This is a genomic window from Janthinobacterium rivuli, from assembly GCF_029690045.1.
Classification (GTDB): Bacteria; Pseudomonadota; Gammaproteobacteria; order Burkholderiales; family Burkholderiaceae_D; genus Janthinobacterium; species Janthinobacterium rivuli.
In genome coordinates, this window is record NZ_CP121464.1 from 1,143,953 (window position 1) to 1,256,974 (window position 113,022).

Here is a 113,022-nt window from a genome sequence, read left to right on the forward strand (position 1 = left end):
AGGGCGTCATCGTCGTCGACAGCGATATCCACTCGCAGCAGGTGGAAAAGCTCAAGCGCTCGATCAAGGGGCCGTTCCTGTGGTTCCGCGACCAGGGCCAGGCCTATGTGCTGCAGGATGCGGCCTTGCTGGGCAAGGTGCGCACGGCATGGCAGCCCTCGAGACAGCTCGGCAAGGAGATGAGTGCGCTCGGCGATCAAATGGGCGCGCACGGCAAGGCCATGGGCGAAATGGGCCGCAAGATGGGTGCCCGCAGCCTGGAAAAAGGCAGCGCGCGCGAGTCGGAGCAGTTGCGCGCGCTGGGCCGCCAGCAGCAGGAACTGGGCCGCAAGCTTGGCGACGCCTCGCGCCGCCAGGCGCTGGCGACGAGCGACACGGCGCGCCGCGCGGCCGAGCGCGACGTGGAGCGCCTGCAGCAGCAGATGGAAGATGCGCAGGAAGAGATGGAAGAGATCAACGACCGCATCGCCGATGTGCATGAGCGCGAGGCCGAGAAAGTGGAGCAGATGTCGCGCCAGATGGAACAGCGCAGCAAGCCGATGGAAGCGCTGGGCAAGCAAATGGGCGACCTGGGCCGCCAGCAGGAAAAAGTCGTCAAGATCGCCGACAAGACCACGCGCCAGGTAATCGCCCAGGCGCTCAGCGAAGGCAAGGCAAAACTGGTGCGCTGAGTGCTGTGCCGAATCAGCGGGCCAGCGGCTTGCGCATCAGGCAGCGCAGCGCCGGATCGTGCCCGTCCTGCGCTTCGCGCGCCAGCTTGAGCGCATGCCCAGCGCCCAGCGCCACGGCCTCGATTTCGCTGAAGCCATGGCGCGCATAGTAGGGCGCGTTCCATGGCAGGTGGCGATACGTGCTCAGTGTCAGCCAGGCGCAGCCCAGCGCCCGGGCATGGGCCGCCGCCGCGTCGAGCAGGCGCGCGCCCAGTCCCTGCCGTTGCTGCGGCAGTGCAACGGACAATTCCACGATGAACAACTGGCCGTCGAGCGGCTGGGCGGCCAGGAAACCCGCTGGCGCATCCTGCCCATCGGCGGCCACCCACACGCCGCCATCCTGCTGCAGCGCCTGCAAGGTCTCCAGTGGCAAGGGTTCGCCATGCGCCAGCCAGGCCAGTTCGGGGCCGGCCTGGGCAAACAGGATTGCGGCGCTGCGTTCGACCTGGGCCAGCAACGGCAGGTCGGCACGGGTGGCCGCGCGGATGGTGTTGCTCATGGCGTGTTCCACGCGGCCGCCACGGCGCAATATTGTGCCGGCAACCGCTCCCTGGCGTCGTCCTCGCTGGCATACACGTCATCCTGCACGGTTTCCCACTGCGCGTCGCAGCTGAAACGGTAGACTGGCGCTTCGTCCCCGTAGCGGCACACGGCCAGGCCGTGGATGGCGGTGGGGGCGGCGCCATCTTCACTGGCGACATGGCCGAAGGGCAGGTCGGACCAGGCCCAGGCCAGTACGCGGGCGCCGTCGAGGTGGGTCGGTGGTGTCATGGGATACAGGCTGCTGTGTCGGGACGCCGATTGTAGCGCGCACATGGAAAACTGGCGCGACCGCTGGACAAATGCACAGTATTTTTAGCCATGCCGGTATAATCACGGGATGCAAAATCTTCTTCACAACCTCAATCCCGAACAATTGGCTGCCGTCACCTTGCCGGCGCAACATGCGCTGATCCTGGCAGGCGCCGGTTCGGGCAAGACCCGCGTGCTGACCACCCGCATCGCGTGGCTGATCCAGACCCAGCAGGTATCGCCGCCCGGCATCCTGGCCGTGACGTTTACCAATAAAGCCGCCAAGGAAATGCTCACGCGATTGTCGGCCATGCTGCCGATCAATACGCGCGGCATGTGGATCGGCACCTTCCACGGCCTGTGCAACCGCTTGCTGCGTACGCATTACCGCGACGCGGCCTTGCCGCAAACGTTCCAGATCCTCGACTCGCAGGATCAATTGTCGGTGATCAAGCGCTTGTTGAAGGCAAACAACATCGATGATGAAAAATTCCCGCCGAAGACGGTGATGTATTTCATCAACAATGCCAAGGACCAGGGCTTGCGCGCCACGGACGTGGAAGCGTACGACGCGCACGAGCGCAAGATGGTCGAGCTGTACCAGCTGTACGATGACCAGTGCCAGCGCGAAGGCGTCGTCGATTTTGCGGAATTGCTGCTGCGCACGTATGAATTGCTGAGCCGCAACCAGCCCTTGCGTGAACACTATCAGGCGCGCTTCCGCCACATTCTGGTGGACGAGTTCCAGGATACGAACAACCTGCAATACAACTGGCTCAAATTGCTGGCTGGCCACGGCAGCCGCGATGGCGGCGCCCTGTTTGCCGTCGGCGACGATGACCAGAGCATCTACGCCTTCCGCGGCGCCAACGTGGGCAATATGAGCGCCTTTGAGCACGAGTTCCAGGTCAAGAACTTGATCAAGCTGGAGCAGAACTACCGCTCGCATGGTCACATCCTCGACAGCGCCAACGTGTTGATCGCAAACAACAGCAAGCGCCTGGGCAAGAATCTGCGCACGGATGCGGGCCATGGCGAGCAGGTGCGCGTGTATGAAGCCAGTTCCGACCTGCAGGAAGCGCAGTGGATCATCGAAGAGGCGAAAAGCCTGATCGCCGATGGCGCTTCGCGCAGCGAAATCGCGATTCTGTACCGTTCGAATGCGCAGTCGCGCGTGATCGAACATGCGCTGTTTTCGGCCGCGATTCCATATCACGTGTATGGCGGCCAGCGCTACTTCCAGCGCGCCGAGGTCAAGCACGCGATTGCCTATTTGCAGTTGATGGACAATCCGCACAACGATTCGGCCTTCTTGCGCGTGGTCAACTTCCCCACGCGCGGCATCGGCATGCGCTCAATCGAGCAATTGCAGGCCGCCTCGGAACAGTACGGCATTTCGCTGTACGCCTCCGTGCCGTATGTGGCGGGCAAGGCGGGCAGCGTGCTGGCCGGCTTCGTCAAGCTGATCGAAGGCGTGCGCTTTGAAACGCAGCAATTGTCCTTGCCGGAAATGGTCAGAGTGGTGCTGGAAGCGAGTACCTTGCTGCAGCATTACCAGAATGAAAAGGAAGGCGCCGACCGCATCGAGAACTTGGAGCAGATGGTCAGCGCGGCCAGCCAGTTCATTTCCGAGGAAGGTTTCGGCCAGGGCGCACCGGCCCATCTGGGCCCTGCCGCCCAGGCGCAGTCGGGCGCGCCCGTCGTCAACCAGGATGGCATCGAAATTTTAGATGCGGATGCGCCGCTGCCGGCCGTGATGTCGCCGCTCTCCGCCTTCCTGTCGCATGCGTCGCTGGAAGCGGGTGACAACCAGGCGCAGGCGGGCCAGGATGCGCTGCAGATGATGACGGTGCACTCGGCCAAGGGCCTGGAATTCGACAACGTGTTCATCACGGGCCTGGAAGAAGGCCTGTTCCCGCACGAAAGCAGCTCGAAGGAAGACAATGGCGTGGAAGAAGAACGCCGGCTGATGTACGTGGCCATCACGCGCGCGCGCAAGCGGCTGTACATGAGTTTTTCGCAGACGCGCATGCTGCACGGCCAGACGCGCTACAACATGAAGTCGCGTTTCTTTGATGAATTGCCGGAAGAATCGCTGAAATGGCTGTCGCCGAAAGTGCAGGCAAACTGGTTCGGCAACCGCAAGTCGGCCTGGGACGAGGCACCGCGTGTGGCCAGCCTGGGGTCGGACAATGCGATTGCACAAAAGATCGCACAAAAAGCCACGGGCGGCGGCTGGCGCATCGGTGAATCGGTGGCGCACGCCAAGTTCGGCGAAGGCGTGATCGTCAACATCGAAGGCGGCGGCGGCAATGCGCGCGCGCAGATCAATTTCGGACAGCACGGCATGAAGGTGCTGGATCTGGGGATTGCGAAGCTGGAACGGCTGTGAAGGTAACCCGGCACCACTGCGGGTGCTAACAATGTTGTCGGATTACGCGTGGCCTCGGCCCCGCTAATCCGACCTACGCTGTGGCATTGCATGGCATTCGACAAAAAAAGGGGCAGCCTGCGCAGGCTGCCCCTTTTTACATCTGGCCGGCGATCACTCGCCGCTCTTGTCCAGCGACACCGTCTTGCTCTCATCGACGGGCAGGCCGAAGATCTGGCGGTAGGCGGCGTAGAACGAGCAATGCATGATGATGGTCAAGATCATCGACAGCGGCATCATCAGTTGCATCATCAGCTGCGTGCGGCCAAAGATGATGGCCAGCAACTGGCTGGTGACGATGCTGATGGCGAACCAGGTGGCGGCGAAGACGATGAAGGCCGACAGCGAACGCCAGACGGCGAAAAAGCTGAAGAACAGGGCCTTGCCCAGGCTGACTTGTTTCCAGTAGATCAGCGGCGCGGCAAAGCAGAAGGCCATGGCGGCCGGCACGTACAGCACGATGGCCAGCAGGATGCCCAGGCCCAGGCGCGATTCGGGGATGGCGGCGCGTGCCGCTTCTTCCGTCAGTTGCCCGGTGACCAGTTTCCACAGCAAGCCATCATCGACCAGGGTCGAGGCGCCGATGGCGACGATGGCCATGAGGATGTACAGCACGCCCAGGCCGAACAGGGAAGGAAAAGCCGGCTTGCGGAAGCCCGAGATCAAGAGGCTGGGCAGGACGCGCTTGCCCTGCTCGATATTCAGGCAGCCTTGCACGAAGGCGACGGAAAAGACGGGGACGAGGATGACGGGCAGCAGTTGGCCGAGCAGGGGCACGATGCTGACGGCCAGCATGCAGAACATATAGCCGAGAAACAGCATCGACATGCCGCCAGGTTGCTTGCGAAACAGGGTAAAGCCTTGTTTCACCCATTGCCAACCTGTACTTGCAGGTAATTTTTCCATGTTTAAAACAGTTCCGGAGCAGGTGTGGCGATACGTTCGCGCAGAATGCGTTCGAAATGCGCCGGATCGTGCGGGGTCAGCATTTCCGCTTCGCGCGGCTGGTAATAATCGTACAGGCGCGACAGCCAGAAGCGCAGCGCGGCGGCGCGCAGCATCGCTTGCCATGCCGTCTGTTCTTCCTGCGTAAACGGGCGCACGGCCTGGTAGGCGTCGAGCAGGGCGCGCACTCTTGCCGTGTCGAGCACGCCCGTGTCCAGGTCCACGCACCAGTCGTTGACGGTGACGGCCACGTCGAACAGCCAGGTGTCGCAGCCGGCAAAGTAAAAGTCGAAAAAACCCGTCAGTTGCTCGCCGTCAAACATGACGTTGTTGCGGAATAAGTCGGCATGCACGGGACCGCGCGGGATGGCTTTATAGGTATCGCAGGCAGCAAAGGCGTCCTGGAAATGGATTTCCGCGCGCAGCAGATGCGCCCTGGCATCGTCGAGGTGGTGCAAGACCAGCGGCGTGGTGGTGTTCCACCAGTCCAGGCCACGCAGATTCGGCTGTTGCAGGGGGAAGTCCTGCGCCGCCAGGTGCATTTTTGCCAGCATGGCGCCGACAGCCGCGCAATGCACGGCTTGCGGCGCCATCTGCGAGCTGCCGTCGAGTTTGCTGACGATGGCGGCCGGCTTGCCTTGCAGGGCCGTCACCAGTTCGCCATCGGCATTGGCGATCGGCGCCGGCACGAGCACGCCCCGGTCCGCCAAATGGCGCATCAGTTGCAGATAGAACGGCAATTGCTCGAAACTGAGGTTTTCAAAGATCGTCAGCACATACTCGCCGCGCTCCGTGCTCAGGAAGAAATTGCTGTTTTCGATGCCGGACGCGATGCCCTTGAGCGCCAGAGGTTTGCCGAGTGGAAATTGCGTGATCCACTGGCCGATATCGTCCAGGTGTAGCGCGGTAAAAACTGCCATGGGAAAGAGGGGAATGGTCTAAAAGGTCAAAAAAAGCCGGCTGCCCCGCAGGTGGCCGGGGCAGGGCAGAAAAGAGTGGCTGCTTACTTCGCTGGTGCGGGCGGCGCTGGCGCGTCCGCTGCCTCTTCGTCGCGTTGTTTCTGTTTCTTCTTGCCCAGGTCAAACTCCAGCACTTTCCATTGCGGGCCGCGCAGGGCGCCGCCGTGGGCCTGGTCGGCGCCGGCGGCCGGCTTCATGTAATACGTGCTGCCGCCGCTCGTCACTTTCACTTCGGACGTCACGCCCGCTTCGCGTTTTTCGGTGATCTGCTGCTTGGCCGCCGCTGGCGCCACGGTGATCGGTGCTTCGCCCATTTCCTCGATACGTTCGAGCTGGGGTGGCGCGTCGCTCGGTTTGGCCGGCGTCTGGGCGCTGGCAAGGGCCGAACATGCCAGCAGGGGCAGGGCGAGGAATGTCCAGAGTGTCGATGTACGCATCATGATGGGTTCGCTTCCATGTGTGGGACTGCAGCGCGTGCAGTGGTGTAATGCCGTCAATTTATCTATAAGGCATTGTAACAAACTGGTAGGCAATGCTGTTTAAATGGGTTGAAATCGGCCCAGGTGGCAGCCCGCGCGCCCGCACGGGGCCGCCAGGGTGGCAAAAACAGCAAGAACGGCACGTGTGGCGGCCGGTGGCGCGGCCCTAAACTCTGCGATAATTGTGCGATATTCCGCCCGTTCGCCGCTGTGTCTTCCCGGCTGGCGCGGCTCACCTTATTTTATTGGCATTATGCAAAACACCCTGCTGTTAGTCGACGGTTCCAGTTATCTTTATCGTGCCTTCCATGCGCTGCCCGACCTGCGCAGCCCGGATGGCTATCCCACGGGCGCCATGCACGGCATGGTCAACATGCTGCGCCGTTTGCGCGCCGATTTCCCGGCCGCCTACATCGCCTGCGTGTTCGATGCCAAAGGTAAAACTTTCCGCGACGACATGTATCCCGAATACAAGGCCACGCGCGCCTCGATGCCGGACGACCTGCGATTGCAGATCGAACCGATCCACGAAGCCGTGCGCGCCATGGGCTGGCCGATCCTGATGGTCGACGGCGTGGAAGCGGACGACGTGATCGGCACCTTGGCCGTGCAGGCCGCTAGCGCCGGCATGAACGTGGTGGTGTCGACTGGCGACAAGGATCTGGCGCAGCTGGTCAACAGCCAGGTGACCCTGATCAATACCATGAGCAATGAAAAGCTCGACGAAGCGGCCGTGCTGGTCAAATTCGGCGTGCCGCCGAACCGCATCATCGATTACCTGTCGCTGATCGGCGATACCGTGGATAACGTGCCCGGCGTGTCGAAATGCGGCCCGAAGACGGCCGTCAAATGGCTGACCTTGTACGACAGCCTGGAAGGCGTGATGGAAAACGCGGCCAAGGTGGGCGGCGCCGTCGGTGAAAACCTGCGCACGGCCCTGCCATGGCTGCCGCAGGCGCGTGCCTTGATCACCGTCAAGACCGATTGCGATTTGTCCGGGCACATGACGACGATCGCCGACTCGCTGGTGGCAAAACACGAAGACAAGGAAGCGCTGCTGGCCTTCTTCAACCGCTACGGCTTCAAGGCCCTGCTGCGCGAATTGGGTGCGGCACCGCCGCCGATGTCGCCGGTCGGTGCGCCGGTTGCCGGCGGCGCTGCTGCCAACACGACGGGCGACATGTTTGCCGATGCCGCGCCAGCAGTCGAGGCCGTGTATGAAACCGTGCTGACGGATGAGCAGCTGGACAAATGGATCGCGCTGATCGATGCGGCTGCCCTGACGGCTGTCGACACGGAAACCACGTCGCTGGAACCGATGACGGCGCAAATGGTCGGCATTTCCCTCTCGGTGGCAGAGCACGCCGCCTGCTACATTCCGCTGGCCCACGATTACGCGGGCGCGCCGGAACAGTTGACGCGCGAACACGTGCTGGCGAAACTGCGCCCGTGGCTGGAAGATGCCAACAAGCCCAAGCTGGGCCAGAACCTGAAATACGACAGCCACATCTTCGCCAACCATGGCGTGATTCTGCGCGGCATCGCCCACGATACCTTGCTCGAATCGTATGTGTTCGAATCGCACAAGAAGCACGACATGGACAGCCTGGCGCTGCGCCACCTGAACTACACGACGATCCCGTTCGAGGACGTGTGCGGCAAGGGCGCCAAGCAGATCACGTTCAACCAGGTGGAAGTGGAGCAGGCGGCGAAATACGCTGCCGAAGATGCGGACGTCACCTTGCGCTTGCACAATGCCATGTGGGGCAATGTGGCGAACGATGAAAAACTGACCTTCATCTATGAAAAGATCGAGATGCCGACGGCCGTGGTCTTGCAAAAGATCGAGCGCAACGGTGTGCTGATCGATGATGAATTGCTCAACATCCAGTCGGCCGAGCTGGCCGTGAAAATTCTCGAGCTGGAAAAGAAGGCGTATGAGCTGGCCGAGCAGCCGTTCAACCTCGGTTCGCCCAAGCAGATCGGCGAGATTTTCTTCGAGAAGCTGAAACTGCCGGTGGTCAAGAAAACCCCGACGGGCGCGCCTTCGACGGACGAGGAGGTGCTGCAAAAGCTGGCCGAGGATTATCCGCTGCCGAAAGTGCTGCTGGAATACCGGGGCATGGCCAAGCTGAAATCGACCTATACCGATAAATTGCCGAAGATGATCAACGTCACCACGGGCAGGGTGCATACGAACTATGCGCAAGCCGTGGCCGTGACGGGGCGACTGGCGTCGAACGACCCGAACTTGCAGAATATTCCCATCCGCAGCGCGGAAGGGCGTCGCATCCGCGAAGCGTTTATTGCGCCGCCGGGCAGCCACATCGTTTCGGCCGACTATTCGCAGATCGAATTGCGCATCATGGCGCATATCTCTGGCGACGAAGCCATGCTGCGCGCATTTGCCGACGGCATCGACATTCACCGCGCCACGGCCGCCGAGATCTTTGGCGTGCCGGCCGCGGAAGTGCAGAGCGAACAGCGCCGCTACGCCAAGGTCATCAACTTCGGCTTGATCTACGGCATGAGCGCATTCGGCCTGGCCGGCAACCTGGGTGTGGACCGCACGGCCGCGCAAAGCTATATCGACCGATATTTCGCCCGTTTTTCCGGCGTGAAACAGTATATGGAAGACACGCGCCAGCAAGCCAAGGCGCGCGGCTACGTGGAAACCGTGTTCGGCCGCCGTTTGTGGCTGCCGGAAATCAATTCGCCAAACGGCCCGCGCCGCCAGGGTGCGGAACGGGCGGCGATCAATGCGCCGATGCAGGGCACGGCCGCCGACCTGATCAAGCTGGCCATGATCGCCGTGCAAGGCTGGCTGGAAACGGACAACTTGCAAACAAAAATGATCATGCAGGTGCACGATGAACTGGTGCTGGAAGTGCCGGACGCGGAACTGGAACTGGTCAAGCGCAAGCTGCCGGAACTGATGGCCAGGGTGGCCGCGCTGAAGGTGCCGCTGACGGCGGAAGTGGGAGTCGGCAAGAACTGGGACGAAGCGCATTAACCATCTGACATAGCAGCAATGACCGTAGGTCGGCTTAGCGCGCAGCGCGTAAGCCGACATTTTTTGTTAACACCCCCTTCAGGAGAAACGCATGAGCGACATGATCACCGATTGTGAAAGTTTGCTGGGCCAGAGCAGCTTGTCCGGGCCGGATGGCCGGCGTGGTTTCCTGAAGGTGGCGCTGGGCACGGGTTTTGCCGTGGCCGTGCTGCCTGTGGCGGCGCAAAACGTCATCAAGACGGATTCCGCCGGGCTCGTTACTGGCAGCATGTCGGTGATGGTCGATGGCCAGGCCGTGCCCGTGTACGCGGCGCAGCCGGAGGGTAAAACGGGTTTGCCCGTGGTACTGGTCATTTCGGAAATCTTTGGCGTGCATGAACATATCGCCGACATGGCGCGCCGCTTCGCCAAGCAAGGTTATCTGGCGCTGGCGCCTGACCTGTTCGTGCGCCAGGGCGATCCGACCAAAGTCAGCAGCATCCCGGAGCTGATGAAAGGCATCATCGCCAAGACGCCGGATGCGCAAGTGATGGCGGACCTCGATGCGGTGGTGGCGTGGGCGAAGCAGAATGGCGGCGACACGAGCCGCCTGGGCATCACGGGTTTCTGCTGGGGCGGGCGCATCACGTGGCTGTACGCGGCGCACAATCCGGCCGTCAAGGCGGGCGTGGCCTGGTATGGCCGCCTCGTGGGCGAACCGACTCCCTTGCAGCCGAGCAATCCCATCGATATCGCCGCCACCCTGAAGGTCCCCGTGCTGGGTTTGTATGGCGGCAAGGATACGGGCATCAGCCAGGAATCGATCGGCAAAATGAAGGATGTGCTGGCCAAGGGCGGCAACAAATCGGAATTCGTTGTCTACCCTGATGCGGGCCACGCCTTCAATGCCGATTACCGCCCCAGCTATGTGGCGGCCGATGCGAAAGACGGCTATGTGCGCTGCCTGGCCTGGTTTAAGCGCCACGGCGTGGCGTGATCCGCAACAGAAAAACACCGCATTTCCCATAAGTTGGCGCGAAAGGCGCACCGGGCTGTAAAATGCCCGCTGCGCGCCAATGCAGTACAATTGCATCTTCATCGCGCGACGCTGCCGCCAGACGCGCAAATGTAAACAATAGATAACAACGCATTCATCAGGCCAGACGCCAGCATCGCGGGCGCCAGTGACCCGGCGCCATTTTGAGGTAAGAAAATCATCGATCCCGTCCTTATATCCATTTTGCTCGCGACCACGATCGCGGGCGTGTTGAGCATTACCGCGGCGGCGATCTTTTCGTTTGCATTCCTGTCCAAAGTGGTCGAGCGCATGGTCAGCTTGTCCGTCGGCATCATGTTGTCGACGTCCCTGCTGCACGCCTTGCCCGAAGCGTTTGAGTCGCAGGCGGACCCGCGCAGTCTGTTCGCCACCCTGCTGGCGGGCTTGCTGGCCTTTTTCATGCTGGAAAAATTCGCCATCCTGCGCCATTCGCACCACCACGAAGGCGATGGACACCACCATGCGCACGGCCACGACAAGCACGAAGCGGGCAAGGCCGGCTGGATGATCCTCGTCGGCGACGGCATGCACAACTTTACGGACGGCATCTTGATCGCCGCCGCCTTCCTGGCCGACCCGAAGCTGGGCCTGGTGACGGGCCTGGCCATCATCGCGCATGAAATCCCGCAGGAAATCGGCGATTTTATCGTGCTGCTCAACGCCGGCTTCTCGCGCCTGCGTGCCTACATCTTCAATCTGCTGTGCAGCCTGATGGCGGTGGCGGGCGGCTTGCTCGGCTATTTCACCCTGGACCGCGCCAGCAATCTGATTCCTTACGTGCTCGTGTTCGCCTCGTCCGGTTTCATCTACATCGCCTTGAGCGACCTGATGCCGCAGATGCAGCGCCGCGCCACCCTGCGCGAAACCATTCCGCAAGTGCTCTTGATCGCGCTGGGCGTGTGCATCGTGCTGTTCCTGACGCACAAGCGCCACGGCGGTTGATGTACTGACTGTGTGGGTGTAGTATTGCCTTTCTGACTAACTTGCACAGAAAGGAGGAAAATATGGAAATTTTTATGCTCGCCCTATGGGATGCGCGTTCTTTAAGCACATTTGCCAGCTCTTGCCCACGTTCTATCGCGCTGCGATAACCTGGCCAGAGCAAAGTTACCCTCCTCCACGAGTCCTTTCCTGGTACTCCGTTGTCGTTAGCGCTCCTGTTAACGCGGATGCTTGCATCCCGAACAAAGACAAGAGCCATGACTACCCTTATCTCGACACAAGCTTTACAACTGGATACCCACGACGGTTTTCTGTTCAATGAACTCGCCTTTACCTTGCGCCAGGGCGACCGCATCGGCCTGATCGGCCACAATGGCTGCGGCAAATCCACCTTGCTGGGTCTGCTCAGCGGCACGCGCGAAGCCACGTCCGGCACCATCCACTACGCCCGTGCCTGCCGCTTGCAGCATGTGGAGCAGCATTTGCCGGCCGAACTTGCCAACCTGCGCCTGTACGACGCCTTGCTGGCGCCCGTGCTGGAGCAGCCGGAACTGCATTGGCGGGTCGACAGCCTGCTGGCTGAACTGGGTTTCGACCAGGAAACCGCGCAAGTGCCCGTGTATTCTTTATCCGGCGGCCAGCACACGCGGCTGCTGCTGGGACGCGCCCTGCTGCAGGAGCCGAACGTGCTGCTGCTCGACGAACCGAGCAATCACCTGGACTTGCCGTCGCTGCTGTGGCTGGAGCAATTCCTGCTGGCCTGGCGCGGTGCCTTCATCCTCGTCTCGCACGACCAGCGCCTGCTCGACAATGTTGCCACGCGCAGCTGGATCTTGCGCGATAGCCGCCTGTACGACTTCGACTTGCCGTGCGGCCCCGCGCTGGCGGCGCTTGCCGAAGCCGATCTTGCCGCGGCCGCCCGCCATGCTGCCGAACAAAAGGAAATCGACCGCCTGTCGGCCAGCAGCGCCCGCCTGGCCCTGTGGGGCCGCACCTATGACAATGAAGACCTGGCGCGCAAGGCCAAGACCATGCAGCGGCGCATTGATAAATTGAAGGATGTGCAATCGTTCGTCAGCGATGGCGCGCCGTGGCGCTTGAGCCTGCGCGGCAAGGCGCTGGCGGCCGACCAGTTGCTGGCGCTGGACGAACTCGATGTGCGCGCCGTGCCCACGTCTTCCGTACTATTCCGGGTCGGCCAGCTGTGGCTGAAACCGGGTGACCGCGTCGCCTTGCTGGGCGCCAACGGCAGCGGCAAATCGTCCTTGCTGCGCCTGTGCTGGCAAGCGATACAGGCGCAGGACGAGCGGCCTGACTTGCGCTACCACAAGGCGGCCAACATCGGCTATTACGACCAGTCGCTCAAGCAACTGGCGGACGATGCGGATTTGTCTGACGCCCTGTACCCGTTTGCCGTGCAAAACGAAGCTGCGCGCAGCCAGGTGGCGCGCAAGCAGGCCTTGATTGCGGCTGGCTTTCCGTATGCGCGCCATGGCCAGACGGTAGCGACCCTGAGCGGCGGCGAGCGGGCGCGGCTGCTATTCCTGGGGCTGTCGCTGGCCAGCTACCACTTGCTGCTGCTGGACGAACCAAGCAACCACCTGGACATGCAGGGCAAGGCGGAACTGGGGCAAGCGCTGCTCAGCTTTGCTGGCGGCTGTTTATTGGTCTCGCACGACCGCGACCTGATCGAGACGGCTTGCAACCGTTTTTGGGTGGTAGCCGATGGCGGGCTGGAAGAGTGGCCCGATGCGGCCAGCGCGTATGCACGGTTGAGCGCGGAAGATGGGCAAGCGTTGACGCCCGCGCCAAGAGTGGAGCGTGCATCCGCGGTACTGACGGACATCGACGTGCAGCTGGAGCGCTTGTGTGAACTGGAGCAATTGCTGGCGGAAGACCTGGCGAGAAAGCCGCGCCACCAGAAGCCGGCCAGCCAGCAGGCGTGGCTGGCGGAACTGGAACGTTTGAATCAAGCGCTGGGGATAACGTCGTAGTTATCCACTGGTAAGAAAATGGCGGACCAGTTGGTCCGCCATTTTTTAATTCCCCGTCGCCACAGGCCGCGCCGGATCGGCGCACCATTCGCTCCACGAGCCCGGATACAGGGCCGCGCCAGGCAAACCTGCCACTTCCAGGGCCAGCAAGTTGTGGCAAGCCGTCACGCCGGAACCGCACTGCATGACGGCGGCTTGCGGTGCATCAAGCAATGCGCTGAAATCGCGCTGCAGTTCGTCCGCGCTCTTGAAGCGGCCATCCGCTTGCAAGTTGTCCTTGAAAAAACGGTTTTTCGCGCCGGGGATATGGCCGCCGACGGGGTCGATGGTTTCGTTTTCGCCACGATAACGGTCGGGCGCGCGCGCGTCGACGACGGTCAAGGCCTGGGTTTCCAGGTTGGCGATGACGTCCTGCACGCTGACCGTGCGCGTCAGGCTGGCTTTTTCCGTGAGGTTACCAACAGGGCGGGGCGCCACGGGCGTGACCAGTGGCAAGCCTTGCGCCTGCCAGGCGACCAGGCCGCCGTCGAGCACGGCGACGGCTGGGTGGCCGAGCCAGCGCAGCAGCCACCACACACGGGCGGCGAACATGCCGCCCTGGCCGTCATAGGCGACCACTTGCGTGTCGTCATCGATGCCCCAGCCGCGCAGAGTCGCCAGCAGGGCGTTGCGCTCGGGCAAGGGGTGGCGCCCCGTAAAATCTGCACCGCGCGCCGTCTTCGGGCCGGACAGGGCCGTGTCGATATCGGCGAACTGCGCGTTCTGGATATGGCCGGCGGCAAACGCGTCGCTGCCGGCCGTCGGGTTGAGCAAGTCGTGGCGGCAATCGAGGATGACCCAGTTGCTGTCATTCAGGTGGTTGGCCAGTTCGCTGGCCTGTAACAAGGTGGTGTACATCGGAAACGCTCCTTTACACTTCGCTGGCAATCGGATCCGTGCGCGCGATCGCCGCGCCACGGGCCGTGTTGCGGGTATTGTAATAGGTTGCCGCGATGCCGGACGCGAGAATGATGCCGATGCCGGCCCAGCCGTGCCAGTCGAACAGGTCGCCAAAGATCACCACGCCCCAGAAGCTGGAAAAGACGATGCCCGTGTATTGCAAGTTCGCCACCACGAGGGTCTTGCCCAGGCGATAGGCGCGCGTCATGGCCATCTGCGCCATGGTGGCGCACAGGCCGATGGCGGCCAGCAAGCCGATGCCATAGCCGCTCGTGTGCGCGTGCCAGATGACAGGGCCGCCGCCGGCGCTGGCCACGTGGCCGATCACGCCGGCCAGGAAGTTGACGACCGAGAAATAAAACACGACCCGGTATTCGGGTTCGCCCAGCAAGCCCAGCTTGCGCACCTGCAAATAGGCGAGGGCCGACAGCATGCCGGAAATCAAGGCCGTGATGGCGCCGGCCGCCTGGTCCGTTTCGAACACGGGTTGCAGCAGCAGGGTCACGCCGACAAAGCTCATGGCAATGGCCGCCACCAGTGGCCACTCGACTTGTTTTGTTGCTTTCCACCAGCCGCCGGCCAGCAGGATCACGGCGATCCAGATGGGCGCCATATAGTTCAGCGTCATGGCCGTGGCCAGCGGCAGGATGGCGATCGCATAAAACCACAGCCACAGGGCGATCACGCCCACCACGCCGCGCCACAGATGCTGGCCCGGCATCGTGGTTTTAAAACTGCCGCCCTGGTACAAAATCGTGCAGCTCATGACGGTCATGCCGATGATGCCGCGGTACATGACGATTTCGGACGTCGAATACATATCCGACGCCAGCTTGACGCACACGCCCATGATGGCGAACATGAAACTGGCAAATAGCATCCAAAGCGATTGCATGAGAAATCCTGACGATGAAAAAGAAAAGGCCGCGCAATGCGGCCCTGGAGGGAATTACAGTTCGATATTATTGCGGTACCACTCGTGGAAATGCTGCATGCCATCTTCCATGGGCGACTGGTAAGGGCCCACTTCGCTGACACCGCGCGCCATCAGGGCCTTGCGGCCCGCATCCATGCGCAGGGCGATTTCATCGTCCTCGACGCAAGTTTCCATGTAGGCGGCCCGTTCCGCTTCGACGAAGTCGCGCTCGAACAGCACGATTTCTTCCGGATAATAGAACTCGACAACGTTGCGCGTCTTTTGCGGACCGTCGGGCCACAGGGTCGAGACGATCAGCACGTGCGGATACCATTCGACCATGATGTTCGGATACAGGGTCAGCCAGATGGCGCCATACGGTGGCGCTTCGCCGCCACGGAATTGCAGCACCTGCTCCTGCCATTTCTTGTAGGCGGGCGAGCCGGCCTGCTGCAAGCCGCGGTGCACGCCCACGGTTTGCACGCTGTAATCCTTGCCGAACTCCCAGCGCAGGTCGTCGCAGCTAACGAAGCTGCCCAGGCCCGGGTGGAACGGTTCCACGTGATAGTCTTCCAGATAGACTTCGATGAAGGTCTTCCAGTTGTAGTCGCACTCGTGGATTTCCACGTGGTCGAACATATAGCCGGAAAAATCGAGTTCTTTCGAGACGGACAAATCTTTCAATTTTTCCATCACGTTGTAGCCATTTTGCTCAAACAGCAAGCCATTCCAGCTTTGCAGCGGCGTTTTTGACAGGTTCAGGCACGGCGTCTCGGGGAAATGCGGCGCGCCGATCAGTTCGCCCTTGAGGTCGTAGGTCCAGCGGTGCAGCGGGCAGACGATGTTGTTTGCATTGCCGCGGCCATTGAACATCAGCGCCTGCCGGTGGCGGCACACGTTGGACAGCACTTCGATGCCATTGGCGTTGCGCACGAGCATGCGCCCTTCGTTCTCAGACGCCAGGGTCGCAAAATCGCCGGTTTCCGGCACCATCAGCTCATGCCCGACATAGCGCGGGCCGGCTTGGAACAATTGCTGCATTTCACGCTGCAACAGCGTTTCGTCAAAATAGACGTGGACCGGAAGTTGCGCGTTTGAGCGCGCCAGCTTGGCGTGAGTAGCCAGATCGGACATCCCAACCCCCCATAAATGTACAACGGTCAGCAGTGCCCCAGGCCATTCCCTGGGCAGCCGCTACAGAGAGAAAGAATCCGCAAAGACCTGAATTCAAATTTGTTGAAACGGTATTTCGGACAGAACCGGCGATTATAGCGCGTATCGGCCTCGGCATTGCCAAAACCCCCCGGCAAATAATGACTTTAATGAGAAACATTGTCATTTGGCGCGCAATTTCCGGTAGATGGGGGCGATTGCGCTAAAATTCACTGCCAAGCTGGCAACGCTATTGACTTTGAGCGCGCCGATTGCGCTTTAGTTTTCACTTAATAGTGTGGTTTGTTCTAAAATAACGCTTCTATGCTGGCCGGGAATCCCCGGCGTCTCCCTACAAGCCCCTCGTGCCACGAAGAGATCTGAGTCTATGTCGAAGAAATTAACTGCCGCTGCCGTAGCGCCGGCCTCGTTTGAAGAGGCGATGGCGGAACTGGCGCAGCTGGTAACGCAAATGGAAGCGGGCCAGTTGCCGCTGGAAGCATCGGTCGCGGCCTACCAGCGCGGCTCGGAACTGGTCAAGTATTGCGCTACCCAGCTCGACAGTGTCGAAGCGCAGGTGAAAGTATTGGAAGGCGACATGTTGAAACCGTTCGTGGATGCCGGCGAGGCTGCCCAATGATGGCCAGCGTGCAACAAGACGGCGTGACCTTCGGCGACTGGATGCAAGCGACCCAGTCCGGCGTGGAAGCTCGGCTCGACCAGTTCCTGCCGGCGGCGGACGTCGTGCCGCACAAGCTACACGCGGCCATGCGCTATGCGCTGCTCGGTGGCGGCAAGCGCGTGCGCCCGCTGCTGGTGATGGCGGCTGGCGAATTGTTTGATGCCGATCAAGATACCCTCGCGCGCGCCGCTTGCGCGCTGGAAATGATTCACGTGTATTCGCTCGTGCATGACGACATGCCGTGCATGGATGATGATGCCTTGCGCCGTGGCAAACCCACCGTGCACATCGCCTACGATGAAGCGACGGCCCTGCTGGTCGGCGACGCCCTGCAATCGCAGGCCTTCATGCTGCTGGCCGAAGGCGCGGCCATTGCGCCGGCGCGGCAAATGGCCATGGTGCGCCTGCTGGCACAGGCTTCCGGGTCTAGCGGCATGTGCGGCGGCCAGGCGATCGACCTCGACAGCGTCGGCCTGGCCTTGACCTTGCCGCAGCTGGAACAGATGCATCAACTCAAAACGGGCGCCTTGCTGCGCGCGGCCGTGATTCTCGGCGCGCTGGCCGGCAAGGACTTGACGCCAGACGACATGACGGCGCTGAACGCGTATGCGCGCGCCGTCGGGCTGGCGTTCCAGGTGGTCGACGACGTGCTCGACGCCACGGCCGATTCGGCCACCCTGGGCAAGACGGCAGGCAAGGATGCGGCCGCCAACAAGCCCACTTACGTATCGATACTGGGGCTGGAACCATCGAGAGCCCTGGCAGAACAATTGCGGTGCGACGCCCATGCGGCGCTGGCGCCATTCGGGGACAAGGCACGCCGTCTGCGCGAGCTGGCAGACCTGGTCGTGCAGCGGAAGGCATAAATGAAACTGTTAGAAACCATCAATGAACCAGCGCAAGTGCGCAAGCTGGCCCGCTCGCAACTGGTGCCGCTGGCGCAGGAATTGCGCGGCTTCCTGCTCGATTCCGTTTCCAAGACGGGCGGCCACCTGTCGTCCAACCTGGGCACGGTCGAGCTGACCGTCGCGCTGCATTACGTGTTCAACACGCCGCACGACCGCATCGTGTGGGACGTGGGCCACCAGACCTATTCGCACAAGATCCTCACGGGCCGCCGCGAGCGCATGCATACCCTGCGCCAGAAAGACGGCATTTCCGGCTTCCCTAAACGCGACGAGAGCGAATACGACACCTTCGGCACGGCGCACTCGTCGACGTCGATCTCGGCCGCGCTGGGCATGGCGCAGGCCGCCAAGATCAAGGGCGACCCGCTGCACGCGATCGCCGTGATCGGCGACGGCTCGATGACGGCCGGCATGGCCTTCGAAGCGATGAACAATGCTGGCGTGCAGGAAGACGTCAATCTGCTGGTGATTTTGAACGACAACGACATGTCGATCTCGCCGCCCGTCGGCGCGCTGAACCGCCACCTGGCGCGCTTGATGTCGGGCCAGTTCTATGCGGCCGCGAAAAATGTCGGCAAGTCCGTCTTGCCCGGCCCCGTGCTGGAGCTGGCGAAGCGCTTTGAAGAGCACGCCAAAGGCATGGTCGTGCCCGCCACCATGTTCGAGGAATTCGGTTTTAACTATATCGGCCCCATCGATGGCCACGACCTCGATTCGCTGATCCCGACCTTGCAAAACATCAAGCAATTGAAGGGCCCGCAATTCCTGCACGTGGTCACCAAGAAGGGGCAAGGCTACAAGCTGGCCGAGGCGGAACCGATCCTGTACCACGGCACGGGCAAGTTCAATCCGGCGGAAGGCATCAAGCCAGCCACGGCGCCGGCCAAGATGACGTACACGGAAGTGTTCGGCAACTGGCTGTGCGACATGGCCGCGCACGACAAGCGCCTGGTGGGCATCACGCCGGCCATGCGCGAAGGCTCGGGCATGGTCAAGTTCGAACAGCAATTCCCGAACCGCTATTTCGACGTCGGCATCGCCGAGCAGCATTCCGTGACCTTCGGCGCGGGCCTGGCTTGCGAAGGCTTGAAACCCGTCGTGGCCATCTATTCCACCTTCCTGCAGCGCGCCTACGACCAGCTGATCCACGACGTGGCCCTGCAAAACCTGGACGTGACCTTCGCCCTGGACCGTGCCGGCCTGGTGGGCGCCGATGGCGCCACGCACGCGGGCAATTACGACATGGCGTTCCTGCGCTGCATCCCGAACATGGTCGTCATGGCCGCGTCGGACGAAAACGAATGCCGCCAGATGCTCACCACGGGTTACCACTATCCGGGCCCGGCCGCCATCCGCTATCCGCGCGGCGCCGGCGCCGGCGCGGCCATCGTGCCGGAACTGACCAGCATTGAAATCGGCAAGGGCGAGATCAAGCGCCACGGCAAGCGCATCGCCATCCTGGCCTTCGGCTCGATGGTGGCGCCGAGCGTGGCGGCGGGCGATAAGCTCGACGCGACGGTCGCCAACATGCGCTTCGTCAAGCCGCTCGACGTGGCGCTGGTGAAACAGCTGGCTGCGGAACACGATTACCTGGTGACGGTGGAAGAGGGCTGCATCATGGGCGGCGCCGGTTCGGCCGTGGCCGAAGCCCTGGCGGCCGAGGGCATCGTCAAGCCGATCCTGATGCTGGGTTTGCCAGACGTCTTTATCGACCATGGCGATCCCGTGCAGTTGCTGAAAAGCGTGGGTCTCGATGCGAACGGCATCGCCGCGTCGATCGAGCAGCGTTTTGGCGGCACGCAGCCGCGCCTGGCCGTCGTCAGCTAAGTTTGCCTGCATACTGAGAAGCGGCACTGCGGTGCCGCTTTTTTTGGCTCTGTCATCGGCAAGTAGGGGAAATGCCGGAATCTTCCTGTGACCGTGCTGTCTGACTCTGCATACCCACCCTGCAGGAGCAGATCATGCGGCCAGCCGAATGGATCACCTTGATTGCGCAGTTTGCTCAGCTGAGCCAACGCCAGCGGCAGGCAGGCATTGCCCTGTTGCGTGGCAACTCTCCACAAGACGCGACCGTCGCGCTGCTAGAAAGTGTGGCCCAACCGCGATTGGCCTGTCCCGCTTGCCATTCAGACCAATTGCACCGGCATGGCCATGCGCACGGTTTGCAGCGCTACCGCTGCATGTCCTGCGGCCGCACCTTCAATGCCTTGACGGGCACGCCGCTGGCCCGCTTGCGCCACAAGGCGCTGTGGCTCGATTATGCCGATTACCTGCTGGCATCGGATTCCGTGCGCAAGGCGGCGTTACAGCTGGGCGTACACCGCAACACGACGTTCCGCTGGCGCCACCGGTTTTTGTCGTTGGCAAAGACGGACAGACCGCATGGTTTGCACGGCATTGCCGAAGCCGACGAGTTATATCTGCTGGAATCGGAAAAGGGATCCAGAAACATGACGCGTCCGGCGCGCCGCCGGGGCGGCCATGCCCACAAGCGCGGCATTTCCAATGAACAGGTCTGCATCCTGGTGGCACGCGACCGCACGGGGCAGACGCTCGATTTTGTCACGGGGAAAGGGGCGTTGACGAAAGCGCAGCTGCATCATTGCTTGTTGCCTGTCATCGACAAGGACGTGCTGCTGGTGACTGATGGCCATGCCGCCTACCGGGCCTTTGCGAGGGAAGCGGGCATCAGCCACCAGGCCGTCAACTTGCGCGCCGGCATCCGCGTGCAGGGCGCCGCCCATGTGCAGAACGTCAATGCCTATCACAGCCGTTTGCGGCAATGGCTGGGTCCGTTTCATGGCGTGGCGACGCGCTACCTGCCGAACTACCTGGGATGGCGCTGGATACTCGACGCCAGGCGTATCCGCTCACCGGAAACGTTATTGAAAGCAACGCTGGGCGCATTCCCACATTTGACGGTGACATAGCCTTTTTTTTCGTTCGCAGGAATTTTACGCTGCACTGCAGCATTTTCTGCCGGGGAATGCTACGATGACGCTTTGATACCTTCTCAAAGTCCAACTTGCACTTCAGGAAACTTCACCGCCGTACGCGCGCACTGGCCGGCCGCTGGCTGACGGGCATGCACGCCTATACCGACAAGCTGGCGCAGCGCCGTCCCCTGTGGATGGTCAGCCTGGCCATCGATGAAACGAATCTGTCCGAGGGACTGCGGGCCGCTTGCGCCTCGAGCGCCATGCTGCTGCTGGGCCTGCTGTTCGACCACCCCGATTTTTCCTGGGCCGCCATCGGCGCCTTCTGGACCTGCCTGGCCGACGCGGCTGGCACGCGGCGCATGCGCTTCGTCTCGATGGTGGGCTTCGGCTTGCTGTCAACGGTCGCTGGCGGCCTGACGGCGCTGGCGGCCGGGCATGGCGTGGCGGCGGCGGCCATTGCCGTGCTGCTGTTTTCCTGGGCCGGCGCGTTGGCGCGCATCTGGGGCGCGGCCACGGCGCAGGTGGCCATCCTGGCGGCCACGGCCTGCGTGGTGATGGTCACGCATCCGTTGGAATCGATGACGCAGACGGCGCCTTTCCTGGGCCTGTACATGTTCGGTTGCCTGTTCGCCACCGTGCTCAGTTTTACCGTCTGGCGCATCCACCCGTTCAGCCCGGCCAGACGCGCCATCCGTGCCGCGTATTCGCGCCTGGCCGGCATCGCGCGCGACAATGCGCGTTTCCTCGAACATGACGCCGCGAAAGCCGATGTTGCCGCGCATGGCGCCAGCTACCGTTCGCAGGCGCGCGCCGCGCTGGAAGCGGCGCGTGTGGCGCTGGCCGCCGTTCCGCCCGCGCGCGCGGGACGCAGCGCCCTGTACGACAACCTGCTGCTGGCGCTCAGCGACGCCGAGCGCATCTTCGCCTATTTAATTGCCGTCACGCATACATGCGAGCGCGAGCAGCAGCGCCTGCGCCAGGACCCGCGCGCGCGGCGCAGCCTGGAAGTGATGGCCGTGCTGCTGCGCCGCCTGGGGCAAGCCGTGCAGCGCCAGCCGGAAACGCCGCCGCTGGCCTTGCAGCGCCGCCTGGCGGGCTGCGGACGGCGCCTGGAAGCGGCGCTGGGCGCCTTGCTGCCCTTGCGCCTGAACGTGGATTTCATGGAACTGGGCTTGCCGCGCGCGGCGCAGCTGCCGTGGCGCGAGGCCGCTTTCTTGGCGCTGGGGCAGGCGTGGCAAACGGCGAAAGTCAACGCCACGCCGCAGTCGCTGAGCTGGCGCCATGCGGCGCGCGTATCGCTGGCGACGACGGCCGGCTTCCTGCTGGTCGAGGCCTTGCATATTCCGTTCGGCTACTGGGCCACGATGGCGACCCTGCTGATACTGCAGCCGTCCGTGTCGACCACCTGGCCGCGCGGCATCGAGCGCGTCGCGGGCAGCGTGCTGGGCGCCGTGCTGGCCGTGCTGATCGGCCTGGTCATTTACACGCCGCTCGGTATCTCGCTGGTGGTGTTTCCCTTGATCGTTGCCACCATGGCCTTGCGCCGTGTCAGCTACAGCCTGCACGTGCTGTTCATGACGCCCGCCTTCGTGCTGGTGGCCGACTATGCGGCGCCGGCCAGCGAGATGGTGTACGCCATGAGCCGCCTGGGCAACAATGTGCTCGGTTGCGTGCTGGCCTTGCTGGCCACGTTTTTCCTGTGGCCCGACCGCGAGGCGGACGACCTGGACCAGCGCCTGGCGCAAGCCGTGTCGGCCAACCTGAAATACCTGCTGGCCGTGCTGGCCGCCGGTGGTAAATGGGACAGCGCCATCGCGCGCCTGCGCCGCGAGGCGGGGCTGGCCAGCAATAACGCGGAACAGGTGCTGCAGCGCTTGCGCATCGAGCGCCGCCTGGACCGCAGCAGTGGCGTGGGGCTGGCGGCGCTGCGCACCTTGCCGCTGCTGCGCCGCGTGGCGGGCAGCACGGCGCGCATCAGCCTGAGTCCCCAGGCCGAGCCGGCGCCGCCCGCATTGCAACGGTGGATTGCCGAGGTCAGCGGGGAAATCGATGCGCTGCTGCGCGGTGAAGCCACTGCCGGCGCGCCTGGCCCGTGTCTTGCCGACAGCCTGACGCCGCTGCAAGCCGATGCCGTGGCCCAGGTGCAGCTGCTGCGCGGCTTGCTGCGCGAGCATGTGCTGGCGCAAGCGCAGCCAGGTGGCGTGGCGTCAGGCGCCTGAATGACAAAGCAGGCGTGGTGAGGATGCAACAAGACGGCTGAAATTTTTACCCATGTTAAAAAAACGGCCGAGTCTTGATTTTCCTGCATTGTCAATGCAAATGGTAATCGTTATCATTTGTGACTGGCAGCATGAGAAGGCGACACTGGCGACGCGAGTGAAGGACGGCATCATGAGACTGCCGCCTTCTCATCCGCAGTTGCAAGGTTTCCATGTCTTCCATTCTTACCGTGCGCCAGTCCGTGTTGGCCATCAGCCTGGCCTTTGGCGCCAGCGCCGTCACGCCATGTGTTTTTGCCGCCGACACCGACAGCGAAGAATCCACGCCGCAAGTGCTGCCCGAAGTGCGTTTGCAGGCCGAGCGCGAATCCGTGGGCGAACAGCGCCTGGACAAGCGCCAGATCGAAGCCATGAATGGAATCGACGGCAATATCACCAGTTTGTTGCGTATCAATCCCAGCGTGCAATTCGATAACAAGCAGCAAGCCTCCGCCACCCAGGGCGAGCTGGCGCCAGCCGACATCAGCATCAATGGCGCCAAGTTCTACGACAATCTGTACCAGATGGATGGCATGTCGCTCAACAACGATATCGGCCCGGGCAGCAACAATCCTGCCAGTCTCACCACGCCGCCGTCGGCCAGCCAGGGCTTTGCAGTCGATACCAGTCTGCTGTGCGATGTGACGGTGCTCGACTCGAACATCGGCGCCGAATATGGCCGTTTCAAGGGCGGCGTCGTCAATGCCAATACCTGCGCGCCCGCGCGCAAGCTGGCCGGCCAGGTGTCGGTCGAAAGCACGCGCTCGGCGTGGATGAAGTACAAACTCAGCGACGCGCAGCGGGAAAGCGCTGCCAACTCGGCCACGGCCGACTTGCAGCCGGAATTCGAGAAATGGACGTACCGCGCCGCGCTGCAGGGCAAGGTGACGGAGAATTTCAGCCTGATCGGCAGCTTCATCCGCAAGACCTCGGAAATTCCGCTGAATGGTTACGGCAACGGCCTGCAGAGCGCAAGCGACGCCAATCGCAAGGTGCAGCGGCGCGGCAGCGACAACGCCTTTGTGCGCGGTTTCTGGAGCATCAGCCCCGGCGTGCTGGCCGATTTTTCTCTCATGCATGCACCGTCAGACGGCGACTATTTCATCGCCAATGCGAAGAACAGCACGTATCATTTGAAAAGCGGCGGCAATGGCCTCAACCTGGGCCTGACCCACCCGATAGCGCTGTTGGGCAACGCCACGGCGGAACACCGTTTGAGCTGGAACAGGATGGACAGCTCGCGCGATGCCGATGCCACCGTCTGGAAAGGCTGGCGCTATTCGAGCAACAAGAACTGGGGCGTCAAGACGGGCACGGGCGCGACGGGCTGGTCCAGCAACGAGGGCGGCTATGGCGACGTTGACCAGGAGCAGGAAAGCGCCCAGTATCAAGGCAAGCTGAAGTGGGAGTCGTTCGCCCTGCTGGGCGCCACGCACACCTTCCAGGCGGGTCTGGAACTGGGCACCCAGCATTCGAGTTACCAGCGCAACACCACGTACGAACAGTACACGGCGTCGGTCAATACCAGCACCTGCAATATGGTGGGCGGCGTCGATACGCAATACTGTTCCCTGGCGACGCCCTGGAACGCGGCCTCAAATGTGCGCGGCCAATACCTGTCGTCGCGCGTCATTTATTACGCGGGCGGCTATGAGCTGAGCAACAAGACGCGCGGTGCCTTTTTGCAGGACGATATCCGGGCCGGCAATGTGCGCCTGCGCCTGGGCGCGCGTTACGACAGCGACGACCTGTCGCCCAAGTCGAGCATCGCGCCGCGCCTGTCGGCGTTCTGGGACGTGGCGGGCAAGGGCACGACGCAGGTCGAAGTGGGCGCCAACCGCTACTATGGCCGCAATTTCTTCGATTTTTATGCCAACTCGAAGCGCCTGGCACTGCAGACGAAGGCGCAGACGCGCACCCTGTCGGGCGGCCTGCTGAAAGACTGGGCCGCGCCCGAGATGGCCACCAACTGGACCTGGTACCAGCTGGGCGACATGAAAACGCCGTACACGGATGAAAAAATGCTGGGCGTCAGCCATCTTTGGGGCGGCGTGAAGTGGAGCGCCAAGCGCGTGCTGCGCGAGGGGCGCGACGAAATCGTGCAGCACCTGGAATCGGCCGCCCATTATTATTGGGATAATATTGGCAGCACCGACAGCAAGGTGTGGACGCTGGCGGCCGAAACGGCGCGTCCGCTGCGCTGGGGCGGCAGCAGCACGCAGGTGCAGTTCGCCTATGACCACACGCGCACCCGTTCGTCGCACGCCAGCTACGATGACACTCTGAGCAATCTCGCCGGCGAACTCGATGACTACATCTATTACCAGGGCAAGTTTGTGCGCTGGATCGACCGCCCGGCGAATAATTACAACCGGCCCTGGACGGCGCGCCTGCTGCTGTCGACGGACGTGCCTGCCTACCGCCTGAAAGTGGATAATTTCTTCCGCGTGCGGGGTCCGGAAACGGGCATGGTGACAACGGGCGAATCGCTGATGTTCGACGGTGGCGTGGCGACGGTTTTCAAGGACATCACGGTGGGCAAGTCCATCAGCTGGGACATGCGCGTGCAATATGCATTGCCGAAAACGGGCCCGGGCGAAGGATTCGTCAACCTGGGCATTGAAAACCTCACCAACCGCACCAACCCGCTGTATCAGTCCGCTACCGCGCTGGTGTATGAAAAAGGCCGCCAGTTCACGCTGGAACTCGGTTACCGCTTCTGATGACAACGACCATGACGGCAGGCGCATGAGCATCGCATCCCACCTGAAAAAAACCACCTTCGCCGTGGCCGCCTTGCTGGTGGGCGGCGCGGGCCTGATGATAAGCATGGATGGCCGCGCCAGCGATGCCGTGCCCGCCAGCGCGGCCTGCGCGGCGGACAAGGGCTGGGACATGGCGTGCCTGCGGCAGACGTACGCGCAGCCCATCGCCAGCTGGCCCCGGCCGCAGGTGGCTGATGGCGTCACGCCGCAGGAAATGGCACCCGTCTCGGCCATGCCCGCACCGCAGGTGGCGCCGGCCGTGGCGTCGCTGGGGCAGCGCCTGTTCAACGATCCACGCTTGTCGCGCTCGAACGCGGTGGCTTGCATCAGCTGCCACAGTCCGGCCCACAGCTTTGCCGACAGCAAGCGTACCTCCGTCGGCCACGAAGGACGACTGGGACAGCGCAATGCGCCTGGCTTGCTGGGCGTGGGCCAGCTCAAGCCGCTGTTCTGGGACGGCCGCGCGGCCACCCTCGAAGAGCAGGCGCTGGGCCCCTTGCAGCATCCGGACGAGATGGCCATGGACGTGCCAGCCCTGGCGGCCAAGCTGGCCAAACTGGACGATTACCCGGCGCAGTTCGACGCCGCCTTTGGCGAGGGGGCCGGCGTGACCCTGCCGCGCATCCTGACGGCGCTGGCCGACTACCAGCGCACGGTGCTGCCGCCCGTCACGCGCTTCGATACTTTCCTGGAGGGCCGGCGCACGGACTTGAACGACCGCGAACTGCTGGGTCTGCATCTGTTCCGCACCAAGGCGCGCTGCATGACGTGCCACAGCGGCGCCATGCTGACGGACCAGCAATTTCACAACCTGGGACTGACGTATTACGGGCGCAAGAAATATGAAGACCTGGGACGCTACCTGGTGACGGGCAAGGATGAGGACGTGGGCAAGTTCCTAACGCCCGGCTTGCGCGGCGTGGCACAATCGGGGCCGTGGATGCACAATGGCCTGTTCCCGCAGATGGTGGGCTTGCTGAACATGTACAATGCGGGCATGTCGCGCCCCGTGCCGCGCAACGCCGAACAGGCGGCCGATCCGAAGTTTCCCGTTACCTCGCCCTTGCTGCAGCAATTGCAGCTGACATCCGAGGAAATCATCGCGCTGAAGAGTTTTCTCGAAGTGCTGTAGCCGCTCGGCCGGTTGCGCCCGCAACCGGCCTTTTCCTGCATGCGGCGCCGATATTGTATAGACGTTTGACGCCTGCCAATCTCTCCAAATTCCACATTTCACGGGCTTTCCCGATATATTTTCCTAACTGGAAATTTATCGAAAGGAAACGTTGACTCTAAAATAAGTGCGGTCTATATTCGTTTTCGTAGCAAGCAAAGACGAAATCCGTATGGATTTTTTACGACTGATCTGACGCGATTGCCGGCTTTGCCTGGTGCCATCGCTAACATGGAGAGTAGTAAATGAAAAAGATTGCCGCGTTTATTTTTACCCTGGGTTTGAGCGCTTCCTATGCCATCGCTTCGGATAACAGCTGTTATAGCTGCGAGGAGGAATTGCGGGAATGCCAGATGATGTATGGTGACAGATCCCCATTCTGCAGCAGCAGTTATAAAGGCTGCCTGAGAGGCTGCCAAGCCGGCGCCTGATCGCCGTTTTGCATTGCCAGGCGGCCGCCCAGCGCATGCTGCATCCGCCGCCTTCGATCATTGAAGCCTCTGACAATACTTATGATGCAGAAAAAAATGAAAACCATCGCCATGTATGGCTTGATCCTGGCCGCAGGCCTGGGCAGCGGTTATGGCCTGTCCTTGTTGCCCGGCTTGCTCAAGTCGAATTACACAGAGGGCAATTACGCCGCGTATTTCCCGAACGCCCAGACGAAAGTGGTGCTGTACGGCACGGACTGGTGCGGCTATTGCGCCAAGACGCGCGCGTACTTCAAGGAGAACAAGATCGATTTCGTCGATCTTGATATCGAAAAATCCCCGGAAGCACGAAAAGCCCATGAAGCACTCGGTGGCGGCGGCGTGCCCGTGGTGTTGATCGGCAACCGCAAGATCCAGGGTTTCAATACGGGCGCGCTGGAAGCGGCGCTGAAGAAAATCTGACGTTTCAACTTGTTAACTTGAAAGGCTGACCATGTTCAAAAAGATTGCCGCGTTCCTGTTTGCCGCCGGCGCCGCGTTGTCCTTCAGTGCCCAGGCCTTTGGCCCTGACTGCACCTTTGTCTGCGAACGCAACCTGCTCGATTGCGTGGAATTCGGCCAGCCGGCCTGCATGGAAAATTATCAGGCTTGCCAGAAGGAATGCCTGCGCCCACCGCGTCATTGACGCGGAGGCAATGCCAGCTGATCGATGGCGCGTAAGAGACGGCGCGCCATGGCTGTTACTCATCGTCTGTCAATTCAACAGGAGTGCTTATGTTCAAAAAACTGGGTTTCTTTTTGTTTGCCATGGGCGTCAGCGCCTCGTATGCGATCGCCGGCGGCGGCGAGCCGGAATGCTATGCGCAGTGTGACGACGATCTGGTGCAGTGCATGACGGACCATCCGAGGTCGCCAGGCGCTTGCTCCAAGATTCACCAGATGTGCAATCAAAGCTGCGATCCATACTTGCCGTAAATAATGATTGCCGGTCTGCCGGTCTCCTGGCCAGGCCGGCCGAATCACCTCATCCGTCCTGCAGTGCCTCATTTCCACAAAGGATTACTTATGTTCAAAAAACTGGGTTTCTTTTTGTTTGCCATGGGCGTCAGCGCCTCGTATGCGATGGCCAGTAGTACCGCCGACATTTCCGAATGCCAGTCCGAGTGCTATATGGCGCTCGATGCCTGTGTCATGGAGTTCAGTGTTCCTTCATGCGTCCGCGCCAATAAAGTGTGTCTTCAGGCCTGCGGCTAAGAAAATCCAATAACTATTCTGGCCGGTGCTGAAGAAAGGCGCTAGCCGATTCTATCCCTTGTCTTTGGGCGCAACATGAAACGGCGGCATGTTGCGTGTTTACTTCACGTCGCTCACTAAGGAACAGCATGTTTAAAAAAATCGCTTTTTTTCTTTTTGTTGCAGGTGCCAGCCTGTCGTTCAACAAGGCGGCAAACAGCACTCCAAGCTGTGGTTTCCAGTGCGCCCAATTAAGGGGAATTTGTCTCGACGAAGGCCGGGGTGACGCTTCCTGCCGCGACAACTACAATTTCTGCGTTGAAAACTGCCGTAATGGCATCTATCCCGAGATGCCGGAATAAGCAACACGTGCATGGCCGCGTCATCTGGCGCGGTCATGCCGCCACAACACGTCGTCGCCGCCGGCAAAGCGGTTGAGCACGCGCGACAGCACGAACAGCAGGTCCGACAGGCGGTTCACATACTGGCGCGGATGCTCGTGCAGTGGTTCCGCATTGGCCAGCGCGACGATGCTGCGCTCGGCGCGGCGGCACACGGTGCGGCATACATGCGCGAGCGAGGCGGCGCGCGAGCCGGCCGGCAGGATGAATTCGGAGAGCGCCGGCAAGTCCGCATTGTATTTCGCCAGCAGGTCGTCGAGGCGCAGCACGTGTTCTTCCTTGATCAGCTGGTAGCCGGGGATACAGATTTCTCCGCCCAGGTCGAAAAGGTCGTGCTGGATGGCCACCAGCTCCTCGCGCAAGGCGTCGGGCATGGCTTCGCACAGCAGCAAGCCGATATTGGAGTTCAGTTCGTCCACGTCGCCCATGGCGTGGATGCGGGCGCTGTCCTTGCTGGTGCGGCTGCCGTCGCCCAGGCCGGTGCTGCCATTGTCGCCCGTGCGCGTGGCGATTTTCGAAAGTCGGTTGCCCATGATGCTGATCCTGTAAAGAAGAATGGGGGCAGCATACGACACCGCGCGCCGCCTGGCCCTGCATTTGCCCGCCATTGTGACAAAAAATGCGCTGCACGCCACGTTTGTGCTTACAATCGTTGCACGCCCATGCTCATTTGCCCTCCATCTTATGCCCAATGCTGCCTCTGAATCCGGATTGACCGCCGCGCGCCAGCAAGCCGTCGTCGCTGCCCTGCTGGCCGTGCTGCCGGCACGCTGCGTGCTGTCCGACGCCGAAGATACGCGCCCGTATGAATGCGATGGCCTGGCCGCCTACCGCCAGCTGCCGATGGTGGTGACCCTGCCGGACACGGAAGAACAGGTCATCGCCATCCTCGGCGTCTGCCGCGAGTTGAAGGTGCCGATCGTGCCGCGCGGGGCCGGCACGGGCCTGTCGGGCGGCGCCTTGCCGATCGCCGATGGCGTGGTGCTGTCGACGGCGCGTTTGAACCGCATCGTGCGCGTCGATGCGTATGCGCGCATCGCCGTGGTGCAGCCGGGCGTGCGCAACCTGGCCATTTCCGAAGCGGTGGCGCAATATGCCTTGTACTACGCGCCCGACCCGTCGTCGCAGATCGCCTGCAGCATCGGCGGCAACGTGGCGGAAAACTCGGGCGGCGTGCATTGCCTGAAATACGGCCTGACCGTGCACAATGTGCTGCGCGTGCGCGTCGTCACCATCGCTGGCGACGTGCTGGAACTGGGCGGCGAATGCCTCGACGCTCCGGGCCTCGACCTGCTGGCCGTCTTCATCGGCTCCGAAGGCATGCTGGGCATCGTCACGGAAGTGACCGTGAAACTGATACCGAAACCGGCGACGGCCAGAGTCATCATGGCGTCGTTTGACGACGTCGTCACGGGCGGCAATGCGGTGGCCAACGTGATCGCCGCCGGCATTATCCCGGCTGGCCTGGAAATGATGGACCAGACGTCGTCGCGCATGGTCGAACCGTTCGTCAAGGCCGGCTACGACATCGACGCGGCCGCCATTTTGCTGTGCGAAGCGGACGGCACGCACGAGGAAGTGGAAGAGGAAATCGCGCGCATGACGGCCGTGCTGGAAGGGGCGGGCGCCAGCGCGATTGCCGTGTCGCAGTCGGAAGCGGAACGCATGAAATTCTGGTCCGGGCGCAAGAACGCCTTTCCCGCCGCCGGGCGCATCTCGCCCGATTACTACTGCATGGACGGCACCATCCCGCGCAAAAAACTGGCGGAAGTGCTGACGGGGATCGCCGCCATGGAAACGACGCATGGCTTGCGCTGCGCGAACGTGTTCCATGCGGGCGACGGCAATCTGCACCCATTGATCCTGTTCGACGCCAACATGCCCGGCGAATTCGAGCGCGCAGAAGCGTTTGGCGCCGACATCCTGGCCCTGTGCGTGGCTGTGGGCGGCACCATCACGGGCGAGCATGGCGTGGGCATGGAAAAGATCAATTCCATGTGCGTGCAATTTACGCGCGCCGAACTCGATGCCTTCTTCGCCGTCAAGCGCGCCTTCGATCCCCATGCCTTGCTGAACCCGGACAAGGCGATCCCCACCTTGAACCGTTGCGCCGAATTCGGCAAGATGCATGTGACGGCGGGGCGTTTGCCGTTCGCCAACCTGCCCCGTTTTTAATCCGCCGGAGACTCTTTTGCAAGCAATCGTTGAACAATTCAGGCAGCAGATCCTGGCGGCCAGCGCGGCGGGCAGCCCCTTGCGCCTGCGCGGCGGCGGTTCGAAAGACTGGTATGGCCAGCAGCTGACAGGCGAGGTGCTCGATACGCGCGCGTATGCGGGCATCATCGACTATGAACCGACGGAGCTGGTGATCACGGCCCGCTGCGGCACGCCGCTGGTGGAAATCGAGGCGGCGCTGGCCGCGCGCAACCAGATGCTGGCGTTCGAGCCGCCGCACTTCGGCCCCGGCGCCACGGTGGGCGGCGTCGTCGCCAGCGCCTTGTCCGGCCCGCGCCGGGCCAGCGCGGGGGCCTTGCGTGATTTCGTGCTGGGCGCCGTGCTGATGGATGGCCATGGCGAACGCCTGGCCTTTGGCGGGCAAGTCATGAAGAACGTGGCCGGCTACGATGTCTCGCGCCTGCTGGCGGGGTCCCTGGGCACCTTGGGCCTGATCCTGGAAGTGTCGCTGAAGGTGCTGCCCTTGCCGCTGCGCGAAGCGACGTTCCGCGTGGCCTGCGCGGAAATCGCCGCCTTGCGCATGCTCAATGAGTGGGCGGGCAAGCCGCTGCCGATATCGGCCAGCTGCTGGCACGATGGCGTGTTGACGGTGCGCCTGTCCGGCGCCGAGGCGGCTGTCTCGGCGGCCCTGCAATCGCTGGGAGGCGAAGTGCTGACGCACGATGACGCGGCCGCTTTCTGGCTGGACGTGCGCGAGCAAACGCACGCATTCTTCGCGGGCGCGGGCAGCCTGTGGCGCTTGTCTCTGCCGCCGCACGCCAGCGCCATGATTTTAAAGGGGCGCCAGCTGATCGAGTGGGGCGGGGCGCAGCGCTGGCTCAAGCTCGATGGCGACGCCGATGCGGCCGGCAGCGCGCAGATTCGCCAGGCCGTGGCGGCCGCCGGCGGCCACGCCACGCTGTTTCGCGGCGGCGACAAGGCCGTTGGCGTGTTCCACCCGCTGGCGCCCGCCATCGCCACCATCCACCAGCGCCTGCGGCAGGCTTTCGACCCGGCCGGTATCTTCAACCCGCACAGAATGGATTGAGCGCATGCAAACCAATCTCGCCGATTTCATCAAGAATACGCCGGCAGGCGACGAAGCCGAAGCCATCCTGCGCGCCTGCGTGCATTGCGGCTTTTGCACGGCCACCTGTCCCACCTACCAGCTGCTGGGCGACGAACTCGATGGCCCGCGCGGACGCATTTACCTGATCAAGCAAGTGCTCGAAGGCGCGCCCGTCACGGCCAAGACGCAGACGCACCTGGACCGCTGCCTGACCTGCCGCAACTGCGAGTCGACCTGTCCGTCCGGGGTGCAGTACGGGCGCCTGGTCGACATCGGCCGCAACGTCGTCGAGCAGCGCGTGCAGCGCCCCTTGCGCGAACGCGCGCTGCGCTTCGCCCTGAAGGAAGCCTTGCCGCGCCGCTGGCTGTTTACGCCCGTGTACAAGGCGGGGCAGGCGCTGCGCCCGCTGCTCTCGAAAAGCTTGCAGGATAAATTGCGTCCGGGCGCGCAAGCGGGGGCATGGCCGACGCGCCAGCACGCGCGCAGCATGCTGCTGCTGGACGGCTGCGTGCAGCCGGCCATGTCGCCGAACATCAACGCGGCCACGGCGCGCGTGCTCGATGCGCTCGGCGTGCAATTGATCGTCGCGCCCAAGGCCGGCTGCTGCGGCGCGCTGCGCCATCACCTGAACGACCAGGACGCGGCGCTGGACGACATGCGCCGCAATATCGACGCCTGGTGGCCATACGTGGAAAGTGCCGAAGCCATCGTCATGACGGCGTCCGGCTGCGGCGCCACGGTGAAGGAATATGGCCATCTGCTGGCGCACGATCCGCAGTATGCGGACAAGGCGCGGCGCATCGCGGCACTGACGCGCGATCTGTCCGAGATCATGCCGGCGTTTGAAAACGAGCTGGCGGCGCTGCTGCAAGGGCGCATCGGGAAAAGGGTGGCATATCACCCGCCATGCACCCTGCAGCACGGCCAGCAAATTCGCGGCAAGGTGGAGCAGGTCTTGCGCGCCGTCGGCGTCGACGTGCGCCTGTGCGCCGACAGCCATCTGTGCTGCGGTTCGGCGGGCACGTATTCGATTTTGCAGCCGGCACTGTCGCAGCAGCTGCGCGACAACAAGGTGGCGAACCTGGAAGCGTGCGAGCCGGAGATGATCGTGTCGGCCAATATCGGCTGCCTGAGCCACCTGCAGTCAGGCACGGAGACGCCCGTGCGGCACTGGATCGAGCTGATCGACTCCGCCTTGACGCCTAAATAGGCGTCTCGCTGTACTGCGCGATGCGCCATTGGGGCGCCGGCACGAAGTTCGCAGCCCACTCCAGCACGGCGTCGGCCGGCATGGGGCGGGCGATGCCGTAGCCTTGCGCCAGGTCGCAGCCCAGCTGAATCAGGCGCGCGCCATGCTCGACGCTTTCCACGCCTTCGGCGATCACCGTCAGGCTGAAGGAACGGGCCAGGCCGATGACGGCGCGCACCAGGTGCAGGTCGTCGCGGTCGTTGAGCATGTTGCGCACGAAGCTCTGGTCGATCTTGACGATATTCGCCGGCAGGCGTTTTAAATATGACATCGACGAGTAGCCGGTGCCGAAATCGTCGAGCGCGAACGTGATGCCCAGCGCCTGGCAGGCGCGGATGATGCGGCGCACGTCTTCGATGTCGTGCAGCGCTGACGATTCGAGGATTTCCAGTTCCAGCATGCTGGCGCGCACGCCGGGAAATTCGCCGAGGATGGTTTCCAGGCGCGAGACGAAGTCGGCTTGCTGGAAGTGGCGTGCCGCGATATTCACGCTGACTACCCAGTGCTTGCCGCAAGCCACCCAGCGCTGCATCTGCCACAGGGCCTGGCGCAGCACCCATTCGCCGATGTCGATGATCAAATCCGTCTGCTCCACCAGCGGCAGGAATTGCGCAGGCGACAGCACGCCGCGGCGCGGGTGCTGCCAGCGCAGCAGCGCTTCCATGCCCACCACCGTGCCAGCGCGCATATTCACCTTGGGCTGGTAGTACAGCCGCAGTTCGCCGTTGATCAGGGCGTGGCGCACTTCCGTGCGCTGGTTGTGGTGGGTGCGCACTTCCTCGTCGAGGTTGGTGTCGAAGAAGTGGTACTGGTTGCGCCCCGTCAGTTTCGCCTGGTAGACGGCGTGGTCGGCGTGGCGCAGCAGGCTTTCCGTATTCAAGTCCTTGCCCGCGTAGACGGCGATGCCGGCGCTGGCCGTCACGTGCAGCGCCTGCTGGTCGCACTGGTAGGGGCGGCTCAGTTCCTGCATCAATTGGGTGATGTTCTGTTCGATGCTGGCGATGCTGGCCTGGCCGCACAGCAGCATGACGAATTCATCGCCGCCCAGGCGCGCCGCGTAATGGACCTGGCCCGTGAAGCCGTGCAGGCGGCCGGCCACCTGCTTGAGGATTTCATCGCCGGCCTCGGCGCCGTAGCGGTCGTTGATGGCCTGGAAGTGGTCGAGGTCGAACAGGCAGACGGCTAGCAGACGCTGGCGTTCGCGCGCGAGGAACAGTTCCTGCTCGAAGCGGGCGGCCAGCGCGGCACGGTTGGGCAAGCCCGTCAGCACGTCATTGTAGTTTTGCCACGACAGCTTTTGCAGCGCCTGCTGCATGTGCACGGTTTCGTTCAGCTGTTCGCCCAGCTGGCGCTGGCTGGTTTTCAGCGAAGTCAGCAGTCCTTCGATATCGCCGGCCATGCCGTTGAACGACTGCGACACGGCTTGCGCCTCGGGCGTGGCGCCAGCCGCCAGGCGCACGGCGAAATTGCCATCACGAAAGCGGTCGGTCGCTTGCACGAAGCGCGCCAGCAGCTTGCGGTGCGACGCCAGGATCAAGCCCAGCAGGAGGAAGACGAGGACGATATTGATGCTGCTGAGGACGGCCTGCTCGAGCACCCTTTGCCACACCTGCGCCAGAGGCCGGCCGGGCGTGTAGTGCAGGTCGAGGATGCCGTCGCCGCCGTCCGGCAGCGCCACCGTCAGGCGGCTGCGGATGGCCGCCATGCCCGCCAGGCGCGCAAACCAGCCCGGCACGCCGTCGGCCGGCGTGTCGCCCGGCTTGTTATCGGCCAGCACTTCGACATGCGCGCCAGCCGTATCCCAGCGCGCGGAAACGAGGCTGCGGTTCAGCGGCAAGGCGCTGCGCAGCGCCTGCCGCACGCTGTCGTGCGTCGCATGCCGGTCCGTGTGCACGGCCAGCGGCAGCACGCTATTGGCCAGGAACAGGTCGAGTTGCCGGGCGTCGCTCTGGTAGCGCGCATTGGCCAGCGCCGTTTCCGTACCCAGCAGGGCGTGATAGCGAACGGCGGAAACGGCGAGTATCAGGAAGGTAATAGGGATGAAGAGGCGGGGATAACTGCCCATCCGCATCCAAGAAGATAATATTTTCCCAAAGACTAGCATCGTTTTATGATCGATATCTGCGAATAATTATGTAAACATTATCACCGATATTTGCTATTTGAAACACAATATTGATATCAAGCATGAAATAAATGCAGTTTTATGGATTTAACATGATTGTTGTCTTAAATCAAAGCAATCCGTTTTTACTCCTGTAGCAATTGCCGTATGTCGGCCGCCAGACTGGCCGGTTTGCTGGCCGTCGCATAGCGGCGAAATACGCTGCCATCCTTGCGCACCAAAAACTTGGTGAAATTCCATTTGATCGATTGCGTGCCCAATATGCCGGGCGCCGCCTGTTTTAATTGCGCAAACAGGGGATGGGTCTGCGCGCCATTCACGTCGACTTTGGCAAACAGGGGAAAGGTGACGCCGAAGTTTTTCTCGCAAAAGGCGCCAATTTCCCCGTTCGATCCCGGTTCCTGCTGACGGAATTGATTGCAGGGAAAACCCAGCACGACCAGGCCCTGCTCGTGAAATTCGCGGTACAGCGCTTCGAGCCCCTGGTATTGCGGCGTGAAGCCGCAGGCGCTGGCCGTGTTGACGATCAGCAATACCTTGCCTTTGTAGCGCGCCAGGTCGACCGGCGTGCCGTCCAGTGCCTCGGCCTGGAAATCGTGGATGCTGGTCATGTCAGAGGAGTCCCAGTTTGGTGGCGCCCGCTTGCGGGGCCGGTTCCGGCGCCGTGGCGCCCTTGAGTTTGATCGTCAGGCGCAGGTCGTTGACGGAGTCCGCATTGCGCAGCGCGTCTTCATAGCTGATGGCGCCCGCTTCGTGCAGGTCGAACAGGGCCTGGTCGAAGGTCTGCATGCCATGCTCGCGCGACTTTTTCATCAATTCCTTGATTTCGTGTACCTGGCCCTTGAAGATCAGGTCGCTCATCAGCGGCGAGTTGAGCAGGATTTCCAGCGCCGCCTTGCGCCCGCCGCCGTCCTTGCCGGGGATCAGGCGCTGCGAAATCATGCCCTTCAAATTGAGCGACAGGTCCATCAGCAACTGCTGGCGCCGCTCTTCGGGGAAGAAATTGATGATGCGGTCCAGCGCCTGGTTGGCGTTGTTCGCGTGCAAGGTCGCCAGGCACAGATGGCCCGTCTCGGCAAACGCGATGGCGTGATCCATCGTCTCCCGGTCGCGGATTTCGCCGATCTGTATCACGTCGGGCGCCTGGCGCAGGGTGTTTTTCAGGGCCGTGCCCCAGTCGTCCGTATCGACGCCCACTTCGCGCTGGGTAACGATGCAGTTGCCGTGCGGATGGATGAATTCCACGGGGTCTTCAATGGTGATGATGTGGCCATGGCTGTGCGCGTTGCGGTGGCCCACCATGGCCGCCAGGGTGGTCGACTTGCCGCAACCCGTGGCGCCCACCATGATGACGAGGCCGCGCTTGCTCATGACGATGTCTTGCAGGACGGCCGGTAAGCCGAGCCCATCGAGGGTGGGGATGGCGGTATTGATCAATCGCAAGACCATGCCTGCCTGGCCCATCTGCACGAAGGCGGACACGCGGAAACGCCCGAGTCCCTCCGGGCTGATGGCGAAATTGGCTTCGCGGCTGGATTCAAACTCGGCCGCCTGGCGCGCGTTCATGACGGCGCGCACGTAGCCGGCCGCCTGTTGCGCATCGAGCGCGCCGCCCGCCAGCGGCGTCAGTTTGCCGTCGAGCTTGATGGCGGCAGGAAAGCCGGCCGTGATGAACAGGTCCGAGCCGCCCCGTGCGCGCATCTGCGCCAGCAGCGCGTGCATGGCGCCATAGTGTTCGTGCGTCGTCTGCATGGCTTATCCGGGGAAGTTTTCAGGGGCTTTGGCGGCCGAGCGGGCCGTTTCCGCCGAGATCGTGCCGCGCCGGACCAGGTCGCTCAAGCACTGGTCCAGCGTCTGCATGCCGACATTGCTGCCCGTCTGGATGGCCGAATACATTTGCGCCACTTTCGCTTCGCGGATCAGGTTGCGCACGGCCGGCGTGGCCAGCATGATTTCATGCGCGGCCACGCGGCCCGCGCCATCCTTGGTTTTGAGCAAGTTCTGCGAAATGACGGCTTGCAAGGATTCGGACAGCATGGCGCGCACCATTTCCTTTTCCTCGGCGGGGAAGACGTCGATGATGCGGTCGATCGATTTCGCCGCCGACGAGGTGTGCAGGGTGCCGAAGACCAGATGGCCCGTTTCGGCCGCCGTCAGCGCCAGACGGATGGTTTCCAGGTCGCGCAATTCGCCCACTAAAATCACGTCCGGGTCTTCGCGCAGGGCCGAGCGCAGCGCATTGCTGAACGAATGCGTGTGCGAACCGACCTCGCGCTGGTTGATCAGGCATTTTTTTGGTTCATGCACGAATTCGATCGGGTCTTCGATGGTCAATATATGGTGGTTCAGGCGCTCGTTGACGTGGTTCACCATGGCCGCCAGAGTGGTCGACTTGCCGGAACCGGTCGGACCCGTCACCAGCACCAAGCCGCGCGGGCGCATGGCCAGCTCGCCGAAGATGCGCGGGGCGTTCAGCTCTTCCAGGGTCAGCACTTTCGACGGAATCGTGCGCAGCACGGCCGAGGCACCCCGTTCCTGATTGTAGGCGTTGACGCGAAAGCGGGCCAGGCCGGGAATCTCGAACGAGAAATCGCATTCCAGCGCTTCTTCATAGGCCTTGCGCTGGCTATCGTTCATGATGTCGTAGATCATGCTGTGCACTTCCTTGTGCTCGAGCGGGGCCACGTTCAGGCGGCGCACGTCGCCGTTGACCCGTATCATCGGCGGCAGGCCGGAAGACAGGTGCAAGTCGGAAGCCTTGTTGCTGACGGAGAAAGCGAGTAGTTCGGAAATGTCCATTTATAATCCCTGTGCCTGCATTGATGGGCTGGCGCACTGTGCCGCCGCCCCTATACACTAGAAAATGATTATGTCCACAATCGAACAGAACTTGCAAGCCGTGCGAGACAGTATTGCGCAGGCCGCCGCTGAGGCGCAGCGCGCCCCGACCGACGTGACCCTGCTGGCCGTGTCGAAAACCTTTGGCGCGGACGCCGTGCTGGACGCCATGCATGCGGGCCAGGCGGCGTTTGGCGAAAATTATCTGCAGGAAGCGCTCGACAAGATCGCCTTTGTAAAAGCGGCCGCACCGCAGCACGTCCCGGCATGGCATTTCATCGGTCCCATCCAGAGCAACAAGACGCGCCCCATCGCCGAGCACTTCGACTGGGTGCATACGGTGGAACGGGAAAAGATCGCCGCGCGCCTGTCCGAGCAGCGCCCGGCCGGCTTGCCGGACTTGAATATCTGCCTGCAAGTCAATATCAGCGGCGAAGCGAGCAAGAGCGGCGTGACGCCAGCCGAACTGCCGGCGCTGGCGCATGCCGTGGCGCAGCTGCCCCGTTTGCGCTTGCGCGGCCTGATGGCCATTCCCGAGCCGGAAACGGATATCACGCTGCAGCGCGCTGCCTTTGCGCAATTGCGCGTGTTGTACCAACAATTGAAGGCCGAAGGGCTGGCGCTCGACACCCTGTCGATGGGCATGTCGGCCGACTTGCGCGCCGCCGTGCTGGAAGGCGCCACCATCGTGCGCGTGGGTAGCGCCATTTTCGGTTCCCGCAACTATTCCTGATAAAGAGAGAACAAGCATGACGACAGAATTGAATATCGCCTTTGTGGGCGGCGGCAATATGGCCGCCGCCCTGATCGCCGGCCTGGCGGGCAAATTGACCCTAGGCGGCAACATCCACGTGATCGACCCGCACGCCCCCGCGCTGGAAAAACTGCAGGCGCAATTCGGCGTGACGACGGCGCTGCTTGCGGACGACGCGCTGCGCGGCGTGGACGTGATCGTGCTGGCCGTGAAACCGCAAAGCATGCGCGACGTGGCGGCGCAGTTGCTGCCTTTCCTTGATAGTGACCGGGCGCCATTGATCCTGTCGATCGCGGCCGGCATCCGCGCGCAAGACCTGTCGCGCTGGCTCGGCGATTACCCGGCCATCGTGCGCTGCATGCCGAACACGCCAGCCCTGATCGGCATGGGCATCACGGGCATGGTGGCCAGCGGCGGCGTGAGCGAAGAACAGAAAAAGACGGCGGACGCCATCCTGCGCTCCGTCGGCCAGACCGTCTGGCTCGATGACGAAGCCAAGATCGATCCTGTGACGGCCGTGTCCGGCAGCGGCCCGGCCTACGTGTTTTACTTTATCGAAGCGATGCAGCAGGCGGCGGCCGAGCTGGGTCTCACGCCGGAGCAGGGCACGCAGCTGGCGATTGCCACCTTTACGGGCGCGGCGCAGCTGGCGGCGAACTCCAGCGAACCGGTATCCTTGCTGCGCGAGCGGGTCACGTCAAAGGGCGGCACGACGTACGCGGCCCTGACCAGCATGGAAGAGAGCGGCGTGAAGGCGGCCATCGTCAAGGGCATCAAGGCGGCCGCGCAGCGCGGGCGCGAGATGGGGGACGAGCTGGGCAAATAAACGCTACATCACCTTGACGGCGCGGCCGATATACAGGATCGGCCCCGTCGGCCGGCCCGTCGGCGAGCCTGTTTGCGGCTCCAGCGTGATTTCAAACAGTTGATCGGGTTGCAGCGGCGGCAGCTTGTCCAACGTCAACTTGAGGCTCTGGCCCGGCTTGACGAGGCCCAGCGAGACGGGCGCGCCCCAGTCCTTGCCCTTGGTCCAGAATTGCAGGGCTTTCTGCTGCGGCACGGCAGTCGGGCCCAGCGGGATCAGGCTCAGGTCGCGGTTCTTGCCGCCGCGTCCGCCCGCCTGCACGATCCAGCCCGGCGATTTATCTTGCGGCGCCACCAGCACCACCAGATAGCCGGGTCCGCTTGGCGCCTGCAGTTGCATAGTGACCAGCACGGCCAGCGCGGCCGTGGCCGCCAGGCCGCCGCCGGCCAGCACTCGCCAGAAGGCCAGGCTGTTCCACCAAGCCTGCCAGCCGCCCGCCTGCCGCACGGCTTTTGGCGTGAACAGGCTGGCGCCGATGCGCGGCCACAGTTGCGCCGAGGGCGTTTCGGGCGGCGCCAGGGTCGTCAATGGCAGCAGACGCTGTTCCCAGGCATCGACGGCGTCGCGCAAGGCGGCGTCGCGCGGCAAGCGCTGTTCCACGTCCGCCCGTTCGGCCCGTTCCAGGGTGCCCAGCACGTATTCGCCGGCCAGCCTGTGCAATTCATCGTCGCTGTCGATCATCCCATGCACTCCCGCAAGGCGGCCAGGCCCCGCTTGACCCAGGCTTTCACCGTGCCCAGCGGCGCTTGCAGCCGCTGCGCGATTTCGCTATGGGAACAGCCATCGACGTAAGCGTACAGGATGCTATTGCGTTTGCCTTCCTCCAGGTGGCCAAGGCAATCGTGCAGCTTGCCCAGATCCGCCTGGTCGGCATAGGCATCGCTGGCATCATGGCCTAGTCGTTCGTGCAGCAGGGTTTCCACGGTATCCTCGTCGGCCGATACTTCATGGGCGCGGGCGCGCGCCACATCCAGCGCCTGGTGCCGCACCACGACATAGATCCAGCCCTTGCCGCTGCCGCGCGTGGCGTCGAAGCTGCCGGCGCGGCGCCAGATATTCAGAAAGGCGTCGTGCAGCACGTCTTCGGCCAGGTCCCGCTGGCGCACGATGCGCAGAGCCACGCCCAGCAGATAGCGGCTTTCCTGCTGGTACAGGCCGTGCAATGCCTGCTGCTCGCCCCTGGCGCAAGCGCGCAGGGCGGCATCGTAATCGAACGGAGTGGCTAGGGTTGGCAAGGTCGGCGCAATCGTTGGAGTTAACGGTTAGCAAGTTTTCAAGACCGAGTATAGGCCAGAAACCAGCTTGCCAACCGTTGCCTCAATGTTTTACAACACCTAACAAAACCGTTGCGAGCGGAAGGGAGAGGTGGCTAAGACGCGCAACCGTACTAAGTACGGGGGCGCCGAGCCGGTGAGCATCGCAGGCCGCCTATCCCGACGCGCAGCAGGTTTTGATAGGTGTTTTTATGCTGCTTTCCAAAAGATGTAATCGGCCTGGTAAGGCACCCATTGCTTGGCGCCGATGGACTCCATGCCGCAGGGGCTGCTTGGCGCCACGCCGCCGCTGGTGGCCACGCGCTGGATGTAGCTGACGCCCTGCATGGCGCCGCTGCCCGTGGCAGGGTTGGCTTTCACCAGCTGATACGGGATGTTGCCCGCACCGGCCGGCGCCACGGCCACTTGCGTTGCCGTCACTTTCGAGCCGTCCAGGTTGGCCCAGGTGGCAGGTGGGCCGACATACGTGCCGACCTGCATGCCGCCGCGGTCGTTCAAGGCTGCGTCCGGTCCCACGAAGACCCATTCATGGCCCGTCATATCTTTCTTGGCCTTGCATTCGTAGGCGATCTTGCCCACGCCCACCGTTTGCATGGCGACCTGGTGGCCATCGGGCACTTTGACGGCGTTCGGCAATTGTTCCTGCGAATAGCGCGCGCTCATGGGCGCGCAAGCCGTCAGCAGCAGGGCGGCGCCCAGCAAAGTCAGTGCGGGAACGGTGTGGCGTGGGGCTGTGAAGGCAAGCATGGCGAACTCCTGGTAGTTGGCTCAACCGGCTGGTTGATACCATTACTACGCAGGGGTTTGCCATTTGGATGCAGCCAGGAAAAAAATAATTTATTCCGGCGTGTCTTTCTTGCTGAAACGCTGCGCCAGCGCCAGCACGACGGGCATGGCGGTGGTGGCGTGCTTGAGTAGCGCGCCGCTGGCGCGCAACAGCGGCAGGAAACGGCGCGGGCGTACGAGCAGCAAACCCAGCACGCCGCCGCCTATCATCAGGGGAATTTTAAAACGCGTGGCCAGGGTGTGGCGCAGATTGCCGCCCGTGAGCGGCTCCAGCAACTGGCGCGTCTGCACGCCCAAGGCCAGGCGCTGCAGCGCGCATTCGGCCAGCAGCGCGTCGCGCCGCTGCGCCAGGCTGGCGGCCGTGTGCACATGCGACAACTTGGTGGGATGCGTGGTCATGGCTGCTCCGATCCCCGGCGGGCCAGCAGTTGCAGCTCGTCCAGGTCTTTGTTTAGTTCGGAAAGTGTGAAGGACAGCAGTTTCGGCTTGCTGCGGAAACTGGCGCGCACGCCCAGCAGGGTGGCGATGGCGGCGACGATGAAGACGGCGGCCGTGATGGCGATGGCGGCGATGCGGTGCGTATCCCAGAACAGCACGATGACGAGGAACACGATCAATACGAGGCCGACGAACAGGCACAACAGTGCCAGCATGGCCAGCGCCAGATAGGACAGGAAGCGCAGCGACTCTTCTTCCATTTCCACGGCCGCCAGGGCCAGACGTGTCTGGACGATGGCGGCGAGGGTCGCTGCGACTTGGGCGACATGGTGCACGATAGCCATATGCTGCCTTTCGCGTCAGGAGACGGCCAAGGCCGTCGGTACTGTCTAGCGGCGTGACGAGGAAAGCAGCAGGCCGAACAGCACGCCCACGACGGCGCCCGCGCCCACGGCTTTCCACGGATTGTCCTGCACGTATTCGTCGGTGGCCTTGGCCGCCTTCTTGGTCCGTTCGAGCAAGTCTTCTTCCAGCTTGATCAAGTCTTTCTTGGCCGTTTCCAGGGTGGCGATGAACTTGTCCTTGACGGCTTTGACATTCTCGCCCGTCTGATCCTTGGCGCCGTCGAGCCAGCCTTCCGCTTCATTGATGACGGTTTTCAGGTCGCCGACCAGTTTGTCGCGGGCCTTGTCGGCGTCGGCGAGGATGCTGTCGCTGCTGGATTTTCCGGTATGTATCGAGCTCATGTATTACCTCATGGAAGTGAAACTGCACAGTGAAATACCAGTGTAGGCAGCTGCGGCCAGGCTGTCTTGCGCCGCCTCAAGGGCTACCGCGGCGCAAGGATGATTGCTTAACGGAAAGCAAAGTCCAGAACCACGCCCGCAAACACCGCCGCTCCTAGCCAGTTATTATGCCGGAATGCCGCAAAACACGGCATACGCTCGCGTGCGCGGATCAGGGTGTAGTGGTAAACGGCGCAGCCGGCCGCAACTACCAGGCCCGCGACGAACCAGTAACGCAAGCCCAGATACCAGCCGCATGCCAGCCACAGCAGCAGGAAAACGGCATAGCAGAACATGACGATGGCCACGTCGTAGCGGCCAAAGGTGATGGCCGAGGTCTTGATGCCGATTTTTAAGTCGTCGTCGCGGTCGACCATCGCGTATTCCGTATCGTAGGCCACTGCCCAGAAAACATTGCCGAGCAGCAGCAGCCAGGCGACGACGGGCACGGCATCCGTGATGGCGGCAAAGCCCATGGGAATGCCGAAACCGAAGGCGATGCCGAGATACGCTTGCGGAATGGCAAAGAAACGCTTGAAGTAGGGATAGGTGCCGGCGATGATGACGGCCGCCACGGACAGTTGCTTGGTCAGCGCGTTGAGGGGCAGGATCAGGCAAAAGGCCAGTACGGTCAGCACGCCGGCCACGGCCAGCGCTTCCTTGCCGCTGATGCGTCCGCTGGTGATGGGGCGCTCGGCCGTGCGCTTGACGAATTTGTCGATATCCTGGTCGGCGTAGTCGTTGATGGCGCAGCCTGCCGAGCGCATCAGGAAAGTGCCAAGAGTAAAGATGAGCAGCAGCCGCCAGTCCGGCACGCCCTGCTGCGCCAGCCACAGCGCGCACAGGGTAGGCCACAGCAGCAATACGGTACCGATAGGCTTGTCCAGCCGTATCAGGCGGAAATACAGCGCCAGCTTGTTCATGGAAGACTCGATCTTGTTGAAGAGAAAGGTCGATTATCGCAAATAGTATGTAAATGTACTATTCGTCGTCTTCGCACAAGGGGGTGATGCCAGGCAAGTTGCAGCTGGCGATGGCCGCGCACAAGGCGTCGATGGCGGCCTTGCGCGTAAAACTCTTGCGCCACAGCATGACCACCCGGCGCGATGGCACGGGGGCGGCGAAGGGCCGGTATTCGAGCATGCCGTCGGTGGCGTGCATATTGGCGACGGAGGCGCGCGGCAAGACCGTCAGGCCGATGCCGCTGGCCACCATGTGGCGGATGGTTTCCAGTGAAGAACCTTCGAACGTGCGCTGCATGCCGTTGCCGGGCGAGGAAAAACGCGCCATTTCGGGGCACACTTCCAGCACCTGGTCGCGGAAGCAGTGGCCATTGCCCAGCAGCAGCATGGTTTCCGATTTCAAATCCTGCGCGGCGATTTTGTCACGCGCCGTCCATGGATGCTGGCGCGGCATGGCGACGACGAACGGCTCGTCATACAGTTCCTGCATGGCCATGCCGTGGTCGGGCAGGGGCAGGGCCATGATGGCCACGTCCAGTTCGCCCTGGCGCAGCAATTCGAGCAGGCGAACCGTGAAATTCTCCTGCAAGATCAAGGGCATCTGCGGTACCTGGTCTATCATGGCCTTGACCAGCGGCGGCAGCAGGTAGGGGCCGATCGTGTAGATCACGCCCAGGCGCAACGGGCCGGCCAGCGGGTCCTTGTTTTGCTTGGCGAGTTCCTTGATGGCGGCCGTCTGTTCCAGCACGCGCTCGGCTTGCGCAATGATCTGCGCGCCCAGGGGCGTGACGGAGATTTCCGCGCCGCCCCGTTCGAACAGGACCACGCCCAATTCGTCTTCGAGTTTCTTGATGGCCACTGACAGGGTGGGCTGGGCAACGAAGCAAGCTTCCGCGGCGTGGCCGAAGTGCTTCGCTCGCGCGACTGCAACGATATATTTCAGTTCAGTCAGTGTCATAGGTTGATTGAAACACAGGAAGTACTTACTTGCAATGAATGAAAGGTGGCGCAAACGTGAAACTGTGGCGCCAATGGCGTATTGTAGCGGATCGCCCCCTATAATGCGGGACCGGGCGGCGAAGGGAGACGGTGATGGAATTGCGGATGCAGGCGCTGGAAGCGGCAATCAATTACTGGCGCGCCAGGCAACCGGCGCGCGGCAATGAATATGCGCTGTCGTCGCCCGTCAGCCGCCTGGCCGCCGTGTATGCGCTGATGATTTACAACCGGCAAGATTGCATCGCCGAAGAGGGCCTGGAGCCGGCCGTCCTGGCCTTGATCGATGCCTGGCGCCGCGATGCCGGCGGCATCCAAGGCGATAGCCACGCCTGAGAGTGACCCTAGCGTGACCCTATTTAACCCTACAAGAGATATCCATGCCTGATTTTGAAAACAAACTGTGCGGCCGCGACGAATTGCGCGCCCGCGCCGCGGCCCTGCCGAAACCCGTGGTGGTGACGAACGGCGTGTTCGACATTTTGCACCGCGGCCACGTGACGTATCTGGCGCAGGCGCGCGCACTGGGCGCCTCGCTGATCGTTGCCGTGAATACCGATGCTTCAGTGAAACGCCTGGGCAAGGGTGATGATCGCCCCCTGAACAACTGCGAAGACCGCATGGCCGTGCTGGCCGCGCTGGAAGCCGTGAGTCTGGTGGTGCCGTTTTCGGAAGACAGCGCCCTGGAAGTGGTGCAGGACATCGAACCGGAAATCTATGCCAAGGGCGGCGACTACGACATGGCGGCCATCCCCGAAGGCAAGGCCGTGCTCGCGTATGGCGGCCAGGCCGTGGCCATCGATTTCGAGCATGACCGCTCGACCACCAAGTTGTTGACGAAAGTGCGGACGCAGCAAGGCTGAGGACTGTCGTCAATGTTTCCATACAGATAAAAAGACGTTACTATGAGAACTGCCAGGGCTGCGACTTCGTTTCGTCAGCCCCAGCACGTTACACCGTCTGAATGCATTGCTAGTCATAGAAAATAAATGGACCATAAAACTTCTGGGGATTGGCCACTGCCCTCCGGCGCCTGGCACGTGGATGACGAGGGCGCATGGAGCATGCAGCGCAGCGCGGACGGCCAGAACGTCTCGCCCTTGGTGAGCGATGCCGATATCGGCAAGCTGATGCTCGCGCGGCGCCTGCCCGCGGCGGCCGGCGCGCCCGTGCGCCAGTTCCCGCCCGAATTTGCGTTCGACCCCGCTTCGGGCGCGGCCTTGCAAGTGCCGCCCGACACGTCAATTACCCCGCCGTGGGTGCCGCCCTACGGCGCCTATCCCGTCAGCGACGTGCCGCCAACCGGCCCGGCCGGCTTGCGCCAGGCCAGCGTGCCCCTGAAACTGGCCGACCAGCGCGCGCGCGAAGAGCATGCGCAGGCAGATGCCTCGCTGCCCATGCCGCCGCCCGGTGAATACGAATTTTTTTCCGCGCAGTTCGGCACCAGCGCGCCCGCGCTGCTGGCGCTCGACCCGCGCAAGGCCGTCTTGCACGCCTGGCTGCCCGCCTCGAAACGCTGGCTGGCGCTGGATCCCGACTATGGCAGCCTGCTGGCCGAATCGGACCTGGCCCACGGCGCCTGGCGCGCCGAGCTGGTGCCGGAGTTCAATAGCGTGCTGGTCTTGCCGACCAGCCATGGTCTGGCGTGCATCCGTCCTGACGTGCCTTCGCTCACCTATGTGGTCGAGCACGTGGGCGGCGCGCCGTGTGCGGCCGCGCCCGTCTGGTTCCAGAACCGCCTGTGGGCGCCGCTGCGCGACGACGACGGCCGGATCCGCTTCGTCAATCTTGATGCCGCGCAAAAGCCGGGCAGCGACGTGCTGCTCGACGGCCTGTTTGATCTGGGCAACGTCAGCGCGCCCGTCGCCTACAACCGCATGGCCGTGTGGCCTTGCGCCAACGGCCAGCTGCGCCTGCAGCTGCAGCCGGACGGCAACGTGGCCGCCTCGTTCACACCCTGGCCCGAAGGGCTGGTGCCGCATTTCGAATTCGGCAGCCCCTACGTGTCGCGCGACGGCGGCCTGTGGCAGCTGTGCTTCGAGCGCAACCGCGGCACCTATGTTTACGTGAAACTGGGCGCGCAGTCCGAACGTGCCGACGCGCTGGCGCCGCGCCTGTGTTCGGGCAGCTTCAATTACCGCTTCGCCACCAAGCTGAAAACGGCGCCATGGGAAGAGCCGGAACACGGCGACGATGGCGGCAAGAACCAGGCCGTTATGCCGCTGCTGGAGTCAGGCGTTGGCAACAGCGTCTTTGGCGTGAAATTTGCCACCAGCGCCGGCCTGTCGAGCGTGCTGCGCTCGAACGAGCGCCTGGCCGCCCAGTTGGTGCAGGACGATGAATTGCGCGAAACCGTGTTTCATACCTTTGCCGTCGGCGAGCCGTGGCGGGTGCGCCTGTTTGTCCATGAAGGCATGCTGTGGGCGTATCACCCGCTGCTGTCGCGCATTGATGGCTGGGCCTTGCAGGCATGAAGGCGCGCGTCCTGATCGCGGCCTGCGCCGCTTTACTCAGTGTCAGTGCAGCCGCCGCGCAGGCGGCCGGCATCCAGCAAGCGTTTCTCGTGCAAAACTCGGGCTGGATGGAGCCGTTTTACACGGATGAGCATTCGCAGCTGAAAGCCCTCGTGGGCGCCGTGGCGCAGGCTGCGACGAGCCCGTCCGACAAGGTCTACACGCTGGCCTTCAGCCAGAGCAGCGGCAGCAATGTGTCGCCCGCACTGATCGGGCAGGGACAGGGCGGCGCCGGCGTGGCGGGCCAGCTGGCCAGCCTGGGTCTGGCGCGCAAGAGTGCCGGCGGCGCGCTGGCCGACACGGATTTCCAGGAAGCCGTCACCAAGACCATTACGGGACCATTCCAGTCCGCTTCCGGCATCGTGTGGATCTTTACGAATAACAAGAACAGCCCCAACAACGACAGCCAGACGGCCGAGCGTAACCGCGACTTTTACCGCTTGCTGCACCTGGAACCGTCGATCACCAAGACGGTGGTGTTTCCCTTGCGCATGCCCGTGCAGGGCAAGCTGTACAGCGCCAAGGGCTTGATGGTGTATGCGCTCGCGTACGGCCAGCCGGCGTCCGAGGCTTTGACCCGCATCCTGGCCGAAGGGCGCTTGTCGCAAGTGCTGACGCGCCCGCCCGCGCGATTAAAACCGGTGGACCAGGATGCCGTGCGCATCGTGCCCCAGTCCGTCAAGAACAGCGCCAATGTGCACGCCAGCCTGGGCCGCGACGGGCGCACCATCGTGCTCGACGTCGATGCGGCCAAGCTGGTGCCGCAAGTGGTGCTGCAGGCGTCCCTGCAAAACATGTTTTTCCCGTACGTGATCGACAGCGCCAAAGTGCACGCCAGCCTGGCCGGACAGAACGCACCGCTGCACGTTGCGCCGGATCAAATCCGGCAGCTGCAGCCGGGCGCCAGCCAGTCCGTGCAGGTACAGTTTGCGCTGCCGATGGCGCAGATTCCGTCGCCATGGTCGGCGCAGGCGATCGCCGCCATGGGCAAGCAGGTGACGCTGCCCATGCAGGCGCAGGTGGGCCTGTCGGAACAGCGGCTGGCGCTGGCGTCCAGCTTTGGCAAGGATTTGCAGGAACTGTTCCCCGGCGACCCGATATCCAGCATGTTTACGCCGCCCGACAGCGTGCGCGCCTCGCAGGCAACGATACCGCTGCTGGTGCGCATCCAGTATCCGCTGCTGCCCGTGCTGGTGATACTGGGCGGCGTGCTCGCGCTCGTGCTGGGCTTGCTGGCGCTGGGCCTGGTCAGTACGCGTGCCACGCGCTACAAGGTGCTGGCCGACGGCGTGCAGCGCCAAGTGCTGTTGAAGCCATTCAAGAGCGTGCAGATCCGCGACGATGACGGCCGCGACATTGGCGAACTCAAGCGGGGCCTGGGCCAGCCGGCCGTCGTGCGCGTGGCAGAAGGCCATACCTTGAGCCTGGCCTGAACAATCACTCCCTAAAAATTCCTTCCATTCAACAGAGGCATACCATGGCGCAAGACACTCCAAAAGACAACACTGGTTTTACCCTGCCGGCCCCGGCGTCCGCGCCGCCAGCGGCGGACGCACCGGCTGCAGGTACCGCCACCACGGCTACCACCGAACCTGCGCCCGCGCTCGATCCCGCCAGCACGACCGATACCTCGTCGCGCGACACCCTGGTCGGCGGCGTCGTGCTGTTGCTGCTGTTCATCGCCTTTTTCTTTGCCAAGAATGCCTACGCGAATGGCCTGGTGGCCAAGCGCGTGCCGCCGAACAAGGCCAATGCCTCGGGCTGGTGGTTGTTCATCTTCCTGGCCAGCCTGGCGACCGGCGTCGTGCTGGCCGCCGTGAACGCGCATAAATTCCTCGCGCCACTGTTCATGGGACCGCTGGTGCTGGTGGGCCTGGTTGCCCTGTTGCTGACATTTACATCGAGCCGCCGCTAAGCCCGCCGTAACACGCTGAATCCAAGGAATCACCATGGCAGAGAACCTGAACCAAACCATCACCGGCGGCGCCAGCGAGCGCAAGCAGGACAAGATCATCGAACTGCGCCCGACCCTGTTCATCGGCATCGGCGGCACGGGCATGCAGGTGCTGATGCGCGTGCGCCGGCGCGTCCTCAACACCCTGTGGGGCGGCGCGGGCAACCGCACGCGCATCGAGGGCCTGGCCGACTTTCCCATCGCGCAATTCATCCATTTCGACCTCGACAATGGCGCCGTGATCGAGAGCGGCGAGTCGCAGGCGAAGGACTTGCAGTTCGACCAGGTGAAGTTCACGGACGATGACAAGGTGGTCGAATCGTTCGACATGGACAAGTACAGCCGCGATGAAGATTCCCTGGAAAAATATCCGCACATCAAGGAATGGCTGCCGCTGACGCCGCAGCGCATCCGCGAATTGCGTTTCGACATGAGCAGCGGCGCCGGCCAGATCCGCGCCGTCTCGCGCCTGTATTTCTTCGATAAATATGCCAAGATCCGCGACAAGATCCGTTTGAAGCTGAAAGCGTTGAAGGCGGGCCTGTCACACGAGCGCCAGTTGGCCGAGCTGGGTTTACGCATGGAAACGAACCGTTTCCGCATCGTCATCGTCGGTTCCGTAGCCGGTGGCACGGGTTCCGGCTCCTTCCTCGACATGGGCTTGCTGGCGCGCTGGCTGGCGCGCAGCGAAGTGGGCGCGGCCGACGTGGAGCTGATGCTGTTCTTGCCGACCGGCTACACCAAGGCCAACAAGGACCGGGTCGAGGCCAATGGCTACGCGGCGCTGATGGAGCTGGAATCGGCGATGATGGGCAACAAGGGCTACGTCGGCCGCTGGGATGCGTATGACCGTCCGGAACTGACGCGCGAGCCGTACAGCGAGGTCTACCTGATCGATTCGGGCAACCTGGCCCAGCAGCATACTAAGGATGTCAGCGACGTCTACCACATGGTGGCCGATTCGCTGTTCGAGGATTTTGCCTCGGCCGACTTCGCGCGCGCCAAGCGCTCGATCGCCGTCAACCAGGCGCAGCACAAGAACTCGCTGTACAACGCGCCCGTGCCGCAAGACCGTTTCGGCGACATGCGCCTGTATTTCTCGAAGCGCTTTTCCTCGTTCGGCATGGCCGTGCTTGATACGCGCCAGGAAGCGGCGCGCGACGAGCGGGCTCACCGCTGGGCCGGCGCCATGCTGCAAGCGTTCTTTGGCGTGGGCGGCACGGATGCGGGCGCCAACCGGGCCACGGATACGCAGCGCGATAATTTCCTGGCTGCCAATATGTTCCTGAAGGGCACGCCGTTCAGCGATTTCCCCGAGTTTTCCGACAAGAGCATCGAACTGAAGCGCTCCAGCGGCGACTTCATCGATTTCCGCGTCGTCGACGAATTGCTGGAAGACCGCCACGGCCACTTGCTGGCCGGCGTGGAAAACCGGGTCAATACGCGCATCAACGATATCCGCACGGGCTTCGACCGCAGCGAATGGCCGGCGCAGGTGCGCGACGCCATGAAACACCTGGAACGCGACGCCGTGCGCGACCAGGATTCCACGGCCGACACGACGGAAGACCGCATCAGCAAGCGCCGCCGCGAAGTGCTGGAAGACGTCAAGAAAGTCGTGCGCGACCAGCTGTATGGCTATCTTGATAATAAGGAATTTGGCGGCCTGGAATACGTGTTGTCGCTGGTGGAACAGATCAAGGACCGTATCGAGGCGCCGGGCAGCGGCTTGACGGCGCAGATCGGCAACAATGCCGAGCGCTACCGCGAAATCAAGGAAGCCGTGCGCTCGCGCGAATATGAGCGCCTGTTGAACAACCTGGAGCAGACGCGCAGCACCTTCGGTTTCCTCAGCAATGGCGAAAAGCAGGCCGGCGTGGTGATGGATCATTTGCGCACGGAAATGGCGAATGCCCTGAAATTCCATTTGCGCGCCAAGGCGGCGGACGAGTCCGTCATCCTGCTGGGCGAACTGTCGCGCTGGCTGGGCAACCGGGTCGGCGTCGACGCACAGGGCCGCGCGCAGTGGAATGGCCTGGTGGGCGAGCTGCAAACGGGCCGCGAAGGCGTGCTGGCCATGCTGGCGGAACTCAAAACGGCCAATACCATCCTGCAAAAGGACCTGGACAAGGAACACGCGACCCTGATCGTCATTCCCGTCACGGAAAAAGACATTGCGCTGCCATCGGCGGCCACCTTGCGCCAGTGGGCCGATGAAGCGTTCAAGGACATGGGCGGCTCGAAAGCGCTGTTCCCCATGCTGGCCGAACCGGCGCAGCGGGGCTTGATCCTGGCCAAAGTCACGCGCATGGCCGAGAACATGATCGCCACGGCCGGCCTGACCGAAGGGGCGACCAGCACGCCCGACCCGCTGTTCGAGGCACTGGAACAGATGGAGGTATCCGAACGCCTGGACCGCTTCCGCAAGCTGCTGGCCTGCTCCATGCCATGGATCGACGCCAATATGGCGGGCGATTTCACGGTCGTGTCGGACCAGTTCAAGTGCGTGATCGGCGTGGCCAACGCGGCCGCCTTCAAGGCGAAGTTCGGCGCCGAGCTCGAATCGTGCATGCCGACCCAGGTGGGCATCACGGTGAACCAGCTGGAAATCGTCGAGACGGGCATTCGCGGGCGCGCCGTCTGCTATTGCGAGCTGGCCGGCGTGCCGATGACGGTGCTGCGCGGCCTGGAAGGCTGGCGCACCAGTTACCGCAAGGAAGGCGACAACGACAAGGCGCCGACCCACACGCATATCGATCCAACGCAATTCACGCACCCGATCGCGCCCAATACGGACGAGATGAAGCGCCTGGCGGAAGATTTTGGTGAGTTCCTGCAAGCGATCATGCTGGGCGTGCTGACGCGCCACACGGGCCGCGTCGTGCCGCCGGGCCAGTACCAGTTTGCCGTCGAGCCGGGTGACTTGCGCCGCATCGGCAATGAACGGGCCATCCGCCAGAACGGCATGCCCGCCTCGTACGAGAAAAATATCGCCCTGCGCATCGAGGAAAAATTGACGGCGCTTGACGCCGTGCAGACGGCCGCCATGGCCGCGCTGGCAAAATACTATGAACGCAACGTGTATGCGCCCAAGCTGGTGGCGCAGGCCGATGGTTCGCAGCTGCCGTACGTCGGTTTTGGCAGCGCCATTTCCGCCGAAGTGGGCGCGCGCCTGCGCGAGTCGGCGCGCCGCAAGGGCATGGCCAGCGATGAGCTCGACCGCACGGTGCAATCCCTGCTGGGCCGCCTGAAGGAGTGGGCGAACGTCATCGGCGACTCCGACAGCGACGCCTACGACTGGGAAGTGCGCGAGCCGGAAGCGGATGGCCAGCCGCGGTTAAAGTATGCGATCAAGGCAGAAATGCTGGAAGCGGGGCGCCTCGAGCAATTGCTGCGCCCGGCAGGCGCGGCCGCTGCCCCGGCGGCGGCCGTGTTCGGCATGGCGCCGCCACCGCTGGGCGGCATGCCGCCGCCGCTGGTGGAATACCAGTATTTCCTGGGCATCAATGGCCAGCAGCAGGGACCGTTCACGGCCCAGCAGATCGTGCAGTACGTACAGGCGGGGCAGGTCGCACCGGGCACCACCAAGGTGTGGCGCGCGGGCTTGCCGGCCTGGGCCGATCTGGCCCAGTTCCCGGAACTGGCGCCCTTGTTCCTCAGCGCGCCGCCACCGTTGATGCCGCCGCCCCTGTGAACGCTGGAATGACGTTGGAATGAAGGATTAGTTTTGGATATCTGTAACAAATGCAAGACGGGCCTGTGGACCGTTGTCAGCCATTGTCCGTACTGCGGTCACGCGGTGGCTGGCGCGGCCCGGCCAGCCGCGGCCGTGCCGCCGCTGCCTGTACCCGCGCCGGCGCCGGTAGCGCCCAAGCCGCCGCCCGTGCCGGTAACGCCTGCGCCTGCGCCGAAAGCACCGCCGAAGCAGGCTGCCGTGCCGCCGCCGGCGCCAGCGAAACAGGCCCAGCCGGCCCAGCCGAAAGCCGTGCCCAAGCCCGTGCCGGCGGCGCCACCGGCGTCAATCGAACCGCCAGCACCGCCGCGCAAGTGGCTGCGCTGGGTGGGCGGCATCGCCGTACTGGCCTTGGTGATCGTCTACATGAACGGCAAGCCGGGCGGCAAGAATGAGTCGGCCTGCAACGACGCCATCGACAGCGGCTTGAAGCTGGTGGCGGATGGCAGCCTGGACGGCGCCCGCCAGAAGCTGGCGACGGCGAAGAATGTGTGTACGGGCAAGTCCAGCGCCAAGGCCGACGATTTGCAGGCGGCCATCGGCAAGGCCGGTGCCGCGTCCAGCGGTTGCCAGCGCGGCGTGCGTTCCATCGAGCGCGCCATCGACGGCCATCAATTGCAAAGCGCGGCCAAGGGCATCGCCGCGCTCGACGCCGATTGCGCGGGCGCATCGAGCGTCGACTCCTTGCGCAAGCAGCTGGCGCGCCAGCAGGCGGCAGCCGCGTCCGTGCTGGTGGGCGTGCGCCAGGCGCTCGACGGCAAGGATGCGACGGCAGCAAGAAATGGCATCGCCAGGCTGGAAGCGATCGACCGCGAAGCGGTGGAATTGCCGCAGTTGAAGGCCGACGTGCTGGCGCTGTCGGCGCCCGCGACACCCGTTTCAGCCCCGGCCCCCGTGTTGGCGCCGGCACAGCAGGAACCTGTGCCCGCGCACGCGGTCGAACGTTCAGCGGTGGCCGAACGCCGTCCGCTGGAAACGTCGCCCGTCGATAGCGGCGCGGCCATGCGCAACGAGATGGCGCAATCGTTCCTGCGCGATGCCGAGCGCTCTTTGTTGGAAGGCAAGTTCGATGCGGCCAAGACGTATCTGGAAAGCGCGCGCCGCGTCGATCCGGGCAATGCGCGCATCGACAATCTGTCGCGCCGCATCCGCGAGCGCGAACGGCAAGTGCTGCAGACGGAAACAACGATCAATTAGCAATCCTGGGAGTCAACATGCTGAATCACACCACTGTGCGCGCCGCTGCCGCGCTGACCATCGCGGCAATGCTGGCCGGCTGCGCCACGGCGCCGATGAATCCGAACGGCGTGCGCCAGGACGGTTCCTATCCGCAAGGTGGAAGCCAGGCGGCCACGGACGATGACCCGTGCAGCATGGGCGCGACGGCTGCCGCCGGCGCAGCCGTGGGGGCATTGCTGGGCGCGCTGGCGGGCGGCAAGAATGCTGCGCTGAAGGGCGCGGCCATCGGCGGCGGGCTGGCGGCGGCCGGTTGCCTGGCCATCAATGTCAATTCACGCCAGACCAAGACGGCGGCGCAGGCGGACCGCGACTACATCCGCACGCGCGGCGCGCTGCCGCGCGAACCGCAAGTGGTGTCGTACACGCCGCAGCTGAGCGCGTCGACCGTCAAGCGCGGCCAGCCGTTCAAGGTCAATTCGGTGGTGGAGCTGGTCAACGGCAGCGCGCAAAGCGTCACCGACGTACGCGAAGAGCTGGTGGTGCTCGACCCGCAAGGCCAGCCATTCAAGTCCGGCTCGAAGGCCTTGGCCAGCAACAACAAGTCGGGCGGGCGCTTTGAAAACTCGTTCCAGCTGACCTTTCCGGAAGGCGTATCGCAAGGCATGTATGGCGTCAGGACGAATCTGTACGTGAACGGCAAGCTGGCCGCCACGCGCGACTTGCGCACGCAGCTGGTGATGCTGGACGCGGACGGCGCCGCGCCGCAATTGGCGCTGCGTTAGTTAAGCGCCACCGGCGTACCCATGCTGGCGCCACGCTTCATACACGACGACCGCCACCGTATTCGATAAATTCAAACTGCGGTTGTCCGGGCGCATCGGCAGGCGGATGCGTTGCTCGGCGGGAAAACCGTCGCGCAGGGCCGGGTCCAGGCCTTTCGTTTCCGAGCCGAACACGAATACGTCGCCCGGCAGGAAGGCCACGTCGCCGAACGGGCGCGAGCCGCGCGTCGTCATGGCGAACATTCGGGATGGGTCGGGCTGGGTGTCGGCCAGGAACGCGTCCCAGTTCTTGTGCACCTTCATCTTGGCGTAATCGTGGTAATCGAGGCCGGCGCGCTTCATCTTGGCATCGTCGAGCGGAAAGCCCAGCGGTTCGACCAGATGCAGCTGCGCGCCCGTGTTGGCGCACAGGCGGATGACGTTGCCCGTATTGGGCGGGATTTCAGGTTCTACCAAAACAACGTGAAACAAAATGCTCTCCTCATATATATAACTAATTCAATGCGGCGGCGTGCGCGCCACCACCAATATGCTGACCCTGGCCGCGCCTGCGCTCTTGCAGGCGGTGGCCAGGGCGTTGACGGTATGGCCGCTGCTCATCACGTCGTCGACGATTCCCACATGACACCCGTGCAATGACGGCGCGTGTTCCGGCGCGATGGCGAACGCGTGCGCCAGGTTGGCTTGCCGTTCCTGCGGCGCCACGCCGCTTTGCGCCCGGGTGTCGCGCACGCGCAGCGCCAGGCGGGGCTGTAAAGGGACGTCCAGCAGGCGCGCCAGCGGGCGGGCAATTTCCAGCGCCTGGTTAAAACCCCGCTCGGCCAACCGGGCCGGGCCCAGCGGCACGGGACATAGCAGTTGCGGCGCCTCCCACACTGTTTGTTGCTGAATGGCAACATGCAGCAGCTCTGCCAACAGGGGCGCCAGCGCCAGGCGCGCGCCGAATTTCAGTTGCAGCAGCAACTGGTCGAGGGGCGCCGCATAGTCAAACGCCGTGACGGTGTCGTCATACGCAGGCCTGTGGCGCAAACAGCGTCCGCACAGCGTTGCCACATCGTCGAGCGGATTGGCGCACTGGCGGCAGCGCGGCTGGATCTGTCCGAGGTATTGTGCGCGGCAGGGCGGGCACAGCACTTGCGGGCAGCCGATGCCGCACAGCGCGCACTGGGCCGGCAGCACCGTGGCGCCCAGCCACTGGCGCAGCGCCTGCCAGGCGGCCTCAAGGCGGAGTTGGGTGGCCGTCCGCATCGCGATGGCGTCGTTCCATGTACACTGCCGACATTATCTCACCTCACCGGTTTCAACATGCCTGTTCCCGCCAATCCACCCAAAATGAGTGCGCCCATCGATGCGGTGCAAGTACGCGATTTCTTTTCCCGTCCCGCGCGCGTCGCGCCGTCGGACTTCCTGCGCCGCGAAGTGTCGGCACGCATGCACGAGCGCCTGGAGCTGGTGAAAATCACGCCGCACCGCGTGCTGGACGCCGGCTGCGGTCCGGGTGCGGACCTGGCGCAGTTGCAAAAGGATTATCCCGCTGCGCAGATTATCGGTCTCGATGCAGCGCAAGCGATGATGCAGGCGGCGCGCGCGCCCGCGTCGAAACTGGCCAGTTTGAACCAGTTCCTCAGCAAACTGCTGCCGGCCAAGGCGGGCGTGGATTTATTGTGCGGCGACCTCGGTGACTTGCCGCTGGCGCAGGGCAGCATCGACCTCGTGTGGTCCAACCTGGCGCTGCACTGGCATGCGCAACCCGACCGCGTGTTTGCCGAATGGCGGCGCGCGCTGCGTCTCGATGGCTTGCTGATGTTTTCCTGTTTCGGTCCCGACACCTTCCGCGAAGTGCGCGACGCCTTTGCCGAGGCCGATTTATATCCGCACGCCTTGCCCTTTGTCGACATGCACGACTTTGGCGACATGCTGGTCGAAACGGGTTTTTCCACGCCCGTGCTGGACATGGAGATCATCACGGTGACCTACGATACGGCGGAAAAACTGCTGGCGGACGTGCGCGCCTTTGGCGGCAACCCGCTGACCACGCGCCGCCGCGGCCTGATGGGCAAGGCGGCCTGGCAGCGCATGCTGGCCGCGCTGGAAAAAACGCGCCGTCCCGACGGCAAGCTGGGCCTGAGTTTCGAGGTGATCTATGGCCACGCCTTCCGTCCAGCGCCTCGCGTGACGCGCAATGGCGAGGCGATCATCCGCTTTGATTTGCCGCGCAAACCCAAATAAAAGCGCAAAGAAACTGACACTTGGTCGCCATCCGCGCGTTAATGTTGCAGCAAGCGTTGCAAAGCGCGCGGCGGCCAGCAGAAGGGCATGCACAAAGCCGATTATTGCTTGATGGATTCAAGTTTACTTGATTATAATCGTTGATTGTTTGTCAGCTTAATAAGTGTAAAAAACAAGGGCTGCATACAAAATAAAAAAAACAAAGCGAGACGAATTCGAAGTTACTGCATTAGTATAGTAACCATCTTCCTCACGAGGCCATTTCGATGTGGGGAAGAAAAACAGGGTTCCAGCATGGTTGTTCGTCAGCGTTTTGGCGTCGGCAGCCAGCATGGAATTCGCTGGTGCTTGACGCACATGGCCGCATTCTGGCCGTGTTGCTTTCATGGAGGAGCGGCAGCGGTCCAGTACGGAGAAGTCCGCAGCCGTTTAAAATATCATTATTTTTTGGGTGGTTGGGGAAAACATGACACATGCAAAGCGACTTCAATCGTTGCTGCTCGGGCTGTCTTTGACAGCGTTTGGCATCGGGCGATGGGCCACGGCGGCACCGGCTGCCGGCACCTATCCCGGCACCGGCGGTCCCGTGCCGTTCGAAATGAATCTGCAACCGCCGGCGACACAGATCGCCCATGAAATCTACGATTTGCACACCCTGATGATGATCATCTGCCTGGTGATCTTCGTGGCCGTGTTCGGCGTCATGTTCTATTCCATCTTCAAGCACCGCAAGTCCCTGGGCCACAAGCCGGCCACTTTCCACGAAAGCACCACCGTCGAGATCGCCTGGACCGTCGTGCCTTTCCTGATCGTCATCGGCATGGCCCTGCCTGCCACGCGCACCGTCGTCGGCATGAAAGATACCTCGAACGCCGACATCACCATCAAGGCCACCGGCATGCAGTGGAAATGGGGCTATGACTACCTGAAAGGCGAGGGCGAAGGCATTTCCTTCCTTTCCAACCTGGCCACGCCGCGCTCGCAAGTGGGCGCGCCAGGCGTGCCGCCGACGGAAAAACGCGGTGAAAACTACCTGATCGAAGTCGACAACGAAGTCGTGGTACCGGTCAATAAGAAGATCCGCGTGGTGCTGACGGCCAACGACGTCATCCACGCCTGGTCCGTGCCCGCCTTCGGCGTCAAGCAGGATGCGATTCCCGGCTTCGTGCGCGACACCTGGTTCAAGGCCGACCATATCGGCACCTTCCGCGGCAATTGCGCCGAGCTGTGCGGCAAGGAACACGCGTTCATGCCCATCGTTGTGAAGGTCGTGTCCAACGAAGACTACAAGGCCTGGGTTGATGTAAAACAAAAGGAAATGGCGGCATTGGCTGATGATCCAAGCAAGGTGTGGACCATCGATGAATTGAAGGTCAAGGGCGAGAAAGTGTATGCGGCCAACTGCGTGGTCTGCCACCAGGCGACAGGCAAGGGCGTGCCAGGTGCGTTCGCGCCGCTGGACGGCTCGGCCGTGGTGAACGGTCCGAAAGCGGAACAGATCCACGTCTTGCTGAACGGGCAAAAGAGCGGCAAGTATCCGGCTGAAATGCCAGCCTGGAAACAGCTGTCCGACACGGAAATTGCCGCAGTGATCACTTACACGCGCAATACCTGGTCGAACAAGGCCGCAGAGAACATCGTTCAACCAGCCGAAATCGTGGCTGCACGCAAGTAATTAGGAGCCGTATATGAGTACTAGCACCTTGGATCACGCCGGTCACGATCACGACCATGCCCACGACCACCCGACTGGCTACCGCCGCTGGCTGTTTGCCACCAACCACAAGGATATCGGTACCTTGTACCTGTGGTTCTCGTTCATCATGCTGCTGTCGGGCGGCGTGCTGGCCCTGATGATCCGTACGGAACTGTTTCACCCAGGCTTGCAATTCTTTCACCCGGAATTTTTCAATCAACTGACCACCATGCACGGCCTGGTGATGGTGTTTGGCGCCATCATGCCGGCCTTCGTCGGCTACGCCAACTGGATGATCCCGCTGCAAGTGGGCGCGTCCGACATGGCCTTTGCCCGCATGAACAACTTCTCGTTCTGGCTGCTGCCACCGGCCGCGATCTTGCTGGCCACGTCCTTCCTCGTGCCGGGCGGCGCCACGGCTGCCGGCTGGACCCTGTATGCGCCGCTGTCGACGCAGATGGGCCCTGGCATGGACATGGCGATTTTTGCCATGCACCTGATGGGCGCCTCGTCCATCATGGGCTCGATCAACATCATCGTTACCATCCTGAACATGCGCGCACCGGGCATGACCCTGATGAAAATGCCGATGTTCTGCTGGACCTGGCTCATTACCGCGTATCTGCTGATCGCCGTCATGCCCGTGCTGGCCGGCGCCATCACCATGACCCTGACGGACCGCCATTTCGGCACCTCCTTCTTTAACGCGGCAGGCGGCGGCGACCCCGTCATGTACCAGCACATCTTCTGGTTCTTCGGCCATCCCGAGGTCTACATCATGATTCTGCCGGCCTTCGGCATCGTCTCGCAGATCCTGCCCGCGTTTGCCCGCAAACCGCTGTTCGGCTATGCGTCGATGGTCTACGCGACCGCTTCCATCGCGATTCTGTCCTTCATCGTCTGGGCGCACCACATGTTTACCACCGGCATGCCGGTGACCAGCCAGCTGTTCTTCATGTACGCGACCATGCTGATCGCCGTGCCGACGGGCGTGAAAGTGTTCAACTGGATCGCCACGATGTGGAAGGGCTCGATGACGTTCGAGACGCCGATGCTGTTCTCGGTCGGCTTCATTTTTGTCTTTACCATGGGCGGTTTCACGGGCCTGATCCTGGCTGTGACGCCGATCGACATCCAGTTGCAGGATACCTATTATGTGGTGGCGCATTTCCACTACGTGCTGGTGGCCGGTTCGCTGTTCGCCCTGTTCGCCGGCTTTTACTACTGGTCGCCGAAATGGACGGGCCACATGTACAACGAGACGCGCGGCAAGATTCACTTCTGGCTGTCGCTGATCACGTTCAACGTGACCTTCTTCCCGATGCACTTCCTGGGCCTGGCCGGCATGCCGCGCCGCTACGCCGACTATCCGGCGCAGTTCACGGATTTTAATATGATCGCTTCGATCGGCGGCTTCGGCTTTGGCCTGATGCAGGTGTACTTCCTGTTCTTCGTGGTCTTGCCGACCATCCGCGGCGGCAAGGCTGCGCCAGCGAAACCATGGGAAGGTGCGGAAGGCCTGGAATGGACCGTGCCGAGCCCGGCGCCTTTCCACACGTTTGAAACGCCGCCGACAGTGAAATAATGGGTATCCCGGGCCGGCGTGTTGCGCGGCCCGTCTTGAATAAAGTGCCTGTCATGACCGAAGTGAAAACTGAGCGTAAAAAACCGAACAACCTGCGTACCGGGCTGATACTGGGGGCCCTGGCGGCCTTCTTCTTCCTGTCCGTGTTCGTCAAGCGCATGTGGCTCTGACGTGACGACGCCCCACCAACAGGAAACACGCGGCCTGAACCGCAAGATGCTGGGCAAGCTGCTCGTCATTGCCGTGCTGATGTTCGGCTTTGGCTATGCCCTGATTCCCGTCTACAAGCAGATTTGCGAAGTGATGGGCATCAACGTGCTGACGCAAAAAGATGGCACGGTGGCCTACGACAACAATACCCAGGTCGACACGACGCGCAGCATCACCGTCGAGTTCGACGGCAATGCGCAGGGGCCATGGCGCTTCCGCCCGACCGTGTCGAGCATGCAGGTGCATCCGGGCGAACTGGTGACCGTCATGTATGAAGTGGTCAACACGCAAAACCGCGTCGTCAACGCGCAAGCCATTCCCAGCTATGCGCCGCAGAGCGCCACGCCGCATTTCAAGAAGGTCGAGTGCTTCTGCTTCAAGCAGCAGACCTTGAAACCGAAGGAAGCGCGGCAGATGCCGGTGGTGTTCTTCCTCGATCCGGCCCTGCCGAAAGAGGTGAAAACCATCACCCTGTCGTACACGTTTTTCGAGATTGCCGGTCTGAGCCAGGCTCAGACGCCGGCCGTCCAATAGGAGAGTGGCATGGGCGAATCCAAGCAGCCTGAAAAAGCGTCGTTCCTGTATTCGCTGCGCGCCGTCGTGTGGTCATTCACGGGCTTGCGCCGCAAGAGCGATTTCGACACGGATTCGGCCAAGCTCAACCCCGTGCACATCGTCATCGCCGGCTTCTTGGTGGTGGCTTGCCTGATCGGTATCCTGATTTCAATTGTTAAATTCGTCGTTTTATAAATTATAAAAAACCACCCTACAAGTTTTTGAGGAGATGATGATGAGTTCCAACCACGCCGCCGTACCTTATTATTTTGTGCCCGGCCCGTCGCGCTGGCCCATGCTGGGCGGCGCCAGCCTGCTGCTGACCATGATCGGCGCTTCGGCCTGGGTTAACGACGTCTCCTGGGGCCCGTACCTGAACTACATCGGCCTGGCCGGCATCCTGCTGGTGCTGTATTTCTGGTTCGGCGACGCCATCAGCGAATCGGAGCAGGGCCTGTACAGCGAGCGCATCGACCACTCCTTCCGCTGGAGCATGAGCTGGTTCATCTTTTCGGAAGTCATGTTCTTCGCCGCCTTCTTCGGCGCCCTGTTCTATGCGCGCAGCATCTCGATGCCATGGCTGGCCGACCTCGACCACAAGGTGATCTGGCCCGATTTCGCCGCCCACTGGGGCAATACGGGCCCGGCCGGCACGGTGCAGGAATTCACCACCATGACGCCGTTCTGGATTCCGACCATCAATACGGCCTTGCTGCTGCTGTCGGGCGTCACGTTGACCATCTCGCACCACGCGTTGCGCGCCGGCCACCGCGGCATGACGGCCCTGTTCCTGTTCGCCACGATCTTGCTGGGCGCCATCTTCATGGGCTTCCAGGTGTATGAATACATGCACGCCTACAGCGAACTGAACTTGAAATTGACGTCGGGTATTTACGGCGCCACCTTCTTCATGCTGACGGGCTTCCACGGCTTCCACGTGACCCTGGGCGCCATCATGCTGTCCGTCATCCTGTACCGCGTGCTGAAAGGCCACTTTACGCCCGAGCACCACTTCGGCTTCGAAGGCGCCGCCTGGTACTGGCACTTTGTCGACGTCGTCTGGCTGGGCCTGTACGTGGTCGTGTATTGGTTATAATGGCGGGGCAGGGCGCGCGCGGTTAGCGCTGGCGCCGGCACCATAAAAAAGCCGTACCGGGACATCCTGGGTACGGCTTTTTTCTTAGTGTGAAGAATTTGCCAATCAGGCAATGTCGATGTTAATGAATTCCCGTCGGCTGTATGTAGCCGAGCTTGTGCGCCAGCAGGATCAGCAGAAACAGGGTGATCGACAAGCCCACGCGCAGGGCCAGCGCCTGCACGGTGCGGTTGCTCTTGCCCTTGTCGCGCATGAGGAAGAACAGGGCCGAGCCCAGGCTGCCCAGGATCAGGATGAAGGCAATGGCAACGAGGATTTTCATGGATGGTAGCGCCAGGCTTGAGGAGGTTTCATTGTAATGCGTATCCGCTTCCATTTTAGATGGATTCCATTTGTTGTAATGCTGCTACTGGTGGCCCTGGGCGTGTCCCTGGCGCAATGGCAGCAGCGCCGTGGTGATGAAAAAGTCGCCCGCGCCGCCCGGCTGGAAGCGGGCAACCTGGCCGCTCCGCTGGCATTGGCGGCCGCGCCCATGCTGCCGAGCGATGCGCAAGCGATTGAATATCGCCGGGTCACCGTCACCGGCCACTTCGTGCCCGCCTGGACGGTGTACCTGGACAACCGCCCTTACAAGGGCCAGGCCGGCTTTCACGTGCTCACGCCATTCCAGATCGACGGTTCAGCCATGCACGTTCTCGTGGCGCAGGGCTGGCTGCCGCGCAACAATGCCGAGCGTACGCGCATTCCCGATTACCCGACACCTGCCGGCACGGTGACGATTTCCGGCATCGCGCGCCTGAACGCGGGCCATGTGATGGAACTGGGCACGGCGCCGGCCCTGGCGCCGCACGCCATCGTGCAAAATGCCGACATTACCCAGCTGGCACAGGCCAGCGGCCTGGCCTTGCAACCGTTCATTCTCGAACAAACAGTTGATTCGACAGCAACGGCGCCAGCGTCCAGCCAGCTTCCCGTGCGCGACTGGCCGGCGCCGGACCTGGGCGCCGACAAGCACCGCGGCTATGCATTCCAGTGGTACGCACTGGCACTGATGGCTTTTCTATTTTTTGTCTTTACAGGATTTCGACGTGCAAACAAACAACCCTGACGCAACGCAAGACAGCAGCAATAAACAGGCACAGAATACGGGACGCTGGAAGCTGCTGGCCGTCGTGGCCGTGTGCGCGTTTCCCATCATCGCCTCGTATTTCACGTATTACATCATCAAGCCCACTGGCCGCAACAACTATGGCGCCTTGATCGACCCGCGTTTGCATCCGATACCGGAAGCGCAGCTGCAGGTGACGGAACTCGACGGCAAGGCGTCGCCGCTGGCGCAATTCAAGGGCAAGTGGGTGCTGCTGCAGACAGGGCCATCCGATTGCCAGGAAGCATGCAAGAAGCAATTGTTTGACATGCAACAACTGCGCCTCATGCAGGGCAAGGAACGCGAGCGCCTGGAAAGAGTCTGGCTGGTGACGGATGCCCAGCCGCTCGACACCCTCGTGATGCGCGAGTTCGACGGCACCAGCATGCTGCGCGTCAATAGCGACGCCTTGAAAGCGTGGCTGCCCGTGGAGCCGGGCGGCAAGACCAGCGACCATTTCTACCTGATCGATCCGCTGGGCAATCTGATGATGCGCTTCCCGAAAGACGCGGACCCGAACAAGATCAAGAAAGACATCGCCAAGCTGCTCAAAGCTTCGGCGATCGGTTGAGGAGCCTGCATGCCGACGATGCATCTCTCCGCGCTGGCCCAGCTGGGCTTGACGGGTCTGCTGGTGGCGCTGCTGCCGCTGACCATGGTCTGGGTGTCCGCGGACGCCAATAAATACCGCAAGCTCGTGTGGATCGCCGTCTTCCTGACGGTCGACCTGATCATGTTTGGCGGTTTTACGCGCCTGTCCGATTCCGGCCTCGGCTGTCCTGACTGGCCAGGTTGTTATGGTTCTGCCAATCCTTTCCTTGCACACGAGCACATCGTCGCGGCCGAAACCCTGATGCCGACGGGCCCCGTGACGGTGGTGAAAGCATGGATCGAAATGACGCACCGCTACCTGGCCATGGCCATCGGCGTCTTGATCGTGGCGATGATGGTGCAGGCGTGGCGCCAGTGGAGGAAAAGCAAACGCGAAGAATTCGCCCCGGCGCTGCCGACGGCATTGTTCCTGTTCGTCTGCCTGCAGGGCGCGTTCGGCGCCTGGACCGTGACATTAAAACTGCAGCCGGTGATCGTCACCATCCACTTGTTGCTGGGCATGGGCTTGCTGGCCATGCTGACGTGGCTGGGTGGGCGCCAGGACCATGCCGTCAAACCCCTGCTGCGCGCCGATGCGGAAGAGTCCGTGCTGCGCCCCGTGCGCGCGCTGGCCATCATGTCGCTCGTGCTGTTGACGGTGCAGATCGCGCTGGGTGGCTGGGTGAGTACCAACTACGCCACCCTGGCTTGCACGGATTTCCCCCTGTGCGGCGGCAAGGTGATTCCGGAGATGGATTTCGAGCATGGTTTCCATCTGTGGCGCGAGCTGGGCAAGACGGCCGCCGGCCATTACTTGCCGTTTTCCGCGCTGACGGCCATCCACTGGGTGCACCGCAATTTCGCCTTCATCGTGGTGGCCGGCATCGGCTATACCGTGTTTCGCGCATGGAAGCTGCCGTCCTTGCGCGGCACGGCACGCTGGGTGGCGCTGGTGCTGGCCCTGCAGGCGGCCACGGGCCTGGCGACGATTTACCTGAGCTGGCCCTTGTCGATTGCCGTCATGCATAACGGCGGGGCGGCGCTGCTCGTGTTATTGCTGACCATGTTAAACTACAAGGCTAAATTCCAACTCGATGTAGCGCGCAATGTTAAGCGCGCTTGCGCCTCCGCGCCAGTGCCCTCGGCACAAGCCAGTTCTTCCCGTACCGCATAAATGACTACTCAGACCATCAGCCGTAAACCATCCCCCCGCATCGCCCAGTATTGGGCGCTGACCAAGCCCCGCGTGACGCAACTGGCCGTGTTTTGCGCCGTCATCGGCATGTTCCTGGCCAGCGAGGAGTTGCCTGACTGGCACGCGGTGGTGTTCGGCACCATCGGCATCTGGCTGCTGGCCGGCGCCGCGTTTGCCGTCAATTGCCTGGCCGAGCGCGAAATCGATGCGCGCATGGCCCGCACGGCGCGCCGCCCGATGGCCATGGGCGACATCACGGTGAAGCAGACGGTGGTGTTCGCGCTGGTGATCGGCGGCCTGGGCATGGCGATTCTGTATCACCTCGTCAATCCGCTGACCATGTGGCTGACCTTTGTCACCTTTGTCGGCTATGCCCTGATCTATACCATGGTGCTCAAACCGGCCACGCCGCAAAACATCGTCATCGGCGGCCTGTCCGGCGCCATGCCGCCCGCGCTGGGCTGGGCCGCCGTCGCCAACGACGTGCCGATGCAGGCGTGGCTGCTGGTCCTGATCATTTTTGTCTGGACGCCGCCGCACTTCTGGGCCCTGGCCATGTACCGCCGCGATGATTACGCGCGCTCGGGCTTGCCCATGCTGCCCGTCACGCACGGCATGCAATTCACGCAATTTCACGTCTGGCTGTATTCGATCGCGCTGGCCGCCACCACCTTGCTGCCGTACGCCGTGCGCATGAGCGGCCTGATCTACCTGGCCTCGGCCGTGGTGCTCAACGCCGGCTTCCTGTACTACGCGTGGAAGATGTACCGCCACTACACGGACTTGATCGCGCGCAAAGCCTTTACGTTTTCCATCATCTACCTGGCCTTGCTGTTCGCGGCTTTGCTGGTCGACCATTACATTCCACTCGGCACATGAAAAAAAACCTGACACTGTTGTTGGCGGCCGCGCTGGTCGCCGTCCTGGCCGGCTGCGGCAAGCCTGCCGCGCCCAAGCTGACCTTCAAGAACACGGACGTGACGGGCCTCGGCTATGCGCGCGAATTCGCGCTGACGGACCACACGGGCCACCCGCGCACCTTGGCCGACTACAAGGGCAAGCTGGTGCTGGTGTTCTTCGGCTACACGCAATGTCCGGACGTGTGCCCCACCACCATGGCCGACATGGCCCAGGTGATGCAGGAAATGGGTCCGCAGGCGGAGCAGGTGCAAGTGCTGTTCGTCACGGTCGACCCCGAGCGCGACACGCAGCAATTGCTGGCGCAGTATGTGCCCGCCTTCGACAAGCGTTTCGTCGGCCTGTATGGCGACGCGGCCGCGACAGCCAGGGTGGCCAAGGAATTCAAGGTGTATTACGCCAAGGTCGAGGGCGAGACGGACAGCAGCTACACGGTCGACCACACGGCCGGCACCTATGTCTTTGACCGCGAAGGCAAGATTCGCCTGTTCGTGCGCCACGGCGAAAAGCCCGCCGCCATCGCGCACGATCTTAAACTTCTGCTATCCTGACCCGGTCGCGCCTCAGGGCGCCATCTTCAGGATATGCAGTACATGGATAAACGTTTCGAGCCGCACGCCCGCCTGGCAGCCATCATCTTCTTGTTGATCGGCTGCTTTTTCGTCTTGCGGCCCTTCCTCGCCGCCATGCTGTTTGCCGCCTGCGTGGGCATTTCCAGCTGGCCTTTGTACATCCTCCTGCTGGACCGCCTGAAAGGTCGGCGCAACTGGGCGGCCGCCATCATGACCCTGTCGCTGCTGCTCGTCATCGTGCTGCCGCTGGCCCTCGTCACCTACAACCTGGCCGACAATGTGTCGCGCATCTATGAACAGCTGCGCGCGGCGCTGGAATCGGGCGGCCTGCACCCGCCGGCCTGGCTGGCCAGCATTCCCGTGGTGGGCGAAACCATCGACGGTTATGTGCAGCGCTTGCTCGCCGACCGCGAGGAATTATTGAATTTGGGCAAGACCATGCTGGAACCGGCGCGCCACTTCCTCGCCTCGGGCGGCATCCTGCTGGGCACGGGCCTGGCGCAGACCAGCCTGGCCGTGTTCGTCAGCTTCTTCCTCTACCGCGACGGCCAGCAGCTGAGCCGCGCCCTGATGACGGGCGCCGGCCGCATCATCGGCGACAGCGCGCCTGGCGTGGGCCTGACCATCAGCCGCACCGTGCGCGGCGTCATGTACGGCTTGCTGGGCACGGCGCTGGCGCAGGCGCTGGTGGCCGTGGTGGGTTTTCTGATCGCCGGCGTGCCGGCCGTGGCGCTCTTGGGCGTGGCCACCTTCATCTTTTCGCTGATTCCTGTGGGGCCGCCCCTGATCTGGGGCGGCGCCGCCATCTGGCTGTTCAATGACGGCCAGACGGGCTGGGGCATTTTCATGCTGGTGTGGGGCGCGCTGCTGATCAGCGGCGTGGATAACGTGGTGAAACCCATGCTGATCAGCCGCGGCAGCAGCCTGCCGTTCCTGCTGGTGCTGCTGGGCGTGCTGGGCGGTGTGCTGGCCTTCGGCTTCGTCGGCATTTTTATCGGCCCGACCCTGCTGGCGGTGCTGTACAGCTTGCTGCAAACGTGGACGGTGGGAGAGACCACCGTGCCGCAGGGTAAAGATACGATTACCTTGAAAAAAGATTAATCGCGTAAATCCGCATCGAGGTCGCGTTCCTGCTTGGGGATCACTTTGATCAGCACGATGCGGGGCCCGTTCATCTTCTTGACGACGATGTCGAAGTCGACAAAGGTGATGCGCTGGCCCTGCTTCGGAATGTCACCGAGCTTGACCATGATCAAGCCGCCCACCGATTCCACGTCGTCCAGGCCCAGTTCCTCGTTTTCGATATCGATGCCGAGGATGCGTTCGAGCGAGAAGATGGGCAAGCTGGCCTTGCCGATCAGGGTGCCGTCGCTTTGCTTGAGCCAGTCGTTTTCATTGCGGCGGAATTCATCGCGGATTTCGCCGACCATGGCGCCAAGCAAGTTATCCAGCGTGATGAAACCCAGCGGGCGCTTGCCCTTTTCGCCGATCAGCGCGAAGTGCGGTGCGCCGTCGCGAAAGCGGCGGAACAGTTCCAATGCCGGCGTACGCGCGGAAATGATGTCGACGGGACGCAAAAACGGCGTGAGCGAGGCGATCGGTTTGCCCGCCTGCTGGGCAAAGAACAGGTCTTTCAAGTGCACGACACCGAGCACGTCGTCTTCATTCATGTCGAAATACGGGTAGCGGCTGAAGCGGTTGCGCAGCACCGTGTCGAGGTTCTCTTCCAGGGTGTTCGAGGCATGCAGGGCGATCACTTCATTGATCGGGCGCATCAGGTCCGACACCGTCATCTGTTCGAAATCCAGCGACTGGGCCAGGATGTTGCGCTCGTCACGCGTGAATTTCTCGCCGGGCTGGCTGGTGCGCAGGATCAGTTTCAGTTCCTCGGACGAATAATGGGCGTCGTGGCCGCCCTTGCCGGACAGGCCCGCCATGCGCAGCACCCAGTTGGCGCTGGCGTTGAGCAGGTAAATGGCCGGATACATGGCCCAGTAAAAGCCGTACAGGGGAATCGCGCTCCACAGGCCGACGGCTTCCGGGTTGCGGATGGCCATCGATTTGGGCGCCAGCTCGCCCACGACGATATGCAGGAAGGAAATCACGCTGAAGGCGACGACGAAGGACACGCCGTGGATCAGCTCTTGTGAGGTGACGCCGATGGCGCCGAACAGCGGCTCCAGCAAGCCGGCAAACGCCGGTTCGCCGACCCAGCCCAGGCCCAGCGACGCCAGGGTGATGCCCAGCTGGCAGGCGGACAGGTAGGCGTCCAGCTGGCCATGCACCTTGGCCAGGATGCGGCCCCGCAGCCCTTGTGTCTTGGCGATGGCGCGGATGCGGGTGCGCCGCAAGGTGACGATGCCAAACTCGGCGGCAACAAAAAAACCGTTCAGCGCGACCAGGAAGAGGGCGAGCAGGACTAGCAAGACATTGTGCATGGGGGCGCAGAAGATGGGCTGGTAAAACGACATCTTAAACGACGAAGGGCGCAGTATGCTAATTTCCGGCAAATCGGCCCTGCGGTTTTACACGATGCTGCGGCGTGCGGCGTCGACCAGCGGTGCGGCGCCCTGTTCGCCCAGCGTCTGCAACAAGTCCCCGAAGTCGTGCGCGCGGCCATGCGCCAGCTCGGCGGCGCTGAGGCCGATAATCTGCAGGAAGGCAAATTTTCCCGAGACCAATTGGTATTCTTCCGGGTAATGTTCGCTTGGCACCATGATGATGGCGCTCAGCGCGGACTGCTGGCCATCGATGGGGCCGCCAACCGACATGCGGTCCCAGGCGTCCAGCGGTTCCTGGTCGCCGAAGCGGCCAGCCGCCAGCAGCATCTGATACGCGGCGAACCTGCGCACCAGCGCCAGCGCCCATGGCGACTGTTGCGGGCATTCCAGCAGCAGTTCGCGGCCCAATCCCGTCCACTCCTCATCCTCATCCGGTTCGTCGTCCCATGGATTGGACAAGCCCGACGACACGTAGGCCCAATGCGGCCGGGCGGGTGTTGGCGGGCATTCGAACACGCCGATATGCAGCCAGCGCGGATCGACTTGCGTGCAGTTGAACAAATCTTCAAACAGGGACATGCTGAGCGGATAGATGCCCGGACCCAGATCCCCGAACAGGGTTTTGTAGAGTGTTTCTTCGCGCTGGGCCCAGGCTGTTTCCAGAAGGCTGCTTGCGGCGCCGTCATTGGCAAGGTTGGTCATGTCGGTACACTGAAATGGATGAGTATTTGAGTATAAAACATGCAACTTTGTGACGGCGTACACTTGAACCGGCCGATGCGCCGGCCTCAGGCCGCTACCTTGGCGGGGGCCGCTTGCGGCCCGCCGCGCATGGCAAAGACCATGACGGCCGAGACGATGGCGGGGATGGCGACGACGAGGAAAATCGTGCTGTTGGGCCAGTTCAGGCGGATCAGCTCGCCACCGAGCACGGGGCCGATGATGGAGCCGATGCGCCCGATGCCCAGGCTCCAGCCGATGCCCGTCGAGCGCAGGGTGGTCGGATAGTAGCTGGCCGCCAGGGCGTTGACGGCAGGCTGGCCGCCCACCACGCAAAAACCGGCGATGAAGATCGTGATGAACAGGAAGGCCAGCGACACGTCAGGACGGCCGATCAGGGCAATGGCGACTGCGGCAACCAAAAAGCATGGCAGCAGGATGCGGCGGAAGCTGGAGCGGTCGATCAGCTGGCCCATGACGAGGGTGCCGATGGTGCCGCCCACTTGCAGGGCCGTGCCGGCCAGCACGGCGTTGGACGTCGACAAGCCCGCTTCCCTGGCGATCGTCGGCAACCAGTTCGACAGGAAATACAAGTTCAGCAAGTTCATGAAATTGATGACCCACAACAAAATCGTCATCTTGGCGCGGCCGCCCGTAAACAATTGCAGCACGGGCGCGCCCTTGTGTTCCTTCTCATGCACGACGTATTGCGTGTCGGCCGTGATGGTCACCGTCTGGTCGATGCGTTTCAGCCATTTGGCGACTTTATCGAGCTTGCGTTTCTTGAGCACCAGGAACTGCATCGATTCCGGCAGCAGGAAGAACATCAGCACGCCGATGACCAGGGGCACCACGCCGCCCACGTAAAACACGGATTGCCAGCCGAAGGCGGGAATCAGCGCGGCGGACAATAATCCGCCCAGCACGGCGCCCAAGGTGAAACCGCACGAGACCAGCATCATCAGGGTGACTTTCTTGCGCAGGGGGCTGTATTCGCCGGCCAGCGCCATGGCGTTCGGCATCACGGCACCGAGGCCCAGACCCGTGATGAAACGGATCAGCTGCAATTGCTCGATATTCGTTGCCAGCGGCGTGACCAGCATGCACAGCGAAAAGAAGATGGTCGAGCCGATCAGCACGGGACGGCGGCCGAACTTGTCGGCCGTGATGCTGAAGACGAGCGAGCCGACCAGCATGCCCAGCAGGCCCGCGCCAAACACGGGGCCCAGGTTGGCCTTGCTGACATGCCAGTCGGCAATGATGGCCGGTGCCACATAACCCATGGCCTGCACGTCGAAGCCATCCATGATGACGCACAGCCCGCACAGGATCAGCATGCCGATCTGGAAGGAGCCGATCTTGTTGTTATTGATGAGATCGGGAATATCGATCGTCTTGCCTGCCGTGGACATGGTGCCGCTCCTGTTTTTTATGGTGATCGCGCCCTTCCAGCGAGGGACAGGCGCGTGTTTGTCTCAGGCTTCATTACAATCGCTTTTGATTGATTATTCAAACGTTATTTTCGAATGGATTTATCAGGTTTCCTTGTGAATCTTCGGGGAAGCCTGGATGGCCGCCAGGATCACGTCGAGCGCCGGGTGCATGATCTTGCGCTCGTTGGAAATGACGTAAAACTGCTCGCGCAGGGAAGAGGCGTCACCGACCAGCACGGCGCCGAATTGTTCCTCGATGTCGGCCGCCAGGCTGGCCGAGGCGAAGAACAGGCCCAGGCCCTTGCGGCCGAAGGCGTTGAGCATGGCGTTGTCCTCGAATTCACCGACCACGTCGGGCCGCACGCCTTGCTGCACCATCCATTCGTCGATGCGCCCGCGCAAGGCATTGTTGCGCGCGGGGAGCAGAAACGGCGCGCCGTGCAGGCTGTGCGGGAAATTCTCGCGGTATTGTTCCGCCAGCGCGGGAATGCCGAACAGTTTCATGGCGCTCTCGCCCCACAGGTGGCTGGAGACGCGCAGGCTGGCGCCGGCTGGCACGGCCCGGTCTGTCAGCACCAGGTCCAGCTTGTGCAGGGCCAGGTCGGCCAGCAAGGATTCGAATTCATCTTCCAGGCAGACGAGCTTGACGGGCTTGTCCAGGCTGCGCGTGGCGTCGAGCATGCGGTAGGCCATCAGTTTCGGCAAGGAATCGGAAATGCCCACCGTCAGGCGCATCTTTTCCGCGTCGGTGTCGGCCAGCGCTTCCTGCATCTGTTCGCCCAGCAAAAAAATCTGGTCCGCATAACCGAGCGCCAGGCGGCCCGCTTCCGTCGGCACCAGACGCCGTCCCTGTGGCTGCAGCAGGGACTTGCCCAGTTCCTTTTCCAGCAGGGCCAGCTGGGTGCTGATGGTTTGCACGGCCAGTCCCAGCCGTTCGGCCGCGCGCGTCACGCCGCCTTCCTTGGCGACCACCCAAAAGAAGTACAAATGGCGGTAATTAAAACCCGTGGTTTTCATCGCTGCATCCTCTATCTTCTGTTTTTACGAAGTAATACTTCCATTATCTTCCATTTTTAAATGTGTCACATGTCCTTATACTACCTTCCATTGAATTTGGATAACGGGGAACTATCGATGAAACATTTCAGAGTGTCATTTCTAGTGACATTTATCTGCCTGGGCATTTCCGCCTGGTGGGGTTACACGCACGGTGGCGTGTCGACCATGCTTTCGGCATTGGGCATCGCGGTGATCCTGGGCGTGATGGAAGTCTCGCTGTCGTTCGACAACGCGGTGGTCAATGCCTCGGTGCTGAAGAACTGGGACAAGTTCTGGCAGAACCTGTTCCTCGGCGTCGGCATCATCATCGCCGTCTTCGGCATGCGTCTGCTGTTCCCGCTGGTCATCGTGGCGCAAGCGGCGGACCTGGGCTTGATGGAAGTATGGAATCTGGCCCTGAGCAATCCGGAACAGTATTCGATGCACCTGACGAACCACCACGCGGAAGTGGCGGCTTTTGGCGGCATCTTCCTGCTGCTGGTGTTCCTGAACTTCCTGCTGGACTCGGAAAAAGAAACGCACTGGCTGGGCCGTATTGAAGAAAAACTGGGCGCGCTGGGCAAGATATCCTCGATTTCCGTGATGATCGCGCTGGGCACCCTGATGGTCAGCCTGTCGATGATCGAAGAAGGCCAGAAACTGGTGGTGCTGACGGCCGGCCTGTGGGGTATTTTGACCTACGTGGGCGTCGATGTGATCAGCGGCTTGCTGGAAGGCGATAACGGCGACGGCAACATGGGCGACATCATCAAGCGCGGCGGTATTGGCGGCTTCCTGTACCTGGAAGTGCTCGATGCTTCGTTCAGCTTTGACGGCGTGATCGGCGCGTTTGCCATCACCAAGGATGTCGTGATCATCATGCTGGGCCTGGCGATTGGCGCGATGTTCGTGCGGTCGATGACGGTGTTCCTGGTGCGCAAGGGTACGCTCGACGAGTTCGTTTATCTGGAGCACGGCGCGCACTATGCGATCGGTATCCTGGCCGTGATCATGTTGGTCAGCATGAAGTTCCACATTCCCGAGATCTTCACGGGTCTGATCGGCGTGGCCTTCATTCTCGCCTCGCTGTGGTCGTCGATCCGCTACAAGCGCAGGATGGCCCTCGAAGAAGACAAGACGGAAGTGCTGGAAGCGGTCAAGGCAGTGTAAAGAATGCGCGACAAACGACTACACCCGTTTGTCGGCAAGTTGTAGCAAGCGTCGCCGCCGGCCTGGGGAGTCAGGCCGGTGGAGGACGCCAGGTGTTTGGTCATACACAACCCACATAGGAGAAATACATCATGGCAATCAGTCTGCAAAAAGGCGGCAACGTCAACCTGAGCAAAGAAGCCCCTGGCATTTCGAAGATGATCATCGGCCTGGGCTGGGATGCCCGCGCCACCGATGGCGCCGCGTTCGACATCGACGGTTCGATCTTCATGCTGAAGGCCGACGGCAAGGTTCGCGCCGACGTCGACATGATTTTCTACAACAACCTGAAGTCGAGCGACGGCTCCGTCACCCACTCGGGCGACAACACCACGGGCGCCGGCGATGGCGATGATGAAACCGTCATCGTCGACCTGGCCACGGTGCCAGCCGAGATCGACAAGATCGCCGTCTGCGTGACGATTCACGATGCCGAAGCGCGCAAGCAAAACTTTGGTATGGTATCGAAGGCGTACGTGCGTTGCGTGAATGCCAACGGCAACACGGAAATCGCCCGCTTCGACCTGTCGGAAGACGGTTCGGCCGAAACGGCCATGGTCTTCGGTGAAATCTACCGCAATGGCGCCGATTGGAAATTCAAGGCCATCGGCCAGGGCTACAAGGGCGGTTTAGGTCCTTTGGCTGCCTCGTTCGGCGTCGGCGTATAAGTTGTAAGCAGTCAAGGCGGTCCGCAGTGTGGACCGCCCCCATCATTACCGAGTTGAGGAAGGAATCGTCAGATGTCAGTTTTCACTATTACCGGGGACGTCGACCCGTTCCTGCATGTGTCGCTTGCCAAGGGCGAGAAGATTTATTGCGAATCCAATGCGATGGTGATGATGGAAACCAATCTTGAGCTGAAAGGCAAGATGACGGGCGGCATAGGCGCTGCGCTGATGCGCACCTTTGCCAACGGGGAATCGTTCTTTCAGCAGCATATCGAGGCCATGCGGGGCGACGGCGATTGTTTGCTGTCGCCTACCTTGCCCGGCGCGATGCGGGTGCTCGAGGTGGGCGCCGAACAATACATGATCAGCGACGGCGCCTTTGTGGCGGCCAGTGCTGGCGTGGAATTGAAGGTGCGCACGCAGAGCCTTGGCAATGCGCTGTTTGCTCAGAGCGGTGGTTTTTTCATTACCGAGACGGCAGGCAGCGGCCAGTTGGCGGTGTCCGGTTTTGGCGCGATGTCGATACTGGAAGTGACGCCTGGCAAGGACGTGGTGATCGATAACTCGCACGTCGTATGCTGGGACAACCGCCTGCAATACGAAATTTCCATGACGACCGGCAGCAGCGGCGGCTTTCTGGGCAATTTGATCAATAGCCAGACCAGCGGAGAGGGCATGGTGCTGAAGTTTTCAGGCACGGGAAAAATCCTCGTGTGCTCGCGCAACCGCGCGGCCTTCCTCGCCTGGACCCAAAGCAAGCCGGCGTAATCAAGCAGTAAACACTTAACAGGAGCTATGCGTATGTCTGTCAATTTGAGCAAAGGCCAGAAGATTTCTCTGGACAAAGAAGCTGGTACCACCCTGACCCGTATCACCATGGGCCTGGGCTGGGATGCGGCCAAGACCAAGGGTTTCCTCGGTTTCGGTTCGAAGACGGAAGCCGTCGACCTGGACGCGTCGTGCGTCATGTTCGATGAAAACAAGGGAACGTCCGACATCGTCTGGTTCCGCCAGCTGAAAAGCAAGGACGGCAGCATTGTCCACACGGGCGATAACCGCACGGGCGCGGGCGATGGCGACGACGAACAGATCAATGTCGATCTGTCGAAAGTGCCGGCGAACGTGAAAAGCCTCGTCTTCACCGTCAACAGCTTTACTGGCCAGAACTTCTCGCAGGTGGAAAACGCCTATTGCCGCATCTTGAATGCCAGCAATAACCAGGAAGTCGCGCGTTTCAACCTGTCTGTGCAAGGGACTCACACGGCACAGATCATGGCCAAGCTGTACCGCCATAACGGCGAATGGAAGATGCACGCCATCGGAGAAAACGGCAACGGTCGCACCTTTGACGACCTGATGCCGCAAATCGCCGTGCATCTATAAGGAGCAGTACGCAGCGGGCGGGGGACGGACCGGATACCGGCCCTTGTCCGCTGCTCTATATTGAAGGAGAGTATGTCGTGATGCGATTGCTGATAGCCTTGCTACTTCCGTGTCTCACGTTTTTCATGCTGGGGCGCCCGCTGGCCGGTGCCGCCGCCTTGATCTTGCAGTGCACTGTGATCGGCTGGGCGCCGGCGGCCCTGTGGGCCCTGTACACGGTGAACCAGCATAAAACGGAGCAGGAACTGGAAGGTGCGTTAAGCCGCAGCTACATGCGCAGGCGCAGTCGGTTGATCTAGATCAACCGGGCGCTTGGAATCCTTGCGCTAAAGCCTGCACGAGCGATCGTGCGGGCTTTTTTGTGGGCGCTCACTTCTTGCAGCGTATCGGCACGTTCACGGAATTGCCGTCCGAACTCAGGTTGCGGTACTGCAAATCTTCGCTTTCGATGGCAAAGCGGGGCACGGCGTGCACGTAGCGCTGCTTGCAGACGGTATCGTCATTGATCAGCTGGCCCGCCAGCATGTAGTCGCACAGGGCGAAGCGCGATTCCTCGTCGTCGAGGATCAGCACGCGCGCGGCGCTGTACAGGGCCGATTGCAAGGCTTCCGGGCTGCAATTTTCCGGGCCCGTCAGCTTCAGATGGGTTTTCGTTTGCGTGGCCAGGCGTTGCAGCTTGACGAGGGCGGCCCGCTCTTCCTTGCGGGCACTGTCGACGTGTACGTCTTCGCTGGCCAGGCGCAGCGCCAGCGAGGCGATCTGGTCGATGGAAATATGCCAGGCAAAGCCTTCCAGCCGCGTGCGGATCTGGCCCGGCAAGGGATCGGCCGCATCGACTTCGCAGCGGTACAGGCCCAGGTGGGGGCGGCACAGCACGGGGATGGCAAAGGCCGAGGTGCGCTTGCCCTTGACGAATTTCTGGCTCAGGTCGCCAAAGTTTTCATGCGTGATGGTATCGAAGCGGGCCTGGCCAAAGCCCATCTTGACGAGGTTTTCCTTGCGCTGGCGCGAGAACAGGGCGTCGACGGCGTCGTAGATATTCTTGTTGAAGATGCGGTCCAGCGGCTGGCGCTCGTCCGACATCTTTTCAAAGACGGCGCTGGAATTGGGCGCGTTCGCGTCGATGGAAATGAGGATGAAGGGCTTGCTGTTCAGGCGTGGCGGCACGACGGCCATGTCGTTGCCGTACAGCTGCGTCAGGGCCACGTCCCACAGGGTTTCCACGCCCAGGTTGTCGGCCGCGCCGCCATCGAACAAATGCACGTACGACGGCGATTCGCGCGACTCGGAACCGAGTTCCGGCACGAAACTGTTTTTCGGGCGGAAGCGCTCGAAGGTGACGGAATCGAAGACGCCGGGAAAGGCGGCCGAGGTGGCCACGGCCGTGGCCAGGCGGATATCCTGGATCGGTGAATGCAGGGTGCTGTAGAAATATTCATAGGAAAACACCACGCGCTTGCCGCCATCGGTGGCGTCCGTTGCGTTGGCCAGGAAGATGGGGCCGTCGTGCGGCAAGTCCTGGTAGGTTTTCTTGTCGTACAGCACATCGTCCAGCACGTCGGACAGGAACGAGGTGCGCGTCTTGTTCGTCAACAACATCGTCGTCAGGTTGGCCGGTTTCAAGATGGTCTGGCCAAAGAAATCCGTTTTCAGTTTGCTGCGTAGCAAGGGCCAGTCCGTCTGTTTGCCATGCAGCGCATAGTAGCCGCCCGCGATGGCGCCGCCCGAGACGCCGGAAATGGCCGAGGCGCCGCTGACGAGGCCGAACTGCTCCAGCTGCTCCAGCGAGGCGGCCGAGAAATTGGCGGCGCGGCTGCCCCCGCCGGACAGGGCGATGCCGATGAAATGGTCGTTGGGCATCGGATTCTGGATGCGCGCCTTGGGCGCGTCGATGCGCAGGCGCGGGGTTTCCTGCACGGTAAACGTGCGGTTTTCGACGCCGCGGTTGGGGCGCAGGGCGAGTACCGTGCAGCCGCTCAGCAGCGCCACGAGGATACATGGGACGAACAAGCGTGGATTCATGCGTGATCTGTGCGTAGTCAGGGGTTGGGATACGGACGGAAACGTGTGCGATTCTAGCAAACTCGGCAACAATCACCTATTCAGCTGGCAGCCGAGCAGGGCCGCGTTGTAGAGCCCGTGCACGAGCATGGGCGCCAGCAGCGCGCCGCTGCGCTCGTAGGCATGGCCCGCGCACAGGCCCAGCACGAAGGCGGGCAGCATGGCGGCCGGTGGATGCACGAGGGCAAACAGCGCGGCGGCGATACCGATCGCTTGCCAGGCGGGCAGAGAGCGGCGCAAGCCTCCCTGCAGCAAGCCGCGGAAGAGGAATTCCTCGCACAGGGGCGCGGCCAGCACGCCTACGGCCAGTAGCCACAGTCCGTCGCTATTGATCTGCATCAATGTTGAAGCGCTTGGCGGCAACAGGGCCGCATAAGCGATGCCGAACAGCGCCGCGGCACAGGCGCCCGCGACTCCCCGGCGCCATGGCTGGCGCCCCTGTCCGATGCGCGGCACGCCGGCCGTCCTGGCGCGCCAGTAGACGAGGCGCAGCGGCGCATACGTGAGCACGCCGGCCGCGCCGAAGGCGATGGCCAGCTGCGCCAACTGCGCCAGCGGCGCCAGCGGCGCCGCATTGCTACCTTTGAGCAGGATCAAGGCCAGTGTTTGCAAGATGAAAAACAGCATGGCGGCGATCAGGCCGTCCGCCGCCGTTACTCTCGCTGGCGGCGAGGCGGCGGAGTCGAGCAGGTAGGGCAGAGCGTCGCGCGCCTTTTGCCACAGGGCCGCGGTCAGCGCGCACGTGAGCACGACAAACACCAGTTGCTGCACCAGGCTGCCGGCGGCCAGCGCGGCAATGTACAGGCCGGTGAGCAGCAAATACAGGTACGTATAGATGGGACGCAGCTTTGCCGTTGTTTCGGTGGCCAGCGGATCGCTGGCAAATACGCCCAGCGCCACGGCGATCAGCGCATACAGGGGGATGCCGGCCAGGGCCAGCAGCATCAGGCCCGCCGTCTGCCACGACCAGGCGGGCAGCCAGACCAGCGCCACGCCGAACAGGACCAATGGGTACAGCAGGGCCAGCACGGCCCACAGCTGCGCCTTTTGCCGCAGCGCCTGCTCGATGGAGACGGGAAACGTGTACAGCAGCCATAATGCGCCGCCTTCCTTGTTGAGGGTCTGGAAAGCCGACATCATGAGCACATAGGTGCCGAGGAAAAAGCCGGTGGAGGCCAGCAGCACGGGATGATCCAGCAGCGCGTGCAGGTCGCGCGCCTGGCCCGTCACCACGGCCTGGCCGCCGAGGATCAGCAAGGGCATCAGCAGGGTTTGCACGAGAAAATTGCGGTCGCGCAAGAGTAACGTCAGTTCGCGCCGCTGAACCGCCGTGCCGAGGCGCGGGCGCCACCGCTGCGTGGGTACCGCTGCCGGCTTGCGCGCCGCCTCGCGCTGGCCCGTGCCCACGACGCCGTGGCGCAGCTGGCGGCGCAGGAGGGCCATGCCCAGCAGCATCAAGCACAGGCATTGCGCCAGCAGCAGGACGGCGGGCAGAAGACTGGCTGCCACACCATCGGCGTTGAGCAGGCGCACCAGCAGGCCCGGCGGCGTCCAGTGGCTCCAGGCGGGCATGGCGGCTGCCCACGCATAGGCGAAGCCGCCCGTGCCCATGCCGAAAGACATGCCCAGATACATGGGCAACAGGCCCGCCAGGGAAATGACCGCCTGCAGGTTGCCCAGCCGGGATGGCGTGAGTGACAGGCGCAAGCCCGTGTCGACCAGGGTGCGCAGCATGGCGGCCAGGGCTAGCAGGACGAGGCTGGCGAGCAGACCGGACAGTGGCGAAAACCTGCCCTGGCCCGAATACCAGGCGATGACGGTCGTGCCGGGCCACAGGGCCAGCAAGCCGGCTGGATTGACGAGCGTGCGTTCGAGCACGCGCGCCCACAGCAAGGTGCTTTTCTCGGCGGGCAGGGTGACCAGCCATTCCAGGTCCCAGTCCGGCTTCGACAATTCTCCCATGCCTAGCGGCAGCAGGACGCTGACCAGCCACAGCAGCGCCAGCTGCAGGGTCAGGCCGCCGGTCAGCACCGCGCTAAAGGGCGCGGCCATCAGCTGCGCGATGACGGGGTCGAGCAGGTGGCTGCCCGTGTGCAGGCTGCCACGCGCCTGGCAGGCGGCGACCTGGTCCAGCAAACAATGCATGTTCAGCACGCTATGGCGGGCGATGCTGCCGAAGGAAAACAGCATGGGCAGCAATAGCAGCGCGCCCAGCAGCCAGCGCCCGCCACGCTTGCCCGGCGTGGCGGGGCGGCTTTTACTGTTTTTCTTGAAGGAAAGGCCTCGGCCGCTGACGTTGAGCAGGCGCTGCAGGCGCAAGCGGGTCAGCAGCCAGACGGCGCGCCAGGCGGTGGGCGGCGGCGCCGTCATGTGGTTTCATCGGTGAGTTGCAAGAAGAGCTCTTCCAGGCTGCCATCGCTGGACAGTTGCTGGCGAATATCGTCCAGGCTGCCCGTGGCGACCAGGGCGCCACGGTGGATGATGGCGACCCTGCTGCACAGCTTTTGCGCCATATCGAGCAAATGCGTGGAAACAAAAATCGTGGTGCCGGCGGCGGCGCGGCGCAGCAAGCGTTCCTGCACGTCGCGCGAAGCTCGCGGGTCGAGGCCGTTGATCGGTTCATCGAGGATCAGCACGGCCGGATCGTGTATCAGCGCGCACGCCAGGCCCAGTTTTTTCTTCATGCCCAGCGAGTAATTGACGGCGAAATCCTCGCTCGCCTCGTCCAGGCCAAATTCCGTCAGCAGGCGTGCCGTGCGCGTTACCGCTTCGGCGCGTGAAAAACCATGCATTTCGGCCACGAATTGCAGGATTTCACGGCCGCGCAAATAATCGTAAAAGATGGGATTGTCTGGCAGGTAGCCCACCTTGCGCTTGACGGCGGCGCCATCGCGCTGGCAATCGAGGCCATCGACCAGCACGCGGCCGGCACTGGGAACGAGGATGCCCATCAGCATGCGGATGGTGGTGGTTTTTCCCGCCCCGTTCGGGCCCAGGAAACCGAAGACTTCTCCTTTGCCCACTTGCAAGGTTAGCGGCTTGACGGCCTCGAACGTGCCGTACTGTTTGGACAAGCCTTCAAAGGCAATCATCGTGCATCCCAAAAAAGATAGCGTGCAGGATGATAGCCCGAGACGGCGCCGCTGGCGCGTCCCTTAGTGTCGCAGCATGACGCCGATGGCAATGCAGGCCAGGATCGCCAGGCTCATGGCGATGCCGTAGGCTGCCATCAATACCAGCCAGCGGCAGATGGTGGCGAGTTTGCCGCTTCGATACACACGCCACATGGCCCAGGGCAGATAGGCCAGCAGCCAGACGCCGAGTGTGAGGCGGATGATGTTGACGGGGATCAAGGTCATCAGCGCCATCGTGATGAAGGCGAAGGCATTCGCATGCAGGGCGAACAGGAAATGTTCGCCATAGCGCCTTCCGCTGCCCAGGTAAAGGATTTTCAGGAACAGGGCGAACAGCGGCATCAGGCAAAACATGGCGTACGGCGCGTAATGGTAAAAGCTGTCCACCACGAGTTTTTGTTTCTCCGCCGTGGGCAGTTGCTCGAAGTCTTGCCATTGCTGCGGCAGGGTGGGTGTCTGGCCCAGGATGCTGAGCTGTATAGGTGATGGTTTGTTTTCCTGAGTTTGACGGGGGCCGTGGGCGTTCACCTGGGCTGGCTGATCGTGGACGGTGAGGAATACGGCGGGGCTGCTGAACTTGAGGATGGCAAAGAACAGGATGCTGAACGTCAGGTAGACGCGCAGCGGCTCCACGTAGCGCACGCGGCGTCCCGCGATGTATTCATTGCTCAGCGCGCCAGGACGGAACAGCAGCAGGGCCAGGGTACGCCAGAGCTTGCCTTCGAGCGCCACATAATGGGCAACGAATTCATGCAGGAATTCGCGTGCGCTGGGCATGTGCAGGGTCGTCGTCTGGCCGCAGGCGCTGCAGAAGTTGCCTGGCGCATCGGTATTGCAGTTATGGCAGGTGCTGGATGACACTGTTTTCAAGATGAACTCTTTCCATGGCCAAAAAATGATCGCTCAAGGGCGCAGCCTATGATGAATGAAAAGAATGATAAAAGCACACTTTTATCTTTTTCGTTGCTTCCGAGATACAAAATGCCTGCGCCGTTCAGCCTCCACCAAAGGCGGCCAGCAGGCGCCGCTCGCCAGCCGGCGTGAGGCGCAGGGCGCGGCTGTCGAGTTCGCGTTCGGCCCAGCGCTGGCGCAGGGCCAGTTGCAGGATGGCGGCCCCCAGCGCGCCGCCCAGGTGGGCACGCCGTTCGCTCCAGTCCAGGCAGGCACAGGCGAAGCGGCGGCGCTGGCGCTGCAATTGTGGCACGTCGATGCCCAGCGCCGCCATGCCGGCCGCGCCCGCTTCCGACAAACGATATTCTCCGCCATCGTCGAGCAGCCAGTCTTGGGCGTGCAACTGGTCGTGCACGGTGACGGCCACCGTGCCGGCCATGTGGTCGTAGCAAGTGCGCGCATGGCGCAGGCGGTCGGGCGTGGAAGGCGTAAAGGGCGTCGCCGGCACGCCGGCCACCACCAGCAGCGCTTCCAGCGCTCGCGCCACCTCCGTGCTGGCCAGGCGGTAATAGCGGTGCTTGCCCTGCGCCACCATCGACAGCAAACCATCGTCGCGCAAGCGGCTCAGATGGGCGCTGGCCGTCGAGGCGCCCACTTCGGCCAGCGTGGCCAATTCCGTGGCCGTGCGCGCATGGCCGTCGAGCAGGCTGCACAGCATGCGCGCGCGGGCCGGTTCGGCGATGGCGCCGGCCAGTTGCGCCAGACCCATGTCGGCCGAGGGAAGTTTGTCATCCATGATTCGTTCGTGGGCGAAGTGTTGTGGTGGAAGGACCAGCATACTCGTGTCCCACCCTCACTGCAATGGAATGCGCATGCCGTCCACCGACTTTGTTATCGACCCCGCCGACCCTTTCGCCGCCGTTACCCACGCGGCGCCATATGATTACTATCGCCGCCTGGCGGATGGCCCGCCGCTGCGTTTCCAGGCCTCACTCGACTGCTGGCTGGCGACGGGCGCGGCCGGCGTGCTGGCCGTACTGGCGCATCCCGCTTGCCGCGTGCGCCCGACAGGACAGCCTGTACCGGATACTCTGGCGGGCACGCCGTGCGGCGTGATTTTTGCCGAACTGGTGCGCATGAACGATGGCGAACGGCATGCCGTGTCGAAACAGGTGCTGGCGCGCGCGCTGGGCCAGGTGGATCTGGCGCGCCTGCAGGAGCGGGCGATGCATCTTGCCAATGATTATGTTCCCGGCAGCGCCGCCCAGCTCAACGATGCGGTTTTTCAACTGCCCCTGTTTGCCATGGCCGACTTGCTGGGCTTTGCGCCTGCGCAATGGCCGGCGCTGGCCGCCTGGACGCGCGATTTTGTCGCCTGCCTGTCGCCGCTCAGCAATGGTGAACAACTGGCCGGCGCGCAGGATGCGGCCGATTCCCTGTTGCAAGGTTTTGGCCACTTGCTGCGCGAGGGCAACGCGAGGCCCGGCAGCCTGCTGGCCAGTATCGTGGCCGAGACCGATGCCATGGGAAGCGGCTTGCTGGCCAACCTCGTGGGCTTGCTGTCGCAGACCTGCGACGCCACAGCCGGCTTGCTGGGCAATGCCATCGTGGCTTTGCGCGCGCAGCCTGACTTGCTGCCGTCACTGCGCGCCGCCCCCCAGCGATGGCCGGCCATGCTGCGCGAGGTCAGCCGGAATGATCCGGCCATCCACAACACGCGCCGCTACACGGCTGATGCCGTGGAATTGCATGGCGTGCGCGTGCCGGCCGGGCAGATGATCGTCGTCGTGCTGGCCAGCGCTGGCGATGCGGAGTTGGGCTTTGGCCATGGCCGCCACGGTTGTCCGGGCCAGTCCATCGCGCACACCATCGCCACGGCTTGCCTGCAGACGTGGGCCGATGCGTTGCAACGCTTGCCGCTGGCGTGGCGTTACCTGCCGTCGCTGAATGCCCGCATCCCCGTCTTTAGCCCAGGAGAAATGAAATGATTGCCGTGATTTTCGAAGTCTGGCCCAGCGCGGAAGGGCGCCAGGAATACCTGGACCTGGCCGCCGCGCTGCGTCCCTTGCTCGATGAAGTCGATGGTTTCATTTCCATCGAGCGCTTCAGCAGCCTGAGCGAGCCAGGTAAATTGCTGTCGCTATCCTTCTTTCGCGACGAGGCGGCGCTGGCGCAGTGGCGGCAGCTGGAAGCGCACCGGGCTGCGCAAACGGCCGGCAGGCAGGGCGTATTTGATGATTACCGGCTGCGCATCGCCGCCGTGGTGCGCGATTACGGCATGCTGGACCGGCAACAGGCGCCGGCCGACAGCCGCCAGCGCCACAGCGTTTAGCGGGGCAGCGCGCCCTGCGTGATTTTCACTTTGACCCGGTAAGTGGGCTCGGCCGCATTCAGGGCCGGCGGCGTGGCCGGGTCGACGTCGAGCAAGGTAAACGTCAGGTGGTTGACGGTGACGGAGCTGGAAGCGCCGGGCATGGAATCGGACAAGACGATGTCGGTCGTGCCTGCGCTGTTGAGCAAACTGAAACTGTAGCTGACGTAGCCTTTCCATACGCACACGGCGCCTTTGCGGCAGCGGCTGTCGTTGACGCGCTCGAGTTTCAGGGTATCGGTGGCCGTGATGGCGACCTGTTCGCCCGGCGAGAGCACGTGGGTGACGCTGCGCGGCGTGTTTTCCGCGTCGCCGGCGCTGCCGGCCGCGCCGCAGCCGGCCAGCACGGCCAGGCAGGCGAAGAACAGGGGCAGCAGCACGCTACGATAAGAGTGGGTCAGATAATGCATGTTTTTCCTTTCAGGTAGAGCGTTCCGGCGTGCTTGTTCACGCGTGGGATGAAATGATAGTAACAAAATGATATTTTTCAGGCGCACTATTGGCGTGCTGCCGATGAATTGACGCGCCGGCCACGCGGCGCGCCGATTACTGCGTAAAATGGCTGTTTTGAAAATCAGGAAACAACCATGAAAAAAACCGACCTGGCCAAAAGCGATGCCAAGAAACTGATGGGAAAGATGAGTGTTCCCGGCGCCGGTGCATTCGGTAAGGAAGCGGTGGTCGTCGACCGCCGCGAGCAGCGCAAGCGCGATCAGGCCCTGGGCCTGGTGCCGTTCGCCGTCAAGCTGAACAGCGATCTGGTGTTGCAATTGCAGACCCTGGCCAAGGAGCGCGGCGCGGATCTGAATGAATTGGTTGCCGAAGTCCTCGTCAAGGGCCTGGCTGCAGCGTAAGGGCTGACAATGTTTATCTGTTGATAAATATCAGTGGTAAAACTAAAAGGCGCCTTGCGGCGCCTTTTGCATTGCGGCATTGCTTTCGATTACACCCAGGCGGCCAGCGCGCCCTTCATTTTTTTCAGCGCCGCCACTTCGATCTGGCGGATGCGCTCGGCCGATACGCCGAACTCTTCCGCCAGCGCGTGCAGGGTGGCGCCGGAGCCGTCGTCGTTGGCCAGCCAGCGCGCTTCGATGATGCGGCGCGAACGGGCGTCGAGCTTGCTCAAGGCCGTTTCCAGGCCTTCCGATTGCAAACGCGTCACTTGTTCCGCTTCCAGCACCTTGGTCGGCTCGCTTTGCTCCGACGACAGGTAGGCGATCGGCGAAAACTTGTCGTCCTCATCGTCGGTCGGCGATTCCAGCGCAATGTCGCGGCCGCTCAAGCGCGTTTCCATCTCGATCACTTCTTCGCGCTTCACGTCGAGCAGCTTGGCCAGCGCATCGATCTGCTTCGGCGTCATCGCATCGAGGCCCGTCTTGTGGCTGCGCAGGTTGAAGAACAGCTTGCGCTGCGCTTTCGTCGTCGCAACCTTGACCAGGCGCCAGTTTTTCAGGATGTATTCATGCATCTCGGCTTTCACCCAGTGCATGGCGTACGACACCAGGCGCACGCCCTGGTCCGGATCGAATCGTTTCACGGCTTTCATCAAGCCGATATTGCCTTCCTGAATCAGGTCGGCATGCGGCAAGCCATAGCCCAGGTAACCGCGGGCAATCGAGACCACCAGGCGCAGGTGCGACAGCACCAGTTCTTGCGCGGCGGCCAGGTCATTTTTTTCACGCAGGCGTGTCGCCAGCGAAATTTCTTCGTCGTGGGTCAACATGGGCAGGCGGTTCACGGCCGAAATATAGGCGTCGATATTGCCCAGATTGCCGGTGAAACCGAGGCCCAGCGCATTACTTTTGGTCGGAACCAATGCGGACGTTGCGGACATCATAGTCATGTTTTCTCCCTCGTAGTCTTGCTTTGTTCCAGTTGGCCACGTCACGCGACGTGGTCCGGTTGTCTGTTTGCGTATTCGGTCTTGCACTTTGCAGAGCGCGGCACCATCTTCATCTGGCGTCCATGGCGCTTCTGCCTTTGGTATGTCCCTATATTAGCACTCTCTGCTTGAGAGTGCCAATCAGCACATTTAATCGGCCTGATAGCCTAAATGCTATGGCGATTTAATGCTTGATATATATATGAACAGTGATTTGAACACGTAATCAGTCTACGGCCTCTGGCTGAAGCGAACCTTAAGAATACTTGCTAAATATCAAGATAACAGCAGATGGGGAGGGTGAGGCGCATGGCGGCACCGCAGGCGCCGCCATGGGAGGCAAGGTCAGTTCAGGCGCGCCAGATGGCGCTGCACGCAGAGGAAGGCGCCGATCAGGCCCAGGCCGGCGCTGACGGCCAGCAAGCCGGCCATCGGCAGCGGCGCCAGCGGCACCAGCTGGAATTCGGACGCGTACAGGCGCGCAAACTCGGCAATCGCGGTATTGAGCGGTTGCAAGGCCAGCGCCACGGCGCCCAGAGCCAGCGCACCGGCGCACAGGCCCAGCAGGGCACCCGTGTAATAGAAGGGGCGGTGGATGAAGGTGTCGGTGGCGCCGATCAGTTTCGAGATACTGATTTCATCGCGCTGCTGCATCACTTGCAAGCGGATGGTGTTGAAGACAACAGCGATCACGGCCACGCCCAAAGTAATGGCCAGCAGCAACAGCACCAGACGCAGCACGCCCAGCAGGGCCGCCAGACGCTTGACCCAGGCCGAATCGACTTGCGCCGATTCCACGCCGGGCAACTGGCGCAACTGTTCCGCCACGGCATCGACGTCCTGCGCTTCGCTGGCGCTGCTGAAGGCGTCGAGTTTCAGCACATAGCTGTCGGGCAGGGGATTGTCGCCCAGGGTGCTCAGCACATCGGCCAGGCCGCTCTTGTTTTTCAGGGTGTCGAGCGCCTGTTCGCGCGCGATGAAGACGATCTTCGCCTTTTGCTCGCCGACGATCTTGCGCATGGAACTGGCCAGCGCCACGGCTTGCTCGCGCGGCGTGTCGATCTTCAGGAAAACGCTGATTTCCGGGTCGACCGACATCTGTTCCGACATCGGGCGCACATTGTCGAGCATGGTCAAGCCGGCGAACGGCAGCGACAGGGCGATGGCGACGACGACGACGTTCAATAAAAAGCCGCCCGGCGACTTGCGCAAATGAATTAGCGCCGAGCCCAGCGCGAAGCGGTGTTGACGGAACCAGCCTCTCATGCCTGTTCTCCTGCTTCATCATCGGCGCCAGGCGCAAAATCGGGATCGGGCGGGGCGAAGACGGGTGCTTGCGTGGCCTTGTCGATGGCCACCAGCTGGCCGTTTTTCAGGTGGATCACGCGGGCGGCCGCGTCGAGCATCTGTTCGTCATGGCTGGAAATGAGGCAGGTCACGCCCACGGAGTGGAATGCTTTCAGGGCGTCGAGCACCTTGTTGGCGCTGGCGCGGTCCAGGTTGGCCGTCGGTTCGTCGGCCAGGATGATCTGTGGCCGGTTGACGATGGCGCGCGCGATCGACACGCGCTGCTGCTCGCCGCCAGACAGCGACAGGGGACGCGCCATGGCGCGGTCCAGCAATCCCACCTTGTCGAGCGCGGCGCGCGCGCGCTGTTCCGCGGCCACTTTATGCGCGCCGACGACGAGCAGCGGCAGCATGACGTTGGCCAGGATGGAGCGGTCGTTCAATAACTTTTGCTGCTGGAAGATCAGGCCCATGTTGCGGCGCAAAAACGGCACGCCGGCCGGCTTGATCTTGGCCATGTCCTGGCCATTGACGATCAGCTTGCCCGACGTGGGGCGTTCCATGGCGGCGATCATTTTCAGCAAGGTGGACTTGCCGGCGCCGGACGGGCCGGCCAGGAAGACCAGCTCGCCCTTGGCAATACTGAGCGAAATGTCGCTGAGCGCCACGGCATCGGGGGAGTATTGCTTGGAGACGTGCTGAAATTCAATCATGTATAGGCTTATCCGAGCAGCGCTTCGACAAATTCGGCAGCCACGAAAGGCTGCAAGTCTTCAATTTTCTCACCGATGCCGATGAAATACACGGGCACGGGACGCACGCGGGCAATCGCCGCCAGCACGCCGCCCTTGGCGGTACCGTCCAGCTTGGTGATCACCAGGCCGCTCAACTGCAGGGCATCGTCAAACGCTTTCACTTGCGTGAGGGCGTTCTGGCCCGTGTTGCCGTCGATGACGAGCAGGGTTTCATGCGGCGCGCCTTCCATGCCCTTGCCGATCACGCGCTTGATTTTCTTCAATTCTTCCATCAGGTGCAACTGCGTCGGCAAACGGCCCGCTGTGTCGACCATCACCACGTCGATGCCGCGCGCCTTCGCCGATTGCACGGAATCGTAGGCCACGGCGGCCGGGTCGCCCGATTCCTGCGAAATCACGGTGACGTTGTTGCGCTCGCCCCAGACCATCAGTTGTTCGCGCGCGGCGGCGCGGAAGGTGTCGCCCGCAGCCAGCAGCACGGACTGGTTGTTCGACTGCATGTGCTTGGCCAGCTTGCCGATGGTGGTGGTCTTGCCAGCGCCATTCACGCCGGAAATCATCATCACCAGCGGCTTGTGGCGGCCCAGCTCGAAGCGCTTTTCCAGCGGCGAGAGCAGGTCGATCAGCAATACTTTCAGGGCGGCCTTGACGGCGGCCGCGTCGAGCAGCTTGTCTTCCTTGACCTTCTTCTTCAATTCCGTGAGCAGGAATTCCGTGGCGTCGATGCCCGCGTCGGACATCAGCAAGGCCGCTTCCAGCTCTTCGTACAGGGCGTCGTCGATCTTCGCGCCGACGAACAGCACGGACAAGGTGTTCGAGGTTTTCGACAGGCCCGCCTTCAGGCGCGTCATCCACGATTTTTTCTCGGGTTCGGCGGCCACGATCACGGGCACGAGCTCGGCCGGCGCGCCGCTCAGGGGCGCAGCGGCAGGCTGCGGTGCAGGCGGCGTGGCGGCGGGAAGGACGAGGGGCTCGGCTGGCGCAGCCTCGGGAGCGATGGGTTTTTTCTTGAAGAAACTAAACATGGATGTGTGGTGGCGGGTGCTGACCTAAGGCCCGGCGGCGCCGGACACTGTGTTACGGGCTATTCTACCAGAGCGCGCCCGGCCCTTCATGCTTTACTGTTCGATTGGCAACATTGCGCGGCTATCCACGGAGATCGCCGCAGTTGCCGCGCTTTCCAGTGGGATCAATGGGTTTGCAGGGCCAGCGCCTGATGGCGGCGGCGCCAGTCGGCGATGCTTTCGTCGACTTGCCGCAAGTCCAGCACATGCAAAAACGGCGGCGGCTGGCGGTACAACACGGGACTGCGTCCGCCGGCCCACAATTCCATGCTTGGAGGCAAGCTTGCATGCAGTTGCTGCAGGCTATCGCGCGTCTGCCGTTGCTTGCTGGCGCTGGAAAACGATAGCGCGACGATGTCGGCCCGCTGCGCGCGGGCGGCCGCGACGATGTCCGTCAGCGGCGTTTCCACCCCCAGCGACATGCAATGGGCGCCGGCCGCCGCGCACAGCGCCTCGGCCATCAGCAGCCCCAGGCCATGGCGCTCCTGCGGCAAGGTGCTGAGGACGATGCGCGGCGTGCGCGTGGACGGGCTGCTTGCTTGCGGCAGGGAAAAAATGGCGTGGCGCATCACCGTCTGCAGGGTTTCGCTATACAGATGCTCTTCATACACGGCCAGCTCACCGCAAGCCCACGCTTCGCCCACCATGCCGGTAAGCGGCGCGATGACGTCGATGGTGAACGCTTTCAGGCCCAGCACGGCCAGCGCCTGGCGCAGGGCGCCGCCCAGTTCCTCCATCTGGTGGCTGCGGCACAGGGACAGATAGTGTTCGAGCTGGGGCGCCGGCGTCGACGGCGCCGCGCTGCCGGCGCTGGCCAGCTGCTGCAGTTGCGCGGTGCTGTGCTGCATGATTTTTCCCGGACGAAATCCGAGGTCCAGCAGGCGTTTGACCATGCGCAACTTTTGTACCTGCTCGGCCGGGTAGCTGCGCTCGCCAAAGGCGTCGCGCCGTGGCTGGGGAAAGTCGTAGCGGCGCTCCCACACGCGCAAGGTTTCCTTGGCCAGCCCGGTGTCGCGTTCGACATCGCTGATGCTGAAGGCGGAAGTAGGTTGCAGGTCAGTATCCATACCAGGGTGGCTTTGCTCGCTTGCGGAAGAACGTGGCATGCATTTTACGCCTTCCGCCGCCCCGTACCAAATAGCTGAATCCGATTAGAAATTGCCGACGTATAAGTTTCTGAACGGCTCAGGACGCTCATTGACATAAATCAATATTTCATCGATTATCCATGAGTCTTATTTGTCCAGGACAAACTTAACACAGGTGCACTCATGAAAATTGCCGTCGTCGGAGCAGGAATCGCAGGATTGTCGTGTGCCTATCGGCTGGCGCAAGCGGGCCAGGACGTCACCTTGTACGAGGCGGGCGATTATTTTGGCGGCCACAGCCATACGGTCGATGTCACGCTCGATGGCGTCACGCATGGCGTGGACACGGGTTTTCTCGTATTCAATCACGCCACGTATCCGAACCTGGTGCAACTGTTTGACGAGCTCGGCGTCGAGGCGGCCGACAGCGACATGTCGTTTTCCGTCAAAATGCCGCTGGGCACCGCGTCCGATGCCCGCGTGCTGGAATGGGCGGGCGCCAACCTGGATACCGTGTTTGCCCAGCGCAGCAATCTGCTGCGCCCCGCCTTCCTGCGCATGCTGCGCGATATTCTGCGCTTCAACCGCCAGGCCAGCGCCCTGGCGACGGCCAGCGTGCCGGCGCCGGCCATGCCGCTGGGCGAGTTTCTCGACTTGCACGGCTATGGCGAGGAATTTCGCCACTGGTATCTGCTGCCGATGGCCGCCAGCATCTGGTCGTGCCCGGCGCGCCAGATGCTGGCCTTTCCCTTGGCCACCTTCATCCGTTTCTGCCACAACCATGGCTTGCTGCAAGTGAGCGACCGGCCGCAATGGCGCACGGTGCGCGGCGGCTCGCGCGAGTATGTGAAAAAATTGTTGGAAGGCATCCCGCAGCAGCGCCTGGCTTGCCCCGTGCTGGCCGTGCGCCGCCAGCCGCACGGCGGCGCGCGCATGGTCGAGCTGCACACGGCCGCCGGCGTCGAGCATGTCGATCACGTCGTGCTCGCCTGCCACAGCGACCAGGCGCTGGCCCTGCTGGGCGATATCCGCGACGACGAGCGCGCCGTGCTCGAAGCCGTGCGCTACCAGCCGAATCGCGCTGTGCTGCATACGGATGCGTCCTGCCTGCCGCAGCGCCGCAAGGCTTGGTCGGCCTGGAACTACCAGGGACGGCCGGCGGTAGCGGAAGGCGAGGCGCCGCAAGTGTGCGTGCATTATTTGCTGAACCAGCTGCAACCATTGCCGTTCAGCACGCCGGTCATCGTTTCGCTCAATCCGCTCGACGAACCGGACCCGGCGTCCATCCTCGACGAGTTTTCGTATGCCCACCCCGTGTTCGATGGCGCGGCCATTGCCGCCCAGGCGCGCCTGGCCGGTTTCCAGGGCGCGCAGCACACGTGGTTCGCGGGCGCGTGGACGGGCTATGGTTTCCATGAAGACGGCTTGAAGTCGGGCCTGGCCGTGGCGCAAGTACTCAATGGCATGGCGGCGGCGGAGCTTGGCCATGCCGCGTGATCCCACGCAGCCGTCGCAGCCGCAGCCCCAGCTGTGCCTGGGACTGGTGCGCCATGCGCGCTTGCGTCCGCGCGCGCATGCTTTTAGTTATGGCATGTTTTATCTGCGCCTGCCCTTGCGCAGCCTGGGCGCGCACGATTTTTCCGCCAGGTTGATTTCGCGCAACGGCGCCAATGTGCTGTCCTTCCGCGACAGCGACCACGGCGATGGCACGACGCCGCTGCTGGACTGGATCGATGGTTTGCTGCGCCAGCATGGCGTGTCGGACGCGGACGGCGAAATCTGGCTGCAAACCATGCCGCGCATGTTCGGCTATGTCTTCAATCCCGTCAGTTTCTGGTTTTGCCACCGCCCGGATGGCGCGCTGCGCGCCGTGGTCTGCGATGTGCGCAATACCTTCGGCGAGCGCCATCTGTACCTGCTCGAACAGGGCGGCGCCATTGCCTATGGCAGCGAACTGGTCGCCAAGAAAATTTTCCACGTGTCGCCGTTTTGCAAGGTGGAAGGTAGGTACCGCTTCCGTTTCCTGCGCAATAACGAACAGGACGGCGAACGCCACCTGGCCAGAGTGGACTACGACGACCTCGATGGCCCGCTGCTGCAGACGAGCTTGTCCGGCACGGCGCAGCCGCTGCGCGATGGCGCCATCGCCTGGGCCTTGCTGCGCTACCCCCTGATGACGTTTGGCGTGATGGCGCGCATTCACTGGCAAGCCTTGCGCCTGTGGCTGCGCCGCGTGCCGTTTTTCAGCAAACCCCTTCCCCCACAAGAAAAGGTGTCCCGATGAGCTCCGATTCCCTGCCGACCGGCCTGCAGGCGCGCACCTGCGTCCGTCCCGACCACACGCACCTGGACGTGCCCGCTTCCGGACGGGTGATCTTGCGCTTGCTGGAAAAATTGCAGCATGGCGCCCTGCGCCTGCGCACGCCGGACGGCAGCATCTTGCTGTACGGCGATGGCAGCCACCCCGTCACCCTGGACTTGCACAACTGGCGCCTGTGTGCGGCAGTGCTGCGTTCGGGCGACATTGGCTTTGCGGAAACGTTTATCGCCGGCGACTGGCGCACGGACAATTTGCCGGGCTTGATCGAGCTGATGATACGCAACCGCGCGCACATCGAATCGCTGATCTACGGTAACTGGTGGGGTAACCTGGTCTACAAGGTCCGGCATTTGCTCAATCGCAATTCGCGCGCCGGCAGCAAGAAGAATATCCACGCCCATTACGACATCGGCAACGCCTTTTATCAGCTGTGGCTGGATCCGTCGATGACGTATTCGAGCGCGCTGTTCACCGAAGGCGCCAGCCTGGAGCAGGCGCAAGGTGCGAAATACCGGCGCATCGCCGATCAGCTGCAGCTGCAGCCAGGCGCCAGGGTGCTGGAAATCGGCTGCGGCTGGGGCGGCTTTGCGGAAACGGCGGCGCGCGACTATGGCGCGCACGTGACGGGACTGACCTTGTCGACCGAACAGCTCGCCTATGCGCGCCAGCGCCTGCAGGACGCGGGGCTGGCAGGGCAGGCCGATCTGCAGCTGTGCGATTACCGCGACAGCGCCGGCCAGTACGACGCCATCGCCTCAATCGAAATGTTCGAAGCCGTGGGGCAAAGTTACTGGCCCGGCTATTTCGAATGCGTGGCGCGCAACCTGAAGCGGGGCGGACGCGCCTGCATCCAGACCATCGTCATCGCCGATGACTTGTTCGAGCGCTACAGCAAGAGCACGGATTTCATTCAACAGTATATTTTTCCGGGTGGCATGCTGCCGTCGCCGGCCGAGTTTCGCCGCGCCGCCGAGGCGCAGGGCTTGCGCGTGGCAGACGCCTTCAGCTTTGGTCTCGATTACGCGGAAACCTTGCGCCAGTGGCGCGCCAGCTTCCTGGCCCAGCGCACGGCGCTGGAAAAGCAGGGTTTCGATGGCCGTTTCCTGCTGACCTGGGAGTTTTACCTCGCGTATTGCGAGGCCGCCTTCCAGGCGCACAACACGGATGTGATGCAATTTACCCTGATCAAGGACTGACCATGCGCCGCCTGCTTGCCACTGTCGTCCTGTCCTTGACCATGCTGGGCGCCGCGGCCGCGCCGCCAGCCTTTATCGCTGCCGACGTGCCCGAGGCCCGCCTGGCGGGCGAGGGTGAATACACGTGGTTCGGCATGCGTATTTATCGCGCGCAACTGTGGGTGGGCGCGCAGGGCTACCAGGGCGCGGCGTCAGCAACGGCGCCGTTTGTGCTGGAACTGCGCTACGCGCGCGCGCTCGACGGCAAGAAGATCGCCGAAGCCAGTTATGAACAGATGCAGAAAATCGGCGCCGGCACGCCCGAGCAGCGCCTGGCCTGGCTGGCCACCATGCAGCGTATCTTTCCTGACGTTAAGGAAGACCAGCGCATCGCGGGCGTCTACCGGGCCGGCATCGCACCTGGCGTGCGCTTTTATCTCGATGGCAAGGTACTGGCCGACGTGAGCGACGGCGACTTCGCGCGCGCCTTCTTCGCCATCTGGCTGTCGCCGTCGACCACGGCGCCGAAGCTGCGCGCGGCCTTGCTGCAGAGCGCGGCGCCGCTGCCATGAGTGCCGGGGGCGGCGCCTTAGGTTTGCCTGCCTTGTTCAGTTATGGCCTGTTCGGCTTGCCGCTGGCCATGCTGGCGCTGCCCATCTATATATATGTCGCGCCGTTTTATGCGCAGCGCAGCAGCCTGGACCTGGCGCAGATCGGCGCCGTGCTGCTGGCGGCCCGCATCGCCGCCGCTTTCATCGATCCGGCCCTCGGTGCCTGGATGGCGCGCGGCGGGCGCAGCTATGCCGTGCTTGTCGCTGCCTCGCTGCCCTTGCTGCTGCTGGGTTTTGGCGCCCTGTTCCATCCGCCCGCGATGCAGGAAGCGGCCACGCTGGCCTGGTTCCTGGCCGCCTTGCTGCTTGTCTACGCCGCCTATGGCTTGGCCGGCATCGCCCACCAGAGCTGGGGCGCGGCCTTGAGCCAGCTGCGCGCGCAGCGGACGCGGGTGACGGCCGTGCGCGAAGGCTGCGGTTTGCTGGGCGTCATCCTGGCGGCTGGGCTCACTTCCGTGTTCGGCTATGACGGCTTGTCGCTGGCCTTTGCCGTCTGCCTGCTGGCGGCGGGCGCGCTGTTGCTGGCGCGCGCGCCGCGTCCGGTTTTGCGCCAAGGTACGCAGGCGTTGCTCGCTGGCGCCTGGCGCCTGCCGTTTCGCCAGCGCGCGTTCCGCTGGCTGTTTGCCGTCCTGCTCGTCAATGGCGTGGCGGCCGCCATTCCCGCCACCCTGTTCCTGTTCTTTGCCACCGACTATTTGCGCCTGGGCCATTATGCGGGGCCATTTTTGATCGTTTACTTTTGCGCCGCGGCCGCCTCGATGCCCGTATGGGTGGCCCTGGCGCGCCGTTTTGGCGAGGCGCGCGCCTGGGGCGGCGCCATGCTGCTGGCCGCGACCGTGTTTGTCTGGACGTATGGCCTGGGCGCGGGCGCGGCCTGGGGTTTTGCCAGCATCTGCCTGCTGTCGGGTCTGGCGCTGGGCGCCGACCTGGCCCTGCCGCCGGCCCTGCTGGCAGGGTTGATCGGCGCGGCCGGCCATGCCGGGCGGCATGAGGCTGCGTATTTCGGCTGGTGGAACTGGGGCGTGCAGATGAGCCTGGCGCTGGCGGCCGGCATCGCCTTGCCCCTGCTGGCCTGGCTCGGCTATGTGCCGGGCGGCAGCGGCGGCTTGCCTGCCCTGTCCGCCGCCTACGCCTTGCTGCCCTGCGTCCTGAAACTGCTGGCCGCGCTGCTGCTGTGGCGCGCGCCCCTGCAACATATATATACACAACCTTCGGAGACCCGCACATGCGCCTCATGACATTTTGCAAACGCGGCGCCCTGGCGGCCTTGCTGCTGGCGCTGGCCGCCTGCTCCACGCCGCCCACGCCAGCCACCTACGCGCAGGAATTGCCGAAACTGGATCTGCAACAGTATTTCAATGGCACGCTCGATGCCCACGGCATTTTCCAGGACCGCTCCGGCAAGGTGGTCAAGCGCTTCACGGTCGTGATGCGGGCCAGCTGGGCGGGCGAGACGGGTACCCTGGATGAGGATTTCACGTATTCCGACGGCAGCAAACAACGCCGCGTGTGGACCTTGCGCAAGACGGCGCCCGGGCGCTTCATCGGCACCGCGCCCGACGTGATCGGCGAGGCCGTCGGCGAAGTGGCCGGCAATGCGCTGCGCTGGCAATACGTACTGGCCTTGCCCGTCGATGGCACGGTCTATCACGTCGACTTCGAGGACTGGATGTTCCTGATGGATGACAAGGTCATGCTCAACCGCGCCGCCATGAGCAAGTTCGGCTTCAGCCTGGGCGCCGTCACCTTATCGTTCAGCAAGCGTCCACAGGCGGCCCCATGAATCGCAAGATCACCAGCTGGGCCGGCAAGCGCGTGTGGATCATCGGCGCGTCAAGCGGCATCGGCGCCGCGTGCGCCACCTTGCTGCTGGAGCAGGGCGCCTGCGTAGCCTTGTCTGCCCGCCACCGCGCCAGTCTCGAACGGTTATGCGAGGGACAGCCGCTGGCGCAGGCCTTGCCGCTCGATATCACCCAGCATGCGCAGCTGCGGGCCGTCAGCGCGCAATTGCAGCAGCAGTGGACGCATATCGACCTGATACTGGTGGTCGCCGGCGGCTATCAGGCCATGCGCGCCGATAGCTTCGACCTTGAGGCAGCCCAGGGCTTGCTGGCCCTGAATGTGGGCGGCGTCTTCAATTGCCTGGACCAGGCCCTGCCGTGGCTGTTGCGCCAGGGCAGCGGCGGCATCGGCATCGTCGGCTCGGTGGCCGGTTATGGCGGCTTGCCCAAGGCGCTCGCGTACGGCGCCAGCAAGGCGGCACTGATCAACCTGACGGAGTCGCTGTACCTGGACCTGCATCCGCGCGGCATCGGCGTGTATCAGATCAACCCGGGTTTTGTCGCCACGCCCCTGACGGCGAACAACGATTTCACCATGCCAGCCCTGATGACGGCGCGGGACGCGGCCGCCGCCATGCTCGACGGCATCGAGCGGGGCCAGTTCCACATCCACTTTCCCAAGCGCTTTACCAATACCATGCGCCTGGCGCGGCTGTTGCCGTATCGCGCCTATTTTTGGCTGATCCGCAAGGTGACGGGCTTATGAGCACCACCATGGAAGGTGCGCTGGCGCGCCTGGTGGCGTTTTACGAGCACCTGAGCATCGAGAGCCTGGCTCAGCTGGGCGCCGTGTACGCGCCAGACGCCCATTTCAAGGACCCGTTCAACGAGGTGGTGGGCCATGCCGCCATCCTGGCCATCTTCGAGCACATGTTCGTGCAAGTCGATGCGCCCCGGTTTGTCGTGCTGGAAAGCCTGGGGCAGGGGCAGCAAGCCTTTCTCACGTGGGAGTTTCGCTTTCGCATGAAACGCCTGGTGGCTGGCGAACAATGTATCCGTGGAGCAACACATCTGCGTTTCGATGCGCAGGGAAGGGTGGTATTGCACCGCGATTATTGGGATGCGGCGGAAGAATTGTATGAAAAACTGCCTGTGCTCGGTGGTTTCATGCGCATGCTTCGGCGCGCAAGCCAGCGTTAAGCGTGTTTGCTGATGCTTTTAAGCAAAAAATGCGAAAAAGAAAAAGTAAATTGTGTGGAATTGGGCCGGTGAAAACTTGATTTCGCTCAATGTGTCGTTTTTTAGACACAAATATATCAAAATATTGAGAAGGCAACATTGTAAGAAATTGTTTCAACTGATGCGCAATTTGCAAGCAAGAGTCGTCCTCATCCGTTCCCGCCCGGTACCCGGAGCGCGTGCCGGAAAACTTGAAAAACATTTCTATGTGAGCAATTTAAATTACCGGAAAGTCAGTAATTGTGTTGCTACTCTGCCCATTTTTTCGATGCGCATGCCGACGTCGGAAATCGCGTCTACGCCCCTGAATCATGCGGCAACGCACCAAAACAGGGCGCATTATTTCCCGTTTTCGGGCGTCCGGCAGCAAACAATGGCGATGCCGTGTATGCTTCGTACCGTTTATCCATTATCGCCTGACAAATTGTGCGCTTTGTCGCGTAAATCATGCAGGCCAAATGATGGGTAAAGCATGTTGATGTTTTAATCATGCGCCTGATACTGTTGCACTAATACAACGGGTGTCGACAAGGCATGCGCTATGATGGAATGGTCAATCAGGCCAATGCATTGGTTGGCAAGGGGCACTGGCTCTATCGCGTAGTACGGTTGGCGATGACCGGGATGCCTGAAAAAGCACTCGGCCTGGTACCGGAAGTAACATGTTGGAACTTGATGGAATGTGAAACGGTCGTTATAGTGCCGCTTCCGGTGCCCTTTGAGCACCGAACCGGCGCATGAAAATACGGTCGCTCTGCAGCCTTCAAGCTTATCGGTGCAATAGCGTGCCGATACCGATATGAATTGTTCCCCTGACCGGAACAGCAATGTGGCAGGTGGAGACCTTGCCCTCACTCATAAAAAGCGCTCTGTTAGAGCGCAGCTCGAGATGCATAGGCTGTATTACTTTTTGCTTCAAAATTAAAGGAAATCGCAATGAAAAAAACTCTGATCACCCTGGCAGTTCTGGCAGCAGCCACTGGCGTAGCCCAAGCTCAATCGAGCGTTGTTATCTACGGTACCGTTGACGCTGGTTTCGTCAGCGAGCGCGGCGGCAAAGCCGGCACCGTCAACAAAATCGATAGCGGCATTGCTTCGGCTTCGCGTATCGGCTTCAAAGGCACCGAAGATCTGGGCAGCGGCCTGTCGGCACTGTTCGTTCTGGAATCGGGTTTCAAAGTTGATTCCGGTTCGCAAGAAGGCGACGCTCTGTTTGGCCGTCAAGCCTACGTTGGCCTGAGCAGCAAAACGGCTGGTACCGTAACCCTGGGTCGTCAATACACCCCTTGGTACAACACCCTGTCGAAAGTTGCTGATCCATTCGCAGCTGGTTACTCGGGTTCCGCCAAGAACTTGTTCCCAGCAGCCACGACCCGTACCAGCAACACCGTGCTGTACACCTCGCCAAACTTCGGCGGTTTCGATGCTGACGTTGCTTACAGCGCCGGCAACAACGGCCAAGAGAGCCTGGTATCCAGCAAAATCGGTCGCCAAATGGGCGCATCGGCTGGCTACACCAACGGTCCTTTGAACGCACGTGTTGCTTACAACGCCACCAGCAACGAAGCTACTGCTCAAGGCAGCGCACGTAACTGGCTGGTAGCCGCTAACTACGATTTCACCGTTGTGAAAGCGTATGCTGCATACGGCGTCAACAAAGGTGCAAACAGCTCGCTGCGTAACAACGGCAATGTTGATTTCTACAACACCGCATCGCGTGGCGGCTTTAGCGACGACAGCACCACCGCTCTGATCGGCGCAACCGTACCAGTTGGTCCAGCTGGCACCGTGATGGCTTCGGTTATCCACGTCAACGACAAATCGGGCATCAACGCCGATGCGAACCAGTTCGCACTGGGCTACTCGTACGCTCTGTCGAAGCGCACCAGCACCTACGCTTCGTACGCTAAAATCTCGAACAAAAACAACGCTGGTTACACCGTTGGTAACAACAGCAATGTTGGTTCGGGCGACCAAGCGTTCAACGTTGGTGTTCGTCACTCGTTCTAATATTCGCGCAAGCGAAGCTTAGTACCGCTGCCAGCATCCCTTCGGGGATGCTGATAAGCAAGGAAACGCGTCTCCAGGCTAGTCCTGGCGGCGCGTTTTTGCATTGGCGGCGCCAGTTATAATGGCGCCGTTACTCAAGTAAAGGAATGCCATGTATTCATACACCTCGCCACGCCTGGCCGCCTTGCTGGCCGCGCTGCTGCTCGCGGGCGCCACGGGCGCCGCTGTCGCCGCCGTCAAGGGCAAGAAACCGGCCGGACTGGAGCGCTACGGCGTGGCCGTCTATTCCGACCTGTGCCTGCAAAAGGATAGCGGCGAAATCGGCGGCCAGCGCGTTACCCTGCACCGCTTTGCCGAGGCCGATTCCGTCATCTATGAATTCACGGCAGGCGCCCTGAGCTGGCCCATCGTGGCCAACGACGTCAATCTGGACGCCGCCACGGGCGCCTTCGACTTCACCATCGCCGGCGCCGACAGCGAAGAACGCACCATCGTCGGCAAGTTTTCGAAGGATGGGCAGACCCTGACCCTGGAAGGCGATTACTGTGGCGGCAATGTGCGCATGCCCATGAAGCTGAGCCGCGTGCGCGATTTCGGCCGTCCCCTGAAAAACTGCACGCCATGCCCGCCGATGCCGCAAGCGCCGGCCGAGACAGTGCCTGCCGAGGAAAGCGCGCCAGCGCCCGCTGCCTGAGCGATTACCGCTGTCAACAAGAAAAAGGCCCGGTATCGACCGGGCCTTTGTCATTTTCAGCGTTGCAAGGAGCTTACTTTGCCGCCTGCGCCTTTTCCGCCGTGGCGCGGATGGTGGCGAGCGTTGCGTTTGGCGTGATCAGGTTGCCGTCGTAGCGCAGTTCGATCAAGGCCGGCAAGTTGTGCGCCCTGGCGTGCGCCAGCGCCCGTTGCAGGGCAGGGGCAAACGCTTCTGTCGTATTCACCACTTCGCCATGCGCGCCATACGCTTGCGCCAGCGCCGCGAAATCCGGGTTGTGCAGGGTCGTGCCCGACACGCGGCCCGGATAATCGCGTTCCTGGTGCATGCGGATGGTACCGAACATCTGGTTATTGAAGACGATGATGACCACGCCCGCCTGGTATTGCACGGCGGTGGCCAGTTCCTGGCCATTCATCATGTATTCGCCATCGCCGGCAAAGGTGATCACGGTGCGCTCTGGGTGCACGATCTTCGCCGCCACGCCGGACGGCACGCCGTAGCCCATGGCGCCGTTGGTCGGCGCCAGCTGCGTGCGCAGGCCGCCGTAGCGATAAAAACGGTGCGCCCACGAGGCGTAGTTGCCGGCGCCGTTCGTCAGGATGGTGTCGGCTGGCACTTGCGCCATGATCTCTTGCGTGACTTGCCACAGGTCCAGCGGCGCCTGGCCATCCTGGAAGATGGGCGGCTGCTGCTGGTAGGCGGCTAGTTCGGCCTTCGCTTCGGCTGGCGTATGCTGCCAGGCAGACGCATCGACGGGCGCCATGGCGGCCAGCATGGCGCACACTTGCGGCATGCCGCTGTTGATCATCAGTTCGGCCTGGTAGACGCTGCCCAGTTCCTCGGCGTCCGTATGGATGTGCACGAGGCGCTGGCGCGGCACGGGCGAGTCGAACAGGGTGTAGCCGCCCGTCGTCATTTCGCCGAGGCGCGGACCGATGGCGATGACGAGGTCGGCATTTTTCACGCGCGCGGCCAGTTTCGGGTTGATGCCGATGCCGACGTCGCCGATGTAGTTCGGGTGGGCATTGTCGAGCAAGTCCTGGAAACGGAAGGCGCAGGCGACGGGCAGGTGGTTGCTTTCCGCGAACTGTTGCAGGTCGGCGCAGGCCTGCGGTGTCCAGGTGGTGCCGCCCAGCAAGACCAGTGGCTGCCTGGCGGTCGCCAGCATGCCGCGCAACTGCTGCAGCTGGGCGCTGGACGGCGCCGCCTGCACGGGCTGGTAGGCACGCGTGTCGGCCACTGTGGCCAGGGAGATCAGCATGTCTTCCGGCAGGGCCAGCACGACGGGGCCGGGGCGCCCGCTGGTGGCCACCTGGAAGGCGCGCGCCAGGTATTCGGGGATGCGTTCGGCGCGGTCGATCTGCGCCACCCACTTGGCCATCTGGCCGTACATGCGGCGGTAGTCGATTTCCTGGAACGCTTCGCGGTCGACGAAATCGTTGCCCACCTGGCCGATGAACAGGATCATCGGCGTGGAATCCTGGTAGGCCGTGTGCACGCCGATCGAGGCGTTGGTGGCGCCCGGTCCGCGCGTGACGAAGCAGATGCCCGGCTTGCCCGTCAGTTTGCCGTAGGCTTCGGCCATGAAGGCGGCGCCGCCTTCCTGGCGGTTGATGATGAAGCGGATGCCCGAATCGTGCAGGGCGTCGAGCACGTCGAGGTAGCTTTCGCCAGGCACGCCAAAGGCGGTGTCGACACCGTGGATCTGCAGGGCATCGACCAGGATCTGGCCGCCGGTACGGGGTTGTTGCGTCATGTTCGGCTCTTTATATTCTAGTGGGTGGCAAAGAAATGGGGCAAGCTGCTTGCATGCGCCTGCATGCGCCTGCATGCAAGCAGCTTGCCTCATTCTATGTGAGCCGATTTGGCCCGGCTTTTGAAATGGCGACACCGAATTACACAATCCCCCGACTGGCGTGCCGCGCTTTTGCAGAAACATGCTGCGGCGCGGTACAATGGCGGGTGAAGCAGGCCAGACAGTCGCTGGCCGGCGCAGCAATGCGCTGGCGGGAGGAAGGTCCGGACTCCATAGAGCGGGGTGACGGTTAACGGCCGTCCGCTGAAAGCCTACTCGACGTACTTGTACGGAGAGGGGGTATAAGGCGAGGAATAGGGCCACAGAGACGAGCGTATTAAGTTACGGTGAAACGCGGTAACCTCCACCTGGTGCAATTTCAAATAGGCACGCGATGATGCTGCTCGCGGAGCGTGCGGGTAGAAAGCTTGAGCGCCAGAGTAATCTGGCGCCTAGAGGAATGACTGTCATAGCGCCGACCTGCAAGGGAAGGCGCCGTAACAAAATCCGGCCTACCGGCCTGCTTCACTTGAATTCCCGTTCCCTGGCTTGCCAGGGGGCATCCCGGCCGCGGCGCTTTGCCTGCCGCGCGCCACCCCAAAAGCCCCCGCAACGGGGCTTTTTTTGTTTCTAAAATTATAGTACTTAAGATAAAGTTGTATATACAACTAAAAGTGAACAATTGGTTAAAGTTTCTTGTCTACAATTAATTGCTGCATTGCAAAAATAGTTTTCCTGTGACAGGTCAGCCCCTGAAAACAGGGGCGATACGCGCCAAGGATGATTTTCTTTTGCTTTAAACCAAGTCTTTTACGGTGCTTGATTGCTGTTGTGCCCGGATGACGAAATTATTGTCATGTGTCAACTAACTGTAAAAAATTCAATTTTTCGATTTCGTTTTTTTCGATGTTTACGGTAGGAAAACACATGTGTGCAGATGAGGTACCACATTCACTATCTTTCATAAGTATCTAATTTATCGATATATTTTTATTTGAGACTCCTTCAACGATATGCGCTAAGTCCTTAATTTCATTAATAAAATTCCTGTTTTGCCAATCGGAAACCGCTTGACCACTATCTTTGCTTCCTCTAAAGTGGGCAACTGTGTGAAAAAGTGTGTTTTTGTGGGAAATTTTCCCTTTTCATCGTGATGCGCAAGCGTCGCAACCCAAGCTCAAAAAAGGTCTTCCGTGTTTCAAGGCGCGTCCGCAATCAATCTCGATGCCAAAGGCAGGATGTCTATCCCTGCCAAGCACCGTGACGCGCTGGCGATTCAATGCGAAGGCCGTTTGACCCTGACCAAACACCCCGATGGCTGCCTGCTGTTTTTCCCCCGTCCCGTGTGGGAAAGCCACCGCCAGCAAATCGCCGCCTGGCCCATGTCGGCGCGCGCCTGGCAGCGCATCTTCCTCGGCAATGCCGTCGACGTCGAGCTCGACTCGGCCGGCCGCGTGCTGATCTCGCCCGAATTGCGCAACGCCGTTGGGCTGGCGCGCGAAGTCATGATGATCGGCATGGGCAGCCACTTTGAAATATGGGATGCCGCCAAGTTGGCTGAAAAAGAACAGCAGGCGATCGATGCCGGCACCCCCGATGTACTTTCCAATTTTTCTTTCTAAGGCTCCGTAATGACACAACTCACGGTGCCGGAATTTCAGCATCGCACGGTGCTGCTCGATGAAGCGGTCGATGCGCTCGACCTGTCGGGCGACCGCGCGCACGGCGTTTACGTCGACGGCACGTTTGGCCGCGGCGGCCATAGCCGATTGATTTTGTCGCGCCTGGCGCCCGACGCGCGCCTGATCGGCTTCGACAAGGATTTGCAAGCCATCGCCACGGCCGAACAGATCGCCGACCCCCGTTTCCAGATCGTCCATGACAGCTTTGCCACCATGACGGCCAGCCTGGCCGAACGCGGCGTGCAGCAGGTGGACGGCATTTTGCTCGACCTGGGCATCTCGTCGCCACAGGTTGACGACGCGGCGCGCGGTTTCAGCTTCCGCAATGACGGACCGCTGGACATGCGCATGGATACCACGCGCGGCATCTCCGCAGCCGAATGGCTGGCGGTGGAAACCGAGCAGAATTTAGAGAAAGTGATACGCGATTATGGGGAAGAACGGTTTGCTTTTCAGATTGCAAAGGCGATTGTTGCTGGCCGGGCAGTCCAGCCAATTTCAAGCACACGACAGCTTGCCGGCATCGTGGCAGGCGCCGTCAAGACCCGCGAGAAGGGTAAGGACCCCGCTACCCGCACCTTTCAGGCCATACGCATTTTCATTAACAAAGAGCTCGAGGATCTCGAGATCGGCCTGAATCAGGCGTATGCCTGCCTGGCGCCCGGCGCGCGCATGGCCGTGATCAGCTTTCACTCGCTGGAAGACCGCATGGTCAAGCGTTTCTTCGCCTCGAAGGCGAACGTGGAGCAGCCTGACCGCCGCCTGCCGATCCGCGCGGTCGACTTGCCGCAGCCGGAAATGAAGCTGATTTCGAAGATGAAGCCGTCTGACGCCGAGATCGAGGGCAACCCGCGTTCGCGTTCGGCCGTGATGCGCGTGGCGCAGCGTCTGCCCATTCCAGTCAGTGGCGGCGCCCGATGACTGGCAAGCTGTGTGTCGTGCTGTCGGCCCTGCTGGTGTGCTGCGGCCTGTCGCTGGTGAACGCGCAGTATCAGTCGCGCCACCTGCTGATCGACCTGGAACGCGCGCAAGCGCTGTCGCGCCAGCTCGACATCGACTGGGCGCAACTGCAGCTGGACCAGTCCACTTTGGGCAAGCATGAACGCATCGAATCGATCGCGCGACGCGACCTGAGCATGACGCCGCTGACGGCGGCGCGTACGCAATACCTGACGGAGGGCGAATAATGAAGTTGGGCGGTAATAGCAACGGCCGGGTGGCGGCATCGAAAGGCGTGCCATTCTCGAAGAACCCCGTACTGGCGGTGCGTCTGCCCGTCTGGCGTTCGCGCGTCGTGCTGTTCCTGCTGTTCTTCGCTTTCGCCGGCCTGGGCGCGCGCGCCTTGTGGCTGCAGGGCGTGTCGACGCAGTTCCTGCAAAAGCAGGGCAAGGCGCGCTATGAACGCACCCTGGAATTGCCCGCCACGCGCGGCAAGATCACCGACCGCAATGGCCAGGTGCTCGCCTCGTCCGTGCCCGTGAAAGCCATCTGGGCCATTCCCGACGACGTGCTGCAGGCGTCGCCGGAAAAGATCAATGCGCTGGCCGGCCTGCTGGAAATGAACGTCAACGAATTGCGCAAGAAGCTCGATTCGGACCGCAGCTTCGTTTACCTGAAACGCCAGGTCGAGATGGATGTGGCCGACAAGATTTCCAAGCTGGGCATCGACGGCATCGACGAACGCAAGGAATACAAGCGTTTCTATCCACAGGGCGAAGTGATGACCCACGTGGTGGGCTTTACCAACGTGGAAGACGTGGGCCAGGAAAGCATGGAACTGGCGCAGCAGAAAACCCTCGTCGGCACCACCGGCAGCCGCCGCGTGATCAAGGACCGCCTGGGCCACATCGTCGAAGACATCGGCTTCATCCATGAACCGCATGACGGCAAGGATCTGACCCTGTCCGTCGACAGCAAGATCCAGTACATCGCCTTCACGCAGCTGAAGGAAGCGGTGGAAAAATTCAACGCCAAGGCTGGCGGCGCCGTGGTGCTCGACGTGCACACGGGCGAAGTGCTGGCCCTGGCCAACTACCCCAGCTATGACCCGAACGACCGCCGCAAGCTCACGGGCCAGCAGCTGCGCAACCGCGTCATGACCGATACCTTCGAGCCCGGTTCGACCCTGAAGCCGATCACCGTCTCGCTGGCGCTCGACACGGGCCGGGTCAAGCCGGGCACCCTGATCGACACGGGCCCGGGCCGCTACACCATCGCCGACCGCACGATCACCGACACCAAGCCGCATGGCGTGATCAATGTCTCCGAAATCATCGAGATGTCGTCGAACATCGGCACCTCGAAAATCGCGCTGGGCATGCCGTCGCAGGAAATGTGGGAAATGTTTACCAAGGTGGGCTTCGGCCAGCAGCCGAAATGGGGCTTCCCCGGCGCCGTGGCCGGCCGTGTGCGTCCATATAAATCGTGGCGCCCGGTGGAGCAGGCCACCATGAGCTACGGTAACGGCATTTCCGTCTCGCTGATCCAGCTGGCGCGCTCTTACATGATGTTCGCACGCGATGGCGACACGATTCCCCTGTCATTCCAGAAGGTTAATGAACTGCCTGTGGGCCAGCAAGTAATCAAGCCGAAGACGGCCGCCGAAATGCGCGCCATGCTCGAACTCGTCGTCTCCGGCGCGCACGGCTCGGCCAAGCGCGCCCAGGTGGCCGGCTACCGCGTGGGCGGCAAGACGGGTACCGCCTATAAAGTGGAAAACGGTCGCTATGCGATGCCGCGCAAATATATCGGCTCTTTCGTGGGCATGGTGCCGATGTCGGCGCCGCGCTTCATCATTGCCGTGATGATCGATGAACCAACCGGCCCCGCCCACTATGGCGGCCAGGTTGCCGCTCCCGCTTTCGCGGCGATTGCGACCAACGCGCTGCGCGCGATGAACGTTCCGCCCGATTCCTCCGTTACCGAAATCGTGGTCCCGGCCAATGCCGGCCCGGAGGCCATGTGAAGTCACTCATGACCATACAAGACATCAGTTTGTGGATCAAAACGGCTGCCCCGTCCGGGCAGCTGACGTCCGATTCGCGCCGCGTGCAGCGCGGCGACGTGTTTTTCGCCTATGCGGGCGCCACCCATTTCATCGAAGCCGCCATCGAGCAGGGCGCCGCCGCCATCGTGCATGACGCCGTGGAGTGGAACTCCGCCTGGAGCGTGCCGCACCTGCTGGTCAGCGACCTGAAACGCTTGGCCGGCCCCGTGGCGCATGCCTTTTACGACATGCCCGACAGCGCCATGTTCAGCGCCGGGGTGACGGGCACGAATGGCAAGACTTCGTGCGCGCTGTGGCTGGCGCAAGCCCTGGCGCGCCTCGGTGAAACATCGTCCGTCATCGGTACCCTGGGCGTGGGCCTGTGCAAGCCGCGCGGCGCCATCGAATTCGACGTCACTGGCTACACCACGCCGGATGCCGTGCTGCTGGCGCGCAAACTGGCCGCCATGCGCGCCGCCGGCGCCAAGGCCGTTGCCATCGAAGTGTCATCGATCGGCCTGGATCAGGACCGCGCGGCCGGCATGCATTTCGACGTCGCCATGTTTACCAATCTGACGCGCGACCACCTCGACTACCATGGCGACATGGCGGCCTACGAGGCGGCCAAAGTCAAACTGTTCGACTGGCCCGGCCTGAAAACGGCCGTCATCAACCTGGACGACGCCATGGGTCTGCGCCTGGCGCGCCACGTGGACGGCAAGCTGGCCGGCGAATATCCCGTCATCGGCTACACCTTGCAGGATGCGGCCAGCTTGCCCGATTTGCCGGGCGTGCTGATGCTGCGCGCCAGCCAGTTCCGCAGCCGCCATGCCGGCACCGACTTCCACCTGGAGTGCGCGCTGGGCGTGGCATTGATCAAGACGCAGCTGGTGGGCCACTTCAATATCAGCAACGCGCTGGCCGTGCTGGGCGCCTTGCTGGCGCACGGCACCGGCCTGCGCGCCGCCATCGACGGCATCGAATCGCTGCAGCCGGCTCCGGGCCGCATGCAGCAGGTGGGCGGCCAGGAAGCACCGATGGTCGTCATCGATTACGCGCATACGCCGGACGCGCTGGAAAAAACCCTGGCTGCCTTGCGCCAGGTGGCGCAGGAGCGGGGCGGTCAGCTGTGGTGCGTGTTCGGCTGCGGCGGCGACCGCGATCCGGGCAAGCGTCCGCAGATGGGCGCCATCGCGCAGCTGGCCGATCACGTGCTGGTCACCAGCGACAATCCGCGCAGCGAAGACCCGCACGCCATCATCGCGCAGATCGTCGCCGGTATGCGTGCCGACGGTCCGCAGCCGCAAGCCATCGAAGACCGCGCCGGCGCCATTTTGTCGGCCATCAAGCACGCGGCCAAGCCGGACGTGATCCTGTTGGCGGGCAAGGGCCATGAGCCGTACCAGGAAATCAAGGGCAAGAAACTGCCGTTCTCCGATGCCGACCATGCGCAGCTGGCCCTGTCCGCGCGCCTGACGATGATGAGGACGAACTGATGCGCACGACCCTGACAGAACTGATGCCATCGCTGCAAGGCGCGCAGCTGACGGGCGACGCCGTTTTTGACGGCGTCTCCACCGACAGCCGCAGCGCCCCAGCCGGTTCGCTGTTCGTCGCCCTGCGCGGCGAGAGTTTCGACGCCCACGATTTCCTGGACCAGGTGGCCGCGCGCGGCGTCGCCGCCGTGGTGGTCGAGCGCTTGCCTGAAGGCTGGGACAGCGGCAAGGTGCCGGCCATCGTGGTGGCCGATACCCTGGTGGCCTTGGGCCGCATCGCCAATCACTGGCGCGGCCGTTTCAATGTACCCGTCATCGGCGTCACCGGCAGCAATGGCAAGACCACCGTCAAGGAGATGATTTCGTCCATCCTGGCGGCGGCCTTTGGCGAAGAGGGTAGGCTGGCCACGCGCGGCAACCTGAATAATGAAATCGGCGTGCCATTGACCCTGTTCCGCCTGAGCGAGCAGCACAAGGCGGCCGTCATCGAGATGGGCATGAACCATCCGGGCGAGATCGCCCGCCTGGCCGCGATTGCCGCGCCGACGCTGGCGATGGTCAACAACGCGCAGCGCGAGCATCAGGAATTCATGCATACGGTGGAAGCCGTGGCGCGCGAGAACGGCGCGGCGCTGGCAGCCTTGGCCGACGACGGCGTGGCCGTCTTCCCGCATGGCGATGAATATACGCCCGTGTGGCGCGAACTGGCCGGCGCGCGCGCCGTCATCACCTTCGGCCTGTCGAAAGAAGCGGACGTGAGTTGCACGCACCGCGCGGCCGAGGATTTTGGCAGCGACCTGTTCGTCAGCGTACGCGCACCGGACGGCAGCTTGCGCCAGTTCTTTGTCGGCTTGCAGGCGGCGGGCGAACACAATGTGCGCAATGCGCTGGCGGCCGTGGCATGCGCGATCGGCGCCGGCATCGCGCCAGAACAGATTAAGCAGGGCCTGGAGGCGTTTTCTCCCGTGAATGGCCGCCTGCAGAAAAAACGTGCCGCCAACGGCGCCACCATCATCGATGACACGTATAACGCCAATCCCGATTCGGCGCGCGTGGCCATCGATGTGCTGGCGCAGGCAGCGGCACCGCGCATCCTGGTGCTGGGCGAGATGGGCGAAGTCGGCACGCAGGGGCAGCAGTTCCACGAAGAGATCGGCGCTTACGCCGCCGCCAAAGGCATCGAACACGTGCTGGCGACGGGCGGCCTGGCGCGCCATCTGGTCAATCCGGCGCAGGAAGCCGCGAGCCAGGAATCAGGCACGGTCGTGGAGTATTTCGAACAGTTCGACGGTTTGCTGGCGGCGCTCGATGCGCATTTGTCCGGCCGTTCGGATGCAACAGTATTAATCAAGGGCTCCCGTTTCATGAAGATGGAACGGGCCGTGCAGCATTTGATTGGTTCAAACAACAATAACAAGGAAGCTCACTAATCATGCTGCTCTGGCTCGCTCATTATTTCCAGGACGACATTGGCCCACTGCGGGTCTTTAACTTCATCACGTTCCGCGCCGTCTTCGCCACCTTGACGGCGATCCTGATCGGCCTGTGCGCCGGTCCCGCCGTGATCCGCATGCTCACGCGCATGAAGGTCGGCCAGGCCGTGCGTACGGACGGCCCGCAAACGCATCTGAAAAAACACGGCACCCCCACCATGGGCGGTGTGCTGATCCTCATCGCCATCGGCATTTCCACCTTGCTGTGGGCCGACCTGTCGAACCGCTTCATCTGGCCCGTGCTGATCGTCACCCTGGGCTTTGGCGCCATCGGCTGGGCCGACGACTACCGCAAGGTGGTGCACCAGGATCCGGAAGGCATGCGCTCGCGCGAGAAATACTTCTGGCAGTCGCTGATCGGCCTCGCCGCCGCCTTTTACCTGGCGTTTTCCGTCTCCATCTCCGAGCCCAATGCCGGCCAGGTGTGGAATCTGATCTACGCCTGGGTGCAATCGGGCTTCGCCATGGACTTGCCGCCGAAGGCCGATCTGATCGTCCCGTTCTTCAAGACCATCAGCTATCCGCTGGGCGTGTGGGGCTTCATCGCGCTGACCTATTGCGTCATCGTCGGCACCAGCAACGCCGTCAATTTCACCGACGGCCTCGATGGTCTGGCCATCATGCCAACCGTGATGGTGGGCACGGCTCTGGGCCTGTTCGCCTATCTGACGGGTAACGCCACGTATGCGCGCTACCTGTTCATCCCGCACATTCCTGGCGCCGGCGAGCTGGTGATCTTCTGCGGCGCGCTGGCCGGTTCCGGCCTGGCCTTCCTCTGGTATAACACGCACCCCGCGAAAGTGTTCATGGGCGACGTGGGCGCGCTGGCACTGGGCGGCGCATTGGGTACCGTCGCCGTCATCGTGCGCCAGGAAATCGTCCTGTTCATCATGGGCGGCATCTTCGTCGTTGAAACGCTGTCCGTGATCATCCAGGTCGTCTGGTTCAAGTACACCAAGAAGCGCTTTGGCGTTGGCCGCCGCGTCTTCCTGATGGCGCCATTGCATCACCATTTTGAACAAAAAGGCTGGAAGGAGACGCAGGTTGTCGTGCGTTTCTGGATCATCACCATGATGCTGGTGCTGCTCGGCCTGACCACCTTGAAGCTGCGCTGATGATGTACGACGCTAAAACCGCACTGGTACTGGGCCTCGGGGAGTCAGGCCTGGCCATGGCCCTGTGGCTGGCCCGCAGCGGTGCGACCGTGCGGGTAGCCGATACAAGGGAAACCCCGGAGCGCCTGGCAGCCTTGCAGGCCGCCGTGCCGCAGGCGCAGTTCATCGCCGGCGCCTTCACGGCCGACCTGCTCGATGGCGTCGACTTCGTCGCCGTCAGCCCTGGCCTGGCACCTGGCCGCGAACTGGCGGCAATCGCGCCGGCCGCAGTTGAAAAAAATATCCCCGTGTGGGGCGAGATCGAACTGTTCGCGCAGGCGCTGGCCGCGCTCAAGGCGGAACGCGGCTATGCGCCGAAAGTCATCGCCATCACGGGCACGAATGGCAAGACGACCGTCACCAGCCTGGTAGGCCTGCTGTGCGAACGCGCGGGATTGCTCACGCGCGTAGCCGGCAATATCAGCCCGGCCGCACTGGACGTGCTGCGCGAAGTGCTCGATGCCGAACCGGCGCCGCAGCCTGTGGCTGAAGGAGAAGAAGCCGCCGAAGCCGTCGCCAGCACCTTGCCGCAGGCGTGGATCCTGGAGCTATCGAGCTTCCAGCTGCACACGACGTTCAGCCTGCAGGCCGATGCGGCCACGGTCTTGAATCTGTCGCAGGACCACCTGGACTGGCATGGCGACATGGCGGCCTACGCTGCCGACAAGGCGCGCATCTTCGGCGACCAGACCGTGCGCATCCTGAACCGCGACGATGCGCTTGTGATGCACATGGCCGATCCGCTGGCCGAGACGATCACCTTCGGCACGGGCGAGCCGGCGGAAGTCGACAGCTTTGGCCTGGTGAATGAACGGGGCATCTTCTGGCTGGCGCAGGCCGTGCCCAGCGAAGAAGTGATCGAGAAAAAACGCAGGAAGAACGATCCGGCGCCGGAACCGGTGCCGACGATGGCGAAAAAACTGATGCCGGCCGACGCGCTGAAAATCCGCGGCCAGCACAATGCCGCGAATGCGCTGGCGGCGCTGGCCCTGTGCCGCGCCATCGGCTTGCCATTCGCGCCGCTGCTGCATGGCTTGCGCGAATACCAGGGCGAGCCGCACCGCGTGGAACTGATCACGGCCGTCAATGAAGTCGAGTATTACGACGACAGCAAGGGCACGAACGTGGGCGCGACGGTAGCCGCCCTGTTTGGCCTGGGCAAGGCGTTTGGCGGCGCGGAACAGCGTCTGGTGCTGATCGCCGGCGGCGACGGCAAGGGGCAGGATTTCTCGCCCCTGGCCGAACCCGTGTCGCGCTACGTGCGCGCCGTGGTGCTGATCGGGCGCGATGCGCCAGCCTTGCGCGCGGCGCTTGAACCGTCCGGCGTGGACATCGTCGACTGCGCCAGCTTGCCGGAAGCCGTCAAGCGCGCCAGCAGCCTGGCGCTGGCCGGCGATTGCGTGCTGCTGTCGCCAGCATGCGCCAGCCTGGACATGTTCAAGAACTATGCGCACCGCGCGCAGGTGTTTGTTGACGCCGTGCGCGACATCGCCCTGGAAAACGGACAGGATATCTGATGGCCTTCCAACTGCCCTTCAGCTTTGGTTCCGGCTCGGCTGCCAAGCCGCTGGATAGCCGCGCGCGGCAGTCGAAGATGATGGACTATGACAAGCCGCTGGTATGGGTCGTTCTGCTACTCATGTTGCTGGGCATGGTGATGGTGTATTCGGCGTC

112 protein-coding genes and 1 other RNA gene (2 of these 113 only partly in view) are annotated in these 113,022 nt (G+C 62.5%); 73 read left to right on the forward strand and 40 right to left on the reverse strand.

From position 1 onward, the window contains the following. Positions 1-671, forward strand: partial view of a hypothetical protein gene (locus P9875_RS05165; protein ID WP_152598843.1) — the 3' portion only. It extends 184 nt beyond the left edge of the window; only the last 671 of its 855 coding nucleotides appear in the window; its start codon lies beyond the left edge, outside the window; its stop codon occupies positions 669-671. A gap of 13 nt (positions 672-684) precedes the next feature. Here the strand turns inward: P9875_RS05165 and P9875_RS05170 are convergent, their stop codons facing one another. Together P9875_RS05170 and P9875_RS05175 are read right to left on the reverse strand one after the other, a co-directional pair. After that, complete coding sequence (locus P9875_RS05170; protein WP_035824632.1) at positions 685-1,209, reverse strand: GNAT family N-acetyltransferase; 525 nt, start codon at positions 1,207-1,209, stop codon at positions 685-687. Continuing rightward, on the reverse strand, positions 1,206-1,481 hold the full coding sequence (locus P9875_RS05175) for a hypothetical protein (protein ID WP_035824634.1): 276 nt from the start codon (positions 1,479-1,481) through the stop codon (positions 1,206-1,208). The genes P9875_RS05170 and P9875_RS05175 overlap by 4 nt, the downstream gene beginning before the upstream one ends. A gap of 109 nt (positions 1,482-1,590) precedes the next feature. Between P9875_RS05175 and P9875_RS05180 the strand changes: the two genes are divergently transcribed. Then, a complete protein-coding gene (locus P9875_RS05180; RefSeq protein ID WP_034749150.1) occupies positions 1,591-3,894 on the forward strand; it encodes a UvrD-helicase domain-containing protein in 2,304 nt (767 codons plus the stop codon). A gap of 153 nt (positions 3,895-4,047) precedes the next feature. Here P9875_RS05180 and P9875_RS05185 read toward each other — a convergent pair whose 3' ends face one another. From P9875_RS05185 to P9875_RS05195, 3 genes are all read right to left on the reverse strand, one after another. After that, the gene (locus tag P9875_RS05185) at positions 4,048-4,839 is read right to left on the reverse strand and encodes a BPSS1780 family membrane protein (protein ID WP_278317746.1); all 792 of its coding nucleotides are present in this window, start codon (positions 4,837-4,839) and stop codon (positions 4,048-4,050) included. Between the two features lie 2 nt (positions 4,840-4,841). After that, a complete protein-coding gene (locus P9875_RS05190) occupies positions 4,842-5,798 on the reverse strand; it encodes a homoserine kinase (protein ID WP_278317747.1) in 957 nt (318 codons plus the stop codon). Between the two features lie 83 nt (positions 5,799-5,881). Continuing rightward, entirely contained in the window at positions 5,882-6,277 is a 396-nt protein-coding gene (locus tag P9875_RS05195; RefSeq protein WP_035824640.1) for a hypothetical protein, read from the reverse strand. A gap of 292 nt (positions 6,278-6,569) precedes the next feature. Here P9875_RS05195 and polA point away from each other — a divergent pair, with 292 nt between their 5' ends. From polA to P9875_RS05215, 4 genes are all read left to right on the forward strand, one after another. After that, positions 6,570-9,329 carry a DNA polymerase I gene (gene polA / locus P9875_RS05200; RefSeq protein ID WP_278317748.1) on the forward strand — a complete coding sequence of 920 codons (2,760 nt, stop codon included), beginning with the start codon at positions 6,570-6,572 and terminating at the stop codon, positions 9,327-9,329. Between the two features lie 91 nt (positions 9,330-9,420). Beyond that, positions 9,421-10,305 carry a dienelactone hydrolase family protein gene (locus P9875_RS05205; protein ID WP_278317749.1) on the forward strand — a complete coding sequence of 295 codons (885 nt, stop codon included), beginning with the start codon at positions 9,421-9,423 and terminating at the stop codon, positions 10,303-10,305. Between the two features lie 243 nt (positions 10,306-10,548). Beyond that, a complete protein-coding gene (locus P9875_RS05210) occupies positions 10,549-11,307 on the forward strand; it encodes a ZIP family metal transporter (protein WP_051959370.1) in 759 nt (252 codons plus the stop codon). A gap of 257 nt (positions 11,308-11,564) precedes the next feature. Further along, positions 11,565-13,301 (forward strand): ABC-F family ATP-binding cassette domain-containing protein, encoded by a 1,737-nt coding sequence (locus tag P9875_RS05215; protein WP_278317750.1) that lies wholly within the window; start codon positions 11,565-11,567, stop codon positions 13,299-13,301. Between the two features lie 45 nt (positions 13,302-13,346). Here the strand turns inward: P9875_RS05215 and P9875_RS05220 are convergent, their stop codons facing one another. Genes P9875_RS05220 through P9875_RS05230 form a run of 3 tightly spaced genes read right to left on the reverse strand, consistent with a single transcriptional unit; the run spans position 13,347 to position 16,290 of the window. Further along, the gene (locus P9875_RS05220) at positions 13,347-14,198 is read right to left on the reverse strand and encodes a sulfurtransferase (protein ID WP_278317751.1); all 852 of its coding nucleotides are present in this window, start codon (positions 14,196-14,198) and stop codon (positions 13,347-13,349) included. 13 nt (positions 14,199-14,211) lie between these two features. Then, positions 14,212-15,135, reverse strand: a complete 924-nt coding sequence (locus tag P9875_RS05225; RefSeq protein WP_278317752.1) for a DMT family transporter — start codon at positions 15,133-15,135, stop codon at positions 14,212-14,214. Between the two features lie 54 nt (positions 15,136-15,189). Further along, positions 15,190-16,290 (reverse strand): aromatic ring-hydroxylating oxygenase subunit alpha, encoded by a 1,101-nt coding sequence (locus P9875_RS05230; protein WP_035824656.1) that lies wholly within the window; start codon positions 16,288-16,290, stop codon positions 15,190-15,192. Between the two features lie 406 nt (positions 16,291-16,696). Between P9875_RS05230 and P9875_RS05235 the strand changes: the two genes are divergently transcribed. From P9875_RS05235 to P9875_RS05295, 13 genes are all read left to right on the forward strand, one after another. Continuing rightward, the gene (locus P9875_RS05235; RefSeq protein WP_278317753.1) at positions 16,697-16,948 is read left to right on the forward strand and encodes an exodeoxyribonuclease VII small subunit; all 252 of its coding nucleotides are present in this window, start codon (positions 16,697-16,699) and stop codon (positions 16,946-16,948) included. Continuing rightward, a complete protein-coding gene (locus tag P9875_RS05240; RefSeq protein ID WP_235211792.1) occupies positions 16,945-17,856 on the forward strand; it encodes a polyprenyl synthetase family protein in 912 nt (303 codons plus the stop codon). The genes P9875_RS05235 and P9875_RS05240 overlap by 4 nt, the downstream gene beginning before the upstream one ends. Then, on the forward strand, positions 17,857-19,725 hold the full coding sequence (gene dxs / locus P9875_RS05245) for a 1-deoxy-D-xylulose-5-phosphate synthase (protein WP_278317754.1): 1,869 nt from the start codon (positions 17,857-17,859) through the stop codon (positions 19,723-19,725). Between the two features lie 134 nt (positions 19,726-19,859). Beyond that, on the forward strand, positions 19,860-20,828 hold the full coding sequence (locus P9875_RS05250; RefSeq protein ID WP_278317755.1) for an IS1595 family transposase: 969 nt from the start codon (positions 19,860-19,862) through the stop codon (positions 20,826-20,828). A gap of 155 nt (positions 20,829-20,983) precedes the next feature. After that, complete coding sequence (locus P9875_RS05255) at positions 20,984-23,056, forward strand: FUSC family protein (RefSeq protein ID WP_278317756.1); 2,073 nt, start codon at positions 20,984-20,986, stop codon at positions 23,054-23,056. A gap of 212 nt (positions 23,057-23,268) precedes the next feature. Beyond that, positions 23,269-25,818 carry a TonB-dependent receptor plug domain-containing protein gene (locus P9875_RS05260; protein WP_278317757.1) on the forward strand — a complete coding sequence of 850 codons (2,550 nt, stop codon included), beginning with the start codon at positions 23,269-23,271 and terminating at the stop codon, positions 25,816-25,818. A gap of 25 nt (positions 25,819-25,843) precedes the next feature. Then, positions 25,844-26,992 (forward strand): cytochrome-c peroxidase, encoded by a 1,149-nt coding sequence (locus P9875_RS05265; protein WP_278317758.1) that lies wholly within the window; start codon positions 25,844-25,846, stop codon positions 26,990-26,992. Positions 26,993-27,276: 284 nt separating this feature from the next. After that, entirely contained in the window at positions 27,277-27,462 is a 186-nt protein-coding gene (locus P9875_RS05270; protein ID WP_099379706.1) for a hypothetical protein, read from the forward strand. An 81-nt stretch (positions 27,463-27,543) separates the two neighbouring features. Further along, a complete protein-coding gene (locus P9875_RS05275; protein ID WP_278317759.1) occupies positions 27,544-27,924 on the forward strand; it encodes a glutaredoxin family protein in 381 nt (126 codons plus the stop codon). A 31-nt stretch (positions 27,925-27,955) separates the two neighbouring features. Then, on the forward strand, positions 27,956-28,147 hold the full coding sequence (locus P9875_RS05280) for a hypothetical protein (protein ID WP_099403302.1): 192 nt from the start codon (positions 27,956-27,958) through the stop codon (positions 28,145-28,147). Positions 28,148-28,236: 89 nt separating this feature from the next. Beyond that, complete coding sequence (locus tag P9875_RS05285) at positions 28,237-28,437, forward strand: hypothetical protein (protein WP_099403301.1); 201 nt, start codon at positions 28,237-28,239, stop codon at positions 28,435-28,437. A 90-nt stretch (positions 28,438-28,527) separates the two neighbouring features. Next, complete coding sequence (locus P9875_RS05290) at positions 28,528-28,716, forward strand: hypothetical protein (RefSeq protein WP_034749095.1); 189 nt, start codon at positions 28,528-28,530, stop codon at positions 28,714-28,716. A gap of 128 nt (positions 28,717-28,844) precedes the next feature. After that, the gene (locus P9875_RS05295; RefSeq protein ID WP_139143510.1) at positions 28,845-29,057 is read left to right on the forward strand and encodes a hypothetical protein; all 213 of its coding nucleotides are present in this window, start codon (positions 28,845-28,847) and stop codon (positions 29,055-29,057) included. 20 nt (positions 29,058-29,077) lie between these two features. Here the strand turns inward: P9875_RS05295 and P9875_RS05300 are convergent, their stop codons facing one another. Beyond that, positions 29,078-29,629, reverse strand: coding sequence for a cob(I)yrinic acid a,c-diamide adenosyltransferase (locus P9875_RS05300; protein WP_278317760.1), 552 nt, complete (start codon positions 29,627-29,629; stop codon positions 29,078-29,080). Positions 29,630-29,780: 151 nt separating this feature from the next. On the opposite strand from P9875_RS05300, the gene P9875_RS05305 reads away from it, so the two are divergent. From P9875_RS05305 to glcF, 3 genes are read left to right on the forward strand one after another with little or no spacing between them, the layout of a single operon-like run. Next, on the forward strand, positions 29,781-31,271 hold the full coding sequence (locus P9875_RS05305; protein ID WP_278317761.1) for an FAD-linked oxidase C-terminal domain-containing protein: 1,491 nt from the start codon (positions 29,781-29,783) through the stop codon (positions 31,269-31,271). Positions 31,272-31,287: 16 nt separating this feature from the next. Continuing rightward, complete coding sequence (gene glcE / locus P9875_RS05310) at positions 31,288-32,358, forward strand: glycolate oxidase subunit GlcE (protein ID WP_278317762.1); 1,071 nt, start codon at positions 31,288-31,290, stop codon at positions 32,356-32,358. 4 nt (positions 32,359-32,362) lie between these two features. Next, complete coding sequence (gene glcF / locus P9875_RS05315; protein ID WP_278317763.1) at positions 32,363-33,589, forward strand: glycolate oxidase subunit GlcF; 1,227 nt, start codon at positions 32,363-32,365, stop codon at positions 33,587-33,589. Here glcF and P9875_RS05320 read toward each other — a convergent pair. The 4 genes from P9875_RS05320 to P9875_RS05335 all read right to left on the reverse strand — a co-directional run bounded on the left by P9875_RS05320 (position 33,582) and on the right by P9875_RS05335 (position 38,552). Beyond that, complete coding sequence (locus P9875_RS05320) at positions 33,582-35,693, reverse strand: putative bifunctional diguanylate cyclase/phosphodiesterase (RefSeq protein WP_278317764.1); 2,112 nt, start codon at positions 35,691-35,693, stop codon at positions 33,582-33,584. The two genes, glcF and P9875_RS05320, sit on opposite strands and share 8 nt — an antisense overlap. A 185-nt stretch (positions 35,694-35,878) precedes the next feature. After that, entirely contained in the window at positions 35,879-36,364 is a 486-nt protein-coding gene (locus tag P9875_RS05325; protein ID WP_099403295.1) for a glutathione peroxidase, read from the reverse strand. Between the two features lies 1 nt (position 36,365). After that, complete coding sequence (locus tag P9875_RS05330; protein ID WP_278317765.1) at positions 36,366-37,505, reverse strand: PilT/PilU family type 4a pilus ATPase; 1,140 nt, start codon at positions 37,503-37,505, stop codon at positions 36,366-36,368. A gap of 3 nt (positions 37,506-37,508) precedes the next feature. Further along, positions 37,509-38,552, reverse strand: a complete 1,044-nt coding sequence (locus P9875_RS05335) for a type IV pilus twitching motility protein PilT (RefSeq protein WP_035824693.1) — start codon at positions 38,550-38,552, stop codon at positions 37,509-37,511. 70 nt (positions 38,553-38,622) lie between these two features. On the opposite strand from P9875_RS05335, the gene P9875_RS05340 reads away from it, so the two are divergent. After that, positions 38,623-39,324, forward strand: coding sequence for a YggS family pyridoxal phosphate-dependent enzyme (locus tag P9875_RS05340; protein WP_099403387.1), 702 nt, complete (start codon positions 38,623-38,625; stop codon positions 39,322-39,324). Positions 39,325-39,340: 16 nt separating this feature from the next. Next, on the forward strand, positions 39,341-40,171 hold the full coding sequence (gene proC / locus P9875_RS05345) for a pyrroline-5-carboxylate reductase (RefSeq protein ID WP_099403294.1): 831 nt from the start codon (positions 39,341-39,343) through the stop codon (positions 40,169-40,171). A gap of 3 nt (positions 40,172-40,174) precedes the next feature. On the opposite strand, the gene P9875_RS05350 is transcribed toward proC, so the two are convergent. The 8 genes from P9875_RS05350 to P9875_RS05385 form a co-directional block, all read right to left on the reverse strand. Beyond that, a complete protein-coding gene (locus P9875_RS05350) occupies positions 40,175-40,891 on the reverse strand; it encodes an anti-sigma factor (protein ID WP_099403293.1) in 717 nt (238 codons plus the stop codon). Then, positions 40,888-41,445: a sigma-70 family RNA polymerase sigma factor gene (locus tag P9875_RS05355; RefSeq protein WP_278317766.1), complete on the reverse strand. Its 558-nt coding sequence runs from the start codon at positions 41,443-41,445 to the stop codon at positions 40,888-40,890. The genes P9875_RS05350 and P9875_RS05355 overlap by 4 nt, the downstream gene beginning before the upstream one ends. 228 nt (positions 41,446-41,673) lie before the next feature. Continuing rightward, the gene (locus P9875_RS05360; protein ID WP_099403291.1) at positions 41,674-42,231 is read right to left on the reverse strand and encodes a DUF3455 domain-containing protein; all 558 of its coding nucleotides are present in this window, start codon (positions 42,229-42,231) and stop codon (positions 41,674-41,676) included. A gap of 90 nt (positions 42,232-42,321) precedes the next feature. Beyond that, the gene (locus tag P9875_RS05365) at positions 42,322-42,669 is read right to left on the reverse strand and encodes a hypothetical protein (RefSeq protein WP_099403290.1); all 348 of its coding nucleotides are present in this window, start codon (positions 42,667-42,669) and stop codon (positions 42,322-42,324) included. Further along, complete coding sequence (locus P9875_RS05370) at positions 42,666-43,052, reverse strand: phage holin family protein (protein WP_278317767.1); 387 nt, start codon at positions 43,050-43,052, stop codon at positions 42,666-42,668. Before P9875_RS05370 ends, P9875_RS05365 begins: the two co-directional genes overlap by 4 nt. Positions 43,053-43,097: 45 nt before the next feature. Then, complete coding sequence (locus P9875_RS05375; protein WP_046683402.1) at positions 43,098-43,454, reverse strand: glycine zipper domain-containing protein; 357 nt, start codon at positions 43,452-43,454, stop codon at positions 43,098-43,100. A 107-nt stretch (positions 43,455-43,561) separates the two neighbouring features. Further along, a complete protein-coding gene (ubiA, locus tag P9875_RS05380; RefSeq protein WP_035824713.1) occupies positions 43,562-44,416 on the reverse strand; it encodes a 4-hydroxybenzoate octaprenyltransferase in 855 nt (284 codons plus the stop codon). A 58-nt stretch (positions 44,417-44,474) separates the two neighbouring features. Beyond that, on the reverse strand, positions 44,475-45,413 hold the full coding sequence (locus P9875_RS05385) for a hydrogen peroxide-inducible genes activator (RefSeq protein ID WP_128141311.1): 939 nt from the start codon (positions 45,411-45,413) through the stop codon (positions 44,475-44,477). Positions 45,414-45,547: 134 nt separating this feature from the next. On the opposite strand from P9875_RS05385, the gene P9875_RS05390 reads away from it, so the two are divergent. The 8 genes from P9875_RS05390 to P9875_RS05425 all read left to right on the forward strand — a co-directional run bounded on the left by P9875_RS05390 (position 45,548) and on the right by P9875_RS05425 (position 55,612). Beyond that, entirely contained in the window at positions 45,548-45,787 is a 240-nt protein-coding gene (locus P9875_RS05390; RefSeq protein WP_278317768.1) for a DUF3717 domain-containing protein, read from the forward strand. A gap of 44 nt (positions 45,788-45,831) precedes the next feature. Beyond that, positions 45,832-46,314 (forward strand): D-glycero-beta-D-manno-heptose 1-phosphate adenylyltransferase, encoded by a 483-nt coding sequence (rfaE2, locus tag P9875_RS05395; protein WP_035824719.1) that lies wholly within the window; start codon positions 45,832-45,834, stop codon positions 46,312-46,314. 177 nt (positions 46,315-46,491) lie between these two features. Next, on the forward strand, positions 46,492-47,925 hold the full coding sequence (locus P9875_RS05400; RefSeq protein ID WP_278317769.1) for a hypothetical protein: 1,434 nt from the start codon (positions 46,492-46,494) through the stop codon (positions 47,923-47,925). After that, the gene (locus tag P9875_RS05405) at positions 47,922-49,397 is read left to right on the forward strand and encodes a hypothetical protein (RefSeq protein ID WP_278317770.1); all 1,476 of its coding nucleotides are present in this window, start codon (positions 47,922-47,924) and stop codon (positions 49,395-49,397) included. The genes P9875_RS05400 and P9875_RS05405 overlap by 4 nt, the downstream gene beginning before the upstream one ends. Positions 49,398-49,441: 44 nt before the next feature. Further along, positions 49,442-49,879 carry a hypothetical protein gene (locus P9875_RS05410; protein ID WP_278317771.1) on the forward strand — a complete coding sequence of 146 codons (438 nt, stop codon included), beginning with the start codon at positions 49,442-49,444 and terminating at the stop codon, positions 49,877-49,879. Positions 49,880-49,913: 34 nt separating this feature from the next. Next, positions 49,914-53,612 carry a tubulin-like doman-containing protein gene (locus P9875_RS05415; RefSeq protein WP_278317772.1) on the forward strand — a complete coding sequence of 1,233 codons (3,699 nt, stop codon included), beginning with the start codon at positions 49,914-49,916 and terminating at the stop codon, positions 53,610-53,612. 33 nt (positions 53,613-53,645) lie between these two features. Beyond that, a complete protein-coding gene (locus P9875_RS05420; RefSeq protein WP_278317773.1) occupies positions 53,646-54,848 on the forward strand; it encodes a hypothetical protein in 1,203 nt (400 codons plus the stop codon). Between the two features lie 17 nt (positions 54,849-54,865). Next, positions 54,866-55,612 carry a hypothetical protein gene (locus P9875_RS05425; protein WP_278317774.1) on the forward strand — a complete coding sequence of 249 codons (747 nt, stop codon included), beginning with the start codon at positions 54,866-54,868 and terminating at the stop codon, positions 55,610-55,612. Here the strand turns inward: P9875_RS05425 and trmL are convergent, their stop codons facing one another. Together trmL and P9875_RS05435 are read right to left on the reverse strand one after the other, a co-directional pair. After that, a complete protein-coding gene (gene trmL, locus P9875_RS05430; protein ID WP_278317775.1) occupies positions 55,613-56,083 on the reverse strand; it encodes a tRNA (uridine(34)/cytosine(34)/5-carboxymethylaminomethyluridine(34)-2'-O)-methyltransferase TrmL in 471 nt (156 codons plus the stop codon). A 27-nt stretch (positions 56,084-56,110) separates the two neighbouring features. Then, entirely contained in the window at positions 56,111-56,860 is a 750-nt protein-coding gene (locus tag P9875_RS05435; protein WP_278317776.1) for a ComF family protein, read from the reverse strand. 84 nt (positions 56,861-56,944) lie between these two features. Between P9875_RS05435 and P9875_RS05440 the strand changes: the two genes are divergently transcribed. The 7 genes from P9875_RS05440 (at position 56,945) to P9875_RS05470 (ending at position 62,983) form a co-directional block, all read left to right on the forward strand. Beyond that, on the forward strand, positions 56,945-57,841 hold the full coding sequence (locus P9875_RS05440) for a methyltransferase domain-containing protein (protein WP_046683389.1): 897 nt from the start codon (positions 56,945-56,947) through the stop codon (positions 57,839-57,841). Between the two features lie 466 nt (positions 57,842-58,307). Next, positions 58,308-59,516 carry a cytochrome c oxidase subunit II gene (gene coxB / locus P9875_RS05445; protein ID WP_176388088.1) on the forward strand — a complete coding sequence of 403 codons (1,209 nt, stop codon included), beginning with the start codon at positions 58,308-58,310 and terminating at the stop codon, positions 59,514-59,516. Between the two features lie 13 nt (positions 59,517-59,529). Continuing rightward, positions 59,530-61,122, forward strand: a complete 1,593-nt coding sequence (ctaD, locus tag P9875_RS05450) for a cytochrome c oxidase subunit I (protein WP_102292940.1) — start codon at positions 59,530-59,532, stop codon at positions 61,120-61,122. 53 nt (positions 61,123-61,175) lie between these two features. Further along, the gene (locus P9875_RS05455; protein ID WP_216350353.1) at positions 61,176-61,292 is read left to right on the forward strand and encodes a cytochrome oxidase small assembly protein; all 117 of its coding nucleotides are present in this window, start codon (positions 61,176-61,178) and stop codon (positions 61,290-61,292) included. A gap of 46 nt (positions 61,293-61,338) precedes the next feature. Then, a complete protein-coding gene (locus P9875_RS05460; protein WP_051959653.1) occupies positions 61,339-61,866 on the forward strand; it encodes a cytochrome c oxidase assembly protein in 528 nt (175 codons plus the stop codon). Positions 61,867-61,875: 9 nt separating this feature from the next. Further along, positions 61,876-62,082: a DUF2970 domain-containing protein gene (locus tag P9875_RS05465; RefSeq protein WP_034749002.1), complete on the forward strand. Its 207-nt coding sequence runs from the start codon at positions 61,876-61,878 to the stop codon at positions 62,080-62,082. 40 nt (positions 62,083-62,122) lie between these two features. Beyond that, the gene (locus tag P9875_RS05470; RefSeq protein ID WP_099403386.1) at positions 62,123-62,983 is read left to right on the forward strand and encodes a cytochrome c oxidase subunit 3; all 861 of its coding nucleotides are present in this window, start codon (positions 62,123-62,125) and stop codon (positions 62,981-62,983) included. 121 nt (positions 62,984-63,104) lie between these two features. On the opposite strand, the gene P9875_RS05475 is transcribed toward P9875_RS05470, so the two are convergent. Further along, the gene (locus tag P9875_RS05475) at positions 63,105-63,305 is read right to left on the reverse strand and encodes a twin transmembrane helix small protein (RefSeq protein ID WP_034748996.1); all 201 of its coding nucleotides are present in this window, start codon (positions 63,303-63,305) and stop codon (positions 63,105-63,107) included. A 36-nt stretch (positions 63,306-63,341) separates the two neighbouring features. Here P9875_RS05475 and P9875_RS05480 point away from each other — a divergent pair, with 36 nt between their 5' ends. From P9875_RS05480 to P9875_RS05505, 6 genes are read left to right on the forward strand one after another with little or no spacing between them, the layout of a single operon-like run. After that, complete coding sequence (locus P9875_RS05480) at positions 63,342-64,091, forward strand: SURF1 family protein (protein WP_278317777.1); 750 nt, start codon at positions 63,342-63,344, stop codon at positions 64,089-64,091. After that, a complete protein-coding gene (locus tag P9875_RS05485; protein ID WP_035824742.1) occupies positions 64,072-64,701 on the forward strand; it encodes an SCO family protein in 630 nt (209 codons plus the stop codon). The genes P9875_RS05480 and P9875_RS05485 overlap by 20 nt, the downstream gene beginning before the upstream one ends. Before the next feature lie 18 nt (positions 64,702-64,719). Further along, a complete protein-coding gene (locus P9875_RS05490) occupies positions 64,720-65,895 on the forward strand; it encodes a COX15/CtaA family protein (RefSeq protein WP_278318791.1) in 1,176 nt (391 codons plus the stop codon). Then, positions 65,896-66,795: a heme o synthase gene (gene cyoE / locus P9875_RS05495; protein ID WP_035824745.1), complete on the forward strand. Its 900-nt coding sequence runs from the start codon at positions 65,896-65,898 to the stop codon at positions 66,793-66,795. Further along, positions 66,792-67,385: an SCO family protein gene (locus tag P9875_RS05500; RefSeq protein WP_278317778.1), complete on the forward strand. Its 594-nt coding sequence runs from the start codon at positions 66,792-66,794 to the stop codon at positions 67,383-67,385. Before cyoE ends, P9875_RS05500 begins: the two co-directional genes overlap by 4 nt. A 42-nt stretch (positions 67,386-67,427) precedes the next feature. Beyond that, positions 67,428-68,507 (forward strand): AI-2E family transporter, encoded by a 1,080-nt coding sequence (locus P9875_RS05505; RefSeq protein ID WP_278317779.1) that lies wholly within the window; start codon positions 67,428-67,430, stop codon positions 68,505-68,507. Here P9875_RS05505 and P9875_RS05510 read toward each other — a convergent pair. From P9875_RS05510 to nhaR, 4 genes are all read right to left on the reverse strand, one after another. Then, positions 68,504-69,844 (reverse strand): hemolysin family protein, encoded by a 1,341-nt coding sequence (locus tag P9875_RS05510; RefSeq protein ID WP_035828641.1) that lies wholly within the window; start codon positions 69,842-69,844, stop codon positions 68,504-68,506. The two genes, P9875_RS05505 and P9875_RS05510, sit on opposite strands and share 4 nt — an antisense overlap. Positions 69,845-69,931: 87 nt before the next feature. Continuing rightward, positions 69,932-70,609 (reverse strand): suppressor of fused domain protein, encoded by a 678-nt coding sequence (locus tag P9875_RS05515; RefSeq protein WP_278317780.1) that lies wholly within the window; start codon positions 70,607-70,609, stop codon positions 69,932-69,934. Between the two features lie 86 nt (positions 70,610-70,695). Next, positions 70,696-72,039 (reverse strand): MFS transporter, encoded by a 1,344-nt coding sequence (locus P9875_RS05520; protein WP_278317781.1) that lies wholly within the window; start codon positions 72,037-72,039, stop codon positions 70,696-70,698. Between the two features lie 123 nt (positions 72,040-72,162). Then, complete coding sequence (nhaR, locus tag P9875_RS05525; protein ID WP_278317782.1) at positions 72,163-73,077, reverse strand: transcriptional activator NhaR; 915 nt, start codon at positions 73,075-73,077, stop codon at positions 72,163-72,165. A 117-nt stretch (positions 73,078-73,194) separates the two neighbouring features. On the opposite strand from nhaR, the gene P9875_RS05530 reads away from it, so the two are divergent. The 5 genes from P9875_RS05530 to P9875_RS05550 all read left to right on the forward strand — a co-directional run bounded on the left by P9875_RS05530 (position 73,195) and on the right by P9875_RS05550 (position 76,657). Further along, positions 73,195-74,268 carry a DUF475 domain-containing protein gene (locus P9875_RS05530; RefSeq protein WP_278317783.1) on the forward strand — a complete coding sequence of 358 codons (1,074 nt, stop codon included), beginning with the start codon at positions 73,195-73,197 and terminating at the stop codon, positions 74,266-74,268. A 131-nt stretch (positions 74,269-74,399) separates the two neighbouring features. Then, on the forward strand, positions 74,400-74,975 hold the full coding sequence (locus P9875_RS05535; protein ID WP_035824762.1) for a TerD family protein: 576 nt from the start codon (positions 74,400-74,402) through the stop codon (positions 74,973-74,975). A gap of 72 nt (positions 74,976-75,047) precedes the next feature. Beyond that, positions 75,048-75,743: a TIGR00266 family protein gene (locus P9875_RS05540; RefSeq protein WP_278317784.1), complete on the forward strand. Its 696-nt coding sequence runs from the start codon at positions 75,048-75,050 to the stop codon at positions 75,741-75,743. Positions 75,744-75,776: 33 nt separating this feature from the next. After that, positions 75,777-76,358, forward strand: a complete 582-nt coding sequence (locus P9875_RS05545; protein ID WP_278317785.1) for a TerD family protein — start codon at positions 75,777-75,779, stop codon at positions 76,356-76,358. Between the two features lie 80 nt (positions 76,359-76,438). After that, positions 76,439-76,657 carry a hypothetical protein gene (locus tag P9875_RS05550; RefSeq protein WP_034784905.1) on the forward strand — a complete coding sequence of 73 codons (219 nt, stop codon included), beginning with the start codon at positions 76,439-76,441 and terminating at the stop codon, positions 76,655-76,657. Between the two features lie 70 nt (positions 76,658-76,727). Here P9875_RS05550 and P9875_RS05555 read toward each other — a convergent pair whose 3' ends face one another. From P9875_RS05555 to P9875_RS05575, 5 genes are all read right to left on the reverse strand, one after another. After that, a complete protein-coding gene (locus tag P9875_RS05555) occupies positions 76,728-78,380 on the reverse strand; it encodes a patatin-like phospholipase family protein (RefSeq protein ID WP_278317786.1) in 1,653 nt (550 codons plus the stop codon). Positions 78,381-78,452: 72 nt separating this feature from the next. Then, positions 78,453-80,789, reverse strand: a complete 2,337-nt coding sequence (locus P9875_RS05560; RefSeq protein WP_278317787.1) for a type II CAAX endopeptidase family protein — start codon at positions 80,787-80,789, stop codon at positions 78,453-78,455. After that, positions 80,786-81,511: an ABC transporter ATP-binding protein gene (locus tag P9875_RS05565; RefSeq protein WP_278317788.1), complete on the reverse strand. Its 726-nt coding sequence runs from the start codon at positions 81,509-81,511 to the stop codon at positions 80,786-80,788. Before P9875_RS05565 ends, P9875_RS05560 begins: the two co-directional genes overlap by 4 nt. A 63-nt stretch (positions 81,512-81,574) precedes the next feature. Next, positions 81,575-82,414 carry a DUF3667 domain-containing protein gene (locus P9875_RS05570; protein WP_278318792.1) on the reverse strand — a complete coding sequence of 280 codons (840 nt, stop codon included), beginning with the start codon at positions 82,412-82,414 and terminating at the stop codon, positions 81,575-81,577. A gap of 133 nt (positions 82,415-82,547) precedes the next feature. Next, positions 82,548-83,240, reverse strand: coding sequence for an ArsR/SmtB family transcription factor (locus P9875_RS05575; RefSeq protein WP_278317789.1), 693 nt, complete (start codon positions 83,238-83,240; stop codon positions 82,548-82,550). Between the two features lie 76 nt (positions 83,241-83,316). Here P9875_RS05575 and P9875_RS05580 point away from each other — a divergent pair, with 76 nt between their 5' ends. Together P9875_RS05580 and P9875_RS05585 are read left to right on the forward strand one after the other, a co-directional pair. Beyond that, complete coding sequence (locus P9875_RS05580; protein WP_278317790.1) at positions 83,317-84,432, forward strand: cytochrome P450; 1,116 nt, start codon at positions 83,317-83,319, stop codon at positions 84,430-84,432. Continuing rightward, positions 84,429-84,776 (forward strand): antibiotic biosynthesis monooxygenase family protein, encoded by a 348-nt coding sequence (locus P9875_RS05585; RefSeq protein WP_278317792.1) that lies wholly within the window; start codon positions 84,429-84,431, stop codon positions 84,774-84,776. The genes P9875_RS05580 and P9875_RS05585 overlap by 4 nt, the downstream gene beginning before the upstream one ends. Here P9875_RS05585 and P9875_RS05590 read toward each other — a convergent pair. Beyond that, on the reverse strand, positions 84,773-85,225 hold the full coding sequence (locus tag P9875_RS05590; RefSeq protein WP_099403268.1) for a hypothetical protein: 453 nt from the start codon (positions 85,223-85,225) through the stop codon (positions 84,773-84,775). The two genes, P9875_RS05585 and P9875_RS05590, sit on opposite strands and share 4 nt — an antisense overlap. A 177-nt stretch (positions 85,226-85,402) precedes the next feature. Between P9875_RS05590 and P9875_RS05595 the strand changes: the two genes are divergently transcribed. After that, on the forward strand, positions 85,403-85,669 hold the full coding sequence (locus P9875_RS05595; protein ID WP_046683371.1) for a hypothetical protein: 267 nt from the start codon (positions 85,403-85,405) through the stop codon (positions 85,667-85,669). An 89-nt stretch (positions 85,670-85,758) separates the two neighbouring features. On the opposite strand, the gene rpoH is transcribed toward P9875_RS05595, so the two are convergent. From rpoH to P9875_RS05620, 5 genes are all read right to left on the reverse strand, one after another. Beyond that, a complete protein-coding gene (gene rpoH, locus P9875_RS05600; RefSeq protein ID WP_035824784.1) occupies positions 85,759-86,652 on the reverse strand; it encodes an RNA polymerase sigma factor RpoH in 894 nt (297 codons plus the stop codon). Between the two features lie 390 nt (positions 86,653-87,042). Continuing rightward, positions 87,043-87,963, reverse strand: coding sequence for a permease-like cell division protein FtsX (gene ftsX / locus P9875_RS05605; RefSeq protein WP_099403267.1), 921 nt, complete (start codon positions 87,961-87,963; stop codon positions 87,043-87,045). Further along, positions 87,960-88,697: a cell division ATP-binding protein FtsE gene (locus tag P9875_RS05610; RefSeq protein ID WP_225243803.1), complete on the reverse strand. Its 738-nt coding sequence runs from the start codon at positions 88,695-88,697 to the stop codon at positions 87,960-87,962. Before P9875_RS05610 ends, ftsX begins: the two co-directional genes overlap by 4 nt. Positions 88,698-88,705: 8 nt before the next feature. Further along, complete coding sequence (ftsY, locus tag P9875_RS05615; protein ID WP_035824796.1) at positions 88,706-89,764, reverse strand: signal recognition particle-docking protein FtsY; 1,059 nt, start codon at positions 89,762-89,764, stop codon at positions 88,706-88,708. A gap of 164 nt (positions 89,765-89,928) precedes the next feature. Then, positions 89,929-90,909, reverse strand: a complete 981-nt coding sequence (locus P9875_RS05620; RefSeq protein ID WP_278317793.1) for a MerR family transcriptional regulator — start codon at positions 90,907-90,909, stop codon at positions 89,929-89,931. 165 nt (positions 90,910-91,074) lie between these two features. Here P9875_RS05620 and P9875_RS05625 point away from each other — a divergent pair, with 165 nt between their 5' ends. The 10 genes from P9875_RS05625 to P9875_RS05670 all read left to right on the forward strand — a co-directional run bounded on the left by P9875_RS05625 (position 91,075) and on the right by P9875_RS05670 (position 100,721). Next, a complete protein-coding gene (locus tag P9875_RS05625; RefSeq protein WP_278317794.1) occupies positions 91,075-92,388 on the forward strand; it encodes an NAD(P)/FAD-dependent oxidoreductase in 1,314 nt (437 codons plus the stop codon). Next, positions 92,378-93,175 carry a DUF1365 domain-containing protein gene (locus P9875_RS05630; RefSeq protein WP_278317795.1) on the forward strand — a complete coding sequence of 266 codons (798 nt, stop codon included), beginning with the start codon at positions 92,378-92,380 and terminating at the stop codon, positions 93,173-93,175. Before P9875_RS05625 ends, P9875_RS05630 begins: the two co-directional genes overlap by 11 nt. Then, a complete protein-coding gene (locus P9875_RS05635; RefSeq protein WP_278317796.1) occupies positions 93,172-94,407 on the forward strand; it encodes an SAM-dependent methyltransferase in 1,236 nt (411 codons plus the stop codon). The genes P9875_RS05630 and P9875_RS05635 overlap by 4 nt, the downstream gene beginning before the upstream one ends. A 2-nt stretch (positions 94,408-94,409) precedes the next feature. After that, positions 94,410-94,958 carry a chalcone isomerase family protein gene (locus tag P9875_RS05640; RefSeq protein WP_278317797.1) on the forward strand — a complete coding sequence of 183 codons (549 nt, stop codon included), beginning with the start codon at positions 94,410-94,412 and terminating at the stop codon, positions 94,956-94,958. After that, positions 94,955-96,235 carry an MFS transporter gene (locus P9875_RS05645; protein WP_278317798.1) on the forward strand — a complete coding sequence of 427 codons (1,281 nt, stop codon included), beginning with the start codon at positions 94,955-94,957 and terminating at the stop codon, positions 96,233-96,235. Before P9875_RS05640 ends, P9875_RS05645 begins: the two co-directional genes overlap by 4 nt. Continuing rightward, positions 96,223-96,780 (forward strand): DUF3833 domain-containing protein, encoded by a 558-nt coding sequence (locus P9875_RS05650; RefSeq protein WP_152598847.1) that lies wholly within the window; start codon positions 96,223-96,225, stop codon positions 96,778-96,780. The genes P9875_RS05645 and P9875_RS05650 overlap by 13 nt, the downstream gene beginning before the upstream one ends. Next, positions 96,777-97,544 carry an SDR family NAD(P)-dependent oxidoreductase gene (locus P9875_RS05655; RefSeq protein WP_219311745.1) on the forward strand — a complete coding sequence of 256 codons (768 nt, stop codon included), beginning with the start codon at positions 96,777-96,779 and terminating at the stop codon, positions 97,542-97,544. Before P9875_RS05650 ends, P9875_RS05655 begins: the two co-directional genes overlap by 4 nt. Then, on the forward strand, positions 97,541-97,978 hold the full coding sequence (locus P9875_RS05660; protein ID WP_176388109.1) for a nuclear transport factor 2 family protein: 438 nt from the start codon (positions 97,541-97,543) through the stop codon (positions 97,976-97,978). Before P9875_RS05655 ends, P9875_RS05660 begins: the two co-directional genes overlap by 4 nt. A 975-nt stretch (positions 97,979-98,953) precedes the next feature. Further along, on the forward strand, positions 98,954-100,027 hold the full coding sequence (locus tag P9875_RS05665) for a porin (RefSeq protein ID WP_278317799.1): 1,074 nt from the start codon (positions 98,954-98,956) through the stop codon (positions 100,025-100,027). 151 nt (positions 100,028-100,178) lie between these two features. Continuing rightward, the gene (locus P9875_RS05670; RefSeq protein WP_176388110.1) at positions 100,179-100,721 is read left to right on the forward strand and encodes a hypothetical protein; all 543 of its coding nucleotides are present in this window, start codon (positions 100,179-100,181) and stop codon (positions 100,719-100,721) included. A gap of 73 nt (positions 100,722-100,794) precedes the next feature. Here the strand turns inward: P9875_RS05670 and P9875_RS05675 are convergent, their stop codons facing one another. Then, the gene (locus tag P9875_RS05675) at positions 100,795-102,498 is read right to left on the reverse strand and encodes a thiamine pyrophosphate-binding protein (protein WP_278317800.1); all 1,704 of its coding nucleotides are present in this window, start codon (positions 102,496-102,498) and stop codon (positions 100,795-100,797) included. Between the two features lie 208 nt (positions 102,499-102,706). Here P9875_RS05675 and rnpB point away from each other — a divergent pair. From rnpB to ftsW, 10 genes are all read left to right on the forward strand, one after another. Beyond that, positions 102,707-103,068, forward strand: an RNA gene (rnpB, locus tag P9875_RS05680) — RNase P RNA component class A. A 662-nt stretch (positions 103,069-103,730) separates the two neighbouring features. Next, positions 103,731-104,159, forward strand: coding sequence for a division/cell wall cluster transcriptional repressor MraZ (mraZ, locus tag P9875_RS05685; protein ID WP_035824821.1), 429 nt, complete (start codon positions 103,731-103,733; stop codon positions 104,157-104,159). A 9-nt stretch (positions 104,160-104,168) separates the two neighbouring features. After that, positions 104,169-105,140 (forward strand): 16S rRNA (cytosine(1402)-N(4))-methyltransferase RsmH, encoded by a 972-nt coding sequence (rsmH, locus tag P9875_RS05690; RefSeq protein WP_099403256.1) that lies wholly within the window; start codon positions 104,169-104,171, stop codon positions 105,138-105,140. Then, the gene (gene ftsL, locus P9875_RS05695; RefSeq protein WP_034748894.1) at positions 105,137-105,406 is read left to right on the forward strand and encodes a cell division protein FtsL; all 270 of its coding nucleotides are present in this window, start codon (positions 105,137-105,139) and stop codon (positions 105,404-105,406) included. The genes rsmH and ftsL overlap by 4 nt, the downstream gene beginning before the upstream one ends. Continuing rightward, positions 105,406-107,184 carry a peptidoglycan D,D-transpeptidase FtsI family protein gene (locus tag P9875_RS05700; protein WP_034748891.1) on the forward strand — a complete coding sequence of 593 codons (1,779 nt, stop codon included), beginning with the start codon at positions 105,406-105,408 and terminating at the stop codon, positions 107,182-107,184. Before ftsL ends, P9875_RS05700 begins: the two co-directional genes overlap by 1 nt. 8 nt (positions 107,185-107,192) lie before the next feature. Continuing rightward, on the forward strand, positions 107,193-108,701 hold the full coding sequence (locus tag P9875_RS05705; RefSeq protein WP_035824825.1) for a UDP-N-acetylmuramoyl-L-alanyl-D-glutamate--2,6-diaminopimelate ligase: 1,509 nt from the start codon (positions 107,193-107,195) through the stop codon (positions 108,699-108,701). Continuing rightward, positions 108,701-110,131: a UDP-N-acetylmuramoyl-tripeptide--D-alanyl-D-alanine ligase gene (locus tag P9875_RS05710; protein WP_278317801.1), complete on the forward strand. Its 1,431-nt coding sequence runs from the start codon at positions 108,701-108,703 to the stop codon at positions 110,129-110,131. Before P9875_RS05705 ends, P9875_RS05710 begins: the two co-directional genes overlap by 1 nt. A 2-nt stretch (positions 110,132-110,133) precedes the next feature. Continuing rightward, the gene (gene mraY / locus P9875_RS05715) at positions 110,134-111,309 is read left to right on the forward strand and encodes a phospho-N-acetylmuramoyl-pentapeptide-transferase (RefSeq protein ID WP_099379770.1); all 1,176 of its coding nucleotides are present in this window, start codon (positions 110,134-110,136) and stop codon (positions 111,307-111,309) included. Beyond that, positions 111,309-112,865, forward strand: a complete 1,557-nt coding sequence (gene murD, locus P9875_RS05720; protein WP_176388115.1) for a UDP-N-acetylmuramoyl-L-alanine--D-glutamate ligase — start codon at positions 111,309-111,311, stop codon at positions 112,863-112,865. The genes mraY and murD overlap by 1 nt, the downstream gene beginning before the upstream one ends. Beyond that, on the forward strand, positions 112,865-113,022 hold the start of the coding sequence (ftsW, locus tag P9875_RS05725) for a putative lipid II flippase FtsW (RefSeq protein ID WP_035824835.1). The gene runs 1,054 nt beyond the window's last position; 158 of the gene's 1,212 nt are visible here — the first part of the coding sequence; its start codon is at positions 112,865-112,867; its stop codon lies beyond the right edge, outside the window. The genes murD and ftsW overlap by 1 nt, the downstream gene beginning before the upstream one ends.

Coding starts and splice junctions, on each gene's coding strand:
- P9875_RS05170 (WP_035824632.1), bottom strand. CDS start 1,209: ATGAGCAACACCATCCGCGCGGCCACCCGTGCCGACCTGCCGTTGCTG.
- P9875_RS05175 (WP_035824634.1), bottom strand. CDS start 1,481: ATGACACCACCGACCCACCTCGACGGCGCCCGCGTACTGGCCTGGGCC.
- P9875_RS05180 (WP_034749150.1), top strand. CDS start 1,591: ATGCAAAATCTTCTTCACAACCTCAATCCCGAACAATTGGCTGCCGTC.
- P9875_RS05185 (WP_278317746.1), bottom strand. CDS start 4,839: ATGGAAAAATTACCTGCAAGTACAGGTTGGCAATGGGTGAAACAAGGC.
- P9875_RS05190 (WP_278317747.1), bottom strand. CDS start 5,798: ATGGCAGTTTTTACCGCGCTACACCTGGACGATATCGGCCAGTGGATC.
- P9875_RS05195 (WP_035824640.1), bottom strand. CDS start 6,277: ATGATGCGTACATCGACACTCTGGACATTCCTCGCCCTGCCCCTGCTG.
- polA (WP_278317748.1), top strand. CDS start 6,570: ATGCAAAACACCCTGCTGTTAGTCGACGGTTCCAGTTATCTTTATCGT.
- P9875_RS05205 (WP_278317749.1), top strand. CDS start 9,421: ATGAGCGACATGATCACCGATTGTGAAAGTTTGCTGGGCCAGAGCAGC.
- P9875_RS05215 (WP_278317750.1), top strand. CDS start 11,565: ATGACTACCCTTATCTCGACACAAGCTTTACAACTGGATACCCACGAC.
- P9875_RS05220 (WP_278317751.1), bottom strand. CDS start 14,198: ATGTACACCACCTTGTTACAGGCCAGCGAACTGGCCAACCACCTGAAT.
- P9875_RS05225 (WP_278317752.1), bottom strand. CDS start 15,135: ATGCAATCGCTTTGGATGCTATTTGCCAGTTTCATGTTCGCCATCATG.
- P9875_RS05230 (WP_035824656.1), bottom strand. CDS start 16,290: ATGTCCGATCTGGCTACTCACGCCAAGCTGGCGCGCTCAAACGCGCAA.
- P9875_RS05235 (WP_278317753.1), top strand. CDS start 16,697: ATGTCGAAGAAATTAACTGCCGCTGCCGTAGCGCCGGCCTCGTTTGAA.
- P9875_RS05240 (WP_235211792.1), top strand. CDS start 16,945: ATGATGGCCAGCGTGCAACAAGACGGCGTGACCTTCGGCGACTGGATG.
- dxs (WP_278317754.1), top strand. CDS start 17,857: ATGAAACTGTTAGAAACCATCAATGAACCAGCGCAAGTGCGCAAGCTG.
- P9875_RS05250 (WP_278317755.1), top strand. CDS start 19,860: ATGCGGCCAGCCGAATGGATCACCTTGATTGCGCAGTTTGCTCAGCTG.
- P9875_RS05255 (WP_278317756.1), top strand. CDS start 20,984: ATGCACGCCTATACCGACAAGCTGGCGCAGCGCCGTCCCCTGTGGATG.
- P9875_RS05260 (WP_278317757.1), top strand. CDS start 23,269: ATGTCTTCCATTCTTACCGTGCGCCAGTCCGTGTTGGCCATCAGCCTG.
- P9875_RS05265 (WP_278317758.1), top strand. CDS start 25,844: ATGAGCATCGCATCCCACCTGAAAAAAACCACCTTCGCCGTGGCCGCC.
- P9875_RS05270 (WP_099379706.1), top strand. CDS start 27,277: ATGAAAAAGATTGCCGCGTTTATTTTTACCCTGGGTTTGAGCGCTTCC.
- P9875_RS05275 (WP_278317759.1), top strand. CDS start 27,544: ATGATGCAGAAAAAAATGAAAACCATCGCCATGTATGGCTTGATCCTG.
- P9875_RS05280 (WP_099403302.1), top strand. CDS start 27,956: ATGTTCAAAAAGATTGCCGCGTTCCTGTTTGCCGCCGGCGCCGCGTTG.
- P9875_RS05285 (WP_099403301.1), top strand. CDS start 28,237: ATGTTCAAAAAACTGGGTTTCTTTTTGTTTGCCATGGGCGTCAGCGCC.
- P9875_RS05290 (WP_034749095.1), top strand. CDS start 28,528: ATGTTCAAAAAACTGGGTTTCTTTTTGTTTGCCATGGGCGTCAGCGCC.
- P9875_RS05295 (WP_139143510.1), top strand. CDS start 28,845: ATGTTTAAAAAAATCGCTTTTTTTCTTTTTGTTGCAGGTGCCAGCCTG.
- P9875_RS05300 (WP_278317760.1), bottom strand. CDS start 29,629: ATGGGCAACCGACTTTCGAAAATCGCCACGCGCACGGGCGACAATGGC.
- P9875_RS05305 (WP_278317761.1), top strand. CDS start 29,781: ATGCCCAATGCTGCCTCTGAATCCGGATTGACCGCCGCGCGCCAGCAA.
- glcF (WP_278317763.1), top strand. CDS start 32,363: ATGCAAACCAATCTCGCCGATTTCATCAAGAATACGCCGGCAGGCGAC.
- P9875_RS05320 (WP_278317764.1), bottom strand. CDS start 35,693: ATGGGCAGTTATCCCCGCCTCTTCATCCCTATTACCTTCCTGATACTC.
- P9875_RS05325 (WP_099403295.1), bottom strand. CDS start 36,364: ATGACCAGCATCCACGATTTCCAGGCCGAGGCACTGGACGGCACGCCG.
- P9875_RS05330 (WP_278317765.1), bottom strand. CDS start 37,505: ATGCAGACGACGCACGAACACTATGGCGCCATGCACGCGCTGCTGGCG.
- P9875_RS05335 (WP_035824693.1), bottom strand. CDS start 38,552: ATGGACATTTCCGAACTACTCGCTTTCTCCGTCAGCAACAAGGCTTCC.
- P9875_RS05340 (WP_099403387.1), top strand. CDS start 38,623: ATGTCCACAATCGAACAGAACTTGCAAGCCGTGCGAGACAGTATTGCG.
- proC (WP_099403294.1), top strand. CDS start 39,341: ATGACGACAGAATTGAATATCGCCTTTGTGGGCGGCGGCAATATGGCC.
- P9875_RS05350 (WP_099403293.1), bottom strand. CDS start 40,891: ATGATCGACAGCGACGATGAATTGCACAGGCTGGCCGGCGAATACGTG.
- P9875_RS05360 (WP_099403291.1), bottom strand. CDS start 42,231: ATGCTTGCCTTCACAGCCCCACGCCACACCGTTCCCGCACTGACTTTG.
- P9875_RS05365 (WP_099403290.1), bottom strand. CDS start 42,669: ATGACCACGCATCCCACCAAGTTGTCGCATGTGCACACGGCCGCCAGC.
- P9875_RS05370 (WP_278317767.1), bottom strand. CDS start 43,052: ATGGCTATCGTGCACCATGTCGCCCAAGTCGCAGCGACCCTCGCCGCC.
- P9875_RS05375 (WP_046683402.1), bottom strand. CDS start 43,454: ATGAGCTCGATACATACCGGAAAATCCAGCAGCGACAGCATCCTCGCC.
- ubiA (WP_035824713.1), bottom strand. CDS start 44,416: ATGAACAAGCTGGCGCTGTATTTCCGCCTGATACGGCTGGACAAGCCT.
- P9875_RS05385 (WP_128141311.1), bottom strand. CDS start 45,413: ATGACACTGACTGAACTGAAATATATCGTTGCAGTCGCGCGAGCGAAG.
- P9875_RS05390 (WP_278317768.1), top strand. CDS start 45,548: ATGGAATTGCGGATGCAGGCGCTGGAAGCGGCAATCAATTACTGGCGC.
- rfaE2 (WP_035824719.1), top strand. CDS start 45,832: ATGCCTGATTTTGAAAACAAACTGTGCGGCCGCGACGAATTGCGCGCC.
- P9875_RS05405 (WP_278317770.1), top strand. CDS start 47,922: ATGAAGGCGCGCGTCCTGATCGCGGCCTGCGCCGCTTTACTCAGTGTC.
- P9875_RS05410 (WP_278317771.1), top strand. CDS start 49,442: ATGGCGCAAGACACTCCAAAAGACAACACTGGTTTTACCCTGCCGGCC.
- P9875_RS05415 (WP_278317772.1), top strand. CDS start 49,914: ATGGCAGAGAACCTGAACCAAACCATCACCGGCGGCGCCAGCGAGCGC.
- P9875_RS05425 (WP_278317774.1), top strand. CDS start 54,866: ATGCTGAATCACACCACTGTGCGCGCCGCTGCCGCGCTGACCATCGCG.
- P9875_RS05435 (WP_278317776.1), bottom strand. CDS start 56,860: ATGCGGACGGCCACCCAACTCCGCCTTGAGGCCGCCTGGCAGGCGCTG.
- P9875_RS05440 (WP_046683389.1), top strand. CDS start 56,945: ATGAGTGCGCCCATCGATGCGGTGCAAGTACGCGATTTCTTTTCCCGT.
- coxB (WP_176388088.1), top strand. CDS start 58,308: ATGACACATGCAAAGCGACTTCAATCGTTGCTGCTCGGGCTGTCTTTG.
- ctaD (WP_102292940.1), top strand. CDS start 59,530: ATGAGTACTAGCACCTTGGATCACGCCGGTCACGATCACGACCATGCC.
- P9875_RS05455 (WP_216350353.1), top strand. CDS start 61,176: ATGACCGAAGTGAAAACTGAGCGTAAAAAACCGAACAACCTGCGTACC.
- P9875_RS05460 (WP_051959653.1), top strand. CDS start 61,339: ATGCTGGGCAAGCTGCTCGTCATTGCCGTGCTGATGTTCGGCTTTGGC.
- P9875_RS05465 (WP_034749002.1), top strand. CDS start 61,876: ATGGGCGAATCCAAGCAGCCTGAAAAAGCGTCGTTCCTGTATTCGCTG.
- P9875_RS05470 (WP_099403386.1), top strand. CDS start 62,123: ATGAGTTCCAACCACGCCGCCGTACCTTATTATTTTGTGCCCGGCCCG.
- P9875_RS05475 (WP_034748996.1), bottom strand. CDS start 63,305: ATGAAAATCCTCGTTGCCATTGCCTTCATCCTGATCCTGGGCAGCCTG.
- P9875_RS05480 (WP_278317777.1), top strand. CDS start 63,342: ATGCGTATCCGCTTCCATTTTAGATGGATTCCATTTGTTGTAATGCTG.
- P9875_RS05490 (WP_278318791.1), top strand. CDS start 64,720: ATGCATCTCTCCGCGCTGGCCCAGCTGGGCTTGACGGGTCTGCTGGTG.
- cyoE (WP_035824745.1), top strand. CDS start 65,896: ATGACTACTCAGACCATCAGCCGTAAACCATCCCCCCGCATCGCCCAG.
- P9875_RS05500 (WP_278317778.1), top strand. CDS start 66,792: ATGAAAAAAAACCTGACACTGTTGTTGGCGGCCGCGCTGGTCGCCGTC.
- P9875_RS05505 (WP_278317779.1), top strand. CDS start 67,428: ATGGATAAACGTTTCGAGCCGCACGCCCGCCTGGCAGCCATCATCTTC.
- P9875_RS05510 (WP_035828641.1), bottom strand. CDS start 69,844: ATGCACAATGTCTTGCTAGTCCTGCTCGCCCTCTTCCTGGTCGCGCTG.
- P9875_RS05515 (WP_278317780.1), bottom strand. CDS start 70,609: ATGACCAACCTTGCCAATGACGGCGCCGCAAGCAGCCTTCTGGAAACA.
- P9875_RS05520 (WP_278317781.1), bottom strand. CDS start 72,039: ATGTCCACGGCAGGCAAGACGATCGATATTCCCGATCTCATCAATAAC.
- nhaR (WP_278317782.1), bottom strand. CDS start 73,077: ATGAAAACCACGGGTTTTAATTACCGCCATTTGTACTTCTTTTGGGTG.
- P9875_RS05530 (WP_278317783.1), top strand. CDS start 73,195: ATGAAACATTTCAGAGTGTCATTTCTAGTGACATTTATCTGCCTGGGC.
- P9875_RS05535 (WP_035824762.1), top strand. CDS start 74,400: ATGGCAATCAGTCTGCAAAAAGGCGGCAACGTCAACCTGAGCAAAGAA.
- P9875_RS05540 (WP_278317784.1), top strand. CDS start 75,048: ATGTCAGTTTTCACTATTACCGGGGACGTCGACCCGTTCCTGCATGTG.
- P9875_RS05545 (WP_278317785.1), top strand. CDS start 75,777: ATGTCTGTCAATTTGAGCAAAGGCCAGAAGATTTCTCTGGACAAAGAA.
- P9875_RS05550 (WP_034784905.1), top strand. CDS start 76,439: ATGCGATTGCTGATAGCCTTGCTACTTCCGTGTCTCACGTTTTTCATG.
- P9875_RS05555 (WP_278317786.1), bottom strand. CDS start 78,380: ATGAATCCACGCTTGTTCGTCCCATGTATCCTCGTGGCGCTGCTGAGC.
- P9875_RS05560 (WP_278317787.1), bottom strand. CDS start 80,789: ATGACGGCGCCGCCGCCCACCGCCTGGCGCGCCGTCTGGCTGCTGACC.
- P9875_RS05565 (WP_278317788.1), bottom strand. CDS start 81,511: ATGATTGCCTTTGAAGGCTTGTCCAAACAGTACGGCACGTTCGAGGCC.
- P9875_RS05575 (WP_278317789.1), bottom strand. CDS start 83,240: ATGGATGACAAACTTCCCTCGGCCGACATGGGTCTGGCGCAACTGGCC.
- P9875_RS05580 (WP_278317790.1), top strand. CDS start 83,317: ATGCCGTCCACCGACTTTGTTATCGACCCCGCCGACCCTTTCGCCGCC.
- P9875_RS05585 (WP_278317792.1), top strand. CDS start 84,429: ATGATTGCCGTGATTTTCGAAGTCTGGCCCAGCGCGGAAGGGCGCCAG.
- P9875_RS05590 (WP_099403268.1), bottom strand. CDS start 85,225: ATGCATTATCTGACCCACTCTTATCGTAGCGTGCTGCTGCCCCTGTTC.
- P9875_RS05595 (WP_046683371.1), top strand. CDS start 85,403: ATGAAAAAAACCGACCTGGCCAAAAGCGATGCCAAGAAACTGATGGGA.
- rpoH (WP_035824784.1), bottom strand. CDS start 86,652: ATGATGTCCGCAACGTCCGCATTGGTTCCGACCAAAAGTAATGCGCTG.
- ftsX (WP_099403267.1), bottom strand. CDS start 87,963: ATGAGAGGCTGGTTCCGTCAACACCGCTTCGCGCTGGGCTCGGCGCTA.
- P9875_RS05610 (WP_225243803.1), bottom strand. CDS start 88,697: ATGATTGAATTTCAGCACGTCTCCAAGCAATACTCCCCCGATGCCGTG.
- ftsY (WP_035824796.1), bottom strand. CDS start 89,764: ATGTTTAGTTTCTTCAAGAAAAAACCCATCGCTCCCGAGGCTGCGCCA.
- P9875_RS05620 (WP_278317793.1), bottom strand. CDS start 90,909: ATGCCACGTTCTTCCGCAAGCGAGCAAAGCCACCCTGGTATGGATACT.
- P9875_RS05625 (WP_278317794.1), top strand. CDS start 91,075: ATGAAAATTGCCGTCGTCGGAGCAGGAATCGCAGGATTGTCGTGTGCC.
- P9875_RS05630 (WP_278317795.1), top strand. CDS start 92,378: ATGCCGCGTGATCCCACGCAGCCGTCGCAGCCGCAGCCCCAGCTGTGC.
- P9875_RS05635 (WP_278317796.1), top strand. CDS start 93,172: ATGAGCTCCGATTCCCTGCCGACCGGCCTGCAGGCGCGCACCTGCGTC.
- P9875_RS05640 (WP_278317797.1), top strand. CDS start 94,410: ATGCGCCGCCTGCTTGCCACTGTCGTCCTGTCCTTGACCATGCTGGGC.
- P9875_RS05645 (WP_278317798.1), top strand. CDS start 94,955: ATGAGTGCCGGGGGCGGCGCCTTAGGTTTGCCTGCCTTGTTCAGTTAT.
- P9875_RS05650 (WP_152598847.1), top strand. CDS start 96,223: ATGCGCCTCATGACATTTTGCAAACGCGGCGCCCTGGCGGCCTTGCTG.
- P9875_RS05655 (WP_219311745.1), top strand. CDS start 96,777: ATGAATCGCAAGATCACCAGCTGGGCCGGCAAGCGCGTGTGGATCATC.
- P9875_RS05660 (WP_176388109.1), top strand. CDS start 97,541: ATGAGCACCACCATGGAAGGTGCGCTGGCGCGCCTGGTGGCGTTTTAC.
- P9875_RS05665 (WP_278317799.1), top strand. CDS start 98,954: ATGAAAAAAACTCTGATCACCCTGGCAGTTCTGGCAGCAGCCACTGGC.
- P9875_RS05670 (WP_176388110.1), top strand. CDS start 100,179: ATGTATTCATACACCTCGCCACGCCTGGCCGCCTTGCTGGCCGCGCTG.
- P9875_RS05675 (WP_278317800.1), bottom strand. CDS start 102,498: ATGACGCAACAACCCCGTACCGGCGGCCAGATCCTGGTCGATGCCCTG.
- rsmH (WP_099403256.1), top strand. CDS start 104,169: ATGACACAACTCACGGTGCCGGAATTTCAGCATCGCACGGTGCTGCTC.
- ftsL (WP_034748894.1), top strand. CDS start 105,137: ATGACTGGCAAGCTGTGTGTCGTGCTGTCGGCCCTGCTGGTGTGCTGC.
- P9875_RS05700 (WP_034748891.1), top strand. CDS start 105,406: ATGAAGTTGGGCGGTAATAGCAACGGCCGGGTGGCGGCATCGAAAGGC.
- P9875_RS05705 (WP_035824825.1), top strand. CDS start 107,193: ATGACCATACAAGACATCAGTTTGTGGATCAAAACGGCTGCCCCGTCC.
- P9875_RS05710 (WP_278317801.1), top strand. CDS start 108,701: ATGCGCACGACCCTGACAGAACTGATGCCATCGCTGCAAGGCGCGCAG.
- mraY (WP_099379770.1), top strand. CDS start 110,134: ATGCTGCTCTGGCTCGCTCATTATTTCCAGGACGACATTGGCCCACTG.
- murD (WP_176388115.1), top strand. CDS start 111,309: ATGATGTACGACGCTAAAACCGCACTGGTACTGGGCCTCGGGGAGTCA.